Consider the following 115343-nt stretch of genomic DNA (forward strand, 5'->3'; position numbering starts at 1 on the left):
GGACTCACCGTCTGCTCGGGCACGGGACGCGCGGCCGCCGGGGCGCGGTCCGCGGACGACACCGCGGAACTCCAGCAGCAGGACACCGCCCTCCTGCTGACGCTCCCTCAGGGACTCGACTGGCGCACGCAGCCGTTCTCCCACGTGGGCGGACCGGGCTCGATCCCGATGCGCGTCCACGAGATGCGGCGCGCCGCCTGACCGGTCGCCACATCCGTCGGCGACGTCCGGTCCACCCCAGCGACCGCTCCGCACCACGGCCCGCGGGCCGCCGTGGTGCGGGACCGGTGCGTACGGGGCCGGACGACGCGCTCTCGCGGACCTCGCGGGGGTCCCGCCGCGAACGCATACCCGATTCCGCGGGCGGGTGACCTGTCCGCACGCCCGGGCGTTGCCCCGGTATGAGCCCCACACCTTCCGCGACCGGGCACCGGCGCCGGATCCTCGTCCCGGCTCCGATGGAATCGGTTCACTGGGCACCACCCCCGCCGGTTCAGGACCCGCCCATCTACCGTGCCCTGATGCGCGCCTGGGCCGACCGGGGCCGGGCACTGCCGGGGCACCACGACCCCGAGTGGGCGCGCCTGGTGGCGCCGTCGGTGATGTACGGGTACGGACGGTTCGGCGCGCTCACGGAACCGCGGGAGGAGGAACGCTTCGCCCCGGGCCGGGACCCGCGCGAGGACGGGCACTTGGACGCGCCCGGGGACCCGCGGCGCGAGTTCCGTGCGGGCACGGCTCCCCGGGGGGAGTTCGGCGCGGGCGCGGATCCCCGGGGAGAGTTCGGCGCGGGCGCGGACCCTCGCGTCGGTCTCAGCCCGTCCCGGGACCCACGAGGTGCCGCGCGATGACCATGCGCTGGATCTGATTGGTGCCCTCGACGATCTGCAGCGCCTTCGCTTCCCGCATGTACCGCTCGGCCGGGAAGTCGGCGGTGTACCCGTACCCGCCCAGGACCTGGACGGCGTCCGTGGTGACCTTCATCGCCCCGTCCGTGCACAGCAGTTTCGCCATGGCGGCCTGCTTGGAGAAGGGCCGGCCGGCATCGCGCGACCGGGCGGCGGCCAGGCAGAGCGCCCGGCCGGCCTCGATCCGGGTGGCCATGTCCGCGAGCATGAAACGAAGCCCCTGGAAGTCCGCGATCCGTCCGCCGAACTGGCGTCGTCCCATGGCGTACGCGACGGCCTCGTCCAGCGCGGCCTGGGCCACCCCTGTCGCGCAGGCCGCGATGCCGAGCCTCCCGGAGTCGAGCGCCGACAGGGCGATCGCGAAACCCTGGCCCTCGTCGCCGAGGCGACGGGCGTCGGCGACCCGCACTTCGTCGAAGTGGACCTGTGCGGTCGGCGAACCCTTCATGCCCATCTTCCGCTCGGGCGGCGAAGCGCTCAGTCCCTCGGCGTCGCCGGGCACCAGGAAGGCGGTGATGCCGCGCGGGCCCTCGCCGCCGGTCCGCGCGAACACCGTGCAGAAGTCGGCCACCCCGCCGTGCGTGGTCCACGCCTTGGTGCCGGTGACGACCCACTCGTCCCCCTGCCGTACCGCCTTCGTCCGCAGCGAGGCGGCGTCGGAACCCGAGGACGGCTCGGAGAGGCAGTACGCGCCGAGCAGGCCGCCGCCGAGCATCGCGGGCAGGTGCCGGGCCCGCTGCTCCTCGGTCCCGTAGTCCGCCAGCGCGTGGCAGGCGAGGGTGTGGACGCTGACGCCGAGGCCCACGGTGAGGCGGGCCATGGCGAGTTCCTCGAGGACCTGGAGGTAGACCTCGTACGGCTGGCCTCCGCCACCGTGGGCAGGGTCGTACGGCAGTCCGAGCAGTCCGGACCGCGAGAGCAGTCCGAAGACCTCGCGCGGAAAACGCCCGGCGTCCTCCTCCTCGGCCGCCCTCGGGACGATCTCGCGCCGCGCGATGTCGCGGACGAGCGAGATCAGCTCCCGGGCCTCGTCCGTGGGCAGCTGACGGTCCACCGGCTGCGGGGCGCGATCGGGCACGGCGGCGCTCCTCCCTGTTCGGGCACGTCGGCGGACGCCGGCCCGGGGGCGGCGGCGCCGGGTCTCACCTGGCCCCGCCGATGCTCCCGGCCCGACTCACGAAACCCGGCGAACGACGGCCGTGGCGCCGGGAGTACGCCCGAACGGAGGCACGGCCGCGCCGGACGCCGACGGACGCACGCACCCGATCACTCGATTGGTCCGAACCATTGACAGGGCGGTCTGGTCCTCATACCGTTCCGTCAGTCGCCGCACCGTTCCGTCAGTCGTCCCGCCGGGCGTCGGGCGGGGCCACGTAGGAGGGGTCGAGCTCTTCGACGGCGCGCATCGCGCCCCCGAGCATCTTCACCAGCAGCTCGCGCATCGTGTCGCGCGGCAGCACGGGGTGGTCGATCCAGTCGAGGGTGGCCCCCTCCACTCCGTGCAGCCAGCCGAGCAGGGCGACGCGCGGCAGCGGTCCGACCTTGCCCTTGCCGTACGCCCCTTCGGCGATCGTCGCGACGATCGCCTCGCGCACGCCCTCGCGTATCGCCTGCACTTCGGCGTCGAAGCCCACGCCGCCCGCGATGATCGTGCGGTAGGCGGCCTGGTTGTGCTCGGCGTAGCGGAGATAGCCGTCGATCGTGCGCTGGACCCGCTCCACCCCGGGGAGCTCCAGACCGTCGGCGGCCCGGGAGACCAGATCCGCGACCGAGTCCTCGACGATGGCGAGGTAGTAGCCGCGCTTGGACTTGAAGTAGTAGTAGATCAGCCCCTTGGCGACATGCGCCTGACGTGCGATGTCATCCATCGACAGCGCGTCGTACGACGTGTCGGCGAACAACTTCCTTCCGATGGCGATGAGTTCGGCGCGGCGCGCCAGTGAGCGGTCGGTGCCCCGCGTACGGGGACGGTCGACCTCACGCTGTTGACTATTATTCAATTCCGGCCCTGGTCTCCAACTGCCGACGGAACATGCGCAGTATGGCAGAACCGTGCCGACCGTCATCCGGGGGCGATCGGCCCGTCGCTCGTCGGGCCCGGGCGCGTGCCGCGGGCTCCCCGGCGGCGCCCTGTCAGATCAGACCGAGCCGGGTCACCAGCATCGCCACGGCCACCACGAGGATCCAGCCCACGACGTGTTCGAGGATCTTCGGGCCGTCGTCCTTCGGGCCTCCGGTCCGGGCGCGGAGACGAGGGGCGGTGGCGGAGCTCGTGGTCATGGCATCTCGCTGACGTAGTGGTGCGGTGGCGTCCCCCGGCTCCCGTCGGCTCCCCACCGACCCGGCCACCTTGCCACCGGAGCCGCGGTCGCCGGTAGAGACCGAGGTCACGTCCGCGGCTCGACGGCGCCGGATCCCGCGGGATTCCGCCCGGCCGCCACCTCACGTGTGTCTCGTCACACGGCCCCGGCCGGGGCCGTGATCGCCCCGCGGGGACGGCGCTCCGGCCGGTCCGGCGGCCCCCGTCGGGCGGGGACCGCCGGTCACGTCACCGGACGCCCACCGCCGCGAGCGCCTTGCGCTGCCGTGCCGAGGGATGCGCCGGGAAGTACAGGTAGCAGACCCCGCCGGTACCGGAGACGACCTTCCCGGAGGCGTTGTAGCGCTTGGTGCGCAGCCAGATGTTCTCCCACTCGGAGCGCTTGTAGACCCTGCGCACCGCGTCGTCGCCGGGCGAGGCCGGGTCGTTGGCGATCACGTCGCCGTCCGCGGTGAACCCCACGACCGTCATGAGGTGGCCCGAGGTGCCGTACCCCGCGCCCGTCAGCTCGGACTTGAGGAACGACTGGGACGTTATGGCCGGGATGCCCGCCGCGATCAGCGTCTCCAGGTCGGTGAGCGAGCCGAGCCGGGTCACCACGCCCTGGAGGTCCTTGTACGTGGCCGCGTAGGCGGCGTTGAAGGGCCAGTTGCCGCAGCCGGCGTACTGGTAGTCGTAGGTGGAACGGGCCGCGAGGCACACCTGCGGATCGGCGTACGAGGGGTCGACCCAGGCGAGCTGCCCGGCGGTGGGCCTGCGCCCCCAGTACTCGATGATCATCTGCGAGGAGGTGGGGCTGCACCAGGCCTCGCCGCCGTTGTCGTACTCCGGGTACTGGCCGGCGTGGATCTCCTGCGAGTAGCGCGGGACGTTCAGCTCCTGGGCGAGGCCCGGGGCCGAGGCGGGGACGGTGAAGCGGTCCGGGATGTCGGAGCCCATCGCTCCGAGGCGCCACACGGTGGGCGTGATCCTGGAGCCCGGGGTGCGGTAGAGGGTCAGGCGCAGCCGGTAGGAGAGGAGGCGCAGGCCGGAGGCGGCGTCGTCGATGGAGAAGGTGTCCGTCCAGATGGTGCTGCGGCCGTCGGTCTGGTCGTCCACGGAGGTGCGCCGGATGTCCTGGTCGCCGGAGGCCCAGCGGCCCATCACGTACCAGGGCGTGTCCGTGCCGTCGGAGTAGGTGCCGGTCAGCTCGACCTGGAGCCACGTGCCGGCCGGGGTGTGCGCGTTCCAGGAGGCGATGGCCTCCGTGGCGGGGACCGGGAGCCGGTGGACCGGCGAGGTCCAGGTCGCGTACTCCCAGGCGGCCGTCCTGCCGGTGTGGGGGTCGGTGTAGTCCGCCGTGCCGGCCGGGGCGGCGATCACCAGGCCGGGACGGGCGCCCCGCACGACCCGCGTGCCCGCCGCGCTTCCCGTGCGCCAGTCGCTGTACGAGGTCCAGGCGCGGTTGTCGACAAGACCTCCGGGGGCTCTGGTCCGGGGGACCGGGGCGGCCGGGGCGGCGGCGGACGCGGGGCCCGCGGCCCCCACCGCCGCCGCGGCGACCGCGGCGGTCAGGACGATTCTGCGGGACGGCTGTTCGGCTCTGCTCATGGGCGGAGAACCCCCAGGGTGTCCGGAACGGGCGGGCCCAGTGCTCTGTCGTGCGCCAACTATGGACGCCGGGGAGCGACTTCTGCCAGCACTTCGGCCCGTGCCGCACCCACCAATATTGGTCGGGACCACTGACATGACCTGGGGCGCCCCGGCCCCGGCGGGCGCCGGGGCCGGGGCTGAGGGGTGATCAGACGAGGTCCATGGCCGCGACCTCGTCGGGGCGGCCGTAGCTGACGGGCCCCTGGAAACGGCGGCGCGCCGTGGCGAACCACCACACCGTCGCGACGGTCAGCACCACGGCCAGGGCGATCGAGGCGTAGTTGAAGTTGTCCCCGGTGATCGGCGAGACCTGGGGCAGCATGAAGAGCACGCTGCTGGCGAGGATCCAGGTCACGGCCACCCAGCCGACGGGCTTGCTCCAGCGGCCCAGGTTCCAGGGGCCGGGCTGGAACTCGTCGCCGAGCCGCAGCCGCAGGAAGACCGGCACGGCGTAGGCGAGGAAGAGTCCGACGACGTTGACGCTGACGATGGCCGTGAAGGCGGTGTGCGACCACCATCCGGGCAGGACGAGGGCCAGCGAGCAGGCGACCGCCAGCCAGACGGCCTTGACGGGGGTGCGGGTGCGCGGTGAGACGGAGTGCCACCAGCGCGAGCCCGGCATCGCGCCGTCGCGGGAGAAGGCGAAGATCTGCCGGGTGTTGCTGGTCAGGTTGGCCAGCCCGCAGAAGAGCATGGAGCCGATCACGATGAGCAGGATGAACTTAGCCATGCCCATGCCAAGCCCGTCGATGAGGATCTGCACGGGCGGCGCCGAGGAACCGGCGACCCGGTCGTAATCATGAATGCTGTACACGAGGGCGAGCATCAGGATGAGCCCGGTGATCGCCGAATAGCCTATCGAACGGGTGATCCCCTTCGGTGCGTTGACCGTGGCCCGCACCGTTTCCTCGGACATGTGGAAGCTGCCGTCGAAGCCCGTGAAGGTCCAGCTCGTGACCAGCAGACCGAGCATCCCTCCGTAAATCCCGTTCGTGAAACCGGTGTTGTTCGCGAAATGAGTGACGAACGAGGCCGACTGGTGGTCGTCGGGCATCACGACGAGCGTGCTCACGATCACCACGAGCCCGATCAGGAGCCACCACACGGAGATCCGGTTCAGCACGGCGACCAGCTGGACCGTGTAGGTATTGGCCAAACCCTGGAGCACGATGATCAGCGCCGTGATGAGGACCGTCTGCTCGGCCGTCGGACGGTACGAGTCCCACTGCAGGGCGACGAACGCCTGGATGAAGGTGGCGGCCGCGTAACCGGTGGCCGCCGTACCCCCCACCTGACCCACGAAATTCAGCCACCCCGTGTACCAGGACCAGGCGCCCTTGTGCCGCTTGGCGAGCTTGCCGGCGGAGAAATAGAGCGCCCCGCTGGTCGGATAGGCGGAGGCGACTTCCGCCATCGCGGCACCGATGAAGAGCACCATCACCGAGACGCCGATCCAGCCGAACACGAGAATGCGCGGGCCGCCGGCGTTCATGCCGAACCCGAAGGACGAGAAAATACCGGAAATAATGTTGATGATGGTGAAGGAGATCGCGAAGTTGTCGAACGCCTGGAATCGACGGGTGAGTTTTCTCGGATATCCCATCGCATGGAGCGTGGCGTCGTCGTCGAAGGCCGCGGAATCCTTTCCGGGGCCGGTTCTCCGACCCGGGGCCGTTATTCGCTCTGACACGGCTGTCCTTTCTCTCGGGGGTGATTCGGGACGACGGGGAGGGCCGGCGGTCAGCCGGCCCCCGGCACGGGCAGGCCGCAGGCGCGGCGGGCGCGGGAGAGCTGCTCCGCGGGTTCGCCGAACACGCTCCACGGCATGCGGCAGGCGTAGGGCCCCATGGCCGTGAACACCGCGCGCGCCTCGAACTCGCGCTGCGCCATGAAGAGCGCGTGCGCCAGGTACGCCAGGTCTAGCACCGGTGTGAAGCGGTATCCGGCCACTTCCGGTAGCCAGTTCTGGTAGATCGCGAGCGCCGTAGAACGCCACTGCGGCTGCTCCCAGGTGCGGTCGACCAGCAGTTGCGTGGGGTTGTAGCTCTCCACCAGGGCCACCAGCGGCAGCAGCCGCAGCGGCGAGGAGACGGGGGCGCGCTGGCTCAGGAAGGCGGCGACGTCCCAGGCGGCGTTCACGGAACCGCCGTAGCGCGTGAAGAAGAACGCCAGGAACCGGTGGTGGCCCTCACGGTTCCAGGGGTCGAGGCGCAGGACGTGCGAGAACAGGCGCCAGGGGCCGGGAGGCCGGGTCAGCAGCCCCTCCGGGGCCGGGTCGCGCAGGTCGTGCAGCCGGGCCATGGACAGCCGGGCGACCCAGGGCGTGGGATCGGCCCGGTCCATCAGCGCGGCCCGGTCGCAGGCGGTCAGCGCTATGCGTTCCAGCGCCTCGGCCCGGTCGTCCTTGGCGTCGGCCGCGCGCAGCGCCCGCAGCACGGCCACGCGGGCCCACATCAGGGCGGCCTCGGGGGTCTGCTCCTCCGCCAGCCAGCGTTCGGCGAGGTCGGAGTCGGCGGCCTCGGAGGCGAGGACCAGGGAACGATGGGCCCGTAATCCGTAGTCGGAACGGGTCTCCTCAAGAGCTTGGTGGGCGCTCAGATAGCGGCCCGCTCTGACGTCCGTGCAGACACTCGCGAGAGTGCGGTCGTCGGCCGCTGGATGCCACACATACTGCCCCTCGAATAAACCCGCGGCCATCTTCCCCTGTCCGTCCCCGTACGACTTCGCCGTTCCTCGACAAGAACCCTACTCAGCATCTCCGAGTACCGGAACGCCCTATCCGAAATAGCCGGTTCCGCGGGGCCGGGAATTTTGGGAGCGGGCCCGTGAAGTTCTTGAGGATTGTTCAGCGAATAGTTCAATGCGACACCATCCTGAACCCATGGATCCGCTGTGGACGGCACCTCGATAGAATGTTCCCCAGGACTATGCCCACCCCGCACCTCACCCCGGGAAACCCCATTCACGACCTCGCCTCGCGGCTGCTCCGGCTGCCGCCCTCCTGCGGGCCCGTCCGGCTGATCGGCGTGGACGGCCACGCCGGCTCCGGAAAGACCACGTTCGCCGGGTCACTGGCGGCGGCCCTGGGCGGCGCGCCCGTACTGCACCTCGACGACATCGCCACCCACGAGGAGCTCTTCGGCTGGACCGGGCGCCTGCTGGGCCGGGTGATCGAGCCGTTCGGGCGCGGCGAGGCCGCGCTGTACGCCCCTTACGACTGGACCGCCCGGGAGTTCGGACCGGTCCGCGAACTGCCGGCCGCGCCCGCGGTGATCGTCGAGGGCGTCGGGGCCGGACGCCGTGCGCTGCGCCCGTGGCTCGCGCGCGTCCTGTGGATGGAGTTGCCGCCCGAGCGGGCCTGGGCGCGGGGACGGCGGCGGGACGGCCGGGCGCAGAGCGACTTCTGGGACGGATGGGTCCGGGCCGAGCGCCGGCACTTCGCCGAGGACCCCACACGGCCGTTCGCGGACCTCGTGGTGCGGCAGTGTCCCGAGGGGTACGAGGTGTCGCCAGGGCCTGCCGGGACGTCTGGACCGGACCAGTCCATCACTCAACGTGATGGACCATCCGCAGCGCGCTGAAGTCGCGAAGACCCACTCCGGAGAAGTTGCCTCGGTGTCCCAACTCCGCTTGACCAGGGGGCCGTACAGGTCTTACGTTCTGAAGCAGCGGCCCTTCGGGAACCGCCCGCAGTCGCGAAGCCCCCGGTTGTTCCCCCGTGATCGGGGGCTTCGTTCTGCCCACACCCTCTCTTTCCGGACACCCCGAGGCGTGATTCGCTCACCCTGGGTCACCGTCCGCCGTGCGTCCCGCCCGCTCCCACCTCGTGGAACGGGCCGTGCTGCACCCTTCGGCAGGCCCGTCGACCGCGGGTACCATGCCTCTCGGTACGGCTTTCGGACGGCTGCTCTGCCGCACCGCTTCAACTCCCGTCCGCGGCACAGTCGTTCGACCAGAGCTGCCGACGGGCACCGGCCCGGCGGCGAGGGGATGTCCTGATCCGCGAGGTACTCCCCGACCATCGGGGGCACGGTTTGTGGGGGACGTGATGGACTTCGGCACGCAGGGCCCCGAGGCCCCGGCCGACCTCGCCTGGCTGCGGGGCGTGGACGCCTACACGATGGGCGCCTACCCGCAGGCGGAGGAGGAGTTCCGCGCCGCGGTCCGGATGGACCCCGGCATGGCGGACGGCTGGCTCGGACTGCACGCGCTACGGGTGGACACGACGACCGCGCTGCTGCGGATGTTCCGGCACCGGGACCGCTTCGGCGAGCAACGCTCCCGCCACCGACGCACCCTCAACTCCTGGTACTGGCTGGGCTGGTGGGTCCAGCCGGTACTGGAGAGCCCGCGCGACCTGCTGCTCGCGCACGCCTCGCACTGGCTCGACGGTCGCCATGTCCCCGAACTGGACCGGGCGCTCGCCGGTCTGCCGCCGGTCGACGCGGACCACCAGGTGCGGTTCCTGCACGCGTGCCGCGCCTATCTGGTCAAGGACTGGGAGCAGTTGGTGCGGCACACCGATCCGCTGATCAACGATCCCATGCTCGGCATCGAGGCCGGCCTGTTCGGCGGCATGGCACGGGTCCGGCTGGAGATGTACGGACAGGCCGAGCCGCTGCTGTCGTCCGCCCTGATGCGCTGCCGCAGCGAGCAGCCGCAGCGCAAGGAGCTGCGGTACTGGCTGGCCCGCGCCCACGAGGGCACCGGGCGCTCCGCCGCGGCCCTGCCCCTGTACCGGGCGGTGCACCGGGTCGACCCCTCCTTCATGGACACCTCGGCGCGGCTCGCGGCCATCGCCGAGGGGGACGGGTACGACGACGCCGCCGCCGACCTCGCAGCGATCACGCTCGCCGGGATCGGGCAGGACGTGCTGGAGGGCCCGGACGGCATGGACGCGCTGTTCGGCACCGAGGGGCGCGATCTGAGGCTCCCGGACCCCGACCCGTCGCCGCCCGGCGCCCTGCCGGTCCAGACCGACGGCTTCCGGGAGAAGGCCGTGATCCCGGTGCAGCCGATGCCCGCGGGACCGACGGACCCCGCCCTGCTCGACGAGGCGCTCGCCGAGCTGGAGCGCATGGTGGGCCTGGAGCCGGTGAAGCGACAGGTCAAGGCGTTGTCGGCGCAGCTGAACATGGCCAGGCTGCGCACCGGGCAGGGTCTGCCGGTGCAGCCGCCGAAACGGCACTTCGTCTTCTCCGGCCCCTCCGGCACCGGCAAGACCACGGTGGCGCGCATCCTCGGCCGGGTCTTCTACGCGCTCGGGCTGCTCGGCGGGGACCATCTGGTCGAGGCCCAGCGGGCCGACCTGGTCGGCGAGTACCTCGGCCAGACCGCCGTGAAGGCCAACGAGCTGATCGACTCGGCGATCGGCGGCGTCCTGTTCGTGGACGAGGCGTACTCCCTGTCCAACTCCGGCTACGGCAAGGGCGACGCGTACGGCGACGAGGCCCTTCAGGTGCTGCTGAAGCGGGCCGAGGACAACCGGGACCACCTGGTCGTCATCCTCGCCGGTTACCCCGAAGGCATGGACCGCCTGCTCGCCGCCAACCCCGGTCTCTCCTCGCGCTTCACCAGCCGCGTGGACTTCCCCTCCTACCGCCCGCTCGAACTGACCTCCATCGGTGAGGTGCTGGCCGCCGAGAACGGCGACATCTGGGACGAGGAGGCGCTGGACGAGCTCCGCTCGATCGCCGGGCACGTCGTCGACCAGGGCTGGATCGACGAGCTCGGCAACGGCCGCTTCCTGCGCACCCTGTACGAGAAGAGCTGCGCGTACCGCGATCTGCGGCTGTCGGGATACCCCGGCACGCCCTCGCGCGACGACCTGTCGACATTGCGTCTGCCCGACCTCATGCAGGCCTATGGGGAGGTCCTCTCGGGCCGGGGCCCGCAGGATCCGTCGGGGATGTGAGAGGGCCCCGGTCCCGCCGGGGCCGTACGACCGTCACGGGTCGCACGGCCCACGGGAAACCGGGGCCCACGCACGCGGTCAGCTCGCCAGCGCCTCCTCGGCCTGGCCGGGGCGCGGTTCCGCGACCCGCACCGGCGTCACCTCGCGGTGCGCCGGGTCCCGTACCTCGCCGACCAGCAGTTCCAGCACGTCCTCGAGGGCCACGAGGCCGAGGACCTTCCCGGAGGCGTCGGCGACCTGGGCGAGGTGGGTGGCGGCACGGCGCATCACGGTGAGGGCGTCGTCCAGCGGGAGTTCGGACCGCAGGGTGGTCATCGGCCGCCACATCTGCTGCGGCACCGCCCGCTCGGACTCCTCCAGGTCGAGGACGTCCTTCACGTGGAGGTAGCAGCCCATGAAGGCGCCGTTCTCCGCGACCACGGGGAACCGGGAGTACCCGGTGCGCGCGGTGAGCGCGACGACCTGGCCCGGGGTGACCGACGGGTCCACGGTGACCAGCGAGGCGCTGTCGAGGAGGACGTCGGTGACCGGACGGGAGCCGAGTTCCAGGGCGTCCTCGAGGCGCTCCTGCTCCTCGGGTTCGAGGAGTCCCGCCTGTCCGGAGTCCTCCACCAGCCGGTTGAGCTGCTCGCTGGTGAAGACCGCCTCGACCTCGTCCTTGGGCTCGACCCGGAACAGCTTGAGGATCAGCTGCGCGCAGGCGCCGAGGGCCACCGTGACCGGGCGGCACACCCGGGCGAAGGCGACCAGTCCGGGACTGAGCCACAGGGCCGTCCTCTCGGGCGCGGCCATCGCCAGGTTCTTCGGGACCATCTCGCCGATGACGAGGTGGAAGAAGACGACGAGGGCGAGCGCGATCACATAGCCGAGGGGGTGGATCACCCCGTGCGGCAGCCGGACCGCCTCGAAGACCGGCTCCAGCAGCCGGGCGACCGTGGGCTCGGCGACCGCCCCGAGGGTCAGCGAGCACAGGGTGATGCCGAACTGGGCCGCCGCCATCATCTGCGGCAGGCGCTCCAGGCCGTACAGGACCTGCCGGGAGCGGGCGGTGCCCAGCGGTTCGATCTGGCTGCGCCGTACGGACACGAGCGCGAACTCGGCGCCGACGAAGAAGCCGTTGGCGAGCACCAGCAGGCCCGCGAACAGCAGTTGGAGCATGCTCATCGGACGGCCTCCGGGGCGAGCGCGGTCCGCACGAGGCGGACGCGTTCGGCGCGGTAGTGCCCGACCTGCCGCACCACGAGGCGCCAGCCGGGGAGCTCGGCCCTGTCACCGGGGGCCGGGATCCTGCCGAGCAGGTCGGCGACGAGGCCCGCCACGGTCTCGTACGGTCCCTCGGGCACGTCGAGGCCTATGCGCTGCAGGATGTCGACCCGGCAGCTGCCGTCGGCGTCCCAGGCGGGCCGGCCGTCCTCGGGGGGAGCGACCGCGAGTTCGGGCTGCTCGCCCTGCACGTCGTCGTGCTCGTCGCGGACCTCGCCGACGAGTTCCTCGACGATGTCCTCCAGGGTGACCACGCCGGCCGTGCCGCCGTACTCGTCGACGACGACGGCGATCGGCTGTTCGCTGCGCAGCCGCTCCAGGAGGGGCTGCACGGGCAGGGTCTCCGGAACGAGCAGCGGGGCCTGGGCGATCCGGCCCACGGGGGTGCGCAGCCGGTCGTGCGCGGGGATCGCGAGGGCGTCCTTGAGGTGCACCATGCCCACGACCTCGTCGATCCGCTCCCGGTATACGGGGAAGCGGGACAGGCCGGTGGCACGGGTGAGGTTGACGACGTCCTCTGCGGTGGCCGACGACTGGAGGGCGCTGACCTTCACCCGCGGCGTCATGACGTGCTGCGCGGTGAGGTCGGCCAGGGACATCGTGCGGACGAAGAGGTCCGCGGTGTCCTGTTCCAGGGCGCCCGCGCGGGCCGAGTGACGGGCGAGGGAGACGAGTTCGCCGGGGGTGCGGGCGGAGGCCAGCTCCTCGGCGGGTTCCACGCCCAGGGCGCGGACGAGCCGGTTGGCGACCGTGTTCAGCGCGGCGATCACCGGGCGGAACAGCCGGGAGAAGACCTGCTGCGGGCCGGCGACGAAGCGGGCCACCTGGAGCGGCTTGGACACCGCCCAGTTCTTGGGCACGAGTTCACCGACCACCATCTGCACGGCCGAGGCCAGCAGCATGCCGGTCACCACGGCGACGCCGGGCACCGCGCCCCCGGGCAGTCCGAGCGCCCCGAACGGGCCGTCCAGCAACCGGGCGAGGGCCGGTTCGGCGAGCATGCCGACGACGAGCGAGGTGATGGTGATGCCGAGCTGGGTGCCGGAGAGCTGGAAGGACAACTCCTTGAGCGACTCGACGACCGTGCCGGCGCGTTCGTCGCCGTCGGCCGCGGCCTTCTCGGCGTCGGGGCGCTCGACGGTGACGAGGCCGAACTCGGCGGCCACGAAGAAGCCGTTGGCGAGGATCAGCAGGAACGCCGCGCCAAGGAGCAACAGGGGGATGGTCATGCCGCCGCCTCGCTATGTCGGAAGGGGGCGGCGCAGGTACTACAGGACGATCCGTCCATCGCTGGAGGGAGTCACTCCTCGGGTAGCAGGGAGCCTCTGGGGGCCGGAGCACGACGGAGGCGGAGGCGCGATGAAAACGCCTCCGCCGACAGATTAATCAAGACATGGGCTCTCGGGGCAGGGTGGAGGGCCGAGAGTCAGCTCTCGTGTCCGCCGTTGCGCCCGTCCGGCTCCTGGATCGCCCGGGCCGAAGCCAGGGCGCGCAGGGCACGGGCGTCCTCGATGGCGCGCTGCTTGGCGATGCCCGGCTGGATGCCGAGCGCCGGGAGACTGGTGCCGTCGCTGAGGTCGAGGAACACCCAGGGGTCACCGGGACGCAGGTTGACCTGGAGGATCTCCGCCCAGTCCAGGTGCCGGCGGCTCGCGATGTTGACGACGGTGACACCGCCCTCGTCGGCGACGACCTTGGGCCGCGAGAGCAGTACGAGCACGCCGAAGAGCAGCGCCGCGGTGAGGATGAAGCTGAGCCGCTCCCCCGGGCCGAGTTGCTCCAGAAGCATGGCGACCGTGGTGATGACCACAAGGATCGAGGCGCCCGCGGTGAGCAGCACGGCCCGGGTACGGGAGGGGCGGAAGGTTACGGGAAGGGTGGGAAGGTCCGACATGTCCATTGGTTCCGTCAGAGCCGGCAGGCGTGGATGGCCGTGGTCAGGATGGCCCGCGCGCCGAGCGCGTACAGGTCGTCCATGATCCGCTGGGCCTCCTTGGAGGGGACCATGGCGCGGACGGCGACCCAGCCCTCGTTGTGCAGGGGCGAGATGGTCGGCGACTCCAGGCCGGGAGTGAGCGCGACGGCCCTCTCCAGGTGCTCGGCGCGGCAGTCGTAGTCCATCATCACGTACGTCCGCGCGACCAGCACGCCCTGGAGGCGGCGCAGGAACTGCTGCACCTTGGGTTCGGCGTCCTCGGTGGGGCCGGCCCCGACGCGGCGGACGACGACGGCCTCGGACTTCATGATCGGCTCGCCGAAGATCTCCAGACCGGCGTTGCGCAGCGAGGTCCCGGTCTCCACGACGTCCGCGATGACCTCGGCGACACCGAGTTCGATGGCGGTCTCGACGGCGCCGTCGAGGTGGACGACGGAGGCGTCGATGCCGTGGTCGGCGAGGTGCCCCGCGACGATGCCCTCGTAGGAGGTGGCGATCGTCCTGCCCTTCAGGTCCGCGACGCCGTTGGCGGTGCCCGGCTTGGCGGCGAAGCGGAAGGTGGAGCGGGCGAAGCCGAGCGGGAGGATCTCCTCGGCGTCGGCTCCGGAGTCGACCAGCAGGTCGCGGCCGGTGATGCCGATGTCGAGGCGGCCGGAGGAGACGTAGATCGCGATGTCCCGGGGGCGGAGGTAGAAGAACTCGACCTCGTTGTTCGGGTCGACGATCCGCAGTTCCTTGGACTCCCGGCGCTGCTGGTAGCCGGCCTCATGCAGCATGTCCGCCGCAGGTCCTGAGAGGGAACCCTTGTTGGGGACGGCGATGCGCAGCATGAGGTCGGCTTCCTTTGCTCGATGGTGTTCGGGACGGGTGGGACGGGCGGACGTGCTCGGTGAAGGGGGTACCGCCGGAGCGGCCCCTACAGATGCGCGTACACGTCGTCGAGGGAGATCCCGCGCGCGACCATCATCACCTGGACGTGGTAGAGCAACTGCGAGATCTCCTCGGCGGCGGCGTCCTTGCCCTCGTACTCGGCGGCCATCCAGACCTCCGCGGCCTCTTCGACGACCTTCTTGCCGATGGCATGGACGCCCTTGCCGACGAGTTCGGCGGTGCGCGAGGTGGCGGGATCGCCCGTGGCGGCCTTGTGCTGGAGCTCGGTGAAGAGCTCCTCGAACGTCTTATTGGACATGGTGGTCCTCACCCTACGCGCTCGGGGCCGTACCTCAGTGCCAGGGTTCAGATACTGAGCGGAGGGTGGCCGCGGTCGCCACGGCGGCCGTCACCGCCTCGTGCCCCTTGTCCTCGTTGGAGCCCTCGATGCCCGCGCGGTCCAGGGCCTGCTCCTCGGTGTCACAGGTCAGCACACCGAAGCCGATGGGGACGCCGGTGTCGATGGAGACCTGGGTGAGGCCCTGGGTGACGCCCTGGCACACGTACTCGAAGTGGGGGGTCCCGCCGCGGATGACGACGCCGAGGGCGACGATCGCGTCGTAGCCGCGGCCCGCCAGGACCTTGGCGGCGACCGGCAGTTCGAAGCTGCCGGGGACCCGCAACAGGGTCGGCTCGTCGATTCCCAGCTCGCGCAGGGCGCGCAGCGCGCCGTCGACGAGACCGTCCATCACCTTGTCGTGCCACTGTGCCGCGATGACCGCGACCCGCAGGTCGCCGCAGTTGCGTACGGACAGTTCAGGTGCACCCTTGCCGCTCACGTCTCTCCTTCAGTCCCGCTGTGCCGTGTTGCCGATAGTGCCGTGCTGTCGTGCTGTCGTGCTGTCGTGCTGTCGTGCTGTCGTGCCGATGGTGCTGTGCGCCGCCGGTGGTGCCGGTCGTGCGGGGTCACTGGCTCCCGCAGGCCGACACGGTGGCCGAGTCGAGCCAGGGCAGGTCGTGTCCCATCCGGTCCCGCTTGGTCAGCAGGTAGCTCAGGTTGTGCTCGCCCGCCTGGACCGGCATCGGTTCCCGCCCGGTGACCCGCAGGCCGTACCGGACGAGCGCGTCGGTCTTGTCGGGGTTGTTGGTCATCAGGCGCAGGCTCCGGACACCGAGGTCCTCCAGGATCCGGGCGCTCGCGCCGTAGTCCCGGGCGTCGGCGGGCAGGCCGAGTTCCAGGTTGGCGTCGAGGGTGTCACGGCCGCGCTCCTGGAGCTCGTACGCGCGGAGCTTGGAGAGCAGGCCGATGCCGCGCCCCTCGTGGCCGCGCAGGTAGACCACGATGCCCCGGCCCTCGGCCTGGATGCGCTCCATGGACGTCTGGAGCTGGGGACCGCAGTCGCAGCGGTGCGAGTGGAACACGTCGCCGGTGAGGCATTCGGAGTGGACGCGGACGAGGACGTCCTCGCCGTCGCCGATCTCGCCGTGGACGAGGGCGACGTGCTCGACGCCGTCGGCGGTGGAGCGGTAGCCGTAGGCGGTGAACTCCCCGAAGGCGGTGGGCAGACGGACCTCGGCCTCGCGCCGGACGGTGGGGGCGGCCGCACCGGCCCCGGCCGACGTGCCCTGTTCGGTCGAGCGGCGGTAGGCGATCAGGTCCTCGATGGAGATGATCGTCAGGCCGTGCTTGCGGGCGAAGGGGATCAGCTCGGGCAGCCGGAGCATCCGGCCGTCCTCGCCCGCGATCTCGACGATCGCCCCGGCCGGGCGCAGTCCCGCGAGGCGGGCCAGGTCGACGGCGGCCTCGGTGTGGCCGTTGCGGGCCAGCACGCCTCCGGGCCGCGCGCGCAGCGGGAAGATGTGGCCGGGGCGCACGAAGTCGTCGGCCCCCGAGACGCCGTCCGCGAGGAGCCGCAGGGTGGTGGCGCGGTCGGCCGCCGAGATGCCGGTGCTCACCCCGTGGGCGGCGGACGCGTCCACCGACACCGTGAACGCGGTCTTCATCGACTCGGTGTTGTCGTCGACCATCTGCGGCAGCCGCAGCCGGTCGAGTTCGTCGCCCTCCATGGGCGCGCAGATCAGTCCGCGGCACTCGCTCATCATGAAGGCGACGATCTCGGGGGTCGCCATCTCGGCGGCGACGACGAGGTCTCCCTCGTTCTCGCGGTCCTCGTCGTCGACGACCACGATGGGACGGCCGGCCGCGATGTCGGCGATGGCCTGCTCGACGGGGTCGAGCGCGAAGTCCGAGGCATCCTGATCGTGCCCGGTGCTGTACCAAACCGGCGCCGTTGTCATGCCGGGGCTCCTTCCATGACGGGCTGCCCGGCCTCACGGGAGCGCAGCCACCAGTCGCGCATGCCCCACAGGACGAGCGCGCCGTACAGGACGTAGACGAAACCGGAGAAGGCGTAGCCGTTGGCGAAGTTGAGCGGGACGCCCACCACGTCGACGAGCAGCCAGGCGAACCAGAACTCGACCATGCCGCGGGCCTGCGCGTACATGGCGACGATCGTGCCGACGAAGATGTAGGCGTCGGGCCAGGGGTCCCAGGACAGCGTCGGGTACGCGTGGAACAGGCCGCTGACCGCGAGGGTGCCCACGACCGCGGCGCCCACCATGGACGCGCGCTCGCGCCAGGTGGCGAACCGGACGGAGACGCGCCCGTCCTCGCCCTCGCCGCGGTTCCACCGCCACCAGCCCCACAGGGCCACGGCGATGACCACGACCTGCTTGCCGGCGCTGCCGGCGAGGTGGCCGAAGAAGGCGGCGAAGAGGACGAGTCCGGAGAGGAGCTGGACGGGCCAGCTCCACACGGAGCGGCGCCAGCCGAGTGCCAGGGCGATCAGACCGATCACGTTGCCGATCATGTCCGACCACATGATGTGCTGGTCGAGGAGGACGAAGGCCTCGGAGTTGAGCCAGTTCACCGACCGGCCTCCTGTGCGCCGGGCCGCTCACCGCGTGCGCCCAGCAGCCGCTCGACGTACTTGGCGATCACGTCGACCTCGAGGTTGACCGGGTCGCCGGGCTGCTTGTGGCCCAGCGTGGTCAGATCGAGGGTGGTGGGGATGAGGCTGACGGTGAAGAAGTCGGGGCCGGCGTCGACCACGGTCAGGCTGATGCCGTCGACGGTGATGGAGCCCTTCTCGACCACGTAGCGCGAAAGGTCGGCGGGCAGCGAGATCTTGACGATCTCCCAGTTCTCGGACGGCTTGCGCTCGATGACCGCGCCGGTGCCGTCGACGTGTCCCTGCACGATGTGGCCGCCGAGGCGCTCGCCCACGGCCATCGGCCGTTCCAGGTTGACGCGGGAGCCGACGGTGAGGGCACCGAGGCTGGAGCGGTTCAGGGTCTCGGCCATGACGTCGGCGGTGAACTCGTCGCCCTCGTGCTCGACCACGGTGAGACAGACTCCGTTGACGGCGATGGAGTCGCCGTGCTGCGCGCCCTGCGTGACGACGGGGCCACGCAGCCGGAAACGCGAGGCGTCGTCGAGGATCTCGACGGCGGTGACCTCACCCAGCTCTTCGACGATTCCGGTGAACACTTCCCGGGTCCTCCTGCCTCATGGGGCACGGACTCCGGGGCTGTCGATGACGACACAATGAGCGGACCGCGGCACACCGGGAGCGACGCCGAAAGGACACCCGTCCCGCAGGACGAGCAGCAACAAACGGCAGCGCGCACGAATGCCCGCCCGCCGCGCACTGCCTCCCATCCGGACTTTAACCGTCGGTCCAGGAATTTCACCTGGTCAACCGGCCGCTGGAAGCGACCGGGTCGCGGACTGTAACCGCCGGTTCGGAATTACACCGACCCCGGAGTGCGCTGCTTCTGGTACATGGCCAGTGTGCCACGCCCGATCGGCGGTCATGCGGTCGCACCTCTGTGGGGTGGCTCACAGGCGTTCGGCATGGACTTCCGCGGAACGGGCCGCCGGTCAACTCCCCCGCCTCCGCGCGACCTTGGACCACGGCGCGCACTTCCGCGACTGGTCCATACCTATTGACGCTATGGTCTAGTCCTCTTAGTGTCCTCGGTCAAGACTGCGTGATCATTCATCGCCAGTCCCCCCACGATCGACCCGGCGGCGGTGACGAAGGCCCTTGCCCCGCCGCCGGGTCTCCAGCCGGCCCGGCGGGCCGGCCCCCACGTGATCCGCGTACGCGCGGCCCCTGCGACGCTGGAGGGGTGACGACGAGCCCCGCCGACGAGTTCGAGACGTACCGCCCGCGCCTGTTCGGGCTCGCCTACCGCATGCTCGGTTCCGCCGCCGACGCCGAGGACACCGTGCAGGACGCCTATCTCCGCTTCGGCGGCGCCGACCGTACGGGGGTCGAGCAGCCCGGCGCCTGGCTCGCCAAGGTCGTCACCAACCTCTGCCTCAACCGGCTCGCCTCGGCCCGCGCGCGACGCGAACGGTACGTGGGGCCCTGGCTGCCCGAACCGGTCGTCACCGCGGACGGCGCCCTCGGCCCCCTGGAGTCGGCGGAGCGGCGCGACGCCGTGTCCGTGGCCCTGCTGGTGCTGCTGGAGCGGCTGACCCCGACCGAGCGGGCCGTCTACGTCCTGCGGGAGGCCTTCGCCTACGGCCACCGGGAGATCGCCGGTGTCCTGGAACTGAGCGAGGCCAACTGCCGTCAGCTGTACCGGCGGGCGGTGCGGCGCCTCGCCGTGCCCGAGGCCCGTTTCGACGCTCCTGCCGAGCAGCGGGCCCGGCTCGTCGACTCCTTCCTCTCCGCCGCCCGCGAGGGCGATCTGGCGGGCCTGGAGCGGCTGTTCGCCGAGGAGGTCGTCTGGTGGTCCGACGGCGGCGGCAAGGTCTCCGCGGCGCGGCGGCCCGTCGAGGGACGCGAGAAGGTGCTGCGCTTCCTGGCCGGTGTCACCGGCCGGGCCGGGGCGGACGGGTTCGCCCTCTCGGTGGCCGAGGTCAACGGCCACGACGCCCTGATCGTCCGCGGCCCCGCGGGCGCGGACGGGGTCGCGGACGTGATCGGCGTCGTCGCCTTCGAGGTCCGCGACGGCGTGATCACGGAGGCGCGCATGGTGATGAACCCTGACAAGCTGGAGTTCCTGGGACGTCAGCTGGAACGGGTCCGCACTCCGGGGTGACCGGGACCCGGGAGCCGACGGGCCGGGGGACCACCGGGCTCCGCCCGTTCGCCGGCGGCGTTGTCACATTCCCGGGGGCTGCGCGGTCTCAGTCGGCGAGGGGCGCTCCACCCGGGAGCGTCCGACGTGGAGAGGACCGAACAGCATGACCACGATCCTGGTGACCGGCGGCACCGGAACCCTCGGCCGGCTCGTCACCGAGCGGCTGAGGGCGGACGGCCACGAGGTGCGGGTGCTCAGCCGGCACGCGCAGCCGTACGCCGTGGATCTGCGCGAGGGCGGCAGCGGCCTGGAGGCGGCGGTCGCGGGGGCCGACGCGATCGTGCACTGCGCGACCTCGCCCCGCGGCGGCGACGAGCGGGCGGCCGAGCAGCTGATCGCGGCCGCGCGGCGGGCGGGAGTCCCACATCTGGTCTACATCTCGATCGTCGGCGTCGACGCGGTGCCGTTCGGCTACTACAGGACCAAACGGGCCGTGGAGAAGCAGGTCGAGGAGTCCGGGCTCGGCTGGACGATCCTGCGCGCCACCCAGTTCCACGACCTGGTGGCCCAGGTCCTCGGCGGACTCTCCAGGCTGCCCGTGCTGCTCCTGCCCGCCGGGGTCTCGGACCAGCCGGTCGAGACCGCCGAGGTGGCCGAGCGGCTGGCCGCACTGGCGGCCGGGGCGCCCGCCGGGCGGGTCGAGGACATGGGCGGGCCCGAGGTGCGCACGTTCCGTTCGCTGGCGCGGGCCCACCTGCGCGCCGTCGGCAAGCGCCGTCCGCTGCTGGAGGTACGGCTGCCGGGCAAGGCCTACCGGGCGTTCCGGGAGGGGCACCACCTCACACCGGGGCACGCGGCGGGGAAGGGAACGTTCGAGGACTTCCTGGAGGCGCGCTCCGGGAACCCGCGCTGACCTCGCACCACGGCTCGGACGACGAGGTTCCCGGCCCGGGGCCTACCGCGACGGCGACGGGGCGAACAGTTCGTCCTGCGCGCCGTCGCGCGCGATCAGCAGGGCGCCGCGCAGCACCGCGCCCCCGCCCAGCGCGCTCGCGCGCACCTCGGTCGGGAGCGGCGAGATGCGGGCGAGCCGCCGCCCGACCCGGGCGGCGAGCTCCGCGCCGCCCGCCTGGCCGACCTCGCCGCCGAGGACCACGCACCCGGGGTCCAGCACGGCGCCGACGGAGGCCGCGCCGACGGCGAGGCGCTGGGCGAGGGCGTCGAGGAAGCCCTCGGCGGCCGGGCAGCCGGGGCCCGCCAGCGCATGCCGCACCAGCGCCGCGGCGTGCGGTTCGTGGCCCTCGGGCCGGGCCTGGACACCGTGCTCCGCCGCCAGCTCCGCGACCGCCGCGGACCCGACCAGCGAGTGGAAGCCGCCTCCGCAGTCGGTCGCCGAGGGCAGGCTCGCGGTGCCCGGCACCGGCAGGAAGCCGATCTCCCCGGTTCCTCCGGAGGCGCCGCGGCGCAGGGCGCCGTCGAGGACGACGGCGGCGCCGGTGCCGTGGCCCAGCCACAGCAGGACGAACGTGTCGCGGTCCCGGGCGACACCGTCGCGCTGTTCGGCCAGGGCCGCGAGGTTGGTCTCGTTCTCGACGAGGACGCGGGCCTCGGGAAGCCGTTCCTGGAGGGCCGCGACCAGACGCCGGTGCCAGGCGGGCAGACCGGTGGAGTTGCGGAGTTCGCCGCTGGCGGGATCGATCAGACCGGGTGCCCCGATGCCGACGGTGTGCAGCCTGCCCCATCCCCGGACGAGTCCGGGCGGGGGCGGCGCCCCGAGGGACCCCGCCTCCTTCGCCACCCGCTCGACCAGCGCGACCGCCTGCTCCACCGCCGGCCCGGTCCCGGTGCCCTCGCCGATGGGCACGGACGCCTCGGCCAGGACCTGGCCGACCAGGTCGGAGACGACGACGGACACGCCCTCCGTGCGGACGTCCAGCGCGGCCAGATGGGCGCGGTCCGCGACGATCCCGTAGACCCGGGCGTTGGGGCCGCGCCGCTGCTCCCCCGATTCCCCGACGACGGTGACGAGACCGGAGGCCGTGAGGCGTTCGACGAGGTCGGCGACGGTCGGCCGGGACAGTCCGGTGAGCTGCTTCAACCGCGTGGCCGTCAAAGGGCCTTCCTGCTGCAGCAGCCGCAGGGCGAGCCGGTCGTTGATGGCCCGTGCGGTGCTCGGGGATGCGGGCATGCCGGGAATCCTCCCAGATCGGCTCGGCCTCCGGACGACCGGGCGGCGAGCGGGCATCTATTTATCAGGCAGGGTTCCTGATAGTTTACGGCGGCACACCGTGGAACCATCACCTGGGGAGGGACCCGAACATGAGTGAAGTGGTCTACGACCAGCGCGAGGTCAGGCGCGCCCGGTACGCCGTGGCGGCCGTGTTCGCCGTGCACGGAGCCGTCACCGGGTCCTTCGCGACCCGCGTGCCGTGGATCCAGGACCACGCGTCGGTCAGCGCGGGACAGCTCGGCTTCGCTCTCGCCTTCACCGCGTTCGGCGCGTCCTGCTCGATGCCGCTGGCCGGCCGGATCACCCACCGCTTCGGCAGCCGTACGGCGCTGCGCGGTCTCATCGCCCTGTGGACGCTGGCCCTGGTCCTGCCCGCCCTGGCACCGAACCTGCCGGCCCTGTGCCTCGCGATGTTCGTGTACGGCGCCACGGCGGGAATGGCCGACGTCGCCATGAACGCGCTGGGGGTCGAGGTCGAGAACCGGCTCGACAAGTCGATCATGTCCGGGCTGCACGGCATGTGGAGCGCCGGCGCGCTGATCGGCGCGGCGGCCGGCACGCTCGCCGCGCACCTGGGCGCGGACGCGCGGCTGCACCACGGTCTGGCCGCGGCCGTCCTCACCCTCCTCGGCCTCGCCGCCTGCCGATGGGTGCTCGACCTGCAGCCCACCGAGGACGAGGAGCCGCCGCCGCGCTTCGCGCTGCCGCCCCGGTCGGCACTGCTCATCGGCGCGGTCGGCTTCTGCGCGGTCTTCGCGGAGGGCGCGAGCCTGGACTGGTCGGCGGTCTACCTGCGCGACCGGCTGGACAGCTCGGCCGCCCTGGCCGCGGCCTCGACCACCGGTTTCATGCTGACCATGGCGGTGGCCCGGCTGGTCGGCGACACGGTGGTGAACCGCTTCGGCGCCGTCCGCACCGTGCGGGCCGGCGGCGTCCTCGCCGTGCTCGGCGGCCTGCTGGTCGTCGTCTCCGGACATCCGGCGGTGGCGATGAGCGGCTTCGCGCTGCTCGGACTCGGGATCGCGGTCGTCGTCCCGCTCTGCTTCGCGGCGGCCGGGCGCAGCGGTCCCAACCCCAGTCAGGCCATCGCGGGCGTCGCGACCATCACGTACACCTCGGGGCTCATCGCGCCGAGCCTGATCGGGTCGGTGGCGCAGGCGACGAACCTGACGGTGTCGTTCGCCCTGGTCACGGTCCTGGCGGTCGGGCTGGTCACGTTCGCGGGCGTGCTGCGCTCCGGGGACCGCGTCAGCCCGAAGGTCGCTCCGCCGAGCGCAGCAGTTCCCGGCCCACGGCCCTGAACCGCTCGCTCCACGGCGCCGGGCGCAGCGTCCCGGCGTCGAGCCGGACGAGCACCCGGGTCCCGTGCGCGTAGGTGACCGCGCCGTCGGGCGAGCAGAAGCGGAAGCCGTACGTCAGTCCGGTGGTGCCGAGCCTTTCCAGCCAGAGGTGGACGGCGTACGTGCCGGGGCGGCTGACCGGGGCCTCATAGGTGATCCTCAGCTCCTTGACGGCGTTGCACGAGTCGCCCGCCGCCTCCCAGTCGCCGTCGAAGCCGAAGCCGCGCTCGTTCCACAGCGCGGTCCAGGCGCGCTCGACCAGGACCGGGTAGCGGGCGTTGTGCAGCAGTCCGAGCGCGTCGAGGTCGTCGAAGTGGACGGTGACGGGCAGGAGCCGTCCGTACGGGAGGGCGGGGGCGACGGGTGCTTCGGCGGTCACGGGCGGGGCTCCTGGGACGTGCTGCGACGCGCGGACGGCGCGGGCCTGGCTGAAACGGTGTCCCCATCCTAAGCAAACGCTCAGGAGCCCCGCCCCGGCGGGATCAGCCCGCGATGGAGTCGAGCTGCTCGGCGGCCGGACGCAGCTCCCACAGGTCCCCGCCGGGCGGCGCTTCGAGCCGCGGCACGGCGGCCCGCGCGGCCCGGTCCCCCGCGTCGGCCGCGGCACGCACCACGTCGCTCGCGGCGAAGCGGTGGAACTCCAGCTCGGGACGGCCCCACGGCTCGGCGCCGGTCGCCGCCGGCAGCAGGTAGTCGACCGCCTTGAACAGACTCTGGCCGTCGGGCCCCCGGTACGCCCACAGGTCCACGCCGACCTTCCGGCCGATCTCCGCGAGCCGGGTGTACGCCACCAGGTCGAAGGTCGAGTAGTGCCAGCTCCGGGTGCGGGCGAGCTCCTGGGGCTGGCCGCCGTCGGCGGCGATCTGCGGGTCGACGCGCAGGGCGCCCGCGGCGAGCACGGTCCGCCGGGCGAGGCCCTTGTCGCCGGTCGCGTACGCGAGGGCGGCGAGCTGCATGTCGTAGAAGGTGCCGTGGTTGTTGCGCGCCGCGCCCTCCTCCTTGCCGAAGGCGCTGTCCGTCAGCCAGTCGCGGTAGCCGGTGTTCCAGGCGAGCATGGCGGCCCGGTCGCGCCGGGACCAGCCGGGGGCGCCGGTGTCCAGGAGGGCGATCGCGTCGAGGACGCTCGTGTAGGACTGCGAGAAGTCGATGACGCCGATGGCCCGGCCGTCGTACTTGCAGGGGATGAACTGGCCGTGGTCCAGGTTCGGGTTCATCCGGGTGGCCGGGTCCAGGAACCAGGTGCGCAGGACCTGGGCGGCCTTCACCGCGTACCTCTTCTCGCCGGTGTAGTACCAGGCGAGCGCGAGGTCGTACGTCGAGTCGAACACCTTCTCCACGTCCTGGCGGTCGGTGCCGGTGTCCACCTCGGGGTTGCGCTGCCCGTCGCGCTGGACGTACGGGCACCCCCAGGGGTTGTCGGCGGTGGCGGGCCGCGAGGGCCACCAGTAGGGAGCCTGGCTGAGGTAGTCGTGAACGTCCCCGCCGGGAGCGGGTCTCGGCTTGTCGACGACCGTCCAGGGGCCCTGGTCCAGCCAGTTGTCGGCACGGGCGGTCAACTTCCGCAGGACGCCAGCGAGTCGGTGGTCGCCCTTCTCCAGCCGGGCGCGGGTGCGCCGCAGCCGGCCGCCGTCCAGGACCACGGTCCCCGGCGGCTCGGACACGGCCCGGCCGGACACCGCGGACGCGGCGCGGGCGGACACCGAGGGGACGGACGGGGACGCCGTACGGGCCGACGCCGTACGGGCCGACGCCGAGGGGGCCACGAGGGACGTGAGCGTGGCGGTGGCCGCCGCGATCGTCAGGCCCAGTCTGAGACGTGCACTCACAGAACACTCCGATCATACATATGAACGATGTTCATGAGATGGACCGGTCGAGCGTAGAGCGGCTGGCAGGACGTGACAATGGTCCGGACCGATTCACGTACAGAGAAAGCGGACCTCACCATGGACCTCGGCGTGGGCTGGAAACTGCACGGCGACGGGCGGACCCCCGCCCCGGGAGCGGTCGTCCGCCCCGACGAACGCCTCTCCTGGCCCCGGACCTTCGGGCTCGGCGCCCAGCACGTCGTGGCCATGTTCGGGGCGTCGTTCGTGGCGCCCGTTTTGATGGGACTCGACCCGAATCTCGCCATCATGATGTCCGGGATCGCGACGGTGATCTTCCTGCTCGCCACCCGCGGCCGGGTGCCCAGCTATCTGGGCTGTTCGCTCTCCTTCGTGGGCGTCGCCGCCGTGATCCGCGCGCAGGGCGGCACCAGCGCCACGGTGACCGGCGCGTGCTTCGTGGTCGGTGTCGCGCTGTTCCTGGTGGGTCTGGCCGTCCAGCGGTTCGGGGCGAGGATCATCCACGCCGCGATGCCGCCGATCGTGACCGGCGCGGTCGTCATGCTGATCGGCTTCAACCTGGCACCGGTGACGGCGTCCACCTACTGGCCGCAGGACCAGTGGACGGCCCTGCTCACCATGCTGGTCACCGGCGCGGCCGTGGTGTGCCTGCGCGGTTTCTGGTCGCGCATCGCGATCTTCCTCGGACTGGTCTTCGGCTACGCGGTCTCCTGGCTCTTCGACCGGATCTTCGGCAGGATCCACGCGGCGGACGCGAGCGGCAAGGTCACCGACCACTGGCGGCTGGACCTCTCCGGGGTCGAGAACGCGGACTGGATCGGACTGCCGTCCTTCCACGGACCGGCGTTCCAGTGGTCCGCGATCCTCGTCGCGCTGCCGGTGGTCATCGCGCTGGTCGCCGAGAACGCGGGGCACGTCAAGGCCGTCGGCGAGATGACCGGCGACCCGCTGGACGACAAGCTGGGCACCGCGATCTCCGCGGACGGCGCCGCCTCCATGCTCTCCACCGCGGTCGGCGGACCGCCCAACACCACGTACTCCGAGAACATCGGCGTGATGGCCGCGACCCGGGTCTACTCCACGGCCGCGTACTGGGCCGCCGCCGGCTTCGCCCTGCTCTTCGGGCTGTGCCCCAAGTTCGGCGCGGTGGTCGCGGCGATCCCGGGCGGTGTCCTCGGCGGCATCACCGTCATCCTCTACGGCATGATCGGGCTGCTCGGCGCCCAGATCTGGCTCAACGCCCGGGTGGACCTGCGCAATCCGCTGAACCTGGTGCCCGCCGCCGCGGGCATCATCATCGGCATCGGCGGCGTCACCCTGAAGTTCACCGACAACTTCTCGCTGAACGGCATCGCGCTGGGCACCATCGTCGTGATCACCGGCTATCACGCGCTGCGGGCGATGGCCCCGCCCCACCTCCGGCAGGAACCGCTGCTCGACTCGGGGACATCCGCGTACGACGAGCCCGGGGACCGGCGCGCCGGCTCATAGAGGTGCTCCGCCGGGAAGGCCCCGGTGCGCCCCGGCGGCCGTCCGGCTCCCCGGCCCGCGTTCCCCCGTTCCGGGGAAGCCCCGGGAACGGCGGCGCGCCGGCCGGCCCGGGACTGGGACGCTGCCTCCATGACGCAGTCGGCACCGTCCACCGCTCCCGTTGACATGGTCGTCTCCCGCATGCGCGCCCTGGACGCGAGGCTCCCCGAGCGCGACGGCCTCGCGGTCTTCAACCGCGTCTACCTCGCGGTCACCGAGGAGTTCGGCCGCCTCCTGGACGCCGGGGCCTTCCCCGACCGCCGGGCCGCGACGACGCTGGACGTGCGGTTCGCGGAGCGCTACCTGACGGTGGCCGAGGAGGGCCGGGCGCCCGCGTGCTGGCGGCCGTTGCTGCGCTTCCGCCGCCATCCCGGGGTACGTCCGCTGCAGTTCGCGCTCTCGGGCATCAACGCGCACATCGGGCACGACCTCGCGTTCGCCGTGGTGGACAGCTGCCGGTCGCTCGGCTGCGAACCGGCCGACCTGGAGGACGAGTTCGACCGGGTGGGCGACCTCCTGACCGCACTGGAGGAACGCATCCGCGAAGAGCTGATGCCGGGCCCCGACCTGCTCCAGATCGCCGATCCGCTCACCCATCTGCTCGGCTCCTGGAGTCTGGAGCGGGCCCGCGAGGCCACCTGGGCGGCGGCGCGGGCCCTGTGGGCGCTGCGCGGACTCCCCGGCCTGGCCGAGGAGTTCGGTGACCGCCTCGACGCGGCGGTGGGCCTGGCCGGCCGGATGCTGCTCACTCCCCTGCCGGACTGATCCGGCCACCCGACGCGGTCCTCGCCGGAACAACCGGACACTCACTGTACGTTGACGTGTCGGCACACCCCGATGCGAAGGAGTACACCGGTATGACGACGCGACTCGGCCTCGCCCTCCCCCAGATGAAGCAGTACGACCTCGGACGGGACGTGCCCGACGTGGCACGCACCGCGGAGGCGATCGGTTACGACAGCCTGTGGGTCTTCGAGCGGGCCCTGTTCCCGGACCCCCCGACCCAGGGGCTGTACGGCGTCGAGGGGCTGGCCTGGCCGGACGCCTACCGGGGCGTCGCCGAGCCGCTGGTGACCCTGACGCTCGCGGCCGCGGCCACCCGGCGCGCCGAGCTCGGCACCAGCGTCCTGGTCGCGCCGCTGCACACGCCCTTCCAGCTCGCCAAGGCCCTCGCCTCGCTCGACGCGGCCAGCGGCGGCCGGGTCGTGGCGGGCCTCGGCACGGGCTGGTCGCTCGACGAGTACGCGGCGGCCTCCGCGCGGCCCTTCGAGGAGCGCGGTGAGGCCCTCGACGAGGTGATCGAGGTGTGCCGCGCCGTGTGGGGTCCCGACCCGGTGGTCCTCGACGGCACTCTCACCAAGGTCGCCTCGGCCGTGGTCGGCCCCAAGCCGGCCCGGCCGATACCGATCCTGCTCGCCGCCAACACGGGCAAGGCGCGGCGCAGGCTCGTCGACCACGCGGACGGCTGGATGCCGGTCGGCATGGGGGTCGAGCAACTGGCCGTGCAATGGCGCCAGTTGCAGGATCTGGCCGCCGAGCGCGGGCGCACCCGGCCGCTGCGGACCGTGCTGCGCACGAACCTGCGCTACTCGCCCAAACCGTACGTCGGCGACGACCGCGGGCCCTTCCAGGGAGCCGTCGAACAGATCGTGGAGGACCTGGTCGCCCACGCCGAGGTCGGCCTGGACGAGATCTTCCTCGATCTGCAGAGCGAGGTCCGGGACGCCGAGGAGCTGAAGGACGTGGCGGCCGAGGTGTACGAAGCGGCGCGGGCCGCCGGGGTGTGACCCGGCCGCCCGCGCCGCGGGACGAGGATCAGTCCTCGGGCAGTTCCACCGGCGCGATCTCGTCGTAGACGTCGCCGGGCCCGGGGTTGGCGGGGTCGGTGGTCCCGCCGAGCTGGTGCATGACGCCCCAGACCGCGTTCAGCGCGGTCTGGACGGCGCCCTCGGCCCAGCCGGCCGTCCAGGAGATGTCGTCGCCCGCGAGGAAGATGCCCCGCTTGTCCTCGGGCAGCGCGTCCTGCATGAAGTGCGTGAACAGACGGCGCTGGTAGCGGTAGTGACCCGGCAGGTTGGCCTTGAACGCGCCCATGAAGTAGGGCTCGTTCTCCCAGGACACGGTCACCGGGTTGCCGATGATGTGCTTCCGGATGTCGACCTTGGGGTAGATCTCGCCGAGCGACTTCAGCATGACCTCCATGCGCTCGCTCGCGGACAGCGGCAGCCACTTCAGGCTGTCGTCGCACCACGTGTACGAGAGGCAGATGACGGCGGGCTTGTCCGGGCCGTCGTCGAGGAGGTAGGTACCGCGCGTCATCCGGTCGGTGAGCGTCATCGACATGACGTCACGGCCGGTCTCCTCGTCCTTGTCCAGCCAGAACGGCCGGTCGACGGGCACGAAGAGCTTGCTCGACTCCATGTAGTGCGTGCGCTCGATCGCCGTCCAGTGGTCGATCGGGAAGAGCGAGTCGTCGCAGGCGACCTTGGAGAGCAGCATCCAGGACTGGGCGGTGAAGATCGCCGCCTTGTAGGTGCGGATGTCGCCGTTCGCGTCCGTCACGGTGATGCCGTTGCCCGCCGTGCGGTTCAGCCGGGTCACGGCCGGGCGCGGGGCGCCGTCGTGCAGGCTCGACAGCGAGGTGCCGTACGCCCAGTGGACGATCTTCTCCGGCTCGCGCTCCCACAGGCGCAGCGGGAGCTGCTGGGAGCCGCCGACGATGCCGCGGTGGTGGTCGTCGGCCTCGGTGTAGACGACCCGCAGGATCTCCAGGATGGAGTTCGGGAAGTCGGTGTCCCAGCCGCCGGTGCCGAAGCCGACCTGGCCGAAGATCTCGCGGTGGCGGAAGGACTTGAAGGACTCCGAGTCGCACAGGAAGCCGTAGAAGGTCTGGTTGTCGAGCTTCTCGACGAGCTCGGACCAGATCTCGCGGATGCGCGGGACGTCGCGCTCGCGCATGGCCTGGTTCATGTCGGAGAAGTCGGCGCCGTCCTCCAGGCAGGCGTTCCAGGCGTTCATCACGTCGCGGTAGACCTGCGGGAGGTCGTCGACGGAGGTCGCGTAGTGCGACTCGCCCTTGAGGTCGACGACCGTCGAGGGCGTCGACTCCGCGAGGGGGTTGGGGAACGGACGGGTCTCGAGGCCGACCAGGTCGATGTAGTGCTGGAGGGCGGTGGAGGAGGGCGGGAAGCGCATCGCGCCCATCTCGGCGGTGAGCGAGGGGTCGCAGCCCTCGAAGCCGACCGTGCGCAGCCGGCCGCCGATCTCGTCGGCCTCGTAGACGACGGGCTTGAGGCCCATCTTCATCAGCTCGTACGCGGCGACGATGCCGGACAGTCCGCCGCCGATGACGGCGACCTCGGTGCCGTGCTCGGTGGCGGGTATCTGGCCGAGGCCCGCGGGGTGCGCGAGGAAGTCGTCGTAGGCGTAGGGGAAGTCCGGGCCGAACATGGTGATCGGCGGCTGCTGCACGTCGGCGTGCTGGACGGCGTTGGGCACGGTGGACGTCATGGGGTACGGACTCCTTGCGCGAAAGCTGGTGAGGGGAAGGCGTGGGGACCGGCCGGGGACCTGGCCGGGTGGAGGATCAGACGAGGGACCCGTAGAGGCCGGGGCGGCGGTCCTTCAGATACGGGTTCGTCTCGCGCGAGGCCGCCAGCAGGACCGGGTCGGCGTCCGCCAGGACCAGTTCCTCGCCGCGGCCGGCGCGGGCACGGGCGACGCCGTCGGGGCCGGCCAGCGTGGACAGTCCGACGAACTCGAACTCCCCTTCAGGACCGGTGCGGTTGACGTAGGCGACGTACATCTGGTTCTCGAAGGCGCGCACCGGGACGACGGACTCGGCGACGAACTGGAACGGGTGCATCTGCGCGGTCGGCACGAGCAGCAGGTCGGTGCCGGCGAGGGCGTGCGCCCGGACGTTCTCCGGGAACTCGACGTCGTAGCAGATCATGAGGCCGACCCGCAGGCCGTCCAGCTCCGCCTGTACGACGGTCTGCTCGCCGGGCGTGAAGTGCTCGCGCTCGAAGCAGCCGAAGAGGTGGGTCTTGCGGTAGTTCGCGAGGCGGGTGCCGTCGGCAGAGATCAGCTGCACGGAGTTGAAGACCCGCGCCGCGCCGTCGGCCCCGGGGGCCTCGCGCTCGGGGTAGCCGTAGGCGACGGCGACGCCGTGCCGGGCGGCGATCTCGGCCACCGCGTCGGCGGAGTCGCCGTCGGCCGGCTCGGCGAGCCGCGCGATGTCGTCGCCGATGGCGTAACCGGTCAGGAACATCTCCGACGTCACGATCAGCCCGGCTCCCGCCGCGGCGGCGCGGCCCGCGGCCTCGTCGAGCACCTTGAGGTTCTCGACGACCGAGCCGGGGCGGCCGGAGCTCTGGAGCAGGGCTGTGCGCATGCGGGTTCTCCACCGGTACGAGGGGGATTCGGGGGCCAGATAGACGGTACGGTCGGCCGGCTCGGGGGGACAAGAAGGACCCGTTGCGCGCAACTGGACGATTCGTTGCGCGCACACGGCTCCCGGCGGCGATTCGTTGCGCACCCCTCCACGGGCCCCGGACACGCCCCCGTCCGCGGGAGACGCAGGTCACAAGCGGGTTCGACCACCCTCGGACACGACGGGGGCGAACGGGGCGGAGACGTCACGGAGCCGAGACACCAGGACGGGGTCCGACGGTCGCGACCTGGGGCGGACGCCCGGCGGTCATTGTCGCGGGGAGAGGGCGGACGCCCGGCGGTCGGGCCGCGCGGGCGGGACTCCTGGCACCACGGTCGCGAAGGGGGTGGATGCCCGACGGCCGGGCTACGGGGGCGGGACGCCTGGCGCCACGGTCACGGAGGGCGGTGGATGCCCGACGGTCGGGCTACGGAGGCGGGACTCCTGGCACCACGGTCACGGAGGGCGGTGGATGCCCGACGGTCACGATCACACCGACAGGGTCCCGGCGCCACAGCCCCGAGGGGGGCAGAAGATGCCCGGCGATCACGGTCGCTCGGGCAGGACGCCCGGCGCCCCGGTCGCGAGGGGGGGGTGGATGCCCGACGGGCGGGACGGCCGGCTCGCGGGTGTGCATGGTCGAGGTGCCTGTCCGCTGTGGTCCCGCACCCCGCGGTCCTCGCGGTCCCCGCGGTCACAGCTCGCGCAGCCGCTCCACGATCTCGCGCAGCAGTTCCGGGTCGGCCGCCGGAGAACCGTCCGGCGGGCGGTACGGCTCGTCGATGGTCAGCAGACCGGCCTCGGCCAGGTCGCCGAGCAGGACGCGTACGACGGTCAGCGGCAGGTCGGCGTCCGCGGCGAGCTCCACGACCGGGCGGGGGCCGCGGCGGGCCAGATCGAGCAGCGCGGCCGCCGCGTGGTCGAGACCGGGCGGCCCGGCGTCCGTCTCCAGGACCGTGACCCGCGACATCAGATCGATGACGTGCCGGTCCGAGGGCCGGGTCCGGCCCCCGGTGACGGTGTAGGGCCGCACCATCGGCCCGGTCTCGTCCTCGTACCAGTGCTCGTCGGTCACGGCCGGATCAGAGACCCGCGGGATCAGTCGCCGAACGTACGGCGGCGGCCATGTGGCGGCCGACGCGGCGGACGAGCAGTGCCATCTCGTGGGCGAGCTGTCCGACGTCCGTCTGCACCTCGCTGAGCACGGCGAGCCGGCTGCCGTCGCCCGCCGGGGTGATGAAGAGGTAGGCGTCGTCGAGCATCACCATGGTCTGGCGCACCCCGCCCGCGGCGAAGCGCTCGCCCACCGAGCGGGCGAGGCCGTGGAAGCCCGAGCAGACCGCCGCGAGGTGTTCGATGTCCCGTCTGCGCATGCCGTCCGAGCAGCTCAGCGGGAGGCCGTCGGCGGTGAGGAGCACGGCCTGGCGGACGTGATCGGTCCTGGCCACGAGGTCGTCGAGCAACCACCCGAGATCGGTGCCGGGCCGGCCGGTGTCGTCCCCGGACTCGTGGGCGGTGCCCGCGGGCCCCGGGTGCCGGTCCTCCAGGGGCTGGGCGGGGTGCTCTGGGAGCTGGTCAGGGCGCATCGTCGGCGTCCGTCCCTTCCTCGGTGTCGGTTCGCTGCGCGGGCCCGGGCTGCGCGGAGCCCTGCCCGTCGGCCTCCGGCTGTGCGGGCAGGCCCTTGCGGCCTCGGTCGAGGCCGCGCTGGAAGGCTCCGAAGACCGCGCGCATCTCCTCCGGCGTGATCTCGCGCTCCGGCGGCTCGTCGGCCACCGGCACCGGGTCACGCAGCTCCGGGGCGAGGGCCCGCTGACGGACCCGGGTGGGCAGCGCGGGCGGTTCCGGAGCCGGGGCCTCGGGCGGCACGGAGCCGGTCCTGCGCTCCTCGGACACCTTCCGCTGCGCCGGGAGGACCGCGGTGGCGGTCCGCGTGGGCAGTGCCGCGGGAGCCGTGTCGGCGCCCGCCGCCGGTTGCGCGGTCTCCACCGGGGCGAGGACCGTCTCCGGCAGCAGGACCACCGCCGTCGTGCCGCCGTACGGCGAACGGCACAGTGTGACCTTGATGCCGTGCCGTGCGGCGAGCCGGCCCACCACGTACAGCCCGAGCCGGTCGTGCCGGGTCGGGTCGAAGCCCTCCGGTGTGGTGAGGGTGCGGTGGGCCTCGTCGATCTGGTCGGGTTCGAGGCCGAGGCCCCGGTCGTCGATCTCCAGGACGAACCCGCTCTCGGCCCGCCCGGTGCGCAGGGTGACCTGGGTGCGGGGCGGTGAGAACACGGTGGCGTTCTCGACGAGTTCGGCGATCAGGTGGACGACGTCGGCGACGGCGTCCGCCGCGACGCCCACCTCGGGCATGGGCGGGACCACGACGCGCGTGTACTGCTCGATCTCGCTCACCGCGGAGGCCACCACCTCGGCGACGGGCACCGGCCGCCGCCAACGGCGGCCCGGAGCCGAGCCGGAGAGGATGATCAGGCTCTCCGCGTGGCGCCGCATACGGGTGGTGAGGTGATCGATCCGGAAGAGGTCGTCCAGGACGTCCGGGTCGTCGGTACGCCGCTCCAGCGTGTCGACGAGCTTGAGCTGGCGGTGGACGAGCGCCTGGTTGCGACGGGCGATGTTCAGGAGCACCGCGAACAGCCCGCGGCGCAGGGTCGCCTGCTTGACGGCGGCCTCGACGGCGGCGAGCCGGGCGGTGTTGAAGGACCGGCCGACCTGGCCGATCTCGTCGGCCACCGCCTCCATGTCCGCCAGCGGTGGCGCCTCCGCGGCCGCGTCCACCTCTTCGCCGGCGCTCAACCGATTCATGACATCCGGCAGCTGACGGTTGGTCAGTAGATCGGCGGCGTCGCGCAGCGACTCCAGGCGGCGCGAGATGCGCCGGGCGCCGCGCACCGAGAACCAGAGGGACAGCCCGACGGCGGCCAGCCCGAGCACACCGACGATCGCGGCCTTGGTGAGCTCCCGGTAGGCGAACGCCCGCCCCCGTGCGGCGGAGTTGATCGCGGACTGGGTGCACAGCTGCATGTACCGCTTGACGGCGCGGTCACTGGTGGTGCGCCAGGAGCCGGCCGCGACGGCCTCGCCCGCCCGCTGCGCGCCCGCCCGCAGCAGGGCGTCCTCGCTCCGGGTCAGTTCCCGGTGGAGGTCGTCGCGCTGGAAGGCCTCGAAGAGGGCGCGGGAGTCGGCCGGCAGGTCGGGCACATAGGTCCGCTCGAAGACCCGGCGGTCCTCGATGGTCGCGGTGAGGGTGTCGTACTGGGGGTCGGTGAGCGCCCCGTCGGCACGGGCCCCGGCGACGAGCGCGTCCTCGCGCGACACGAACTCCCGCACCCGCACCAGCTCGACGACGACCTGCGCCTCACGGGCCAGCTGTCCCGCCTGGAGCGCCGTGAGCGCGGAGGGGACGTCGAAACCCGGTTCCAGCAGGGCACTGTATTCGGCCACGGCGCGGTCCCAGGTGACGTCGCGGGACAGCACCCGGCCGCGCAGGCCCTCCAGCTCGCCGACGGAGTGGAGCATGGTGTCGAGCACCTGCCGCTGGTGGCCGGAGAGCCGGCTCCGGTCCCCGTTCCGGACGGCCGCGCGCATCGCGGTGACGGCGCGGTCGGTGCGGCGCTCCTGGGCCAGCAGTTCGACGCCGGGCCGCGTTCCGTGCCGGGTGCCCAAGTACGCGGCGGCGAGGCGCCGTTCTATCTGGATCTGGCCGATCGCCGTGTCGACCGGGGTGCCGAAGTCGTCGTAGACACCCTGGAGGCGGACGAGCGCACGCAGTTCGCCGGTGACGGACACCATGGCGAAGCTCCACAGCGTCATGAGGGCGATCACCGGAGCGATCGAGAGGGCCACGATCCGCGAACGGACCGTGGGCGTACGGCCGAAGGGCCAGCGCATGGTCTCCCCAGGACGACAGGACGACAGGACGGTCGGGTGGCCGGGTGACGGTCGGTGACCCATCAGGTGTTACTCGCGGGTAGCGATCGTGGCTCAAAGTAGCGGATGGCCTGCCCGGACCGCAATGGCCTGGGCTGACTCATCGTTCAACAAAATGGCACGCCACGGCACGGTCCCGATCATCGGCCGCCGTCGGGCAGGGCGAAGACGGTGACGACCGCGGCGTGGTCGGAGGGCCAGTCGTTGCCCGCGACCTCCGGCCAGGGCCGTGGGGTGCCGACGACCAGGGTGCGGGAGTCGAGGACGGTCAGGCCCCGGTGCAGGACGAAGTCGATCCGGTCCTGCGGCTCGGGACGCCCGCTGCCGTCCTCGTGCTCGGCGTGGACGGGCGACCAGGTGTGTCCGGGTCCCGTACCGGGTCGGGGTGGGCCTCCCGGTAGGGGTCGCGCAGGCCCGCCTCCTCGGTGGCCCGGGTCACCGGCCAGGCGACATCGGGCCGGTCCAGGTGCGAGGGCGCGTTGAAGTCGCCGGTCAGGACGACCGGCACGGACGCGTCTGCGGTGGCGGCGACCCGCCGCAGGATCTCCCGCATCCTGGCGAGCCGACCGCTCTCGTGCGCGATCAGTTCCGCCGCCGGAAGGCCGTCGAAACGGGCCTCGTAGGGACCGTACGGCGCGCAGTCGAGGTGGACGCTCCAGACGTCCACCCGCTGCCCGCCGTCGAGTTCGATCCGGACTCCCGCTCCCCCGTGGAAGCCGACGTCCGGGTCGCCGAGCTCCGCGACGATCGGGTGCCGGCTGATGACACCGAGGTTGTCGCCCGCCCGGTGGTGGTACCAGCCGAGGGCCTCGGCGAGTTCCCGCGCCGCGTTCCCGTACGTCTCCTGCAGGCCGACCACGTCCGCCCCGGTCCCGGCGATGGCCTCGAGCTGCTTCTCGCGGTACCCGTCGACCTCGGTGCCGCCGAGCCAGAGGTTCCAGCTCATCACCCGCAGCTCGCCCGGAGCGACCATGGAACGCAGCCGGGCCGGGGAGACACCCTCCAGGCTGCCCAGCACGGTGCGGCCGGCCGCGGGCGCGATCGGCGCGAGCGAGGGCACCGCGAGCACGGCGCAGCCGGCCGACTCGGCCGAGGTGACGCCGGTCTGGGTGTCCTCGACGGCGACGCAGGCGGCGGGGTCGACGCCGGGCTGGATGCCACCGAAGGAGCCGCCGCTCGCCAGCGCGGCCGCGTACACGCCGCCGAACGCCGAACCGGACTTGGCGGGGTTGCCGTTGAGCGCGACCTGGCCCTTGTACTGCGGCTTGCGCAGGTCCTTGAAGGCCGTCGGGCATTCCTTGACCTTCTCGGCGTCGCAGCCGATGGAGATTTGACATGCTCCTCGTTCCTGAAGGGCGAGGATTCCGGCCTTCCTCGACTGGTTGCCGTGCCGCTACGCGGCACGGTTTCCGGTCGGGACTCCGTGGCTTCCTGTTTCTTCGCGCTGTGCCGGGATCGCTCCTGGTCTTACCGGCGTCCCGCAGGCCGATGCCGCCAGTCCGGCGGCCGTTTTGATGTTGATCGCGGCGTTGCGGTCCCGGTCATGGGTGGTGCCGCAGGCGGTGCAGGTCCATTCCCGCACGTTCAGGGGTTTGGGTCCGTCCTTGACCCCGCAGGCGGAGCAGACCTGGCTCGTCGGTTCGAACCTGCCGATCCTGACGAGAGTGCGGCCGTACCGGGCCGCCTTGTACGCCAGCATGCCGATGAACTGTGCCCAGCCCGCGTCGTGCACGCTCTTGGCCAGCCTGGTGCGTGCGAGTCCCTTCACCGCCAGGTCCTCCACGCCGATCGCTTGGTTCTCGCGGATCAGCTTGGTGGAGAGCTGGATGACGAAGGGGGCGAAGTACCGTCCGGCCGCGTCCTTGACCACAGTGACCGAGGAGGGCCGTGCGGGCAGGGTGCGAGACCACTTCACCTTCACCGCGCCGATCTTCGGCAGGGTCAGCCGCCCGGAACCGGTGATGTTCCAGCGGGCATTGGCGGTGAACCGGATCGACTGACGGCCGTCCTTGCGGGACTTGAACCGCGGCGCACCGATTTTCGGGCCTTTGCGCCCACCCTTGAGGGAGGCGAAGAAGTTTCGGTAGGCGGTCTCGGCGTCGCGCAGGGACTGCTGGAGCACCACCGCGGAGACCTCACCCAGCCAGCACCCTCCACCGTCCGCTTGGCCTGGGTGATCAGGCGCGTGGACAGCTGGCCGGCCGTCGGGAACGGCCGCTGGGCCTTGCGGGCGTCCTCACGAGCGCGGACCGCGTCGTTGAACACGACACGGGCGCACCCGAACGCTTTGGCCGGCGCGGTCTGCCGAGCGGCGTCGGGGTACAGCCTGAAGGCGTACCGGAGCTGCATGACGATCACACCAGGCAAGTCGAACCCGCATCGTCACCGGGAACGTGCGAACGACTCGTCACCGGCGCGAGGCAGGGTCGGGCTCCGCCGGAACGCCACTGCGCGTCACGACCACAGGATCCGCTTCACCCCCGGCCCGAAGGCCGGAGCACTGCGAATGATTACCGGTAGCCGCCGTAGTCGTTGAACCAGCGGCCCGCGGTGCCCTTATGCCCATCTGGGAAGCCTCCGAAGGCGGTCACCTTGTACGGGGCGAGCAGATCCTGCCGGGCCGCGCCCAGCGCGAAGGAGCTGCCGAGGTCGAGGACGTCGGGGGCACGGCCTTGGCCCATGCGGGAGATGACGGCGTTGATCTCGTCCTGGCTGGAGCCGTCGGGGCTCTCGACCTGGAACTTGATGCCGTACTTCTTGGTGAAGCCGTCGATGAGAGCACCGTAGTCGGCCCAGTCACAGGGAAGGGGGCGAAATTCCTGACGCCGGGTACCAGGAACGCCCTGTCAGGGGCGCGGGGAGCCGCGCCCGGCCGCACACCCCCGCGATCACCGGCGGCGAGAACCCTCACCCCGGCGGGCGTACGAGCAGTTGCGGGGGCGCCGACTACGTAGGTGCCCCCGAGGAGAACCTCCGCAGGAGCGGCGACAACACCAGAACGGACTTCGTCCGTTCCACGAACGGCTCCCCCGCGATCCGCTCGAGGACCCGCTCGAAGTGCCGCATGTCCGAGGCGAACACCTGCACCACCGCGTCCGCCTCCCCGGTGACGGTGGAGGCGGCCACGACTTCCTGGTACCGCTCCAGACCGCGCTGGATGGTCTCCGGCGAGGTGTTGCGGCGGCAGTAGATCTCGACGAAACCCTCCGTCTCCCAGCCGAGCGCCGCCGGGTCCACCCGTACGGTGAACCCGGTGATGGCCCCGGTGGCCCGCAGCCGGTCGACCCGCCGCTTCACGGCGGGCGCGGACAGGCCGACCAGTTGCCCGATGTCCGCGTAGGAGCGGCGGGCGTCCTCGGCGAGGGCGTGCACGATGCGTTCGTCGAGATCGTTCAGCACTGCGGGTGGTTCACTTTTCTGCGAGGGTTCCTGCGACGGGTTCTACGGCTGCTCGGCGACGGCGGGTTCCGCGGTCGCCATCCGGGACCGGCGGTAGCCGTAACTGAAGTAGAACACGAGCCCGACGGCCATCCAGACCCCGAAGACCACCCAGGTGACGGCGGACAGGGAGGCCATCATCCACAGGCACAGCAGGAAGCCGATCGCGGGCAGCACCGGCGCGAGCGGAACCCGGAAGGTGCGGCGCATGGCCGGGCGCGTCCGGCGCAGCACGACGACGGCGACGTTGACCAGCGCGAAGGCGAACAGGGTGCCGATGCTGGTGGCGTCGGCGAGCTGGCCGAGCGGGATCGCGGCGGCGAGGACACCGCAGAACAGCGAGACGATGACCGTGTTGGCGCGGGGCGTGCCGGTCTTAGGGTGGACCCGGGCGAACACCTTGGGCACCAGGCCGTCGCGGGCCATCGCGAACAGGATGCGGGTCTGGCCGTAGAGCACGGTCAGCACGACGCTGGCGATGGCGATGACGGCGCAGGCCGCCAGCAGCGTCCCCCAGAAGGTCTGCCCGGTGACGTCCTTCATGATCTCGGCGAGCGCGGCCTCCGAGTCGCCGAACTGCCGCCAGGGCTTCGCGCCGACGGCGACGGCCGCGACGAGGACGTACAGGGCGGTCACGATGACCAGCGAGAGCATGATCGCGCGCGGCAGGTCGCGCTGCGGGTCCTTGGCCTCCTCACCGGCGGTGGAGGCGGCGTCGAAGCCGATGTAGGAGAAGAACAGGGTGGCGCCGGCGGCGCTGACGCCCGCCATGCCGAGCGGCATGAAGTGCTCGTAGTTGCCGGAGCGCAGGCCTTGGACCCCGATCGCGCAGAACAGCACCAGGGCGGCTATCTTCACGGCCACCATGATGGTGTTGGCGCGCGCCGACTCGCGGGCTCCGCCGAGCAGGAACGCCATCGCGAGCAGGACGACGATCAGCGCGGGCAGGTTGAAGATGCCCCCGTCACCGGGCGGCGCGGAGAGCGCGTCCGGAATGGTGACGCCGATGGTGCCGTCGAGCAGCTCGTTCAGGTACTCGCCCCAGCCGACGGCGACGGCCGCGACGGAGACGCCGTACTCCAGGACCAGGCACCAGCCGCAGATCCAGGCGATCAGTTCGCCCATCGTCGCGTACGCGTACGAGTACGAGGAGCCGGCGACCGGGATGGTGCCGGCCAGCTCCGCGTAGGAGAGGGCGGAGAACAGCGCCGTGAGACCGGCGATGACGAAGGACAGGGTGACCGCGGGTCCGGCCTTGGGGACGGCCTCGCCGAGGACCACGAAGATGCCGGTGCCGAGCGTGGCACCGATGCTGATCATGGTGAGCTGCCAGAGGCCGAGGGAGCGCCGCAGCGAGCCCCCCTCGCCGTGTCCGCCCTCCTGCACCAGGCGTTCCACCGGCTTGCGGCGCATGAGGCGCGCGCCGAAGCCCGGGGAGGGCCGGGCGGACGTGGATGGGGACTGCGGGGGTGCGCCTTGGTCGAGCACGCGCTGGCTCCTTCATCGCTGCCGGTCGAAGAGAACGGGAACCGGCGGCACCCCTGACAGCCGGGACCCGCCGAGCGGGGTCCCCGCCACACCTTTTGGTACAGCGCCCGACCCTATGAGTTCGGGCTTCACGGGCGTAATGCAGCAACCTTGCGCATCTCCGCAAGATCGTTGCGTTCATCGCATCCCGGCGCGTGTTCGTTGCGCGGGACTTTTCGATGGTTGCGCGAGGCCGCTTCCGGCCGGGCGGGGAGCCGCCGGGACGGCCGGACGACCACCGTGCGCCGGACCCCGCGGGACGGACGCGCCGGAGGCCGTCCACGCGTGCGGCCCCCGCTCCGGAAGGGGAGCGGGGGCCGTGCGGGGAACAGCGGCGGATCAGCTCCAGCTGGCGTGCAGGGGCTTGCCCTCGGCGTAGCCGGCGGCGCTCTGGATGCCGACGATCGCGTTCTCGGCGAACTCCTCCAGGGAGTTGGCACCCGCGTAGGTGCAGGAGGAACGGACGCCCGCGATGATCGAGTCGATCAGGTCCTCGACGCCCGGGCGGGACGGGTCGAGGAACATCCGCGAGGTGGAGATGCCCTCCTCGAACAGCGCCTTGCGGGCCCGGTCGTACGCGGACTCCTCGCTGGTGCGGTTCTTGACGGCCCGCGCGGACGCCATGCCGAACGACTCCTTGTACAGGCGCCCGCTGGCGTCCTGCTGGAGGTCGCCCGGGGACTCGTAGGTGCCGGCGAACCACGAGCCGACCATGACGTTGGACGCGCCGGCGGCCAGTGCCATCGCGACGTCGCGGGGGTGGCGGACACCGCCGTCGGCCCACACGTGCTTGCCGTACTTCTTCGCCTCGGCGGCGCACTCCAGGACCGCGGAGAACTGCGGCCGGCCGACGCCGGTCATCATGCGGGTGGTGCACATGGCGCCCGGTCCGACACCGACCTTGATGATGTCGGCGCCCGCGTCGATCAGGTCCTTGACGCCCTCGGCGGCGACGATGTTGCCCGCGACGATCGGCACCTGCGGATCGAGCGCGCGCACGGTCCGGACGGCGTTGATCATCGATTCCTGGTGGCCGTGCGCCGTGTCGATGACGAGGGTGTCGACGCCCGCGTCCAGCAGCTGCTTGGCCTTGCCCGCCACGTCGCCGTTGATGCCGACGGCGGCGGCGATGCGCAGCCTGCCGTTCGCGTCGGTGGCCGGCGTGTACAGCGTGGCGCGCAGGGCGCCCCTGCGGGTGAGGATGCCGGCCAGCTTGCCGTCCGCGTCCACGGCGGGGGCGTAGCGGCGGTTGGCGGCGTCGAGCCGGTTGAACGCCTCGCGGGGCTCGATGTCCGCGTCGAGGAGCAGCAGGTCCTTGGACATGACCTCGGACAGCTGGGTGAAGCGGTCCACGCCGGACAGGTCGGCGTCGGTGACCACACCGACGGGACGGCCGTCCTCGTCGACGACGACGCCCGCGTTGTGCGCGCGCTTGGGCAGCAGCGCCAGCGCGTCGGCGACGGTCTGGTGGGGCACGAGGACGATCGGGGTGTCGAGCACCAGGTGGCGTCCCTTGACCCAGGAGACGACCTCGGTGATGACGTCGATCGGAATGTCCTGCGGAATGACGACAAGGCCACCGCGACGGGCGACGGTCTCGGCCATCCGCCGGCCTGCGATCGCCGTCATGTTGGCGACCACGAGCGGGATGGTGGTGCCGGTGCCGTCGGGGGAGGCGAGGTCCACTCCCTGACGGGAGCCCACGGCCGAGCGGCTGGGCACCATGAAGACGTCGTCGTACGTCAGGTCGTACGGGGGCTGGATGTCGTTGAGGAAACGCACGTGCTGCACATCCCAGTCGATCAGAGGTGGCCCCCGGACAGGTCAGCCAGGGGGAAGAGCACGTACTTCATTGTCCCATGCCGCCCTGTACGCGGTCCCCGGGCGGATCATCCAGGCTGGTCAGGGGACAGTTGGTCGGATCCTCCAAGGGAGAGGACGACCGACAGCGCGGCGTCGAACTGCTCGTAGTGACCGGAGGCCGATTCCAGCACCTCCTGCGCCGTCTCCCACTCCTCGGGCCGGCTCCGCGCGTAGGGGCGCCAGCCGGTCACCACGACGAGTCTGCCCGGGTTGGCCGGTCCCCAGTCGGGGTCGCCCAGGACGTCGGCGAGCGCGTCCCAGTTCCGGCCGAACCACTCCGGCAGGTCGAGGTCGCGGACGCAGCGTGCCATGAAGGCGCCCTTGTCGAGCACCCCGGAGAGGTCGAGCTCGGTGACCTGCCACCCGGCCGAACGGCACACCGCCGCGAGCGGACCGTACGTCATCTCAGCACCGCCTTGAACGAGTTGTAGTGGTCGTCGGTGTAGAAGATCTCCCCGTGCCGTCCCGTGACGATGCGCCGGGCCCCGCGGTCGCGCTCGCCCGGGGTGCGCACCGTGTACTCGTGGTAGTAACCCCTGGCGTGTCCGGGCAGCTCGCGCTCGAAGTTGCCGAAGACGGAGCCGTCCTCGGCGTACGGGAAGGGGCCGCCCCGGTCGACGAGGGCGAGGGTCGCCCGCGCCTCGGCGGGGAGCGCGGCCGCGGGGACGGTCGGCAGGCCGCCGGCCCAGGACGGGGTCCGCACGGCACGGCTCGCGGCGGTGGCCGCGGAGTCCCCCGGGCCGGCCGTGCCCGTCGGCGAGCAGCCCGTCGGCAGGACCGTCAGACAGACCAGCAGTCCGGCGGACAGAGGGCCCGTGAACGCGTGAGGGGACGGCCGCGGCGGCATGAGTCGATGCTGCCACGGCCGTCCCCTCACGGCGCGCTCCGGTGCCGTCCTCAGGGCCCGTCCGGGTCCGCCCGGTTGAGTGCCGGACGCGGCGGCGGGCCCGCCGTCATCAGCGCGTCCGCGGCCGAGGTGTCCGTCACCAGGCTGGTGACGAGCCCGGACCGCAGCACCGCGTCGATGGCGGCCGCCTTGCGCTGGCCGCCCGCTATGGCGACGACCTCGGGGATACGGCGCAGCCGGTCGGCCTCGACCGTGATGCAGCGCTCTCCGAGGTCACGTCCGACCCGGCGGCCCTCGGCGTCGAAGAGGTGCGCGGACATCTCGGCGGCGACACCGAGGGACGCGTAGTGCGCGCGCTCCTCGTCGCTGAGCATGTCGTGCACCGTGGAGATGCCGGGCTCCCAGGAGCCGATGGAGACGCAGGCGACGGTCACCTTGTCGAAGTACTCGAAGGCGCGGGCGATCCCCGTCTGGTGGCGCAGCGCCGCCGCGGTGGCCGCGTCGGGCAGCAGCATCGGCGCGTAGATGGGGTGGGCGTCGCCGCCCGACACCTGCGCGGCGCGCCGGACGGCCTCGACGGAGCCGCGCTCGGCGGTCCCGGCGTCGTACACGCCCGTCAGCTGCACCACGGTGCACGGCGGGAGCCGGTCCAGGGCCGCCGCCATGTGGATCGTGGAGCGGCCCCAGGCGAGGCCGAGCACATCGCCCTCGTTGACGAGTTCGCCGAGCAGGTCGGCGGCCACCTCTCCGAGGTTCTCCGGGTCGGGCGACTCCTCGGCCTCGGCCGGGGACTCGACGACCACGGCGTGCCGCAGGCCGTAGCGGGCCCGCAGCGCGTCCGAGCGCTCCGCGTCGAGCTCGGCGGGGACGCGGATCTCGATCCTCACGAGATCCCGTTCGAGAGCGGTCTCCAGGACCCGGGCCACCTTGAAGCGGCTGACGCCGAACTCCTCGGCGATCTGGATCTTGGACTTGCCCTCGAGGTAGAAGCGGCGGGCCATGGCCGCCGCCTGGACCAGCTCAGCGGGTCCCATCCGCATGGCTGACCGGCCCGCCGACATACCCGACACGGCCATCTCCTCACTTCTGTTCACACTCTGGATTCGCCGTTCATCCTCGCAGATCCGGCGCGCTTGATCCGCCCTGATGGACGGCGTTCACGTTCCCTTGGCTCAGTGGTCGCACGCCCACGACGCACGGGCCGTCGCCTCCTCGGCCTGCGTGCGCAATGCACGTACCGCCTGAGCGGGGTCCGCCGCCCCGTACACCGCCGAACCGGCGACGAACACGTCGGCTCCCGCCTCCGCGCACCGCTCGATGGTCGAGGCCGAGACACCGCCGTCGACCTGGAGCCACAGTTCCAGGCCGTGCTTGCTGATCAACTCGCGTGTGCGGCGGATCTTGGGGAGCATGATGTCAAGAAAGGCCTGGCCCCCGAATCCGGGCTCGACCGTCATGATCAGCAGCATGTCGAGCTCGGGCAGCAGGTCCTCGTACGGCTCGATGGGGGTCGCCGGCTTGAGCGCCATGGAGGCGCGGGCGCCCTTGGCCCGGATCTCCCGGGCGAGCCGGACGGGCGCGGCGGCGGCCTCCACGTGGAAGGTGACGGAGCCGGCACCGGCTTCCACGTACTGGGGCGCCCACCGATCGGCGTCCTCGATCATCAGATGGCAGTCCAGCGGAGTGTCCGTCGCACGGGCCAGAGACTCTACGACCGGCACCCCGAGGGTGAGGTTCGGTACGAAATGGTTGTCCATGACGTCGACATGGAGCCAGTCCGCGCCTTCCACCGCCTTTGCCTCCTCGGCAAGACGGGCGAAGTCGGCGGACAGGATGCTGGGGTTGATCTGCGCGGCCATGCCCCAAGACTGCCATGTCCCGGGCCCGTTGCCCGCCCCGGTCCGGCCCCGGGTCGTCCCGCGCATGCCGTACGACGGTCCGCCGTGCCATTCTGGACGGTCCGACGGCGCTGCGTCCGGTCCCGGGGGTGGACATGAAACGGCTCGACGTCTGGAAGCACGGGGCCATCGGAGTCGTGTGCGGCCGACGGTCCAAGTGGCTGGTCCTCGCCCTGTGGCTGCTGGTGCTCCTCTTCGTGGCGCCGCTCGGGACGAAGCTCAGCGACGCCCAGGACAACGACGCCCAGTCCTGGCTGCCGGGGTCGGCCGAATCCACCCAGGTCCTCGACATCTCGAAGGGGTTCAGGCCCGAGCAGATCCCCGCGGTCGTCGTCTACGCGCGCCCGGACGGGCTGACGGTGCAGGACCGCCGGCAGATCGCCGAGGACGTGCAGCAGCTCAAGACGCTGCGGGAGCACGGCATCCGCGGGGCGGAGACGCGGGGGCCGGTGTTCGACCGGCAGCCGGATCCGCGCGCGGCGCAGGTGTACGTCCCGATCACCATGGACGCGTCCGGCTGGCAGCGGATCTCCCCCGCCGTCGACTCCATCCGTGACCAGGTCGGCAAGGGCGACGACGGGCTCTCCGTGCACATCACCGGGCCCGGCGGTACCGCCGCCGACTCCGCCAAGGCCTTCGAGGGCATCGACTCGACGCTGCTCTACGCCGCGATGGCCGTCGTCATCGTCATGCTGCTCATCACCTTCCGCAGCCCGACCCTGCTGTTCGTCCCGCTGCTCGGCGTGGTCGTCGCCCTGTTCACGGCCCAGGCGCTGATCTACCTACTGGCGAGACACGCCGGCCTGACCGTCAACGGCCAGAGCGCGGGCATCCTCACCGTGCTGGTGTTCGGCGCGGGGACCGACTACGCCCTGCTGCTGGTCGCCCGCTACCGCGAGGAACTGCGCCGCCACGAGGACCGGCACGAGGCGATGGCACTCGCCATGAACCGGGCCGGACCGGCCATCCTCGCCTCGGGCGCCACGGTCGTCCTGAGCATGCTGGTGCTGCTGGTCGCCGAGATGAACTCGACGCGGGGCCTCGGCCCGGTCGCGGCGATCGGCGTGGCCGTCGGCCTGATCGCCATGCTCACGCTCTTCCCCGCGCTGCTGCTCGTCTTCGGCCGCTGGATCTTCTGGCCGGCCGTCCCGCACCTCGGTTCGGCCGATCCGACCAGGAGCGGCGTCTGGGCGCACATGGGCCGGCGGATCGCCCGCCGCCCCCGGACCACCTGGGTCGCCACGGCGCTGGCGCTGGGGCTGCTGTCCCTCGGTCTGATCCAGCTGCGGGCCGCGGGCATCCCCAACGCCGACCAGTTCACCGGGAAACCGGACTCGATCACCGGCCAGGAGGTGTCGGCGCGCTACTTCCCCGCCGGCGGCGGGGATCCGCTGGTCATCGTGGCCGACACGGCCCAGGGCAGACAGGTCGGCGAGGCCGTGGCGGCGGACCCGGGCGTGGTGGCGTCGAGCATCGGGGTGCCACCGGGCGTCGCGCCCGTGCACGACGGCAGGGTGCTGTTCGAGGCGACCACCCGTGCCCCCGCCGACAGCGCGGCGGCCAAGGACACGGTGGAGCGGGTGCGCGACGCGGTGCACGCCGTTCCGGGCGCCGACGCGAAGGTGGGCGGCGGCTCGGCGGCCCTGCTGGACATGGAGAACGCCCAGACGCACGACAACTACCTGGTCATCCCGCTCGTCCTGGTGGTGGTCCTGCTGGTCCTGAGCGTCCTGTTGCGCGCCCTGGTCGCTCCGCTGCTGCTGATCGGGACCGTGGTGCTGTCGCTGGCCACCGCCCTCGGCGTGAGCGCGCTGGCCTTCCGGCACGTCTTCGACTACGCGGGCGAGGACGTCGCCTTCCCGCTGTTCGTCTTCGTGTTCCTGGTGGCGCTCGGCATCGACTACAACATCTTCCTGACCACCCGCATCCGCGAGGAGGCGACCCGCCACGGCACCAGACAGGGGGTGGTGACGGGACTGGCCACCACCGGGGCGGTGATCACCTCGGCCGGCCTGGTCCTCGCGGGCACGTTCGCGGCCCTCGGCACCCTGCCCGTCGTGGGCTTCGCGGAGATCGGCTTCGCGGTCGCCCTCGGCGTGCTCCTGGACACCTTCGTGGTGCGCTCGGTGCTGGTCACCTCGCTCTTCCTCGACGTCGGCCCGAAGGTGTGGTGGCCCAACCGGCTCGCGCACGAGGACGGCGGGCACCGCCCCGCGGAGGCGGGGGAACCGCACGAGTCCGGGGAGCCCGCGCTGTCGCAGGAGTCCGGGGAAGCCGGAGACCCCACGAAACCGGCTCGGCCACCCGGCTGACGGAACGGCTCGGCGAGACCGCGGTCGGCCGCGGTTGACCCGGCCCCTCGGCACGGCCCGAAGCGGCGCGGCCGTGCCGAGGGGCCGGGTCAGCCGGTCCGGCGGATCAGGGCCAGGTACATCGCGTCCGTGCCGTGCAGGTGCGGCCACAGCTGGACGTCGGGGCCGTCGCCCAGCGCGGGCACGCCGGGCAGCAGCGGGCGGGCGTCGAGCAGTTCGGCGGAGCCGTCCTCGAGGTGCTTGAGGACGTCGTCCACGACCGCGCGGGTCTCGGCGAGGTGCGGCGAGCAGGTCGCGTAGCCGACGACACCGCCCACCCGTACCGAGGCGAGCGCCGTGCGCAGCAGTCCGCGCTGGAGCGGTCCGAAGCCGTCGAGGTCCTCGGGGCGGCGCCGCCAGCGGGCCTCGGGGCGGCGGCGCAGCGCGCCCAGGCCCGTGCAGGGCACGTCCATGAGCACCCGGTCGAACGTGCCGGGCCGCCACGGCGGGCGGGTGCCGTCGGCGGCGATGACCTGGTAGGGGCCGGGGTTGCCGGCGAGCGCCTTGGCGACGAGTCCCGCCCGGTGCGGCTGCTTCTCGGAGGCGAGCAGCCTCGCCCCCCGCTGCGCGGCGAGGCCCGCCAGCATCGCGGCCTTGCCGCCGGGTCCGGCGCAGCCGTCCAGCCAGAGGCGGTCGGGGCCGTCGAGCGGCGCGTTCGCCAGGGCGATCGCCACCAGCTGGCTGCCCTCGTCCTGGACGCCCGCACGGCCCTCGCGCACGGCGTCGACGGCGCCCGGCTCACCGCCCTCGGTGAGCCGCACGGCGTACGGGGACCAGCGCCCGGGAAGCGCCGAGTCCTCGTCGAGTGCGTCGAGGAGCTCCTCCGCGGTGGAGCGTCCGGGCCGGGCGACGAGGGTCACCTCGGGCCGCTCGTTGTCGGCCTCCAGCAGGTCCTCGATGCCGGCCCGGCCGCCGCCGAGGGAGTCCCAGAGCGCGGAGACGACCCAGCGCGGGTGCGAGTGCACGACGGCGAGGTGGTCCTCGGGGTCCTCGTCGTAGGGCGGGGCGACCTGTTCCAGCCAGGTGTCGAGGTCCTGCCGCGAGACCTTGCGCAGCACGGCGTTCACGAACTTGGCCCGCCCGTCACCGAGCACCACCCGGGCCAGCTCGACGGAGGCGGAGACGGCCGCGTGCGTCGGGATGCGGGTGCCGAGCAGCTGATGGACCCCGAGGCTGAGCACGTCGAGGACCGGCGGGTCGACCTCCCGCAGCGGCCGGTCGACGCACGCCGCGATGACGGCGTCGTACGTCCCCTGGCGGCGCAGCGTGCCGTACACCAGCTCGGTGGCGAGCGCGGCGTCCCGGGCGTCGAAGTCGCCCTTCTCCCGCGCCTTGCGCAGCAGCGGCGGCAGAACGAGGTTCGCGTACGCGTCCCGCTCGTCCACGGCCCGCAGCGCCTCGAAGGCGAGCATGCGGACCGGGTCCTTCTGGGGGCGGCGGTAGGGCTTGCCGGGCTTCTGCGGCCGACGGGGCTGCTCACTCACGAAAAAGGTGCTCCGGATCCAGGAAAAAAGGGTGCGCTCATCAGCGTACGCCGCGGGGCTCGCGGCGTACGCGCCCGGCCACGCGCCGAAGTGGCACCCCCGCGGGGCCCGGGAGGCCCTGCCGGGCCCCGTGCCTTCGCCGAGGCCGCGCCGGCCTCGGCGGCGCCCGCCGCGGAGGCCGGCGCGGCCTCGCGGTCCTCACCGCGGGGGTGGCTGCCCGGCTCAGACTCCGAGGCGTTCCCCGGAGGGGATCCGCACCCCGCGGGCCCAGTCCGCGGCCCGCATCGGCTTCTTGCCCTGGGCCTGCACCCACAGCAGCTCGACGGCGTACGAACCGGTGCCCACGTACACGTTGTTCTTGGCGACGGACAGCTCTCCCGGGGCGAGGTCCGTGCGGTCGGGCACCGTCGCCACCTGGATGAGCTTGAGCCGCTCGGCGCGGAAGACGGTCCAGGCGCCGGGGGCGGGCGTGCACCCGCGCACCATGCGGTCGACGCGCAGCGCCGGGGCGGCCCAGTCGATGTGGGCGTCCTCGACGGTGATCTTCGACGCCGTGCTGATGCCGTCGGCGGGCTGCGGTACGGCCTTGAGGGTGCCGTCCTCGATCCCGTCCATCGTCGCGGCGAGCAGCCCGGAGCCGGCGAAGGCGAGCCGCGTGAGCAGGTCCCCGCTGGTGTCGGTGGGCCGGATCTCCTCGGTGACGGTCCCGTACACCGGTCCCGAGTCCAGGCCTTCCTCGATCAGGAAGGTGGTGGCGCCCGTGATCTCGTCACCGGCCATGATCGCGTGCTGGACGGGGGCGGCGCCGCGCCAGGCGGGGAGCAGCGAGAAGTGCAGGTTGACCCAGCCCTGGGCGGGGATGTCGAGGGCGACGCGGGGCAGCAGCGCCCCGTACGCGACGACGGGACAGCAGTCCGGGGCGATCTCCCGCAGCCGGGCCAGGAAGTCCTCGTCCCGCGGCTTCACGGGCTTGAGCACCTCGATCCCGGCCTCCTGGGCCCGCTGGGCGACCGGGCTCGCGACGAGGTGTCGCCCCCGTCCGGCGGGCGCGTCCGGCCGGGTCACGACGGCGGCCACCTCGTGCCGCCCGGAGGCGATCAGGGCGTCCAGGGCGGGAACGGCGACCTCGGGGGTGCCTGCGAAGACGAGCTTCATGGGTGGCGGTTGGCCTCTCGGGCGGGAGCACTTCCGTCCCCCGCGCGCGCCGGTTCGGGCACGGTGCGGGGCAGCGCACCAGTCTATGCCGCGCGGGACCCGAGGGCTCGGGGGTTCTCCGGGGGGCCGGGGAGCCGGGGGTCATGTCCCCCTGCCGGCACGGGCGGTGCGGGCCGGACCCGGGGACGGACGGTACGGACAGCGCGCCGCACACGGACACGGCCGGTGCGGACCGCCCGTCGTCACAGGTCACGCGGCCGTCCGGGGACGCACGGGGCGCGTCCACCGCACGACGGGGGGCGTACAGCCCGGGACACGCCCCGTTCATATGCTCTTGCGCCCTTGCACCCGTGACCACTCACCCGTCCACGCGTTGGTCAAGAAAGAGTTGACCACAGCGGGCTGTGCACGAGCGGCCCGATCCCTTTCAACGCCGGTTCGAGAGGCTTGTTCATGGCCGACCATGCAACCCACGACGCCCAGGCTCGGGCCAGCCTGCACTTGCTGGTGCGCGACATCGAGCGGGTCCGTCGGCAGGTGGACGCACTGCGCACGCTCACCGCCCAGTTGGGCAACGTCTACCGCCCGCGCCGTGCCGGCCCCTCCACGGGCTTCGTCGTCTACGGACGCGCTCCCGCCCCGACCGTCCGGCTGGCCCAGGAGCTGCGGGACAGCGTCGAGACGCTGGTCACCGCCGCCGTGGACTTCGACCGGTCGCTCGGCTTCTCGTGGGACGCGGTGGGCTCGGCCCTCGGGGTCACCAAGCAGGCGGTGCACCGGCGTTACGGCGCCCGTCGCGCCGCGGCCCAGGCGGCCGCCGAGGCGGAGCGCGCGACGGAGGCGGCCGACACGCGCACGGTCTCCGTCAACGCCGCCCTTCCGCCGGTGCCGACGGTCCCCGCCGCCCATTCCATGCCGACCCAGCCGACGGCCGGCAGCCCGACGCTCCGTGACGAGGTCAGGCCCACGGCCTTCCCCGGCCCGCGCAACGGCTGACCCGACGTCCTGGGACGACCATCGCCTCCCGGCGCCCTGACCCCGGGGGGCGGTCCCCCGCGCGTACGGCATCCGCGCCCTGCCCCTGCCGGCCGTCGAAGGCACGGCCGGCAGGCACCCGTCGGCCGCGGCGGCACCCGTGCATCACGTGCTCCGCGCCCCGCGCCCCCGGTACTCCGCGCCCCACGCGCCCTCACCGGGTCTCACCCGATGTCGGGCGGATCGATCCGGATGCGCACGGACTCACCGCCCCCGCGCGCCATGCGTGCCGCCTGCGCGCCCTTCAGCGCGGCCGCCAGGGCCGCGCCACTTCCCGGGGGCACCCGGACGAGCACCCGCTCCCCGGCCTCCCCGGAAGGCGGCCCACCGGGCCGCCGGGACCGCCCCGCCTCACCGGCCGGCAGCGGTACGGGACCCAACACCTCGGCATCGCCCGGGAGTTCGACCGCCGCCAGGAAACCGGCGAGCGCCTCCGGCGTCCCGGACACCGCCGCCATCCGCGAGACGGGCGGGAACGCCAGCTCGGCCCGCTCGGCGAGTTCACGCACCGCGTGCCCGACCGGATCCCACCGCACGAGCGCCTGCACGGGCCGCAGGGCCGGCTCGGCCACGACCACGACCGTGCCTCCCGCCCCCTGCGGGCGGACCAGCGCGGCGGCACCCGTCCACCGGCGCAACGCGTCCTCACCGGCCCGCAGATCGGGCCGCCCGAGCATGGCCCAGCCGTCCAGCAGCAGGGCCGCCGCGTACCCGCCGTCGGCGACGGGCTCGGCCCCCGGCGTGCTGACCACCAGGGCGGGCGTCGCGGGCACCGTGTCCAGCACCTGCTCCCTCCCCGACGTGCGCACGGGCACGGCCGGGAACGCCCGCCCCAGCTCCTCGGCGGTCCGCCGGGCGCCGACGACCTGCGCCCGCAGCCGGAACCCGCCGCACTCCTGGCAGTGCCAGGAACTCTCGTCGCGCCCGCACCACCCGCAGCGCAGCGCCTGGGCGTCCTGCGCCTCCAGCGGCCCCGCGCAGTGCCGGCACCGCGCGGGCTCCCGGCACCGCGCACACGCCATCCTGGGCACGTACCCCCGCCGGGGCACCTGGACCAGCACGGGCCCCTGCTTCAGCCCCTCCCTGACGACCTGCCAGGCGAGCGTCGGCAGCCGGGCGGCCCTGGCGGCCTCGTCCCGCGCGAGATCGCCGTCCGAGACGGTCCGCACGAGCGGCGCGGCGGCGCGCACCTGTTCCCGGTCGGCGGCCAGCGGCAGCGCCCAGCCGCTCTCGACCAGCTGCGCCGCCTCGACCGTGCACGTCCAACCGCCGAGCAGGAAGCCGCACTTGTCGCGCGAGGCCCGCAGCTCCAGCACTTCCCGGACGTGCGGGAAGGGAGCGTTGTCGTCGCTGTGTCCGTCGTCGCCGTCGTCCCAGACGACGACGAGACCCAGGTTCCGCACCGGCGCGAACATCGCGGCACGGGTGCCGACCACCGCCCGTACGGACCCCCGTCGTACGGCGAGCCAGTCGCGGTAGCGCCGCTCCGGTCCTGCGTCGGCGGTCAGCACGGCGTGCTGACCCTCCCCCAACTGGGCCTTGAGGGCCGCGTCCACGCGGGCGGCGGGCCGGCCCGCCGGTACGACGACGAGCGCGCCGCGTCCGGAGGCGAGCGTCGCCCGCACCGCGCGGGCGATCTCCTCGGCCCACTCGGGACCGGGCAGCGCGGTCCACACGGCGCGCGGGGCGCCGCCGGAGGCGAGCGAGATGAGGAAGTCCGTCCCTCTTGCGTACCGCCGCCAGGTCCCGGGATCCGGTACGCCTGGCGGGGGCGGGGGCGCCGGCGACTCCCGCGCCTCGGCGCGCGCGTGCCGGGGCGGCACGGCCAGTTGCAGCACGTCAGCGAGCGATCCCGCGTACCGGTCGGCGACGGCGCGGGCGAGCCCCAGCAGTTGGGGGTCGAGGACGGGTTCGGGCGAGACGACCTGGGCGAGGGCGGCCAGCGGCCCGGAGTAGTCGGACTCGGCGACCCGCTCGATCAGGTACCCGTCGATGAGGCCGCCGCCCTCGCGCCGTCCCTGGCGCACATTGCGTCCGCCGGCGCCGAACCGGACCCGCACCCGGACGCCCGGCCTCGCGGCCTCGTCGAGGTCCTCGGGCACGGCATAGTCGAAGTAGCGGTCGAGGTGCAGCACGCCCTTGTCGACGAGCACCCGCGCGACGGGCAGTTCCCTGGCCAGCGGGGCGCCCCGCCAGGTACGCGGCTTCGCCTTCGGCTCCTTGGCCTGCCGCACGGCCTCCCGGATCAGCGCGAGTTGCTCGGGCGGTGCGCCCTCCGCGCCGCCCGCGCTGTCGTCGGATCGCCCGTTCGCGCTGCTCACAGCAGTATTCCTACCAGACCGCACCGACAGCGCCGCCCGCTCGCGACCGGGCCGAGCGGCGTCGGTTCTCCCGAGGTCAGGGCGGCAGCGGTACGTGTTCCAGATTCACCGCACGCCGTGGGCGTACTCCACCGAAGTAACCGCGGCCATCGCACCGGGAGATCATCAGCGTACGAACTCCGGTCCGGACGGGCCACCGCTTTTCCGCGAGGGACCCCGGCCCCGGTCGCCGCGGGACCCGGCCACCGTCCTCCGGGCAGCCGTGAGGCCCGGCACCCCGAGGGGTGCCGGGCCTCACGGCTCGACGAAGCCTTCGCGGACTACAGGCCGGCGGCCTTGCGCAGCGCGTCCACCCGGTCCGTCCGCTCCCACGTGAAGTCGGGCAGCTCGCGGCCGAAGTGGCCGTAGGCGGCGGTCTGGGAGTAGATCGGGCGGAGCAGGTCCAGGTCGCGGATGATGGCGGCCGGACGGAGGTCGAAGACGTCCGTGATGGCGGTCTCGATCTTCTCGGCCTCGACCTTGGCGGTACCGAAGGTCTCCACGAACAGACCGACGGGCTCGGCCTTGCCGATCGCGTAGGCGACCTGGACCTCGCAGCGCGAGGCGAGGCCCGCGGCGACGACGTTCTTGGCGACCCAGCGCATCGCGTAGGCGGCGGAGCGGTCGACCTTGGACGGGTCCTTGCCGGAGAAGGCGCCGCCGCCGTGGCGGGCCATGCCGCCGTACGTGTCGATGATGATCTTGCGGCCGGTCAGGCCGGCGTCGCCCATCGGGCCGCCGATCTCGAAGCGGCCGGTCGGGTTCACCAGCAGGCGGTAGCCCTCGGTCTCCAGCTTGATGCCGTCGTCGAGGAGGGCCTTGAGCTCCGGCTCCACCACGAACTCGCGGATGTCGGGGGCGAGCAGGGACTCCAGGTCGATGTCCGAGGCGTGCTGCGAGGAGACGACGACGGTGTCCAGGCGGACCGCCTTGTCGCCGTCGTACTCGATGGTGACCTGGGTCTTGCCGTCGGGGCGCAGGTAGGGGATGGTCCCGTTCTTGCGGACGTCGGACAGCCGGCGCGAGAGCTTGTGCGCGAGGTGGATCGGGAGCGGCATCAGGTTCGGGGTCTCGTCCGTCGCGTACCCGAACATCAGGCCCTGGTCGCCCGCGCCCTGCCTGTCCAGCTCGTCCTCGTCGCCCTCGACACGGGACTCGTACGCCGTGTCGACGCCCTGCGCGATGTCCGGGGACTGGGAGCCGATCGACACCGACACACCGCAGGAGGCTCCGTCGAAGCCCTTCTTCGACGAGTCGTAGCCGATCTCCAGGATCTTGTCGCGGACGAGCTGGGCGATCGGCGCGTACGCCTTGGTCGTGACCTCTCCGGCCACGTGCACCAGGCCGGTGGTGATGAGCGTCTCCACGGCGACCCGGGACGTCGGGTCCTCGCGCAGGAGGGCATCGAGAATGGTGTCGCTGATCTGGTCAGCGATCTTGTCGGGGTGACCCTCGGTCACGGACTCCGAGGTGAACAGGCGACGGGACACAACGCTCCCTGTGGTTGCAGCGGCTGCTGGCTGATCATTGGTGGACGGCCGGGGGCTGCGCCCGGCGTCGTCCGAGAACAGTTTATCGGTCGCACTCGGCCGCGGGACCCCTGTCTCGCCTCTCGGAAGGCCTGTGACCTGCGGCACGGGCATTCTCCGCCATCGCCACGGGTCTCCGCCAGGGTCGCCACGCCCGATTTTGCGGGCTTTGTGGTGACGGGTGTGATGGGTGAGGGTTCACCCCAGTCGGTGCGTCACCAGGTCCCACACGGTCTCGGCCAGCGCTTCCTTGGGTCCGTGCGGCACCGGGGTCTCGCTCCCGTCGGCTCCGAGCACCACCGCCTCGTTCTCCTCGGAACCGAAGGTCTTGCGCTCGCCCACCTCGTTCACCACGAGGAGGTCGCAGCCCTTGCGTTCCAGCTTCGTCCGTCCGTTCGACAGGACGTCGTCGGTCTCGGCGGCGAATCCCACCACGACCTGGCCGGGGCGCGCGCGGTCACCGGAGATCTCCGCGAGGATGTCCGGATTACGGACGAGAACGATCGGCTCCGGTTCCTGGCCGTCCTTCTTCTTGATCTTTCCGGCAGCGTATGCCTGGGGGCGGAAGTCCGCCACCGCGGCCGCCATCACCACCGCGTCGGCGTCCTGGGCCGCCTTCAGCACGGCCTCCCGCATCTGCACGGCGGTGCCGACCTGGACCACGTCGACCCCGGCCGGGTCCGCCAGACCCGTGTTCGCCGCGATCAGCGTGACCCGGGCGCCGCGCGCGGCGGCGGTGCGGGCGAGGGCGTACCCCTGCTTGCCGGAGGAACGGTTGCCGAGGAAGCGGACCGGGTCGAGGGGCTCACGGGTGCCGCCGGCGCTGACGACGACGTGCCGTCCGGCGAGATCCGGCTCGCCGACCCCGCGGGCGAGGACGCGACGGCAGATCTCGAAGATCTCCCCCGGGTCGGGCAGCCGCCCCTTGCCGGTGTCGACGCCGGTCAGGCGTCCCACGGCGGGTTCGACGACCACGGCGCCGCGGCGCCGCAGGGTCGCCACGTTCTCCTGGGTCGCCGGGTGCTCCCACATCTCGGTGTGCATGGCGGGCGCGAAGACGACCGGACAGCGGGCGGTGAGCAGGGTGTTGGTGAGGAGGTCGTCGGCCAGCCCGTGGGCGGCCTTGGCGAGCATGTCGGCCGTCGCGGGGGCGACCACCACGAGGTCGGCGTGCTGTCCGATGCGCACGTGCGGGACCTCGTGGACGTCCGACCAGACCTCGGTGGAGACGGGGTGGCCCGAGAGCGCGGACCAGGTGGCGGCCCCGACGAACTCCAGCGCGGAGGCCGTGGGCACGACACGCACGTCGTGGCCCGACTCGGTCAGTCGTCGCAGCAGCTCACAGGCCTTGTACGCGGCGATGCCACCGCTGACCCCCAGAACGACCTTCGGCTTGTCCACCGTCTCTCCCCGGGCTCGGAAACGTACGACTCCATGACACACCACAGGCCCGGCAGTCGCGCCGCCGGGCCTGGGATGAGCTTTTGATACGACTACTGAGCGGGGCCCTCGACGGCCTCGGAGGTCAGCAGACCCGCGTTGATCTCGCGCAGGGCGATCGACAGCGGCTTCTCGTGGACGTGGGTGTCGACGAGCGGACCGACGTACTCGAGGAGGCCCTCGCCGAGCTGCGAGTAGTACGCGTTGATCTGGCGGGCACGCTTGGCCGCGTAGATCACCAGGCTGTACTTCGAGTCGGTGGCCTCGAGGAGCTCATCGATCGGAGGGTTGATGATGCCCTCGGGAGCAGTGATGGAAGAGGACACGCTCTGCCTTCCGAAAGGTGGAAAATGACCTGAAAGATCAAACAACTTCCACCAAGGCTAGCAGCTCGCGCGCCACGTCCTCGACGGAGGTGTTGACAAGGGTGGTGTCGAACTCCGGCTCGGCGGCGAGTTCGACCTTGGCCGCCTCCAGGCGGCGTTCGATCACCTCGGGCGGTTCGGTGCCCCGTCCGGTGAGCCTGCGCACCAGCTCCTCCCAGGAGGGCGGGGCCAGGAACACGAGGAGCGCGTCCGACATGGACTCGCGGACCTGACGGGCTCCCTGGAGGTCGATCTCCAGGAGGACCGGCTTGCCCGACTCCAGGTGCTCCGTGACCGCGGCACGCGGAGTGCCGTAGCGGTTGCCGGCGAACTCGGCCCACTCCAGGAGCTCGCCGTTGGCGATGAGCTTGTCCATCTCGTCGTCGGAGACGAAGAAGTAGTGGACTCCGTGCTTCTCGCCGGGGCGCGGCTTGCGGGTCGTCGCCGACACCGAGAGCCAGAGCTCGGGATGCGCCTTGCGCATATGCGCGACGACCGTGCTCTTGCCGACCCCTGAGGGGCCGGAGAGCACGGTCAGCCGCGGACGTACGTCCGGGGGTACGGGGGACGTCCCCCGGGGTGTTGCAGCCATGCAGCGATTATTCCAGCAATCCCGGTGTGTCCAGGACTCAGGCGCCGGAACCGCCGAACTCGCGCTCCAAAGAGGCGATCTGGTTCGAGCCGAGACCGCGCACGCGACGGCTCTCGGAGATCCCGAGCCGCTCCATGATCTGCTTGGCGCGGACCTTGCCCACGCCCGGCAGGGACTCCAGGAGAGCGGAGACCTTCATCTTGCCGATGACGTCGTTCTCCTGGCCCTGCTTGATGACCTCGTGAAGAGAGGCGCCGGAGTGCTTGAGTCGATTCTTGACCTCGGCCCGCTCCCGGCGAGCCGCGGCGGCCTTTTCGAGCGCGGCTGCGCGCTGTTCAGGGGTAAGGGGCGGAAGAGCCACGCCTACGTCACCTCGGATGTCGAACTGTCGGATACGGACCGGTGAGGAACCTGGTGGCCCCACACCCGGGAGCCTTGGGCAACACGCTCGCCCGTTCCCCCCTGCCGCCTTGACAGCGCGGGAGGTGCTCCACTCGACGGAGACTAGCGGGCAAGTGCGCCGGAGTCAGCGAGAACAGAGGAAAAGTCCTGGTCAGCCTCCCTGGAGCCCGGCATTTGCGACATACCTCCCCGGATTTGAGAATGTATTCAGACTCGGGGCGCCCGGAAGGCACTCGTCGGAGGGCCCTCGAACGGCTGTCCGGAGTACTCAGGCGGCCGCCACGGCCGCCCTGATCTCCTCCGCGAACCCCTCGGCCGACTCGCGCAGGGCCGTGACGTCGGGACCGTGGCGCAGCACGCCCCGGCTGACGTTCGGGACGACGTTGCGCACGGCGGGCCCGAAGACACCCGCCAGATCGGCCGCGGTCGCTCCCTGGGCGCCGATGCCGGGCGCGAGGAGCGGCCCGTTGATCTCCAGGTCGTAGGAGGAGAGATCGCCCAGGGTGGCGCCGACGACCGCGCCGAAGGAGCCGAGCGGCCTCTCGTCCGCGTTCTCGGCGGCCAGGTGCCCGAGCATCGTCGCTCCGACGTTCCGCCCGTCCGCGCGGACGGCGTGCTGCACCTCGCCGCCCTCCGGGTTGGAGGTGAGCGCCAGCACGAAGAGCCCGGCCCCGCTCTCGCGCGCCAGTTCCACCGCGGGCCCGAGCGAGCCGTAGCCCAGGTAGGGCGACACCGTCAGCGCGTCCGAGAAGAGCGGCGCGTCCTTGCGCAGGAAGGTCTCGGCGTACGCGGCCATGGTCGAGCCGATGTCGCCGCGCTTGGCGTCCATCACGACCAGCGCGCCGGCCGCCCGCGCCTGTTCGACGGACTTCTCCAGGACGGCGATCCCGCGCGAGCCGAACCGCTCGAAGAACGCGCTCTGGGGCTTGAGGACGGCGACGCGCTCGGCGAGCGCCTCGACGACCGTGCGGCTGAAGCGCTCCAGGCCCGCGATGTCGTCGCCGAGCCCCCAGTCGGCGAGCAGGGACGCGTGCGGGTCGATGCCCACGCACAGGGGACCGCGCTCGTCCATGGCGCGGCGCAGGCGCGCGCCGAAGGGTTCCAGGCTCATGCGGACTTCCTCACGTCGGCGCCGACCGCGTCGGCGAGGGTGGCGTACGGGCTCGTCCGCAGACGGGCGGCGAGTCCCTTGTGGATGGCACGGCCCCAGAAGGGGCCCTCGTAGATGAAGGCGCTGTAGCCCTGGACCAGCGTGGCGCCGGCCAGGATGCGCTGCCAGGCGTCCTCGGCGGTCTCGACGCCGCCGACGCCCACCAGGGTGATCCGGTCGCCCACGCGCGCGTAGAGGCGGCGCAGCACCTCCAGGGAACGCGCCTTGAGCGGCGCGCCGGACAGGCCGCCGGTCTCCTTCACCACGGCGGGGTCGGACGTCAGCCCGAGCCCATCGCGCGCGATGGTCGTGTTCGTGGCGATGATCCCGTCCAGGCCGAGCTCGACGGCGAGGTCGGCCACCGCGTCGACGTCCTCGTCGGCGAGGTCGGGGGCGATCTTGACGAGGAGCGGGACGCGCCGGTCGGTGACGGAGCGGTCGGCGGCCTCGCGGACGGCGCTGAGCAGCGGGCGCAGCGCCTCGGTGGCCTGCAGGTTGCGCAGTCCGGGGGTGTTCGGGGACGAGACGTTCACGACGAGGTAGTCGGCGTGCCGGGCGAGGCGCTCGGTCGACTTCACGTAGTCGCCGACGGCCTCCTCCTCGGGGACGACCTTGGTCTTGCCGATGTTGACGCCCACGACGGTCCTGAAGACGGGCGTACGGGCCGCCAGCCGCTCGGAGACGGCCGCGGAGCCCTCGTTGTTGAAGCCCATGCGGTTGATCAGCGCGCGGTCCGGCACGAGGCGGAAGAGCCGCTTCTTGGGGTTGCCGGGCTGCGGCTCGCCGGTGACCGTGCCGATCTCGATGTGGTCGAAGCCGAGCATCGACATGCCGTCGATGGCCACGGCGTTCTTGTCGAAGCCGGCCGCGAGTCCGAACGGTCCGTGCATGCGCAGGCCGAGCGCTTCGGTGCGCAGCTCCTTGTACCGGGGCGCGAGCGCGGCGGCGACGAAGGTGCGCAGGACGGGGACGCGGGCGACGAGCCGGATCCAGCGGAAGGCGAGGTGGTGGGCCTGCTCCGGGTCCATCCGCTTGAAGACGAGGTCGAAGAACAGCTTGTACATGATCGTGTCCTCTGAGGTGCCCGGTGAGGGCGCCTCTGGAAGGGGCGGGGGGCTCATGAAGAGGGGGACACCGTTTCCGGTGTCCCCCTCGGGGCCGCTAGTCGCGCGCCGCGGTCAGATGCTCCGCGTGTTCCTGGAGCGAGCGCACGCCCACGTCTCCGTGGTTGAGCGCGTCGATGCCCTGGACGGCGGCGGCGAGCGCCTGCACCGTCGTCAGGCACGGGACCGAGCGGGCCACGGCCGCCGTGCGGATCTCGTAGCCGTCGAGGCGGCCTCCGGTGCCGTACGGCGTGTTGACGATGAGGTCGACCTCGCCGTCGTGGATGAGCTGGACGATGGTCTTCTCGCCGTTCGGGCCCTCGCCCTCGCTCTGCTTGCGCACGATCGTGGCGTGGATGCCGTTGCGCTTGAGCACCTCGGCCGTGCCGGAGGTGGCCATCAGCTCGAAGCCGTGGGCGACGAGCTCGCGCGCCGGGAAGATCATCGAGCGCTTGTCGCGGTTGGCGACGGAGATGAACGCGCGGCCCTTGGTGGGCAGCGGGCCGTACGCGCCGGCCTGCGACTTGGCGTAGGCGGTGCCGAACACCGAGTCGATGCCCATGACCTCGCCGGTGGAGCGCATCTCCGGGCCGAGGACCGTGTCGACGCCGCGTCCGTGGATGTCGCGGAAGCGCGACCACGGCATGACGGCCTCCTTGACGGAGATCGGCGCGTCGAGCGGCAGGGTGCCGCCGTCGCCGTTCGCCGGGAGCAGGCCCTCGGCGCGCAGCTCGGCGACGGTCGCGCCCAGCGAGATGCGGGCGGCGGCCTTCGCGAGCGGCACCGCGGTCGCCTTCGAGGTGAAGGGGACGGTGCGCGAGGCGCGCGGGTTGGCCTCCAGGACGTACAGGATGTCCCCGGCCATCGCGAACTGGATGTTGATCAGACCACGCACACCGACACCCTTGGCGATGGCCTCGGTGGAGGCGCGCAGCCGCTTGATGTCGAACCCGCCGAGGGTGATCGGGGGCAGGGCGCAGGCCGAGTCGCCGGAGTGGATGCCGGCCTCCTCGATGTGCTCCATGACGCCGCCGAGGTAGAGCTCCTCGCCGTCGTAGAGCGCGTCGACGTCGATCTCGATCGCGTCGTCGAGGAAGCGGTCGACCAGGACCGGCCGGGAGGGGCTGATCTCGGTCGACTCGGCGATGTAGGAGGACAGCCGGGTCTCGTCGTAGACGATCTCCATGCCGCGTCCGCCGAGGACGTACGAGGGACGGACCAGGACCGGGTAGCCGATCTCGTCGGCGATGGCCTTGGCCTCGGCGAAGGTGGTGGCGGTGCCGTGCTTGGGGGCGGGCAGGCCCGCCTCGGCCAGCACGCGCCCGAAGGCGCCGCGGTCCTCGGCGGCGTGGATCGCCTCGGGCGAGGTGCCCACGATCGGCACGCCGTTGTCCTTGAGCGCCTGCGACAGGCCCAGCGGGGTCTGGCCGCCGAGCTGGACGACGACACCGGCGACCGGTCCGGCCTGCTGCTCCGCGTGGACGATCTCCAGCACGTCCTCGAGCGTCAGCGGCTCGAAGTACAGGCGGTCGGAGGTGTCGTAGTCCGTGGAGACGGTCTCGGGGTTGCAGTTGACCATCACGGTCTCGTAGCCCGCGTCGCTGAGCGCGAAGGAGGCGTGGACGCAGGAGTAGTCGAACTCGATGCCCTGGCCGATGCGGTTCGGACCGGAGCCCAGGATGATCACCGCGGGCTTCTCGCGGGACGCGACCTCGGTCTCCTCGTCGTAGGAGGAGTAGAAGTACGGCGTCCTCGCGGCGAACTCGGCGGCGCAGGTGTCGACCGTCTTGTAGACCGGGCGCACGCCCAGGGCGTGCCGCACCTCGCGGACGACGTCCTCGCGCAGCCCGCGGATCTCGGCGATCTGGGTGTCGGAGAAGCCGTGCCGCTTGGCGTCGGCGAGCAGCTCGGGGCCGAGCTTGTCGGCGGCGGCCAGCTCGTCCGCGATCTCCTTGATCAGGAAGAGCTGGTCGACGAACCACGGGTCGATCTTCGTGGACTCGAAGACCTCCTCGGGCGTGGCGCCCGCGCGGATGGCCTGCATGACGGCGTTGATGCGGCCGTCGGTGGGGCGCACGGCCTCGCGCAGCAGCTCGGCCATGTCACCGGGCTCGCCCACGAAGGTGAACTGGCTGCCCTTCTTCTCCAGCGAGCGCAGCGCCTTCTGCAGCGCCTCGGTGAAGTTGCGGCCGATCGCCATGGCCTCGCCGACCGACTTCATGGTGGTCGTGAGGGTGGAGTCGGCGGAGGGGAACTTCTCGAAGGCGAAGCGCGGGGCCTTGACGACGACGTAGTCGAGGGTCGGCTCGAAGGAGGCCGGGGTCTTCTCGGTGATGTCGTTGGGGATCTCGTCGAGCGTGTAGCCGACGGCGAGCTTGGCCGCGATCTTGGCGATGGGGAAGCCGGTCGCCTTGGAGGCGAGGGCCGAGGACCGCGAGACGCGCGGGTTCATCTCGATGACGATGATGCGGCCGTCGTCGGGGTTGACCGCGAACTGGATGTTGCAGCCGCCGGTGTCGACGCCGACCTCGCGGATGATCGCGATGCCGATGTCGCGCAGCCGCTGGTACTCGCGGTCGGTCAGCGTCATGGCCGGGGCGACGGTGATGGAGTCGCCGGTGTGGACGCCCATGGGGTCGAAGTTCTCGATGGAGCAGACGACCACGACGTTGTCGTTCTTGTCGCGCATCAGCTCCAGCTCGTACTCCTTCCAGCCGAGGATGGACTCCTCCAGGAGCACCTCGGTGGTCGGGGAGAGCGTGAGGCCCTGGCCGGCGATGCGGCGCAGCTCTTCCTCGTCGTGTGCGAAGCCGGAGCCGGCGCCGCCCATGGTGAAGGAGGGGCGGACGACGACGGGGTAGCCGCCGAGCGTCTCGACGCCCTTGAGGACGTCGTCCATGCTGTGGCAGATGACGGACCGGGCGGACTCGCCGTGGCCGATCTTCTCGCGCACGGCCTCGACGACGCCCTTGAAGAGGTCGCGGTCCTCGCCCTTGTTGATCGCCTCGACGTTGGCGCCGATGAGCTCGACGCCGTACTTCGCCAGCACGCCCTGCTCGTGCATGGAGATCGCGGTGTTGAGGGCCGTCTGGCCGCCGAGGGTCGGCAGCAGGACGTCGGGGCGCTCCTTGGCGATGATCTTCTCGACGAACTCGGGGGTGATCGGCTCGACGTAGGTGGCGTCGGCGATCTCCGGGTCGGTCATGATCGTCGCCGGGTTGGAGTTGACGAGGATGACCCGCAGGCCCTCGGCGCGCAGGACGCGGCAGGCCTGGGTGCCGGAGTAGTCGAACTCGGCGGCCTGGCCGATGACGATCGGGCCGGAGCCGATGACCAGGACGGACTGGATATCGGTGCGCTTAGGCACGCTGGCCCTCCATCAGGGAAACGAAGCGGTCGAACAGGTAGGCGGCGTCGTGCGGTCCTGCCGCCGCTTCGGGGTGGTACTGGACGCTGAAGGCCGGCTGGTCGAGCAGCCGGAGGCCCTCCACCACGTTGTCGTTGAGGCAGACGTGGGAGACCTCGGCGCGGCCGTAGGGGGTCTGGGAGACCTCGTCGAGCGGGGCGTCGACGGCGAAGCCGTGGTTGTGCGCGGTGACCTCGACCTTGCCGGTCGTACGGTCCTGCACGGGCTGGTTGATGCCGCGGTGGCCGTACTTCAGCTTGTAGGTGCCGAAGCCGAGGGCGCGGCCGAGGATCTGGTTGCCGAAGCAGATGCCGAACAGGGGCGTCCTGCGGGCGAGGACTTCCTGCATGAGGGCGACGGGACCGTCGGCGGTCGCCGGGTCGCCGGGGCCGTTGGAGAAGAAGACGCCGTCCGGGTTCACGGCGTAGACGTCCTCGGCGGTGGCCGTCGCGGGCAGCACGTGCACCTCGATGCCGCGTTCGGCCATCCGGTGCGGGGTCATGCCCTTGATGCCGAGGTCGACGGCGGCGACGGTGAACTTCTTCGTCCCGATCGCGGGGACGACGTAGGTCTCCTTGGTGGCGACCTCGGCGGCGAGGTTCGCGCCCTTCATCTCGGGCGCCTGGCGCACCTCGGCGAGCATCGTGCCCGCGTCGGGCAGCGCGTTGCCGGAGAAGATGCCGACGCGCATGGCGCCGCGCTCGCGCAGGTGGCGGGTGAGGGCGCGGGTGTCGATGCCGCTGATGCCGACGACGCCCTGGCTGCGCAGTTCCTCGTCGAGGGAGCGGCGCGAGCGCCAGTTGGAGGAGACGCGCGCGGGGTCCCGGACGACGTATCCGGAGACCCAGATCCGCTTCGACTCGGGGTCCTCGTCGTTGACGCCGGTGTTGCCGACGTGCGGGGCGGTCATCACGACGACCTGGCGGTGGTAGGAGGGGTCGGTGAGGGTCTCCTGGTAGCCGGTCATGCCGGTGGAGAACACCGCTTCGCCGAAGGTCTCCCCCACGGCCCCGTAGGAACGGCCGTGGAAGACCCGGCCGTCCTCCAGGACGAGTACGGCGGGAAGCGCCTTCTCCTTCTGTGAGGCGTTCCCCTGGGTGGAGGTCGTCATCGTGCGCCTTCCGTTTCCGTCTTGTCGATCATGCTGTTCAGGGTGTCGGCCCATTCGTTGTGCTCGGCCGCGCGGTCCGAGCGGAATCCGGAGTCGAGGAGGCGGTCGCCGTGCGTCCACGTGACGACGAGGAGTCCGCCCTCGGTGAGGACCTTGCCCGCGATGCCCTTGTCGAGCCGGGCCCCGCGCAGCTGCGCGGCCGGGATGAAGAAGTCGTCCGCTCCGGGGCGTACGACGTCCAGACCCGCGTCCGTCAGGGTGAGCTCGGCCCGGCTGCGGGTGCCCAGGCCGTGCGCCACGATGCGGTCGAGCCACTGTCCGGCGGTGGTGGAGCCGTGGTAGCGGCCGCTCATGCTCAGTCTCGCCGGACCGGGGTCTTCCGGCGCGGTGGGAAGGGCGGGCAGGTCGCCCTGGAGGGTTCCGCGCCACTTCCAGCCCTCGCGCATCAGCCAGTAGACGAGCGCGACGAAGAGGGCGAGGCCGACGAGCCAGCCGATCCGGGCGGACCAGTCGGTCACTTCCGCGGACTTCTGGGCGGCGGCGATGGAGAGGAGAGGTGTCACGCGAGCTTCCCGTCGACGAGGGTGGCCTTGCCCCGCAGCCAGGTGTGGGTGACCCGGCCCGGCAGCTCACGGCCCTCGTAGGGGGTGTTACGGCTGCGCGAGGCGAAGCCAGCGGGGTCCACGGTCCCACGGTATGCCGTGTCGACGAGCGTGAGGTTCGCGGGCTCACCTGCCGAGACGGGACGTCCGTGGCCGGTGGCCCGGCCGATCGCGGCGGGCTTGACGGACATGCGGTCGGCGACGCCGGCCCAGTCGAGCAGTCCGGTCTCGACCATCGTCTGCTGGACGACGGACAGCGCGGTCTCCAGGCCGACCATGCCCATCGCCGCGGCCGCCCACTCGCAGTCCTTGTCCTCGTGCGGGTGCGGCGCGTGGTCGGTGGCGACGATGTCGATCGTGCCGTCGGCGAGCGCCTCGCGCAGGGCCATCACGTCGCGCTCGGTGCGCAGCGGCGGGTTGACCTTGTAGACCGGGTTGTACGACCGCACCAGTTCGTCGGTGAGGAGCAGGTGGTGCGGGGTGACCTCGGCGGTGACGTCGATGCCGCGGGACTTGGCCCAGCGGACGATCTCGACGCTGCCGGCGGTCGACAGGTGGCAGATGTGGACGCGCGAGCCGACGTGCTCGGCGAGCAGGACGTCACGGGCGATGATCGACTCCTCGGCCACCGCGGGCCAGCCGCCGAGTCCGAGTTCGGCGGAGACGACGCCCTCGTTCATCTGGGCGCCCTCGGTGAGGCGGGGCTCCTGGGCGTGCTGGGCGACGACGCCGCCGAAGGCCTTCACGTACTCCAGGGCGCGACGCATGATCACGGCGTCGTCGACGCACTTGCCGTCGTCGGAGAAGACCGTGACGCCGGCGGCGGACTCGTGCATGGCGCCGAGCTCGGCGAGCTTCTTGCCCTCCAGGCCGACGGTGACGGCGCCGATCGGCTGCACGTCGCAGTAGCCGTGCTCGCGGCCGAGCCGGTAGACCTGCTCGACGACGCCGGCGGTGTCGGCGACCGGGAAGGTGTTGGCCATGGCGAACACGGCGGTGAAGCCGCCGCTCGCCGCCGCGCGGGTGCCGGTCAGGACGGTCTCGGAGTCCTCGCGGCCGGGCTCGCGCAGGTGGGTGTGCAGGTCGACCAGACCCGGCAGGAGCACCTTGCCGTCGGCCTCGATCACCTCGGCGCCCTCGGCGGACAGGCCGGTGCCGACCGCCTCGATGACCTCGCCGTCGATCAGGACGTCCTGCGGCTCGCCGCCGAGCACCTTCGCACCACGGATAAGGATCTTGCTCATGGTCTTACTTCTCCTCGATGGTGCGGGCGTGGGTGACGGCGGGCTCGTTGCCGCCCAGGAGCAGGTACAGGACGGCCATGCGGATGGAGACACCGTTGGCGACCTGCTCGACGACCGTGCAGCGCTCGGAGTCGGCGACCTCGGCGGTGATCTCCATGCCGCGGACCATCGGACCGGGGTGCATCACGATGGCGTGCTCCGGCATTTTCGCCATGCGGTCGCCGTCGAGCCCGTAGCGACGCGAGTACTCGCGCTCGGTCGGGAAGAACGCCGCGTTCATCCGCTCGCGCTGGACGCGCAGCATCATCACGGCGTCGGACTTGGACAGGGTGCTGTCGAGGTCGTAGGAGATCTCGCAGGGCCAGTTCTCCACGCCGACCGGCACCAGGGTGGGCGGCGCGACGAGGGTGACCTCGGCACCGAGCGTGTGCAGCAGGTCGACGTTCGAGCGGGCGACGCGGCTGTGCAGGACGTCGCCGACGATCGTGATGCGCTTGCCGGACAGGTCCTGGCCGATCCCGGCGTCCCGGCCGACGAGCCGGCGGCGCATGGTGAACGCGTCGAGCAGGGCCTGCGTGGGGTGCTGGTGGGTGCCGTCGCCCGCGTTGATGACGGCGGCGTCGATCCAGCCGGAGGTGGCGAGCCGGTAGGGGGCTCCGGAGGCGCCGTGCCGGATGACGACGGCGTCGACGCCCATGGCCTCCAGGGTCTGGGCGGTGTCCTTGAGGGACTCGCCCTTGGAGACGCTCGACCCCTTGGCGGTGAAGTTGATGACGTCCGCGGACAGGCGCTTCTCGGCGGCCTCGAAGGAGATCCGGGTGCGGGTGGAGTCCTCGAAGAAGAGGTTGACGACCGTGCGGCCGCGCAGGGTCGGCAGTTTCTTGATCGGCCGGTCGGCGACCCGGGCCATCTCCTCGGCGGTGTCGAGGATCAGGACGGCGTCGTCGCGGGTGAGGTCGGCGGCCGAGATGAGATGACGCTGCATCTGTCAGGCTCCGTAAGGAAGTTCAGGGAGGATTCGGGCATGCGGGCGCGCGGGGGCGCACGTCGCGGCGTGGGCCGGAGTGCTACTGGGGCGCGCCCGGGGAGGTCCGCTTGGCACCGAGCAGCACGGTGTCGCGACCGTCCTCCTCGGCGAGCTGGACCTTGACCGTCTCCCGCAACGACGTGGGGAGGTTCTTGCCGACGTAGTCGGCGCGGATGGGCAGTTCGCGGTGGCCCCGGTCGACGAGGACGGCGAGCTGCACGGCGCGCGGGCGCCCGATGTCGTTCAGCGCGTCGAGCGCGGCGCGGATGGTGCGGCCGGAGAAGAGCACGTCGTCGACGAGGACGACGAGACGGCCGTCGATGCCGTCACCGGGGATCTCGGTGCGGGCCAGCGCGCGCGGCGGGTGCATGCGCAGGTCGTCGCGGTACATCGTGATGTCGAGGGAGCCGACCGGGATCTTGCGGTCGGTGATCTCCTCGAGCTTGTCGGCCAGCCTGCGGGCCAGGAAGACACCCCGGGTCGGGATGCCGAGGAGCACCACGTCGTCGGCGCCCTTGGCACGTTCGACGATCTCGTGGGCGATGCGGGTCAGCACCCGCGCGATGTCGGGCGCTTCCAGAACGGCGCGCGCATCGGCTTCGTCGTGCTGCTTGTCGTGCTCGGTGTCCATGGGAAACGGACCTCCTTCTCCGCCTCACGGGACGGATCATTAAAGGACGTCGGATTTGCGCCATCAACGGTACCAGCCCGGCAACGCAGCTGATCACACCGGTTTGAGCCACCCTTGGTGACACCCGTCCGGGAGCGGTCGAAAATCCTTCGGCTTGACGGGGGAGAGTAACGCTGCGTAACCTCACAGTGAGTCACCAGCCGCGCGGCGGAGCCGCACGTTGATACAGCGTCCGGGGAGCTATATGTCCAGCGAATACGCCAAACAGCTCGGGGCCAAGCTCCGCGCCATCCGCACCCAGCAGGGCCTTTCCCTCCATGGTGTGGAGGAGAAGTCGCAGGGCCGCTGGAAGGCGGTCGTGGTCGGTTCGTACGAGCGCGGCGACCGCGCCGTCACCGTACAGCGTCTTGCCGAGCTGGCGGACTTCTACGGGGTCCCGGTCCAGGAGCTGCTTCCGGGCACCACGCCGGGCGGGGCCGCCGAGCCGCCGCCGAAGCTGGTCCTCGACCTCGAGCGGCTCGCGCACGTGCCGGCCGAGAAGGCGGGCCCGCTGCAGCGCTACGCCGCGACGATCCAGTCGCAGCGCGGCGACTACAACGGCAAGGTGCTGTCGATCCGCCAGGACGACCTGCGCACCCTCGCCGTGATCTACGACCAGTCCCCCTCGGTCCTGACCGAGCAGCTGATCAGCTGGGGCGTCCTGGACGCGGACGCGCGTCGCGCGGTCGCCCACGACGAGGGCTGATTCCCTAGGGACAGCTCAGCAGAAACGTGCCGCCGGGGTGGCCGGAACCTGATGGTTCCGGCCACCCCGGCGGCTTTCCGCGGGCCTGGAGAGTCCGCTCCCCGGGTCTGAGGAGGCTCACGGGTACAGGAACGCCGGAGGGCCCACAGCGTGCACGCTGTGGGCCCTCCGGCGTTCCGTACGCCCCCCGGGGCCGTACGGCTACGGCTGCCGAATCAGTCCTCGTCGCGGCGGAGCGAGGGCTTCAGGTCCTTCAGCCGGCCCAGCAGGCCGTTCACGAACGAGGGCGACTCGTCCGTGGAGAACTCCTTCGCCAGCTGCACCGCCTCGTCGAGCACCACGGCGTCCGGGGTCTCGTCGACCCAGATCAGCTCGTAGGCACCGAGGCGCAGGATGTTGCGGTCGACGACCGGCATCCTGTCCAGCGTCCAGCCGACGGAGTACTGCGCGATGAGCTCGTCGATCCGCCGCGCCTTGACGGCGTAGCCCTCGACCAGCTCCATCGTGTATTCGCTGACCGGCGGCTGCCGGGTGTCGGACCGGGAGTGCCGGATCCAGTCCGCGAGGACCGTCAGGACGTCCGCGCCGCGCTGGTCGCCCTCGAAGAGGATCTGGAAGGCGCGCTTGCGGGCCGTGTTGCGGGCAGCCACGGTTAGCTGTTCACCCGGCCGAGGTAGTCGCTGGTGCGGGTGTCGACCTTGATCTTCTCACCGGTGGTGATGAAGAGCGGGACCTGGATCTGGTGACCGGTCTCCAGGGTGGCGGGCTTGGTGCCACCGGTGGAGCGGTCGCCCTGGACGCCCGGCTCGGTCTCCTGGACGACCAGCTCGACGGCGGCCGGCAGCTCGACGAAGAGCACCTCGCCCTCGTGCTGGGCGACCGTCGCGGTGAAGCCCTCGATCAGGAAGTTGGCGGCGTCGCCGACGGCCTTGCGGTCGACCATCAGCTGGTCGTACGTCTCCATGTCCATGAAGACGAAGTACTCGCCGTCCATGTACGAGAACTGCATGTCGCGCTTGTCGATCGTGGCCGTCTCGACCTTGACGCCGGCGTTGAACGTCTTGTCGACGACCTTGCCGGAGAGCACGTTCTTCAGCTTGGTGCGCACGAAGGCCGGGCCCTTGCCGGGCTTGACGTGCTGGAACTCGACGACGGACCAGAGCTGGCCTCCGTCGAGCTTGAGCACCAGGCCGTTCTTGAGGTCGTTCGTGGAAGCCACGGTTGCGGAATCTCCTGGACTGACGTGGACGACCCCGGCGCACGCGCGTAGCTCGGAGGCTAGAGCGCGAGCAGTTCCTTGGTCGTGATGGTGAGTAGCTCGGGTCCGCCGTCCGCCTCAGGGCGTACGACGAGCGTGTCATCGATCCTGACACCGCCCCGGCCCGGGAGGTGGACCCCCGGTTCGACGGTGACCGGCACGCAAGCGTCCAGTTTACCCATGGCCGCGGGGGCAAGCTGCGGGTCCTCGTCGATTTCGAGTCCGACACCGTGCCCCGTCAGGGCCGGAAGGCCTTCGGCATGGCCCCCGGAATCCAGTACCTGGCGGGCCGCGCGGTCCACGTCCCGGTAGGCGGTGCCGGGTGCCAGCGCCTCCCGTCCGGCGCGCTGGGCGGCGAAGACGAGGTCGTACAGCTCGATCTGCCAGTCGGCGGGCGAGGTGCCGATCACGAACGTGCGGCCGATCTCGCACCGGTAGCCGCGGTAGGTCGCGCCGAGACAGACGGAGAGGAAGTCGCCCTCCTCGACACGCCGGTCGGTGGGCCGGTGACCGCGCCGTCCCGAGTTGGGGCCGGTGCCGACCGAGGTCGCGAAGGCCGGTCCGTCCGCGCCGTGGTCGACCAGGCGGCGCTCCAGTTCCAGGGCGAGATGGCGTTCCGTGCGGCCGACGAGAATGGATTCGAGGAGTTCGCCGAGCGCCTGGTCGGCGATCTCGGCGCCGATCCGCAGCGCGGAGATCTCCTCCTCGTCCTTGATCACGCGCAGTTGTTCCACCGCGCCGCCCAGGTCGGCCAGGCGCAGCCGTGGCGCGACCGAGCCGAGGGCGCGGTGCCGGGTCACGGTCAGGTGGTGTTCCTCGACCGCGAGGGACTCGGCACCCTGATCGGCCGCCGTACCGGCGGCGGCGACGGCCGGATCACCGCCGGCGCGCGACAGCACCCGGACCTCCAGCGCCTCGTCGGGGCGCCCTTCCGCGGCTTCGCCGGACGGAGGGCCGTCGCACAGCAGCAGGTCCTCCTCGCTGCCGAGCAGGAGCACCGCGCCGAGCGGCGCCGCTCCGGCGAGATACCTCACGTTGGCGGGACGGGTGACGAGCGCAGCAGCGCTGCCGCCCGCCGTACAGCGCTCCCGGAGCCGCTCTCTGCGGGTCGCGTACACCTCTGGCATGAACCGAGCCTATGAGCGGTGGCCGGATATCGCCGTTCCAGAGGGCCGGACGGGTAGCCCGAGGGTCTCAACGGTGCCGGGGACCGGGTGGTCTCACCACTGTGGCGGGCTGGCGATCGCGCGGGTCAGGACCTCGTCCAGGACATGGGCCGTGGCCGCCACGTCGAGCTGGGAGTTGTCGATGATCGGGAGCCCGGAGCCGTACCAGCCGGCCATCCGGCCGTGGATCCGCGCCACCTCCTCGTCGCTGAGCCTGCGGTTGCCCGAGCGCTCCGCGTTGCGCTCCAGGACCACTTCCAGGCCCGGCAGGAGCACGACCGGCAGCAGCCCGGGGCCCACGTGCCGCTTCCAGCCACCGAGGCCGACGACCGGCCGGTCCGGGAAGACGGCGTCGTCGAGGATGCACGAGATGCCGTTGGCCAGGAAGTTGCGGGCCGCGAAGCCGCAGGTGCGGCGGGCGAGACGATACTGCGCCTCGGAATGGTCGTTCCATCCCGACTGCGGGTCGGCGAAGCCCGAGCGCACCCATTCGCGTACGTCGTCGAGGCTGATGTGGGCCGTGGGCACCCGGCGGTGGTCCGCCCAGTACCTGGCGACGCTGGTCTTCCCCGCGCCCGCGGGGCCGATGAGCAGGACCGCGAGCGTGGTCGCCGCCGGGTCGGGCGCGCCCGTGGCGGGCGTCGGGCTCGGCATGGCCACCGAGACGCCCGGGGGCAGCTGCACATGGCCGGTGGCGTCCGGCACGGGCAGGTGCGGCGGCGGCTGCACCGACGGGTGCTGCGGAGGCTGCGGGGGCATCTGGTGCGGCGGCAGGTGGTGCTGCGGCGCCTGGGCGGGAGGGGCGCCGGGCGGCACCGGCGCTCCGGCGAAGCCGGGAGCGGGCGCGGGACCCTGCTGCCCCGGGTACTGTCCGGCCGGCGACCAGCCGACGGCCGGCCCTCTCCCCGGCTGGTGGGGCGGCAGCGGAGCCCCCACTGCGTGCTGCATCCGGTGCCACTCCGTCTCGTACAGGCGATGAGCGCTGGCGGACGGGACGCGGGCCCCGTCGCTACTGAACGGTACCTTCCCCGGCCGCCGTTGTGTGAACGGCCGGGGACCGTGCGAAGTGCCCGGGAAGGAGAGGCAAAACGGGCTGAGCAGGTGTGCTTCGGAGCATAGGGCCCCGCGGGGCGCCGCCGGTTACTCGCCGACCTCACCGTAGGCGGCGAGCAGGACGGCCGGGTCCGGGCCCTCCAGGACGGTCGGCTTGGCCAGTCCGTCGAGGACGATGAAGCGCAGCAGGTCGCCGCGGGACTTCTTGTCGACCTTCATGTTCTCCACGAGCTTCGGCCACTGGTCGTAGCGGTAGCTCAGCGGGAGACCCACGGACTCCAGGATCGTGCGGTGCCGGTCGGCGGTCGCGTCGTCCAGCCGACCCGCGAGGCGGCCGAGTTCGGCGGCGAAGTGCATGCCGACGGAGACGGCGGCGCCGTGCCGCCACTTGTAGCGCTCGTTCTTCTCGATGGCGTGGGCGAGCGTGTGGCCGTAGTTGAGGATCTCGCGCAGCCCCGACTCCTTGAGGTCGCCGGAGACGACCTCGGCCTTGACCCGGATGGAGCGCTCGATCAGCTCGGCGGTGTGCGGGCCGGCCGGTGTCCGGGCCGCCTCGGGGTCGGACTCGATGAGGTCCAGGATCACCGGGTCGGCGATGAAGCCTGCCTTGATGATCTCCGCGAGCCCGGAGACGTAGTCGTGGACCGGCAGCGAGTCGAGCGCGGCCAGGTCGCACAGCACGCCCGCGGGCGGGTGGAAGGCGCCGACGAGGTTCTTGCCCTCGGCGGTGTTGATGCCGGTCTTGCCGCCGACCGCCGCGTCGACCATGGCGAGCACGGTGGTGGGGACGGCGATCCAGCGGACCCCGCGCAGCCAGGTCGCCGCCACGAAACCGGCGAGGTCGGTGGTGGCGCCCCCGCCGACGCCGACGACGACGTCGGTGCGGGTGAAGCCGGACTGGCCCAGCGCCTTCCAGCAGTAGGCCGCGACCTCGGCGGTCTTGGCCTCCTCGGCGTTCGGCACCTGGATGGCGACGGCCTCGAAGCCCTGCTCCGCCAGGTCGGCGCGGAGCGCCTCACCGGTGTCGGCGAGCGCCTCGGGGTGGATCACGGCGACGCGCTTGGCCCTGTCGCCGATCAACCCGCCCAGCTCACCGAGGAGCTGACGGCCGATCAGGACCTCGTAGGGGTCGGTGCCCGCGCTGCCGCCGACCTGGACACGGGTCACTGCCTCGCTCATGCTTCCTTCAACTCCAGTGCGTCGAGGACCTCTTGGGCGACCTCATCGGGGGTGCGTCCGTCGGTCGCCACGACCGCGCGGGCGACCTCGGTGTACAGGTGGCGGCGTGCCTCCATCAGCTCGCGCCACTGCTTGCGGGGGTTGACGGCGAGCAGCGGCCGGGCGACGTTCAGGCCGGTGCGCTGCACCGCCTCCTCCACGTCCATGGAGAGGTAGACGACCTGGTGGCCCGCGAGCAGCGCGCGGGTGTCGGCGTCGAGGACCGAGCCGCCGCCCAGCGCCAGTACTCCGTCGTGTCCGGCGAGCGCCTCGCGCACCGCGCGCTTCTCGATCGCGCGGAACGCGGGCTCGCCCTCGTCGACGAAGATGTCGGCGATGCTGCGGCCCTCGGCGGCCACGATGTCGTCGTCCGTGTCCCGGTAGGCGCAGCCGAGCCGCTCGGCGACGAGCGCGCCCACCGTGGACTTGCCGACCCCCATCGGGCCGACGAGGACCAGCCGCGGGGCGGTCACCGGATGGCCAGGTTCTCGAGGTAGGACCGGACGTTGCGGCGGGTCTCGGTGACCGAGTCGCCACCGAACTTCTCGGCCACCGCGTCCGCGAGGACGAGGGCGACCATGGCCTCGGCGACGATGCCCGCGGCCGGGACGGCGGAGACGTCGGAGCGCTGGTGGTGGGCCTTGGCGGCCTCGCCGGTGGCGACGTCGACGGTGGCCAGCGCGCGCGGCACGGTGGCGATCGGCTTCATCGCGGCGCGGACGCGCAGCAGCTCACCGGTGGTCAGACCGCCCTCGGTGCCGCCGGCGCGTCCGGAGACGCGGCGGATGCCCTCGGGCGTGGAGACGATCTCGTCGTGGGCCTGGGAACCGGGAACCCTGGCCAGCTCGAAGCCGTCGCCGATCTCGACGCCCTTGATCGCCTGGATGCCCATCAGGGCGCCGGCGAGACGGGCGTCCAGCTTGCGGTCCCAGTGCACGTGCGAACCGAGGCCCACGGGAACGCCGTACGCGAGCACCTCGACGACGCCACCGAGCGTGTCGCCGTCCTTGTGGGCCTGGTCGACCTCCGCGACCATCGCCTTCGAGGCGTCGGCGTCGAGGCAGCGCAGCGGGTCGGCGTCGAGCTTATCGACGTCGGCGGGGGTGGGGTACACGCCTCCCGGGGCCTTCACGGAGCAGAGCTCGACGACGTGGGAGACGATCTCGATCCCGGCCGTCTCCTTCAGGTACGACCGGGCGACGGCGCCGAGCGCCACGCGGGCCGCGGTCTCGCGGGCGGAGGCGCGCTCCAGGATCGGCCGGGCCTCGTCGAAGCCGTACTTCTGCATGCCCGCGAGGTCGGCGTGACCGGGTCGCGGGCGGGTCAGCGGGGCGTTGCGGGCGAGACCGTCGAGGATCTCCTGGTCCACCGGGTCGGCCGCCATGACCTGTTCCCACTTGGGCCACTCGGTGTTGCCGACCATGACCGCGACCGGGGAGCCGAGGGTGAGGCCGTGCCGGACGCCGCCGAGGAAGGTGACCTCGTCGCGCTCGAACTTCATCCGGGCACCGCGTCCATAGCCCAGGCGCCGCCGGGCGAGGTGGTCCGCCACCATCTCCGTGGTGATCGGCACGCCGGCGGGAAGGCCCTCCAGCGTCGCGACAAGTGCGGGACCGTGGGACTCCCCCGCGGTCAGCCAGCGCAACCTGCTCAACGGTGCTCCTCATGCTCGCGCCCTGGTACTGCTGCTGCGTACACGTGTCCTCGCGTACGGCGACGGCGCGACCGGGTGCGCGGCCCTGGCCCGCCATGTCCGATCCTCCCACGTTCGGGGGCGGGAACAGGCCGCAGGTCCATCAGGCGGGACGGCCGGCGGCGGACGGCGGACTCAGCGCGTCCCGTCCCGCCCCTGCCCCGGCGCGTAGCTGCCGAGGAAGTCGGCGCCGCTCGGCCCGGCCGGTGCCGGGGTCTGCGGTGCCGGGGTCTGCGGGGGCTGGTTCTGCCGGGACTGGTTCTGCCGGGACTGGTCCTGCTGGGACTGGTCCTGCTGGGGGGCGTACGCGCCCAGATAGTCCGCGCCCCGTCCCTGTCCGTACTGCGCCGCGGCGTGCACGGGCCGGCCCGCCCGCACGGCACGCCAGTACTGGATCTTGCGCTTGAGCTTGACGATCCAGGAGCCGACGACGGCGAGCACGACCAGCGCGAGCACCGTGACCTGCACCCAGTCGGGCATGAACTTCAGGACGAGCTCGAAGATCTCGCCCTTGCCCGACGCCAGTGGCACCCCGGCGGACACGTTAGTCATGTACCTGACCCCCCTTACCCCGCGCTCCGCCCCCTGCGGAACTCAGTGGATCTTAGCGGGAGGCGAGCGCGTGCTCCCCCGCCTTCCTCATGGCGTCCACGGGGGCCGGGTGCCGTCCGGTCATCCGCTCGACCTGGAGCACCGCCTGGTGCACGAGCAGGTCGAGTCCGCCGACGACGGCCCCGCCGTACGCGGACCAGCGCGCCGCGAGGTCGGTCGGCCAGGGGTCGTACAGCACGTCGAAGAGGGTCGTGGGGCGCCCCGGGACGGCGGCGGCCAGCGCGTCCGTGGTCCCGGCCGGCGTCGTGGCGATCACCAGGGGCGCCCGCAGCGCCCGTTCGGCGTCGGCCCAGTCCTCGGTGCGCACCTCGATCTCGAGGCGCTCGCCCCATTGCCGCATCTCGGCGGCCCGCTCCCGGCTCCGGACGTACGCGACGACCTCGCCGGTGCAGATCCGCGCGAGGGCGGCCAGCGCGGAGGAGGCGGTGGCGCCCGCGCCGAGGACGGCGGCCGAGTCGACCTGCTCGACGCCCCGCTCGCGCAGCGCGGCGACCATTCCGGGGATGTCGGTGTTGTCCCCCACCCGCCGCCCGTCCTCGGTGAACACGACGGTGTTGACCGCCTCGACGGAGGCGGCCGTCTCGCTGATCTCGTCGAGGAGCGGCATGACGGCCCGCTTGAGCGGCATGGTCAGCGACAGTCCGGCCCACTCCGGTCCGAGGCCCTCGACGAAGGCGGGCAGCGCCTCCTCGTCGACCTCGAAGCGGTCGTACGTCCAGTCGCCGAGACCCAGTTCCCGGTACGCCGCGCGGTGCAGCACCGGGGAGAGGGAGTGGGCGATCGGCGAACCGAGCACCGCGGCCCGGCGGGCATCAGTTGCCCGAGCTGGCATTGAACTTGTCCTTGAGTTTCTCGAATTCGGCGAGTGTCTTGGCGAATTCCGTGTTGTTCTGACCGTCGGTCGCCACGAAGTACATCCAGCCGTCCTTCGTGGGGTTGAACACCGCCCTGAAGGCGTCGTCACCGGGATTGCCGATCGGACCGGGCGGCAGACCCCGATGGTAATACGTGTTGTACGGGTCCGGATTGCTGTTGATCTCGGACTCGCCGATATTGATCTTGCTCTGACCCTTCAGGTAATTGAAGGTCGAGTCGAACTGCAGCTTCTGATTGGTCTCGGTGTTGGTGCTCTTCAGACGGTTGTAGACGACCTCGGCCATCTTGCGGTAGTCGTCGTGCGTCTTGCCCTCGGCCTGGACCAGGCTCGCGACCGTGACCACCTGCAGCGGATCGTCGAGCTTGAGCTCCTTCGCCTTCGCCACGAGCCCCAGCGCCGTGTACCTCTTGTTGGCCTGCGCGACCATGCTCTTCAGCACGGTCTCGGGCTTCATCCCCTTGGCGGCGGGATACGTGAGCGGGTAGAGGAAGCCCTCCAGGGGGTCCTTTATGTCCTTGTTGCTGTTCGCCCAGCTCGGAAGCCCGAGGGTCTTGTACTTCTTCTTCGCGACGGCACTCGTCGTCCCCTTGGGGAGTTTGAGCTTCGCGTCGATCAGCTGGTACACCTGGGCATTTCGGGTACCGGGAGGCACGGTCACGTTGTTCTGGCTCTTGGGGTCGAGCATCAGCGCGACGGCGCTCTTGGCCGACATCCCCTTGCGCAGGATGTAGGCGCCGACCTGGATCGACTTGCCCCGGGGATTCTCCGCCTGGGCCGACACGAACGCGTCCACGCTCTTGACGACACCGGCCGCCTTGAGCTTCTGGCCGATCGCATAGCCGCCCTCGCCCTTGGAAATCTCGACGGCGACCTGCCCCGAACCCTCGCCCGCGAAATCGGGGGCGGAGCCGAAACGATTCTGGTAGTACTGGTACCCGAAATACCCGGCTCCGGCGATACCGCCGCCGAAGACCAGGACGACCACCAGGCAGGCGAAGCCGTTGCGGCTCTTCTTGCCCTTGCCGCCGCCGCGCTCCTTGCGGTCACCGCGGCCCCGGCGCTCCTTCGGGTCGTCGTCGTCCTCGTCGAAGTCGTCGTCCTCGTCGTCGTCACCGGCGAAGAAGGCGTGCTCGCCCTGGTCCGGTCCCGGGTCCCAGTCCGGTTCGGGCTCGGGTTCGGCGCCGCGCCGGGCCGGCGGTTCGGGCGGCGGATAGGCGTCGGGCGTGTTGTAGAGGTCGGGCTGCTCGCCCGTGTACTGGCCCGCGTAGGGGTCGGCGGGGTCGGCCGTGTACGGCACCTGCGACTGCGCGCCGGTGCCGCTGTCGGCGTACTGCTGCTGACCCTGCCCCGGGTACTGCTGCCCCTGGCCGGGGTACTGCTGCCCGCCCTGACCCGGGTACTGCTGACCCTGACCGGGGTACTGCTGCTGCGCGTACTGCTGCTGCCCCTGGCCGGAATACTGCTGCTGGCCCTGGCCGGGGTACTGCTGGCCCTGGAACTGCTGGCCCTGGTACTGCTGCTGGCCGGGGTACTGCCCGTGCTGGCCCTGCTGCGCGTACTGCTGCTGCTCCTGGTACTGCTGCCCCTGGCCCCAGTCGCCCTGCTGCTGCGGATAGTGCTGCGGCTGGCCGCCGTTATAGGCGGACTGGCCGTCAGCGGCCTGTCCGCCCCATCCGACGTCCCCGTACAACGGGTCCTCCGGATTCCACGGTTCGGAGCCAGGGCCCCGGCCATACTCAGTCATCGATCCCCTACGAGCCGCGAGCCGGCAGCGGCCGGCTCGCATGGCCCGGCTCCCGTCCGCCTCTTCACTGTGCGACGGCTGTTCGAACACCACCGCATCGGGCGGAACGTTACCGTATCGCGATCACATGACCACTTCGACGCCCTCTCCGGGCGACTTGCCTGACACCCGTTCGGATTCCAGGGCTTGCTGCAGGATGACGACTGCTGCAGCCTGGTCGATCACCGACCGGCCCTTCTTCGTCTTCACGCCCGCGGCACGCAGGCCCTGGCCGGCCGTGACCGTGGTCATCCTCTCATCCACGAGCCGTACCGGAACAGGAGCGATCCCTTCCGCGAGCTCCTGGGCGAAGGCACGGACCTTGGCCGCGGCCGGGCCCTCGCCCCCCTTGAGGGAGCGGGGGAGCCCGACGACGACCTCGATCGGCTCGTACTCCTCGACGAGTTGCCTGAGCCGGCGGTGGGCGGCCGGGACGTCACGTCCCGGGACCGTCTCCACCGGAGTCGCGAGGATCCCGTCGGGGTCGCACGAGGCGACCCCGATCCGGGCGTCCCCGACGTCGATCGCGAGCCGACGTCCTCTGCGCATGTCCGCGGCCCTTACTCGGCCGTCTCGGCGACGAGGCGCTGGACCGCGTCGATGGCCTCGCCGACGGCGGCGGGGTTCTGGCCGCCGCCCTGGGCGACGTCGGGCTTGCCGCCACCGCCGCCACCGAGGGTCTTGGCGGCGCCGCGGACCAGCTCGCCGGCCTTCAGACCACGCTCACGGGCGGCCTCGTTGGTGGCGATGACCGTCAGCGGCTTGCCGCCCACGACCGTGAACAGGGCCACGACGGCGGCCCGTCCGCCCTGGATGCGGCCGCGCACGTCGAGGACCAGCTTGCGCAGGTCGTCGGCGCCCGTGCCGTCCGGGACCTGCCCGGTGACCAGGGCGACGCCGTTGACGTCCTGGGCCGACTCGACGAGACCGGCGGCGGCCTGCAGGACCTTCTCCGCGCGGAACTTCTCGATCTCCTTCTCGGCGTCCTTCAGCTTGCCGAGCATGGCGGAGACCTTCTCCGGAAGCTCCTCCGGACGGCCCTTGACCAGCTCCTGGAGCTGGGCGACGACCGTGTGCTCACGGGCCAGGAAGTTGTACGCGTCCACACCCACCAGGGCCTCGATGCGCCGCACGCCGGAGCCGATGGAAGACTCGCCGAGCAGCTTGACCAGGCCGAGCTGGGCGGTGTTGTGCACGTGGGTACCGCCGCACAGCTCCTTGGAGAAGTCGCCGATGGTCACGACACGGACGCGCTCGCCGTACTTCTCGCCGAACTCGGCGATGGCGCCCTGCTTCTTGGCCTCGTCGATGCTCATGACCTCGGCCTGGACGTCCAGGTCGCGGGCGAGCACCTCGTTGATCTGCTGCTCGACGTCCGTCATCACGGCCGTCGGGACGGCGGACGGGGAACCGAAGTCGAAGCGGAAGCGGCCGGGCTGGTTCTCGGAACCGGCCTGGGCGGCCGTCGGGCCGAGGGCGTCGCGCAGCGCCTGGTGCGTGAGGTGCGTGGCCGAGTGGGCGCGGGCGATGGCCTTGCGGCGGCGTACGTCGATGGTGGCCTGGGCCTTGGCGCCGACGGTGGCCTCACCCACCTGGACGACACCCTTGTGGACGTACACACCGGGAACGGGCTTCTGGCAGTCGCGGATCTCGATGATCGCGCCGGAGTCGACCCGGATGCGGCCGGTGTCACCGATCTGGCCGCCGCCCTCGGCGTAGAACGGGGTGCGGTCGAGGACGATCTCGACCTCGTCGCCCTCGGTGGCGGCCGGGGAGGAGACCCCGTCGACGAGGATGCCGACGATCGTCGACTCGGCCTCGGTGCCGTCGTAGCCGACGAAGTCGGTCTCGCCGGCGGCGTCGGCGATCTGGCGGTAGGCGCCGAGGTCGGCGTGGCCGGTCTTCTTGGCGCGGGCGTCGGCCTTGGCCTTGTCCCGCTGCTCCTTCATCAGGCGGCGGAAGCCGTCCTCGTCCACCGACAGGCCCTGCTCGGCGGCCATTTCGAGGGTGAGGTCGATCGGGAAGCCCCACGTGTCGTGGAGCAGGAAGGCCTTGTCGCCGGCGAGGACCGTGCCACCGGAGGACTTGGTGTCCGTGATGGCCGTGTCGAGGATGTTCGTGCCGGCCTTCAGCGTCTTGAGGAAGGCGGCCTCCTCGGCGAGGGCCACGGTCTCGATCCGCTGCCGGTCGGTGACCAGCTCCGGGTACTGCTGGCCCATCATGCCGATGACGACGTCAATGAGGTCCTTGACGACCGGTCCGGTGGCGCCCAGCAGGCGCATGTTGCGGATGGCGCGGCGCATGATGCGGCGCAGCACGTAGCCGCGGCCCTCGTTGCCGGGGCTCACGCCGTCGCCGATGAGCATCACGGAGGTGCGCATGTGGTCGGTGACCACGCGCAGCGAGACGTCGGAGCCGTGGGCGGCGCCGTACTCGACACCCGTCAGCTCGGTGGCCTTCTTGATGACGGCCATGGAGGTGTCGATCTCGTACATGTTCTGCACGCCCTGCAGGATCATGGCGAGACGCTCGAGGCCGAGGCCGGTGTCGATGTTCTTGCTGGGCAGTTCGCCGAGGATCTCGAAGTCGTCCTTCGAAATGCCCTCGCCGCGCTCGTACTGCATGAAGACCAGGTTCCAGATCTCCACGTAGCGCTCGTCGTTGACGGCCGGGCCGCCCTCGACGCCGAACTCGGGGCCGCGGTCGTAGTTGATCTCGGAGCACGGACCGCAGGGGCCCGGGACGCCCATGGACCAGTAGTTGTCCTTCTTGCCCAGGCGCTGGATGCGCTCGGCCGGGACGCCGATCTTGTCGCGCCAGATGGTCTCGGCCTCGTCGTCGTCGAGGTAGACCGTGATCCACAGACGCTCGGGGTCGAGGCCGTAACCACCCTTGTCCTGGGGCGAGGTGAGCAGCTCCCAGGCGTAGGTGATGGCCCCTTCCTTGAAGTAGTCGCCGAAGGAGAAGTTGCCGCACATCTGGAAGAACGTGCCGTGGCGGGTGGTCTTGCCGACCTCTTCGATGTCGGGCGTGCGCACGCACTTCTGCACGCTGGTGGCGCGCGCCCAGGGGGCCTTGACCTCGCCGAGGAAGTACGGCTTGAAGGGGACCATGCCGGCGGGGACCAGGAGCAGAGTCGGGTCGTCCGCGATGAGCGACGCCGAAGGGACGACGGTGTGACCGCGCTCCTCGTAGAAGCTCAACCAGCGGCGGCGGATTTCAGCCGACTCCATCAGTGGTCCTCATTCCGGTTGTACGAGTACGTCGTGTTGTCGATGTACTTGATCTGCTTGTTGTCGCCGGACTGCCCGCCGCCGATCGCGCCGATGCGGCGTTGCGTGGGCAGTTCGGGGTCCGGGTGCCCGTTCAGGCCGAGCACCTCGCCGAGTTCGGCCTCGCGCTGGGCCATCCCGTCACGGACGTCGAGCGCGAACTCCTTGAGCCGGTGGCCCGCGTCGATCGCCTTGTTCGCGGCCTGCGCCGCGAGGCTCTCGGGGGTCAGCTGCCTGAGCTTGCGGTTGACCTTGGTGGTGGCCCATACACCCGCGGCTGCGCCCGCGGTGAACCAGAACGTACGGCGGAACATCGCTGCGTCAGTCCTTCTTCCGCTTTCCCCGCCGCGCGGACGGGACGGTGCGGCCCACGATCACGGTACGCCGGGACGCTTTGTCGGGCACATTCTCTCGACGGCCTCCGATGGCCCGGCGCACGCCGTAGCCGAACGCCGCGACCTTGACCAGCGGGCCGCCGAACGTGGAGGCGACGGTCGTCGACAGCGCCGAGGCGTTCGACGTGACCTCCTGGACGTCCGACGCGATGGCGTCGACCCGGTCGATCTGCGTCTGCGCGGAGCGCACCGCCGCGGAGGCGTCGGCCAGGAGCGGGACGGCCTGTTCGGTCACGTCCGCCACGAGCCTGGTGGTCGCCCTGAGCGTCTGGGCCAGCCTCACCAGCGCGACGGCGAGGAAGGAGACCAGGATCGCCCAGAAGACGGCCACCAGGATCCCGGCCACCTCACCACCGGACACTGTGCACCCGCTCCCTGACTGTGTGCCTGAACATCGAAAAGTCGTCACCCGAGCCTATCGCGCCGGGGCCGGGGCTCCGTACCGCATTAATCCGCTCCGGAGTACGGAGTTGCGCGAACCGATTGTACGGAGCGCTAGCAGATCAGTACGCTCCGTATCTCATGCAGCGTTCTCAGCCCGCCCGGCGCCCCGCTCCCGCCGTACCCGGCAATCTGCCTCTGGAACTCGACGCGTTCGTGGGGCGCTCCGCGGAGCTCGCCCGACTGGCCGAAGCGCTGGAGACGGTCCGCCTGGTCACCGTGACCGGCACGGGAGGCGTCGGCAAGACGCGGTTCGCCGCGCGCGCCGCGGCGGGGACGGACGTGCGCGACGGGGTGTGGCGCGTGGACCTGTCCGCGGTGCGCGATCCGGAACTCGTCGGCCACGCCGTGGCCGAGGCCCTCGGTCTGACGGACCACACGGCGAAGCCTCCGCGTCAGGTGCTGCTCGACCACGTCGCCGGGCGCCGGCTCCTGCTGGTGCTGGACGGTTTCGAGCACCTGGTGGACACGAGCGCCTCGCTGGTGGGCGAGTTGCTGCGGCGGGCGCCCGGGCTGCGGGTGCTGGCCGTGGGCCGCAGGCCGCTGGACATCGCGGGCGAGCGGGTGTTCCCGCTCGCCCCGCTGGACGTGGCGGAGGCGGTGGAGCTGTTCACGGACCGGGCGGCGGCCCGGGTGCCCGGCTTCGCGCTGGACGAGGGGAACGCCTCCGACGTCCGGGAGCTGTGCCTGCGCCTCGACGGGATCCCGCTGGCGCTGGAGCTGGCGGCCGGACGCGTCGGCGCCCTCTCCCCCGCACAGCTGCTCGACCGCCTGGAGGACCGGTTCCGGCTGCTGACCGGCGGTGCGCGCGACGCGTCGCCCCGGCACCGGACCCTGCGGACGGCGATCGGCTGGAGCCACGAGCTGTGCACTCCGGGAGAGAGGCTGCTGTGGGCGCGGCTGTCGGTGTTCGCCGGGCAGTTCGACCTGGAGGCCGCCGAGTACGTGTGCAGCGGGGACGGGCTGCTCGCCGACGACGTCCTCGACGTGCTCGGCGAGCTGCTCGCGCAGTCGGTGCTGTCGCGGGAGGAGACCGCGGCGGGGGTGCGCTACCGGATGCTGGACACCGTCCGGGCCTACGGCGCGCACTGGCTGGCGGCGGCGGGCGACGCGGAGCGGCTGCGCCGTCGCCACCGCGACTGGTACATGGGCCTGGTCACCTGGTGCGAGCTGGACTGGTTCTCGCCGCGGCAGGGCGAGGTGGCGGCCCGCGTCGAGACGGAACTGCCGAATCTGCGCCGCGCGCTGGAGTACTCGCTCGGCGAACCCGGGGAGGCGCATCTGGGCCAGTACCTGGCGGGCTCGCTGTGGTTCTACTGGGTCGGCTGCGGCCGGCTCTCCGAGGGCCGGCACTGGCTGGAGCGCAGCGTCGAGCTCGACGGCGACCGTGACCCGTCACGGCTGAAGGCCCTGTGGGTGCTCGGCTACGTGGCGGTCCTCCAGGGGGACCCGGTGGCCGCGCTGTCCGCGCTCCAGGAGTGCCGAGAGGAGGCGGAGCGCTGCGGGAACGCCGTCGCCCTCGCCTACGCCGAGCACCGCACCGGCTGTCTGGCCCTGGTCACGGACGACATGGCGCGTGCCGAGGTCCTGCTGCGCTCGGCGCTGGACCGCTACCGCGCGATCGGCGAGCTCAACAGCAATGTGCTGATGGGCCAGGTCGAACTGGCGATGGCGCTCGCCTTCCAGGGCGACATGGCGGGCGCGGTGAGGCTGTGCGAGGACGTCCGCGGGGTCTGCGAGGACCACGGGGAGCGCTGGGCGCTGGCGTACGCGCTCTACGTCCTCGCGTACCAGGCCCAGGCCGAAGGCGATCCGGCACGGGGCCGCGGTCTGCTGGAGCGGGGGCTCGGCATCGCGCACGGCTTCCGTGATCTGCTCGGCACCGTCCTCTCGGTCGAGCTGCTCGCCCTGGTCACGGCGGTGGAGGGCGATCCGGCCGAGGCGGCGCTCCTCCAGGGGGCGGCGTCGCGGATGTGGCCGTCGGTGGGCCTGCCGCTGTTCGGTTCGGCGTACTACAACGCGCCGCACGAACGCTGCGCGGCCCTGTCCCGGCAGCAGCTGGGGGACGAGCGCTACGAGGAGTGCGTACGGGCGGGAGAGCTGCTCGGGCGGGACGCGGCGGTCGCCCGTGCGCTGGGCGGTGCCGGGGTCCCGCCGCTCGGGGCGGTGCCGTCGCCGCGCAGACTGCCCCCGGACGTGCGAGAGCCCGCCGTCTCGCCCACCTCGAAGGGCGGGGAGACGACGGGCTGACACTGACGCGCAGGTGGTACCGCGTCCGCCGTAAGAAGATCAGCGGGCGTAGTACTCGACGACGAGCTGCTCGTCGCAGATCACCGGGATCTCCTTGCGGTTCGGCTCGCGGTCCAGGCGGAAGGCCAGGGCGGCGAGGTTCACCTGGAGGTAGCGCGGGGTCTCACCGTCGGGGGCGAAGCCACCGGCGCGAGCGACCTCGAACAGCGTCTTGCTGCGGCTGCGCTCGCGGACCATCACGACGTCGTCGGGACGGACGCGGAACGAGGGCTTGTCGACCTTCTGGCCGTTGACCTCGATGTGGCCGTGAACGACCATCTGGCGGGCCTGGTAGATCGTGCGGGCGATGCCCGAACGCAGGACCAGCGCGTCGAGACGACGCTCCAGCTCGATGATCAGGGCCTCACCGGTCTTGCCCTGGACCTTGGAGGCACGCTCGTAGGCGCGGACGAGCTGGCGCTCGGACACGTCGTACTGCGCACGCAGACGCTGCTTCTCGAGCAGACGGACCTTGTAGTCCGAGTTCTGCTTGCGGCCACGGCCGTGCTCACCCGGCGGGTAGGGGCGGGCCTCGAAGTACTTGACGGCCTTCGGGGTCAGCGCGATACCGAGCGCACGCGACTTCTTGACCTTGGGGCGGGACTGGTTCGCCATGAACCAAACACCTCATGTTTCTGATGCGAATACGGCTTCACCAGGGTTAGGGGAGGTCGCAATCCGCAGCCCGGGAAACCCTCCTCGCCGTTGTGGAGATCCACGTGGACGGGGCGGGCAGCCGCTCCTGGGTCTGGGCACATACGTGCAGCACGCGAGTGGCCCACCGGCCGCTCCCGGGAATCCGGGTGGTGGTGGGCTGCCCGCGACACCTTCGACGGTGCGCGACGCTCCTGGAATCCCCCCGTGGAGGCGGGGGCTCCGGCTGGATGTCCCGTTCTGGTGGTGCCGACCGGAGCCGGACACGGGACTCAGCGCTTCGAGCCATGCTACAGGGTGCTCAGGTACGCCCTCTACCGAGGTGTTTCCTGGTCCACTCCACCGCGTCGGCATAGCGCGCCTCGGCGCCGTGCCGGGTCGGCGCGTAGTACTCCCGGTCCGCGAGCGCCTCGGGCGCGTACCGCTGGGCCGCGATGCCCTCGGGCAGGTCGTGCGGATACACGTACCCCTGGGCGTGCCCGAGCTTGGCCGCGCCCTTGTAGTGCCCGTCGCGCAGATGGGCCGGCACCGGGCCCGCGTGCCCCTTGCGCACGTCCTCCAGGGCGGCGCCGATGGCCGTGGTCGCGGCGTTGGACTTCGGGGCCAGCGCCAGGGCGATGGTGGCGTGGCTGAGGGTGAGCGCGGCCTCGGGGAAGCCGATCATCGCGACGGCCTGGGCGGCGGCCACGGCTATGGGCAGCGCGTTCGGATCGGCGAGGCCGATGTCCTCGCTGGCGGAGATCATCAGACGGCGGGCGATGAACCGGGGGTCCTCGCCCGCCTCGATCATCCGGGCCAGGTAGTGCAGGGCGGCGTCCACGTCGGAGCCGCGGATGGACTTGATGAGCGCGCTCGCCACGTCGTAGTGCTGGTCGCCGTCGCGGTCGTACTTCACGGCGGCGCGGTCGACGGTCTCCTCCAGCGTCCGCAGGGTGATCTCCGGCTCGCCCTTGTCGAGCGCGGCGCCGGCCGCGGCCTCCAGGGCGGTCAGGGCGCGGCGGGCGTCACCGCCGGCGATCCGCAGCAGGTGGTCCTCGGCGTCCCCGGGCAGGGCGACGGAGTCCTTGAGGCCGCGCTCCGAGGCGAGCGCCCGGCGCAGCAGGCCGCGCAGGTCGTCGTCGGTGAGCGGTTCGAGGGTGAGCAGGAGGGAGCGGGAGAGCAGCGGGGAGATCACCGAGAAGTACGGGTTCTCGGTGGTCGCGGCGATCAGCGTCACCCAGCGGTTCTCCACGGCCGGGAGGAGGGAGTCCTGCTGGGCCTTGCTGAAGCGGTGGATCTCGTCCAGGAAGAGGACGGTCTCCTTGCCGTAGCCGCCGGCGGCGCGGCGGGCGCCGTCGATGACCGCGCGCACCTCCTTGACGCCCGCGGTGATCGCGGACAGTTCCACGAAGCGCTTGTCGGTGGCCTTGGAGACGACGTACGCGAGGGTCGTCTTGCCGGTGCCCGGCGGGCCCCAGAGGATCACCGAGGACGGTCCGGCCGGACCGCCGCTCCCCTCGGCCACGAGTCTGCGCAGGGGCGAGCCCGGCTTCAGCAGGTGCTGCTGCCCCACGACCTCGTCGAGGGTGCGCGGGCGCATCCGCACGGCCAGGGGGCTGCCGGCGGGGTCCTTCTCCTGGCGTTCTTCTGCGGCGGCGGTGAACAGGTCGGGCTCCACGTCAAGAACCTTATGTCACCGCACGGACAATCCCCCCGGGCCGGTCAGCTGGTCCAGAAGTCCCACCAGCGGGTCAGGATCAGCATGCCGATGATGCCGATGTGCAGCGTCGGCAGGACCCAGGTGAACTCGCCGAAGAAGCTCTTGAGCCAGCCCGGGGCGGGCAGGAAGCCGTTGCGGACGTTGAAGGACGTCACGTACCAGAACATGATGATCGTGGCGACCCAGGCCAGGCTGCACCACAGGCACAGCGAGTTGATCCGGTACAGCGACTGGAACTGGAGCCAGGTGCAGAACGCGACGCCGAAGAGCGTGCCCGCGTTGAAGGTCAGCCAGTACCAGCGCGGGAAGGTGGCCCGCGCGAGCAGGCTCACGCCGACGCAGATCACGATGCCGTAGGCGACGAGCCCCATCATCGGGTTCGGGAAGCCGAAGGCCGAGGCCTGCTCGCTCTTCATGATGTTGCCGCAGGAGACCACCGGGTTCAGGCTGCAGCCCGGAACGAAGTTCGGGTTCTCCAGCAGCTTGAACTTGTCGATCGTGATGACCCACGCGGCGAGGAGACCGGCCGCCCCCGTGATCATCAGCAGCACGGCGAGAGCGCGGCTGCCGCCCACCGTCCGCGGAGCGGTGGCGGGGCGTTCCTGATCGGTCGGGACGTCCTTGACTGTCGTCTTGTTCATCACGCCGTTTCCGTAGCTTCGAAGTGGCCTGTGGGCAGGCTCATTGTGCCGCACCAGCTTGCCCGTCCACCGTTCGGTGGACATAAGAAGGTACGCACGGCCGTCCCGGAAGGTTCGGTTCGGGACGAGGCTCGTCCGCATGACCACACACGCGGATCGACTCGCGGTGGACGTACGGGGGCTGCGCAAGCAGTACGGGGACGTGACCGCGGTCGACGGTATGGATCTGGGCATCCGGCGGGGCGAGGTGTTCGGCCTGCTCGGGCCCAACGGAGCGGGCAAGAGCACCACCGTGGAGATCCTCCAGGGCAATCGCCGGCGGGACGCGGGCGAGGTCTCCGTGCTCGGCTCGGACCCGGCGACGGGCACGCGCGCGTGGCGCTCGCGCGTCGGGATCGTCTGGCAGGACGAATCGGCGCCCGCCGAGTTGACGGTCGGCGAGACCGTACGGCATTTCTCCCGGTATTACCCGAATCCCCGCGACCCCGAGGAAGTCATCGGTCTGGTCGGCCTGGAGGCGAAGGCGGGCAGCCGGATCAAGTCGCTCTCGGGCGGTCAGCGCCGGCGACTCGACGTGGCCCTCGGGGTGATCGGCGGGCCCGAGCTGCTGCTCCTGGACGAGCCGACCACGGGCTTCGACCCGGCGGCGCGACGCCAGTTCTGGGAGCTGATCCGCAAGCTGGCCGACGAGGGCACGACCATCCTGCTGACCACGCACTACCTGGAGGAGGCCGAGGCCCTCGCGGACCGGCTGGCGGTCGTCGCGCGGGGCCAGATCGTCGCCGAGGGCGAACCGGCCGCGCTGCGCGAGCGGTTCGGCAGCGAGGCCACGGTGGAGTGGACGGAGGCCGACGGCGGCCCGCGCAGCGAGCGCACGGACACCCCCACGAGGACGGTCGCCGAACTCACCCGCCGCTTCGACGGGGAGATCCCGGGACTGCGGGTGAGCCGCCCCACCCTGGAGGACGTCTATCTGCGACTGACCGGCCCGGAGGACGCGCGATGACCACGACGACCGACGTACGGCCCGGCACGAGGGACGCGGCCGGCCGGCTGCCCGGCGCCTGGGGGCTGGGGCTGCGCCGCGGGGGGCTGGAGCTCAGGCAGTTCTTCCGCCAGCGCGACCAGGTGGTGTTCACCTTCGCCTTCCCGGTCGTCTTCCTGTTCCTGTTCGCGTCGATCTTCAGCAACGACGTGAAGGGCGCGGGCGTCACCGCCTCCCAGCTCTACGTCCCCGCGATGATGGCCGCGGGCATCATGTCGACCAGCTTCCAGTCCCTCGGCATCTCGATCGCGATCGAACGGGACGAGAAGGTGCTGCGCCGGCTGCGCGGCACGCCGATGCCGCCGGCCGCGTACTTCTTCGGCAAGATATGGCTGGTCCTGGTGACCGGCGCCCTGGAGACGGCGGTCCTGCTCACCGTCGGCACCACGCTGTACGGCGTCGACCTGCCCTCGGATCCCGGCAAGTGGGCGGACTTCGGCTGGATCTTCGTCCTGGGGCTCACGGCGTGCGCGCTGCTCGGCATCGCGATCAGCTCGGTCCCGAAGTCCGGCAAGAGCGCCACGTCGGTGGTCGTCCTGCCCTTCCTCGTCCTGCAGTTCGTCTCCGGTGTCTACATCGCCGTCGACACCATCCCGGACTGGATGCTGAACATCGGCGCGCTGTTCCCCCTCAAGTGGATGTGCCAGGGGCTGCGCGGAGTGTTCCTGCCCGACTCCGCGAAGGTCCTGGAGCAGGCGGGCGACTGGGAGTTCGGGCGGATCGCGCTGGTGCTCGGGGCGTGGTGCGTCGGAGGATTGCTGCTGTGTCTACTGACCTTCCGCTGGAAGAACCGGCGCGACGGATGACCACTCCGGCCGCGCGCCCGGCCCCCGTGCCGGACCGGGCCCGAACCGGTCCGGTGCCGGGCGGGGCCCGGACGGGTCAGGTGCCGGGCGGGGCCCGCGCGTCGAACACCTGGGAACTCTCGTTCCGGCTCTGGGACGCGTACTTCGCCGTCGTGTGGGTGGCCACCCTGGTGTTCGTGCTCGGCACGGCGCACCCGGGGTGGCGCATCCGGCTCGCGGCGGGCGGGGTGCTCCTGCTGCTGATCCCCTGGTACCTGCTGGTCGGGCGGCCCGTCCTCACCGCCGAGGTCCCCGACGAGCGGCGTGCCCTCGGCTACATCGCGGGCGCGGTCCTGCTGTTCCTGCCGCCCGGCGTGCTCGTCGGCGAGACCCGGCTGATGACCTTCGCGCTCATCCCGCAGTGCTTCATCGCGCTGCGGCTGCGCCGGGCCCTGACCGCCTCGGCCGTCATCAACATCGCGCCGGTGGCGGGCTGGGCCCTGCTGTGGCGGCCCGGCGGACAGGCCCTGTTCTTCAACTCGGTCTTCGCTGTGGTCACCCTCGTCTTCTCGGGGGCGCTGGGGAGCTGGATCATCCGCATCATGGAACAGAGCCGCGAACGGGCCGAGCTCATCACCGAGCTGGACGCCAGCCGCCACGAGATCGCCCGGCTCTCGGCCATGCACGGCGCGCTGTCCGAACGCGAACGGTTCTCCCGGGAGATCCACGACACCCTCGCGCAGGGTTTCACCAGCCTCCTGATGCTGGTCCAGGCCGTCGAGGCCGAACTCGACCACGATCTGCCGGGGGCCCGCCGTCATCTGGCCCTCATGGACGAGACCGCCCGGCAGAACCTCGCCGAGGCACGGGCCCTGGTCGCCGGCGGGGCGCCCGCCGATCTGGACGGCGCCACGCTGCCCGACGCGCTGCGGAGGCTGGCCGCCCGCCACGACGCGAGCATCGCCGTGACCGGCCCGGTGCGTCCGCTGCCCGCAGGACCCGAGGTGGTGATCCTCCGCTCCTGTCAGGAGGCGCTGGCCAACGCCCGCAAGCACGCCGGGAGTCCGTCCGCCGTGACGGTCGGCCTCGCGTACGCCGCCGACTCGCTGGCCCTGTCGGTGCGCGACGACGGCCGGGGTTTCGACCCCGCCGCGCCGGTCGACGGGTACGGTCTGGCGGGGCTGCGCGCCCGGGCCGCCGAGGTGGGCGGCACCGCTCTCGTCCGCAGTGCCCCGGGCGACGGGACGACCGTCACCGTGTGCCTGCCCGTCCCCGGGAGTGACGTGTGATCCGGATCATCCTCGCCGACGACCATCCCGTCGTACGCGAAGGGCTGCGCGCGATGCTCAGCGCCGAGCCGGACCTCGAAGTGGTCGCCGACGCGTCCAGCGGGCCGCGCGCGGAGGCGCTGGCCGCCGAACTCCGGCCGGACATCGTGCTCATGGACCTGCGGATGCCCGAGGGCGGGGGCGTCGACGCGATCGTGCGGATGACGCGGGCCGGACTGCCCTGCCGGGTCGTCGTGCTGACGACGTACGAGACGGACCGGGACATCCTGCGGGCGGTGGAGGCCGGGGCCGCGGGCTATCTGCTGAAGGACCTGCCGCGCGCCGAACTCGCGGACGCCGTACGGGCCGCGGCGCGCGGCGAGACCGTGCTGGCGCCGTCGGTCGCCGCCCGGCTGGTCGACCAGCTCCGCAGCAGGCCGGAGCGGCCCCGTCTCTCCGAGCGGGAGACCGCGGTGCTGCGGCTGGTCGCCGAGGGCTGCACGAACGCGGAGATCGGCCGCCGCCTCTTCATCGGCGAGTCGACCGTGAAGACCCATCTGCTGCGGGCCTTCGGGAAGCTGGGGGTCGACGACCGGACGGCCGCGGTGACGAGCGCCATGCGCCACGGCCTGCTGGAGTGAGCCCCGGACCACCGGAGCGGAACCCCGGACGCCGGCCCGCGGTGCCCGGTCCGGCAGAGGACGCCGGCCCACGGACGCGCCGGCCGATGTTCCCGCCCCGGTGGGAGGCCCACCGGGGCGGGAGCGGCGGGATCAGGCCAGGCGTGAGCGCAGTTCGGACACGATCGCGTCGGCCGCGACCGCCGTCTGCTCCCCGGACTCCATGTCCTTGAGCTGCACGACGCCCTCGGCGAGGTCACGCTCACCGGCGACGACCGTGAAGCGGGCCCCGCTGCGGTTCGCGTTCTTCATCGCGCCCTTGAGCCCCTTCGCGCCGTACGAGAAGTCGGCGGCGACACCGGCCCTGCGCAGTTCGGTGACCACGCCGAAGAGGATCCGGCGGGCCTCCTCCCCGAGCGGCACCGCGAACACACTGGTGGACGCGGGGAGTTCGAGCTCCACGCCCTCCGCCTCCAGCGCCAGCACCGTACGGTCGACGCCCAGCGCCCAGCCGACGGACGGCAGCGCGGGGCCGCCGATCATCTCGGACAGCCCGTCGTAACGGCCGCCGCCGCCGACCGCGGACTGCGAGCCGAGACCGTCGTGCACGAACTCGAAGGTGGTCCGCGTGTAGTAGTCCAGACCGCGCACGAGCTTCGGGTCGTCCTCGAAGGAGACGCCCGCGGCCGTGATCAGGTCGCGCACCTCCTCGTGGTACGCCTTGCAGGCGTCGCAGAGGTAGTCGCGCAGCAGCGGCGCCCCGCCGAGCTGCTTCTGGACGTCCTCGCGCTTGTCGTCGAGCACGCGCAGCGGGTTGATCTCCGCGCGGCGCAGCGTGTCCTCGTCGAGGTCCAATCCGCGCAGGAAGTCCTGCAGCGCGGCCCGGTAGACGGGACGGCACTCCTTGTCGCCCAGGCTGTTCAGCAGGATGCGGAAGTTCCGCAGGCCCAGCGAGCGGTACGCCTGGTCCGCCAGGATGATCAGCTCGGCGTCGAGCGCCGGGTCCTCGGCTCCGATCGCCTCGGCACCCACCTGGGAGAAGTGGCGGTAACGGCCCTTCTGGGGGCGCTCGTAGCGGTAGTACGAGCCCGAGTACCAGAGCTTGACGGGGAGGTTGCCCGCCTTGTGCAGGTTGGCCTCGAGGGCCGCGCGCAGCACGGAGGCGGTGCCCTCGGGGCGCAGGGCCAGCCTGTCGCCGCCCTTGGTCTCGAAGGCGTACATCTCCTTGGTCACGATGTCGGTGGACTCACCGACACCGCGGGCGAACAGTTCGACGTTCTCGAAGCCGGGCGTCTCGATGTAACCGTAGCCGGAGTCGCGCAGCGGGGCCGCGATGGCCTCGCGGACCGCGAGGTACTTGGCGCTGTCCGGCGGAATGAGGTCGTACGTGCCCTTGGGGGCCCTGAAGGTGCTCACGGAAGTCTTGTCACATTCCTCGTCGAGGAGCGGAGGTCGGGTCCGCTCCCAGGCCGGCGGCCACCTGCCGCAGATACGGGTTGGTGGCGCGCTCCTGGCCGATGGTCGTCTGGGGGCCGTGGCCGGACAGCACCACGGTCGAGTCGTCGAGCGGCAGGCACACACGGCCCAGCGAGTCGAGCATCTCGTCCATGTCGCCGCCCGGCAGGTCGGTGCGTCCGATGGAGCCGGCGAAGAGCAGATCCCCGGAGAAGAACACGGACGGGATGTCCGCGCTCTCGGGCATCCGGAACGTCACCGACCCCTTCGTATGGCCCGGGGCGTGCGCGACGGAGAGGTCGAGGCCCGCCAGCTTCAGCTCGGCGCCGTCGGTCAGCGTCCGCACGTCGTCGGGCTCCCCCACGGTCAGCTCGCCCATCAGCGGCATCCCGATGGAGCGGCCGAGCGCCTTCTCGGGGTCGCTCATCATGTACCGGTCCGCGGGGTGGATCCAGGCGGGTACGTCGTGCGCTCCGCACACCGGGACGACCGAGGCGACGTGGTCGATGTGGCCGTGGGTGAGGATGACCGCGACGGGCTTGAGCCGATGCTTCTTGAGCGCGTCCTCGACTCCCTGGGCGGCCTGATGGCCCGGGTCGATGATCACGCACTCCTCACCCGCGGCGGGGGCGACCAGGTAACAGTTGGTCCCCCAGGCCCCGGCGGGGAACCCGGCAATGAGCACGATCGTCCTTCGTGGTGGCGTACGCGCGAGTGTCGTACGGGCGGGCGGCTGTGGATCAGAGCCTACCGGCGCTGCCGATTCCTCAGCCAACCCATATACGGTACGGGGCACACGCAGGCGGTCGGCTCAGGCGACGCACGCGTCCCACTCGACGTACGAGACGCACGAGGAGAACTCCGGTGGTCAGCCAGGAACAGCGGCGGCGTCAGCTCGCCCGGGAGAAGTTCTTGCGACAGCAGCAGCGCCGCACATCCGCTCGACGAAGGACCCGAACCCGCAACGCGGTGATCGCGGCGGTCGTCGGCGTGGTCGTCGCGGGCGGTGCGACGGCGTACGCGACCGGAGCCTTCGAGAGCGACGGCAAGAAGGCCAACGCGGGCGCCGAGGCCACGCCCAGCGCGACGCCGACGAGCAAGGCGCCCGATCCGTGCGAGAAGCCCGCCGCGGGCAAGGTGAAGCCGCTCACATGGAAGAAGGAGCCGGCGCTCACCATCGACAAGTCCGCCGCCTACACCATGAAGATGGCGACGACCTGCGGCGACATCGACATCGCCCTCAAGGCGTCCGCCGCCCCGCACACGGTGAACTCGTTCGCCTTCCTCGCCGGCAAGGGTTACTTCGACCACACCAAGTGCCACCGGCTCACCACCGAGGGCATCTACGTGCTGCAGTGCGGTGACCCGCAGGGCACCGGCCAGGGCGGTCCGGGCTACACGATCCCGGACGAGAACCTGAAGGACAAGTCGCTCAAGAACAACGTGTACCCGGCGGGCACGGTCGCCATGGCCAACACCGGCCAGGCGCACACCGGCGGCAGCCAGTTCTTCCTGGTCTACCAGAACAGCCAGCTTCCGCCCAGCTACACACCGTTCGGCACGGTTTCCGACGCGGGGATGAAGGTCCTGAAGAAGATCGCCGCCGCCGGTGCGCAGGCCGCCGATCCCCAGACGGGCAACACCGCGCCGAACGCGACCGTGGTGATCGGCAAGGCGACGGTGACGAAGTCCTGACCGTCAACCGGGGAACTTCGGTCGCGCGGGATGCGGACAGGCAACCCGCTGGTCGCCTATGTTGGCCGTGACGAAACTGTGGACGATGCCAGGGGGCTCCGAAGCCCCCCACAGGCATCATGTGGAGGAGGCGCTGTGAGCAGCGACCCGTGGGGCCGCGTCGACGAGACGGGCACCGTGTACGTGCGTACGGCCGACGGAGAGCAGGTCGTCGGTTCCTGGCAGGCCGGCACCCCTGATGAGGCGCTGGCCTACTTCGAGCGCAAGTACGAAGGCCTGGTTGTCGAGATCGGCCTCCTCGAAAAGCGGGTGAAGACCACCGACCTGTCGGCGAAGGACGCCCAGACCGCCATCGACCACATCCGCGAGCAGGTGGACGCCCACCACGCGGTCGGTGATCTGGACGCGCTGAAGGTGCGGCTCGACAAGCTCGTGGAGACCGTCGACGCGCGCCGCGAGGAGCGCAAGGTCCAGCGGGCCAAGCAGTCCGACGAGGCGCGGCACGCCAAGGAGGCGCTGGTCGTCGAGGCCGAGGAGCTGGCGCAGAGCGACCAGTGGCGGGCGGCCGGTGAGCGGCTGCGCGCGCTGGTGGACACGTGGAAGGGGCTGCCGCGACTCGACCGCAAGTCGGACGACGAGCTGTGGCACCGCTTCTCGCACGCCCGCTCGGCGTTCTCCAAGCGGCGCAAGGCGCACTTCGCGTCGCTGGACGCGCAGCGCGAGGAGGCCCGCAAGACCAAGGAGAAGCTGGTCGCCGAGGCCGAGGCGCTGTCCGGCTCGACGGACTGGGGTCCGACGGCGGCCCGCTACCGCGAGCTGATGGCGGACTGGAAGGCCGCGGGCCGCGCCCAGCGCGAGCACGAGGACGACCTGTGGAACCGCTTCCGCGGCGCCCAGGACGTGTTCTTCGCGGCGCGCAGCTCGGTCTTCGCCGAGCGGGACGCGGAGCAGACGGAGAACCTGAAGCTCAAGGAGGAGCTGGCCGAGGAGGCCGAGAAGCTCGTCCCGGTGCAGGACCTGAAGGCGGCCCGCGCGGCCTTCCGTTCCATCAACGAGCGCTGGGAGGCCATCGGCCACGTGCCGCGTGACGCCCGTCCGAAGGTCGAGGGCCGGATGCACGCGGTGGAGCGGGCCCTCCAGGAGTCGGAGGAGACCGAGTGGCGCCGGACGAACCCGGAGGCACGCGCGCGTGCCGAGGGTCTGACCGGTCAGCTGCAGGCCGCCGTGGACAAGCTCCAGGGCCAGATCGAGGCGGCGCGCTCCGCGGGCAACACCGCGAGGGCCGACAAGCTCCAGAAGGAGCTGGACGGCCGTCAGGCGCTGCTCGACCAGGCTCTGAAGGGTCTTCAGGAGTTCGGCGGCTGATCGGCGGCTGATTCCGGCCGCGCACGCGCAAAGGGGCTCCCGTACGCACCGTACGGGAGCCCCTTCGCGTGCCGTCCCGTCCCGCCCGGTACGCGGCCGGGCGGGACGGGACGGGCGTCAGGCCTCCGAGGGCCTGCGGGCCGATGTCACGCGGTACACGTCGTAGACGCCCTCGACGCCCCGTACGGCCTTCAGGACGTGTCCCAGGTGCTTGGGGTCGCCCATCTCGAAGGTGAACCGGGAGGTGGCGACGCGGTCGCGCGAGGTCTGGACGGCCGCGGACAGGATGTTGACGTGCTGGTCGGACAGCACGCGGGTGACGTCCGACAGGAGCCGGGACCGGTCCAGGGCCTCGACCTGTATGGCGACCAGGAAGACCGAGGACTGGGTCGGCGCCCATTCGACGTCGAGGATGCGTTCGGGCTCGCGCGAGAGCGAGTCGACGTTGACGCAGTCGCTGCGGTGGACCGACACTCCGCTGCCGCGGGTGACGAAGCCGATGATCGGGTCGCCCGGCACCGGTGTGCAGCAGCGGGCGAGCTTGACCCAGACGTCGTCGACGCCCTTGACGACCACACCGGGGTCGTTGTTGCTGCGCCGCTTGCGGCTGCGGCCCCGCGCCGACGGCACGGACTCGTCGATCTCCTCGGTGGCCGCCTCCTCGCCGCCGAGCGCCTGGACGAGCTTGTGGACGACGCTCTGGGCGGTGACGTGGCCCTCGCCGATCGCCGCGTACAGGGACGAGATGTCGGGGTAGCGCATCTCGTGCGCGAGGGTGACCAGGGAGTCGCCGGTGAGGATGCGCTGGATCGGCAGGTTCTGCTTGCGCATCGCGCGGGCGATGGCGTCCTTGCCGTGCTCGATCGCCTCGTCGCGGCGTTCCTTGGAGAACCAGGCGCGGATCTTGTTGCGGGCGCGCGGCGACTTCACGAAGCCGAGCCAGTCGCGGGAGGGGCCCGCGCCGGCCGCCTTGGAGGTGAAGACCTCGACCAGGTCGCCGTTGTCCAGGGTGGACTCGAGCGGCACCAGGCGTCCGTTGACCCGTGCTCCTATCGTCCGGTGGCCGACCTCCGTGTGGACCGCGTACGCGAAGTCCACCGGGGTGGCCCCGGCCGGGAGCGCTATCACGTCGCCCTTGGGCGTGAAGACGAAGACCTCGTTGCGCGAGAGGTCGAAGCGCAGGGACTCCAGGAACTCGCTGGGGTCCTCGGTCTCCTTCTGCCAGTCGAGCAGCTGGCGCAGCCACGCCATGTCGTTGACGGTGTCCTGGCCCGCGCTGCCCTTGGCCGCCCGGGGCACGTCGGTGCGGATCTTGGAGGAGCCCGCGACGGTCTCCTGCTTGTACTTCCAGTGCGCGGCGATGCCGTACTCGGCGCGGCGGTGCATGTCGAACGTACGGATCTGGAGTTCGACGGGCTTGCCGTTGGGGCCGATGACCGTCGTGTGCAGCGACTGGTACATGTTGAACTTCGGCATCGCGATGTAGTCCTTGAACCGGCCGGGGACCGGGTTCCATCGCGCGTGCACGGTGCCGAGCGCCGCGTAGCAGTCGCGGACAGTGTCCACGAGGACGCGGATGCCCACCAGGTCGTAGATCTCCGCGAAGTCACGGCCGCGGACGATCATCTTCTGGTAGACGCTGTAGTAGTGCTTCGGGCGGCCGGTGACGGTCGCCTTGATGCGGGCCGCGCGCAGGTCGGACTGGACCTCGTCGGTCACTATGGCGAGGTACTCGTCGCGCTTGGGGGCGCGCTCGGCGACCAGGCGCACGATCTCGTCGTACATCTTGGGGTAGAGGATCGCGAAGGCGAGGTCCTCCAGTTCCCACTTGATGGTGTTCATGCCCAGGCGGTGGGCGAGCGGCGCGTAGATCTCCAGGGTCTCGCGCGCCTTCTTCTCCTGCTTCTCGCGCTTGAGGTAGCGCATGGTGCGCATGTTGTGCAGGCGGTCGGCGAGCTTGATGACCAGGACGCGGGGGTCCTTGGCCATCGCGACGACCATCTTGCGCACGGTCTCGGCCTGCGCGGCCTCGCCGAACTTGACCTTGTCCAGCTTGGTGACGCCGTCGACGAGGAGGCCGACGGAGTCGCCGAAGTCACGGCGGAGCTGGTCCAGGCCGTACTCGGTGTCCTCGACCGTGTCGTGCAGGAGGCCGGCCATGAGCGTCGCCGGGTCCATGCCCAGCTCGGCGAGGATGGTGGTGACGGCGAGCGGGTGCGTGATGTACGGGTCGCCGCTCTTGCGCTTCTGGCCCCGGTGCCAGCGTTCGGCGACCTGGTACGCCTTCTCGATCTGCCGGAGCGTCGACGTCTCGATCTTGGGGTCGTTGCTGCGCACTATCCGCAGCAGCGGCTCCAGAACCGGGTTGTACGGGTTGGAGCGCTGGACGCCGAGTCGGGCCAGGCGGGCCCGGACGCGGTTGGAGGAACCGCCGGAGCGCGTGGGCTGGGGCGCCGCCGGACGGGCCGCCGGGGTGCTCGCGGGACGCTCGGGAGGGGTGGGCTTGGGACGCGCCCCTCCGGCGGCCGTGCCGTCGGGCGCGGACTGGGCGTGCTCGACCGGCCCGCTCGCTGCCTTCCGTGCGGGCTTCTCCGCGGCGCCCGAGGCTGGCTCGGGCTGGGTGGAGGCGGTTCGCCCCAGGCGTTCCGCGCTGGGGGCGAGTGGCTGGGCCTCGTCTGGCAAGAGGGCTCCTCGTGCGCGATCCGGGTCCCCCGGTCAGGCTCCGGAAACCCCATGGTAGCGATCCTCCGCGCCGGGCTCGCTGTCGGCCGCCGACGGCGGCCTCGTACGAGAGAACGCCGGAGGCGGGCACCGGATTCCTCCGGGCCCGCCTCCACGGTGTCCTACGGGTGCCTCAGGCCTTTCGGGGGCCTTTCCGGGAGCGGACTCCCAGATGGCGTGCGCGCGGTCCTCAGACCGTCAGGAGCGCCTCCAGGGGAGCCCCGGCCAGGGCCGGCTCCAGACGGCCGCGGCCGCCCAGGAACCCGAGCTCCATCAGCACGGCGACGCCCGCGACCTCGGCGCCCGCCCTGCGGATGAGCTGGAGCGACGCCTCCGCGGTGCCGCCGGTGGCGAGGACGTCGTCGACGACCAGGACGCGGTCGGCCGCGCTCAGGTCCTCGGCGTGCACCTCGATCTCGGCGGAGCCGTACTCCAGGTCGTACGCCTGCGACAGGGTCGCTCCGGGGAGCTTGCCCGCCTTGCGCACGGGGATGAAGCCGATCCCGGCGTGGACGGCGACCGGGGCTCCGAGGATGAAGCCGCGGGCCTCCAGGCCGACGATCTTGGTGGCGCCGTTGCGCACGGCGATGTCCGCCAGGGCGCCGGTCAGCGCGCCGAACGCGGCCGGGTCGGCCAGGAGCGGGGTGATGTCCTTGAACATCACTCCCGGCTCCGGGTAGTCGGCCACGTCACGGATGCGGCTGGTCAGCAGCTCTTCGATGCCGGTCATCGGCGCTTCCCCGAGGGACGGCCGCGGCCGCGGGCGCGGGACGCGGGCTGGTGGCGGGGGCCGACGACCGCCGGGGCGGCGTCGTCCAGGTCGTCGTCCTCGTACGAGGACCCGGTCGCCTGCGGCTCCAGGGACTCGCCCGTGGCGGCCGCCTGGGCCCGCTTGGCGAGGACCCGCTTGCGCAGGGCCTTCATCTCCGGCTCGCGCTCCTTGAGGTCGGCGACGAGCGGCGTGGCGATGAAGATCGAGGAGTACGCACCGGCCGCGAGACCGACGAACAGCGACAGCGAGATGTCGTTGAGCATGCCGGCGCCGAGGACGCCGCCACCGATGAACAGCAGGCCGGCGACCGGCAGCAGCGCGACGACCGTGGTGTTGATCGAACGCACCAGGGTGCTGTTGATCGAGCGGTCGGCGACGTCGCTGTAGGTCCAGCGGGTCTGCTTGGTGATCCCCTTCGTCTGCTCCTTGAGGCTGTCGAAGACGACGACCGTGTCGTAGAGCGAGTAACCGAGGATCGTGAGCAGACCGATCACGGTGCCCGGGGTGACCTCGAAGCCGACCAGCGCGTAGATGCCGACCGTGATGGTGATGTCGTGGATCAGGGCGACCAGGGCCGCGATGGCCATGCGCCACTCGAAGGCGATCGCCAGGTAGACCACGACCAGGACCATGAAGATCGCCAGGCCCTCCCAGGCCTTGTTGGCGATCTGGTCACCCCAGCTGGGGCCGACCAGGTCGGCGTTGATCTTCTCGGAGTCGACCTTCAGGTCGGTGGCGAGCTTTTCCTTGATCGCGTCCGACTTGTCGGTGTCGATGCCGGCGATCTGGATGCGCAGTCCGCCGTTGCCGAGCTTCTGGACGACGGCGTCGTGGCCGGAGGCCTCTTCCGCGTACGTCTCCGCCTGGCTCACCGAGACCGGGCTCTTGCCGGTGGTGAAGACGGCGCCGCCCTGGAACTCGATGCCCATGTTCAGGCCCCGCACCGTCAGGCCGAGGATGGCCGTGATGGTGATCAGGATCGAGATGCCGTACCAGATCTTGCGCTTGCCGACGAAGTCGTAGCCGATCTCGCCGCGGTGGAGCCGGGCGCCGAGGGTGCCGAGTTTCGACATCTCACGCCTCCTTCGTGTCGACGGGGGCGGACGCGCGACGGGTGCGGCGCAGCGGCGGCTTGGCGCCCAGTCGCTTCGGGTCGAGGCCGGACCAGCGGTGACCCTCCGCGAAGAACTTCCTGCGGGCCATGATGGTCATCAGCGGCTTGGTGAAGAAGAACACGACGACGACGTCGAGCACCGTGGTCAGACCGAGGGTGAACGCGAAGCCCTGGACCTTGCCGACGGTGACGATGAAGAGCACCGCGGCGGCGAGGAACGACACGAAGTCGGAGACCAGGATGGTGCGCCGGGCACGCGGCCAGGCGCGCTCGACGGCCGGGCGCAGGGAGCGGCCCTCGCGGATCTCGTCCCGGATGCGTTCGAAGAAGACGATGAACGAGTCCGCCGTGATACCGATCGCGACGATCGCACCGCAGACGGCCGGGAGGTTCAGCGCGAAGCCGATGGCCGGGCCGAGCAGCGACATGAGCACGTAGGTGAGGATCGCCGAGACGCCCAGGGAGGCGATGGCGATGACCGACAGGCCCCGGTAGTAGATCACCAGGTAGAGGACGACCAGGGCGAGGCCGATGGCACCCGCGATCAGACCGGCGTGCAGCTGCTCACCGCCGAGCGCGGCGGTCACCGTGGTGACGCTCGACTCGTGGAAGGTGAGCGGCAGGGCGCCGTACTTCAGCATGTTGGCCAGGTCCTGGGCCTCGGTCTGGGTGAAGCTGCCGGAGATCTCCGCGCTGCCGCTCAGCGACTGGGCCACGGAGGGGTCGGAGACGACCTGACCGTCGAGGACGATGGCGAACTGGTTCTGCGGGGGCTGGTTCTGGGCGAGCTTGCCGGTGATGGCGGCGAACTTCTTGGAGCCACCGGACGTGAAGTCCATGGTGACCTTCCAGCCCGCGGCGCTCTGCGTGTCGAAGACCGCGCCGGCCTTCTTGATGTCCGTACCGGCGACCTCGGCCGGGCCGAGGATGTACTTCTGCCACTGGCCGGAGGAGTTCTTGTCCTGGCCGCAGGCCACGGTCGGCTCGGTCGGCTTGGAGCCGGTGCCGGCCTTGGCGCGGACCGCCTTGTCGGTGCAGTCGATCGCGGCGTACTCGGCCTGCAGCTTGGCGGTCGCCGGGTCCGTGCTCGCGCTCGCGGACGGCGAGGCGCTGGAGGAGGCCGAGGCGCTCGGGCTGCCGCTCGGGGACGGCGAGGAGCCCGCCTTCAGGGCGTCGGTGACCGCACGGCCCTGGGTGGTGGCGGAGGCCGACGGCTTGGCGGAGGACGACGCGGACGGGGACGCCTTGTCACCGGCCTTGGCGGAGGAGCTGCTGGAGGCGCTCGGCGACGGGGTGGCCGAGGCCTTGGCACCAGAGACGTCGGTGGCCAGCACGGGACGGAAGTACAGCTTGGCGGTGGTGCCGACCTGCTCGCGGGCCTGCTTGGAGTTCGTGCCCCGGGGGATGTTGACAATGATGTTGTCGGCACCCTGGGTCTGAACCTCGGCCTCGGAGACACCGAGACCGTTGACACGGCGGTTCATGATGTCGACCGCGGTGTCCATGTTGGTCTTGTTGATCGCGTTGGGCTGGCCAGGCTCGTTCTCCGCCGTGAGCGTGATGCTCGTGCCGCCGGCGAGATCGATGCCGAGACGCGGAGTGGTCTGCCCGGAGGCGAACATCCCCCCGGTGAGCGCCGCGATGGCGATCAGGATCAGGGCCAGCGAGCGCCCCGGCCTGCTCTGGGCGCTCGCGTTCCGGCCCTTCTTCGGTGCTGCCACCTTCTCGTACTCCCTCTCGGGCCGCCCTGCGCCGGGTGAGCGCCTGGACGGCCATGCCATGGTGTCGGGACTCCGTGCGAGAACAGCACGTCCCGGGAGGTGTGCGGCGTGAGCGGATCGCGCCGTTCTCCCGGGTCGTGACTACTTCGCTTCGGTCCCGCCGTCGGTCTTCTTCGGCTCCGCCCCGTCGGCGTCGGCCTTCTCGGCCTTCGTCTCGACGGCCTCGTCGGCCGGCTTGTCCGCCGCGTCCTTCTTGCCGAGGTCGAGGGGCTTGTCGTCGGAGGCGTCGGAGGCGTCGGCGGCGGGCTCGTCGGTCTCGGTGAGGGAGGAGGCGTCGTCCGGCACGACCGAGCCGTCGGTCTTCAGGTCGTGCTCGATGCCGTGGACGATGCGGTTGTACTCGTCGTCCGTGAGGACGGCGCCGATCGCGTTCTTCGCGAAGAGCAGGTCGACACCCGGGCCGGCGTCGAGGAGGACCGTGTCCTCGTTGACCTCCTTGACGGTGGCGTACATACCGCCGATCGTGCGCACGCCGGAGCCGGGCTGCATCTCGTTGCGCATGGAAGCCGCCTGCTGCTGCTTCTTCTTGGCCGACCGGGTCATCAGGAACATGGCCCCGATGAGCACGATGAACGGGAGGAGGGTCACGAGACTCACGGGTCGGAACTTCCTTCTTCGACCGCACCAGGTGAGCGGCCTGCTGGATGGGGGTATGTATGGGGGGTGCGTATGCCGTCGACAAGGGCGGCATCGGCGGAGTCTAAGCGAGTCCGCACTGACGGAACAACGCTCAGCATGGCACCGGGGTTCCTGCCCCGGTGCGTACGCACGCCGTCACGCCCCGAACAGGTCCTCTTGTCCGTTTCCACCGGCTGCCCGGCGGGGCGGCGTGAGGCCGAGATGTGCCCATGCCGCGGGTGTCGCCACCCGGCCACGGGGAGTGCGGGCGAGGAGCCCCTCCCGTACGAGGAAGGGTTCGGCGACCTCTTCCACCGTCTCACGCTCCTCCCCCACGGCGACAGCGAGTGTGGACAATCCGACAGGGCCGCCGCCGAAAAGCTTGAGCAGGGCTTCGAGGACTCCGCGGTCGAGCCGGTCCAGCCCGCGCGCGTCGACCTCGTAGACCTTCAGCGCCGCCGCGGCGATCTCACGGGTGATGATCCCGTCCGCTCTGACCTGGGCGTAGTCGCGTACGCGGCGCAGCAGGCGGTTGGCGATGCGGGGCGTGCCCCGGGAGCGGCCGGCGATCTCCGCCGCGCCCTCGGCGCCGATCTCGACGTCCAGGAGGCCGGCGGAGCGGTTGATGACGCGCTCCAGCTCGGCGGGCTCGTAGAACTCCATGTGCGCGGTGAACCCGAAGCGGTCGCGCAGCGGCGGGGGCAGCAGTCCCGCGCGCGTGGTGGCGCCGACCAGCGTGAACGGGGGCAGCTCCAGCGGGATGGCGGTGGCGCCGGGGCCCTTGCCGACGATGACGTCGACGCGGAAGTCCTCCATCGCCATGTACAGCATCTCCTCGGCGGGCCGGGACATGCGGTGGATCTCGTCGAGGAAGAGGACCTCTCCCTCCTGGAGGGAGGAGAGGATCGCGGCGAGGTCCCCGGCGTGCTGGATGGCGGGACCGCTGGTGATGCGGATGGGGGCGCCCATCTCGGCCGCGATGATCATGGAGAGGGTGGTCTTGCCGAGGCCGGGGGCGCCGGAGAGCAGCACGTGGTCGGCGGTGGCTCCCCGCGCGCGTGCGGCGCGCAGCACCAGGTCGAGCTGTTCGCGGACCTTCTCCTGGCCGATGAACTCGTCCAGGTCCTTGGGGCGCAGCGCGGCCTCGACGGCCTGGTCCTCGCCGTCGGCGACCGATCCCACCAACCGCTCCGCGGCGGGGCCGACGAGCCGCTCGTCGGCGGCTTCGTCTGTCGTGTCGTCCCAGTTCATCGGTGGTGCCTCGCGGTCTCGTGGTGGTGGGGCGGTCGGCGGTCCGGCGGGGGCGGGCCGCGCCGGGGCGCGGGCCCGGCCCGGGGGCCGGGGCCGTTCAGCGGGCGCGGTTCAGGGTCTGCAGGGCCGCTCTGAGGAGCTGGCCGACCTGCGGGGTTCCCCCGGCGGCCTCGGCCTGCGGGGTGACGGCGGCGACCGCCTCGTCCGCCTCGCGGGTCGCGTAACCGAGGCCGACGAGCGCGGCGTGCAGCTGGTCGCGCCAGCCGGCGGTGACCGCCGTGCCGATGGCCGGGCCACCGGGGCCCAGGGGCTCGCCGAGCCGGTCCTTGAGCTCGAGCAGCAGTTTCTGGGCGCCCTTCTTGCCGATGCCGGGGACGGCGACGAGCGCCTTCTCGTCACCGGTGGACACGGCGCGGCGCAGGGCGTCGGGGGTGTGGACGGCGAGCATCGCCTGGGCGAGGCGCGGGCCGACCCCGCTCGCGGTCTGGAGCAGCTCGAAGACCTGGCGCTCGTCGTCGTCGGCGAAGCCGTAGAGGGTGAGCGAGTCCTCGCGGACGACGAGGGAGGTGGAGAGTTTCGCGTGCTGTCCCGTGCGGAGCCCGGAGAGCGTGCCGGGCGTGCACTGGACGGCGATGCCGATGCCGCCGACCTCGACCACCGCGGAGTCCGGGGCGAGGGCGGCGACCGGGCCGCTGACGAAGGCGATCATGCGGTACGGCCTTTCGGTGCTGGGTGCGAGGCGTGCGCGGCCGCGGCCCGCTGGAGTCTGTTCTGCGCGGCGGTCCGGGCGGGCGCGGTCCGCGCGGCGGCCTGCTGGAGCCGGTTCTGGGCGGGAGCGCGCCAGATGTGGCAGATGGCGAGCGCCAGGGCGTCCGCCGCGTCGGCGGGCTTGGGCGGCGCGGCGAGCCGGAGCAGACGGGTGACCATCGCGCCGACCTGGGCCTTGTCCGCGCGTCCGCTGCCGGTGACGGCGGCCTTGACCTCGCTCGGGGTGTGCAGGGCGACGGGTATGCCGCGCCGGGCCGCGCAGAGCATGGCGACGGCGCTGGCCTGGGCGGTGCCCATCACGGTCCGTACGTTGTGCTGGCTGAACACCCGCTCCACGGCGACGTACTCGGGTTCGTACTCGTCGAGCCACTGCTCGATGCCCTGCTCGACGGCGACCAGGCGCAGGCCCAGTTCGGCGTCCGCCGGGGTGCGTACGACTCCGACGCCGAGCATGGTCAGGGGCCGTCCGGCGACTCCCTCGACCACCCCGACACCGCACCGGGTCAGCCCGGGGTCAACGCCCAGCACCCGCACCGGGCCCTCCTTCGATCTCGCCGCTCGTCACCGGGGTCTTCCCGGTTCGTGCAGGCTATCGGGTGCCACTGACAAAGCGGCGGGCCGACGGGGTGTCCCGTCGGCCCGCCGCTCCGTACAGACCTCGCTCAGGCGCCGGTCAGGCGTCGACCTTCTCCATGACCTCGTCGCTGACGTCGAAGTTGGCGAAGACGTTCTGCACGTCGTCGCTGTCCTCCAGGGCGTCGATCAGCTTGAAGATCTTCCGGGCGCCGTCCTCGTCGAGCTCGACCTGCATGGTCGGGACGAAGTTGGCGTCGGCGGAGTCGTAGTCGATGCCGGCCTCCTGGAGCGCGGTGCGCACCGCGACCAGGTCGGTGGCCTCGGAGAGGACCTCGAAGCTCTCGCCGAGGTCGTTGACCTCCTCGGCGCCCGCGTCGAGGACGGCGCCGAGGACGTCGTCCTCGCTCAGTTCACCCTTGGGGACGACGATGACGCCCTTGCGGTTGAAGAGGTACGACACGGAGCCGGGGTCGGCCATGTTCCCGCCGTTGCGGGTCATGGCGACGCGGACGTCCGAGGCCGCGCGGTTGCGGTTGTCGGTGAGGCACTCGATGAGCACCGCGACACCGTTCGGGCCGTAGCCCTCGTACATGATCGTCTCGTAGTCGGCGCCACCGGCCTCGAGACCGGCGCCGCGCTTGACCGCGGAGTCGATGTTCTTGTTCGGGACCGAGCTCTTCTTCGCCTTCTGGATGGCGTCGAAGAGGGTCGGGTTGCCGGACACGTCGGCACCGCCGGCACGGGCGGCGACCTCGATGTTCTTGATCAGCTTCGCGAAGAGCTTGCCGCGCTTGGCGTCGATCACGGCCTTCTTGTGCTTCGTCGTAGCCCATTTAGAGTGGCCGGACATCTGCCTGTCTCCTTCGCGTAACCCAACCTGTACGGACTCCCCCAGGCTTCGGGAGCCTGGGAAGACCCCACAGATCCTACAAGGACGCCGGTGTCCGGTTCGCGCGCACCATCTCGACGAACAGACCGTGCACGCGGTGATCGCCCGTCAGTTCCGGGTGGAAGGACGTGGCGAGCACGTTTCCCTGGCGGACCGCGACGATGTGGCCGTCGTGCTCGGCGAGCACCTCGGTCTCCGCGCCCACGGACTCCACCCAGGGGGCGCGGATGAAGACGCCCTCTACAGGATCGCCCTCGACACCCTTGACGTCGACCGCCGCCTCGAAGGACTCGTTCTGCCGTCCGAAGGCATTGCGGCGCACGATCATGTCGATGCCGCCGACGGTCTCCTGGCCCGAGCGCGGGTCGAGGATCTTGTCGGCGAGCATGATCATGCCCGCGCAGGTGCCGTAGACGGGCAGGCCCTCGCGGACCCGCGCGCGCAGCGGCTCCATCACTCCGAAGAGGACCGCCAGCTTGGAGATGGTGGTGGACTCGCCGCCGGGAATGACCAGACCGTCGATCTCGGCGAGCTCCTCGGGACGCCGCACCGGCCTGGCCACGGCGTCCGCCGCGGCCAGGGCGATGAGGTGTTCCCGCACGTCGCCCTGGAGTGCCAGGACGCCTATGACAGGGGTGCTCATGCGACTACCAGCCGCGGTTCGCGTAGCGCTCGGTCTCGGGGAGGGTGTCGCAGTTGATGCCGACCATGGCCTCGCCGAGGTTGCGGGACGCGTCCGCGATGATCTTCGGGTCGTCGTAGAAGGTGGTGGCCTTCACGATGGCGGCGGCGCGCTTGGCCGGGTCGCCCGACTTGAAGATGCCGGAGCCGACGAAGACGCCCTCGGCGCCGAGCTGGCGCATGAGCGCGGCGTCGGCGGGGGTGGCGACACCACCGGCGGAGAACAGCACGACCGGCAGCTTGCCGAGCTCGGCGACCTCCTTGACCAGCTCGTACGGGGCGCGCAGGTCCTTGGCGGCGGCGTACAGCTCGTTGTTGTCGAAGCCGCGCAGACGGGCGATCTCGTTCTTGATCTGACGCAGGTGGCGGACGGCCTCGACGACGTTGCCGGTGCCGGCCTCACCCTTGGAGCGGATCATGGCCGCGCCCTCGGCGATGCGGCGCAGGGCCTCGCCCAGGTTGGTGGCGCCGCAGACGAAGGGGGTGGTGAACGCCCACTTGTCCGAGTGGTTGACCTCGTCGGCCGGGGTGAGGACCTCGGACTCGTCGATGTAGTCGACGCCGAGGGACTGCAGGACCTGGGCCTCGACGAAGTGGCCGATGCGGGACTTGGCCATCACCGGGATGGAGACCGCCTCGATGATCTCCTCGATCATGTTCGGGTCCGACATCCGGGCGACGCCGCCGTCCTTGCGGATGTCGGCGGGGACCCGCTCCAGGGCCATGACGGCAACGGCGCCGGCGTCCTCGGCGATCTTCGCCTGCTCGGCGTTGACCACGTCCATGATCACGCCGCCCTTGAGCTGCTCGGCCATGCCGCGCTTGACGCGGGCGGTGCCGATCGCGGTGTTCTCGGCGGAGTTGGGGAGGGTGCTGGACACGGGTTGACCTCACTCGGTGAAAGAGGATTTCTGCAGCTCCGAGGAAACGTGAGGCGACCAGTCCACTGCAAGGGCCAATGGGGAGGCGGTGGCTCGTTTTCGTCTCCGCCCGCCGGAGCGCGTCAGTTCGTCGGGCGGTCCGCCAGGGCCGTCGGGGGCTCGTCGTCCATCTCGAAGGCCATGGGGAACGGGGCGTGGCCCGCGAGGCGGAACCAGCGGACCTTGCGGTGCCGGCGCAGGGCGCGGGCGGCGCGTACGGCGTCGTTGTGGAAGCGCCGTGCCATCGGCACCCGGCGCACGGCCTGGGCCAGCTCGCCGGCCGCCTCCTCGCCGCCGGGCACCTCGCGCACCGCCTCGACCTGCTGGCTCTCCCCGAACACCGCCCGCAGGGCCTGGCTCAGCTCGCTCTCGGCGACCTCGCGCTGCTCCTCCTCGGCCTGCCGGGCCGCGTGCGCCGCTTCGTAGAGCACGATCGAGGCGGCGGGGTCGAGCACCCCGGAGGTGGCCAGTTCCTGCGTCACGGAGGCCCGGCGCAGCAGCTGCGCGTCGAGGGCGGCGCGCGCGGCGTCGATACGGGCGTGCAGCCGGTCGAGGCGCCCGGCGGTCCAGCTCAGGTAGAGGCCGATCACGACGAGGCCGACGAGGATCCAGATGAGGGTTGCGGTCACGGGCCGCAAGGCTACCGGTGCCGGTCACCGGTCCCCCGGGGCCCGCACACCTCAGGCAAGCCGCCCCGCAGGGGACCACGCCGCGGGCAAGCCTCCCCGCCGGACCCACACCCGAGACGGGCCACCTGGCCGAAAAGCGAGCCGCCCGCCGCGCCACCACCGTGCGGACGGGGTCGGACCGTCGCTTTCCGGCCGTTCTCCACGCGCCGGAACCACAGCGTCCCCGCGCGCGACGAGCCGGTTCCACGGCGCCCCGAGCAATGCCCGAGGGCCCCGTACGGGGCCGACGCCCGGCCCTGCTGCGGAGCCGCGCGGCGCGGAGCTGCGCGCGTGGCGGCACGGCGGCCTGCCGGGTCCGCTCAAGACACCGGGCAGGACCGGACGACCGGCGCCCGGGCCTCGGGTCCGGCGGGAGGGAGCCCTGCGGACCGGGTCTCGGGCCGGGGCCGCCGTGGAAGTGGCGCCCGGGCCCGCGCAGACCGTACGGACGTCCGGCCAGGGCCGGAACCCGCGCGGCACGAAGCCGGCGTGCGGGCTCCTGGTCCCGGTGATCCCGATGGTCCCGGGGCCGTCAGTCCCGGGCCAGGCCGAAGCGGGCGCGCAGGCCCGTGCGCTCGTCCGCGGCCACCGCGGCCGCGCCGTCCGTCACCGTCTCGTACACGGACAGGATGTCCGCGCCGACCGTCGACCAGTCGAAGCGGCGTACGTGCTCGCTCCCCCGCTCGCGCAGGGCGGCCCGGCGCTCCGGGTCGGCGAGCAGCCGCAGCGCGGCGGCGGCGAGATCGTCCGCGTCCTCGTTGGCGAACAGCTCGCCCGCGGAGCCCTGGTCGAGGACCTGGGCGAACGCGTCGAGATCCGCCGCGAGCACGGGCGCTCCGGCGGACATCGCCTCGACCAGGATGATCCCGAAGCTCTCGCCGCCGGTGTTGGGCGCGACGTACAGGTCGACGCTGCGCAGGAGACGGGCCTTGTCCTCGTCGCTGACCATGCCGAGGAACTCGACGCGCGAGCGCATCTCGGCGGGCAGCGACTCCACCGCCTCCTTCTCGTCGCCGCGCCCGGCGACCAGCAGCCGCGTCTGCGGCCGCTCGGCCAGGATCGCGGGCAGCGCCTTCATGAGTACCGGCAGGCCCTTGCGGGGCTCGTCGATGCGGCCGATGAAGCCGATGGTGTCGCCCTGCCACTCGGGCTTGGGCTTGGCGCGGGCGAAGAAGTCGACGTCGACGCCGTTCGGGATGACGACGGCGTCACCGCCGAGGTGCTCGACCAGGGTGCGCCGGGCGTACTCGCTCACGGCGATCCGCGCGCTGATCTTCTCCAGGGCGGCCTGGAGGATGGAGTACGCGGCGACCATCGCCCTGGAGCGCGGGTTCGAGGTGTGGAAGGTCGCGACGATCGGGCCCTGCGCGGCCCAGCACGTCAGCAGGCCGAGCGACGGCGAGGACGGCTCGTGGATGTGGACCACGTCGAAGGTGCCCTCGTGCAGCCAGCGCCGTACCCGGGCCGCCGACAGGAAGCCGAAGTTCAGCCGGGCCACCGAGCCGTTGTACGGGACCGGGACCGCGCGGCCCGCCGAGACGACGTACGGGGGCAGGGGCGTGTCGTCGTCCGCGGGGGCGAGGACGGAGACCTCGTGCCCCAGACCGATGAGGTGTTCGGCCAGGTCGCGGATGTGGAACTGGACGCCGCCCGGAACGTCCCAGGAGTAGGGGCAGACGATGCCGATCCTCACGAGGCCCTCTTCTCGGGCTTCTCGGGGTCCCGCGTGCCGGACCCCTCACGGGGAGCCTTCCCGGCCTCGAGGTCCTTGAGCCACAGACGCTGCAACATGTGCCAGTCCTCCGGGTGGTCGGCGATGCCACTGGCGAAGGCGTCGGCCAGCGCCTGTGTCATGACAGACGTCTTCTCGGCACGGGTGCCTGACTCGGGGACCTCGACGGGCGGATGCACCTGGCCGCGCATCACCGGCGAGTCGTCGTACCAGAGCGTCACGGGCAGGAGGATCGCACCGGTCTGCTGGGCGAGCAGGGCCGGTCCCGCGGGCATCCGGGTCGTCTCGCCGAAGAACTCCACCTCGACGCCCGAGGCGGACAGATCGCGTTCGGCGACCAGGCAGACCAGTCCGCCGTCGCGCAGGCGCCGGGCCAGCGTGCCGAACGCGGCCCCGCCGCTGTGCGGCAGGACCTCCATGCCGAGGCCCTCGCGGTAGGCGACGAACCGGTCGTACAGCGACTCGGGCCTGAGCCGTTCCGCGACGGTCGTGAACGGCGTCCTGAGGCCGGTGGTCACCCAGGCGCCCGCGAGGTCCCAGTTCGCCATGTGCGGAAGGGCCAGGATGACGCCCCGGTCGGAGGCGATGCCGTCGGTGAGGCGGTGCACGTCCTTGGGCTCGAACCCGTTCGTCACCCGCTCCTCGCTCCACGCGGGAAGCCGGAACGACTCCATCCAGTAGCGCAGGTAGGAACGCATGCCGGCCCGGGAGAGTTCCGCCAGCCGCTCGGGGGTCGCGCCCGGCACCACGCGCGCGTAGTTGCTCTCCAGGCGCCGGACCCCCTTGCCGCGCCTTCTCCAGGCGATGTCGGCGACCGTGCGGCCGAGGCGCACGGCGACCGGCTCGGGGAGTTTCTTGACGGTGCTCCAGCCCAGGGCGTACGCGCCGTCGGCCAGCCTCTCCCGGAGACCGGTCACGAGGTGGCCTCACTGTTCTGGGTAGCGATCTCGGCGTCCGCCTCGGCCGCCTCCCGGCGGACCGTGACGACCCGCTGGATCAGCGTGACGAGGCTGCCGACGGCGACGATCCACAGCGCGATGGGCAGCAGCACCTGGATGCCGGGGACGCCGAACGTGTGCAGGCCCGCGAGACCGGCCGCGACCAGCGAGATCACCAGCCGCTCCGCGCGCTCGACGAGGCCGTTGACCGCGACCGGCAGGCCGATCGACTCGCCGCGGGCCTTGGTGTACGACACCACCTGGCCGCTGGCGAGACAGAAGATCGAGACGGCGCACAGGACGTTGTCGTCGCCGTTGCCCGCGTACCAGAGCGCGAAGCCGCCGAAGATCGCGCCGTCGGCGACCCGGTCGAGCGTGGAGTCCAGGAAGGCGCCCCAGCGGCTGGAGCGGCCGAGCTGGCGCGCCATGTTCCCGTCGACCAGGTCGGAGAACACGAAGAGCGTGATGACGATCGTTCCCCAGAAGAACTCGCCCCGGGGGAAGAAGACCAGTGCGCCCGCCACGACTCCGGCCGTGCCCAGGAGAGTGACCGTGTCGGGACTCACCCCCCGGCGGACGAGAAACGCGGCGAACGGTGTGAGGACACGCGTGAAGAATGCACGCGCGTACTTGTTCAGCATGGCCTTCCCGAGGGTCGGTGTCGCCGGACGTCCCCTGCTGGCCGTCGGCTGGCCCATCGTAGCCACGCGTGCGCTTGTGCGATGGCCGGGCACCCGCACCCGTGTCACGGCCCGGCGCCGCCGGTGCCCCGGCGCGATCGCGCCGTCCGCCGTCCCCCGTATGGACGCGCGGTGACGCGAGTGCAAAGCTCGAAGACACCGCGGGCGTCACCGGAGCCGCCACCGCTGGGGTGCCCCCGGACGGAGTCTGGGAGAGGCCCGGCACGTCCCGCGCCCACAGAGACCTCACCGTGCACGGGAGGCAGGACCATGGGCGACAAGGCGAACGCACACCCCGGAGCCGCCGGCAGGGCTACGGCGGCCGACCACCCCGCGTCCGTACGGAATGTGGTGCTGGTCGGCCACAGCGGATCGGGCAAGACGACATTGGTGGAGGCTCTCGCGCTGACGGCGGGAGCGGTGAACCGGGCGGGCCGCGTGGAGGACGGCGGCACCGTCTCCGACTACGACGAGATCGAGCACCGGCAGCAGCGTTCGGTGCAGCTCTCCCTGGTACCCGTCGACTGGGACGGATACAAGATCAACCTCCTCGACACCCCCGGATACGCCGACTTCGTCGGCGAACTGAGGGCCGGTCTGCGAGCGGCGGACGCGGCCCTCTTCGTCGTCTCGGCCGCGGACGGGGTGGACGGCTCGACCCGGATGCTGTGGGAGGAGTGCGCGGCCGTCGGCATGCCCCGGGCCATCGTGGTCACCCACCTCGAATCGGCCCGGTCGGACTTCGAGGAGATGACCGCGACCTGCGCGCAGGCGTTCGGCGGGGACGACCCCGACGCCGTACTGCCGCTGTACCTGCCGCTGCACGGCACCGCGGGGCCGGACGGGCACGCGCCCGTGACCGGCCTGATCGGCCTGCTCACCCAGCAGCTGTTCGACTACTCCTCGGGAGAGCGCAAGGAGGCGGACCCGGGGCCCGAGCAGCAGCCGCTCATCGAGGCGGCCCGCAACCGGCTGATCGAGGGGATCATCGCCGAGAGCGAGGACGAGACCCTCATGGACCGCTATCTCGGCGGCGAGGAGATCGACCTCAAGACACTCGTGCAGGACCTGGAACGGGCCGTGGCCCGCGGAAGCTTCTTCCCGGTGCTGGCCGCCGCGCCCGCCGCCGAGGGAGCCCGGCAGGGCCTCGGCACGGTCGAGCTCCTCGAACTGGTCACGCGCGGCTTCCCCACCCCGCTGGAGCGCCCGGCGCCCACCGTGACCACACCGGACGGCGCGCCGCGCGAGGTGCAGGCCTGCGACCCGGACGGGCCGCTGGTCGCGGAGGTCGTGAAGACCGCGTCCGACCCGTACGTGGGCCGGGTCTCCCTGGTCCGCGTCTTCTCCGGGACCCTCCGCCCCGACGCGACGGTGCACGTCTCCGGGCACGGGCTGACCGACCGCGGACACGAGGACCACGACGTCGACGAACGCATCGGCGCCCTGTCGGCGCCGTTCGGCAAACAGCAGCGCGCCCTCACCCACTGCATCGCGGGCGACCTCGCCAGCGTGGCGAAGCTGAACCGCGCCGAGACCGGGGACACCCTCTCGGCCAAGGACGACCCGCTGCTCATGGAGCCGTGGCAGATGCCCGACCCGCTGCTCCCGCTCGCCATCGAGGCGCACAGCAAGGCGGACGAGGACAAGCTCTCCCAGGGGCTCGGCCGGCTGGTGGCCGAGGACCCCACGATGCGCCTGGAGCAGAACCAGAACACCCATCAGGTCGTCCTGTGGTGCCTGGGCGAGGCGCACGCGGACGTCGCCCTGGAACGGCTGCGCAACCGGTACGGCGTGCAGGTCGACGTGGTCCCGCACAAGGTCTCCCTGCGCGAGACGTTCGCCGGACCCGCCGCCGGGCGCGGCCGTCACGTCAAACAGTCCGGCGGGCACGGCCAGTTCGCGATCTGCGAGATCGAGGTCGAACCGCTGCCGAACGGCTCGGGCATCGAGTTCGTGGACAAGGTCGTCGGGGGCGCGGTGCCCCGGCAGTTCATCCCCTCCGTCGAGAAGGGCGTGCGCGCCCAGGCGGCCAAGGGCGTGGTCGCGGGCTATCCGCTCATCGACGTACGCGTCACGCTGAAGGACGGCAAGGCGCACTCGGTGGACTCCTCCGACGCCGCGTTCCAGACGGCGGGCGCGCTCGCGCTGCGCGAGGCGGCCCGGGAGGCCACGATCCACCTCCTGGAGCCGGTGGCGGAGGTGAGCGTGCTGGTCGGCGACGACTACGTGGGCCCGGTGATGAGCGATCTGTCGGGACGGCGCGGCCGGGTGGTCGGCACCGAGCAGGCGGCCGGCGGGCGCACGCTCGTACGCGCCGAGGTGCCGGAGATCGAGATCGGACGGTACGCCGTCGATCTGCGGTCCGTCTCGCACGGGACGGCGCGCTTCGACCGGCGTTACGCACGGCACGAACCCATGCCGCAGCACATAGCCGAGCGGCTCCGCGAACAGGACCCGGGTACCTGAAAGGCCCGGGGTCCTCAGCCACTTCGTCAGGGGTTTCATCCGTCGGTGGGCGGCTTCGGCCGTCCGCCGACGAATGTCGGCCGCGGCCGATACTCTGAGAACTGATCAAGACGAAGACCTGATCAACAGGTGTGCGGGACACCGAAGTCGGGAAGGCCGCAGGAGCGGGGGCGGCGGCGATGGGGGCGGAAGTGGCGTTCGACGGTTTCGATTTCACTCCCGGGGCGCAGGTGCCGCTCACGGGCTCCGCGGGGCAGACGGCGGCGACCTTCGCCCTGGCCTCGGCGGCGTACCGCGACAGTCCCATGGAGGAGATCCTCAAGGCCGACAACGAGTGGCACCAGTCCACGGTGAAGGCCGGCCGGATCAAGCTGTTCGCGCCGAATCTCGGCGAGGCCTTCGCGGGGGCCGTCACGGCCCGCATGCTGGGCGCGGGCCGCGCTCCGCTCATCCAGTCCTTCGGCACCGAGCCGCAGGTCGTCGTGGAGCACTGTCTCGCGGCGACCAACATCCGCCGGGAGCGCGACAACTGGCTGTCGGCCGTCATGGTGCTGTGCGGGCTGCTGTTCCTGCCCGGGCTGCTGGTGTGGCTGATGGTCTTCCAGATCCGCACGCAGATCGCCAAGCGCGCGGACAAGCGGGGTTCCGCGCTCGGCACCACCCTCCTGTTCGCCGTCGGCGCCCTGGCCGTCCTCTTCCTCGTCCGCATGCCGTTCACGGGCTTCTGGGCCTGGTACGCGCGTGCCGCGGTGGTCCTCCCGGTCGTCGGCTGGCTGTGGGCGAAGCGGATCTGCGAGCGCACCGCCAAGGACCTGCGGGAGCGCTGGGACGGCCTGCTGTCGGGCGGCGGCGTCGGCGCCAAGATCCCCGAGGCGGTCCCCGGCAGCCCCGGTGAGACGGCGGCGGAGCAGCTGCGCCAGTCGCTCGCCC

At 71.7% G+C, this 115343-nt stretch carries 102 protein-coding genes, 4 pseudogenes and 1 riboswitch (2 of these 107 only partly in view); of the genes and pseudogenes, 22 read left to right on the forward strand and 84 right to left on the reverse strand.

Features of this window, described 5'->3' with window-relative positions; genetic code table 11:
- Positions 1–201, forward strand: the end of a protein-coding gene (locus tag ACICHK_RS08425) for a hypothetical protein (RefSeq protein WP_406836429.1). Its footprint begins 234 nt before the window's first position; the window shows 201 of its 435 coding nt (coding positions 235–435); its start codon lies beyond the left edge, outside the window; its stop codon occupies positions 199–201.
- Positions 202–521: 320 nt separating this feature from the next.
- Positions 522–851: a hypothetical protein gene (locus ACICHK_RS08430; RefSeq protein WP_406836430.1), complete on the forward strand. Its 330-nt coding sequence runs from the start codon at positions 522–524 to the stop codon at positions 849–851.
- Here the strand turns inward: ACICHK_RS08430 and ACICHK_RS08435 are convergent.
- The 6 genes from ACICHK_RS08435 to ACICHK_RS08460 all read right to left on the reverse strand — a co-directional run bounded on the left by ACICHK_RS08435 (position 814) and on the right by ACICHK_RS08460 (position 7557).
- Positions 814–1986, reverse strand: coding sequence for an acyl-CoA dehydrogenase family protein (locus ACICHK_RS08435; RefSeq protein ID WP_406836431.1), 1173 nt, complete (start codon positions 1984–1986; stop codon positions 814–816). The genes ACICHK_RS08430 and ACICHK_RS08435 overlap by 38 nt on opposite strands.
- A 262-nt stretch (positions 1987–2248) precedes the next feature.
- Positions 2249–2908: a TetR/AcrR family transcriptional regulator gene (locus tag ACICHK_RS08440; RefSeq protein ID WP_406836432.1), complete on the reverse strand. Its 660-nt coding sequence runs from the start codon at positions 2906–2908 to the stop codon at positions 2249–2251.
- 133 nt (positions 2909–3041) lie between these two features.
- Positions 3042–3188: an SCO1431 family membrane protein gene (locus ACICHK_RS08445; RefSeq protein WP_151468522.1), complete on the reverse strand. Its 147-nt coding sequence runs from the start codon at positions 3186–3188 to the stop codon at positions 3042–3044.
- 268 nt (positions 3189–3456) lie between these two features.
- Positions 3457–4818, reverse strand: coding sequence for a peptidase C39 family protein (locus tag ACICHK_RS08450; RefSeq protein WP_151468521.1), 1362 nt, complete (start codon positions 4816–4818; stop codon positions 3457–3459).
- A gap of 190 nt (positions 4819–5008) precedes the next feature.
- A complete protein-coding gene (locus ACICHK_RS08455; protein WP_406836433.1) occupies positions 5009–6550 on the reverse strand; it encodes an amino acid permease in 1542 nt (513 codons plus the stop codon).
- A gap of 50 nt (positions 6551–6600) precedes the next feature.
- Positions 6601–7557, reverse strand: a complete 957-nt coding sequence (locus ACICHK_RS08460; RefSeq protein WP_192582324.1) for a hypothetical protein — start codon at positions 7555–7557, stop codon at positions 6601–6603.
- Positions 7558–7787: 230 nt separating this feature from the next.
- On the opposite strand from ACICHK_RS08460, the gene ACICHK_RS08465 reads away from it, so the two are divergent.
- Together ACICHK_RS08465 and ACICHK_RS08470 are read left to right on the forward strand one after the other, a co-directional pair.
- Positions 7788–8441 (forward strand): uridine kinase, encoded by a 654-nt coding sequence (locus ACICHK_RS08465; protein ID WP_406836434.1) that lies wholly within the window; start codon positions 7788–7790, stop codon positions 8439–8441.
- 467 nt (positions 8442–8908) lie between these two features.
- On the forward strand, positions 8909–10774 hold the full coding sequence (locus tag ACICHK_RS08470; protein WP_151468519.1) for an AAA family ATPase: 1866 nt from the start codon (positions 8909–8911) through the stop codon (positions 10772–10774).
- A 78-nt stretch (positions 10775–10852) separates the two neighbouring features.
- Here ACICHK_RS08470 and ACICHK_RS08475 read toward each other — a convergent pair whose 3' ends face one another.
- The 9 genes from ACICHK_RS08475 to ACICHK_RS08515 all read right to left on the reverse strand — a co-directional run bounded on the left by ACICHK_RS08475 (position 10853) and on the right by ACICHK_RS08515 (position 18393).
- Positions 10853–11938 carry a hemolysin family protein gene (locus ACICHK_RS08475; protein WP_151468518.1) on the reverse strand — a complete coding sequence of 362 codons (1086 nt, stop codon included), beginning with the start codon at positions 11936–11938 and terminating at the stop codon, positions 10853–10855.
- A complete protein-coding gene (locus tag ACICHK_RS08480) occupies positions 11935–13266 on the reverse strand; it encodes a hemolysin family protein (protein ID WP_406836435.1) in 1332 nt (443 codons plus the stop codon). Before ACICHK_RS08480 ends, ACICHK_RS08475 begins: the two co-directional genes overlap by 4 nt.
- 197 nt (positions 13267–13463) lie before the next feature.
- Complete coding sequence (locus ACICHK_RS08485) at positions 13464–13931, reverse strand: PH domain-containing protein (RefSeq protein WP_151468516.1); 468 nt, start codon at positions 13929–13931, stop codon at positions 13464–13466.
- Between the two features lie 14 nt (positions 13932–13945).
- Positions 13946–14803 carry an ATP phosphoribosyltransferase gene (gene hisG / locus ACICHK_RS08490; protein ID WP_151468515.1) on the reverse strand — a complete coding sequence of 286 codons (858 nt, stop codon included), beginning with the start codon at positions 14801–14803 and terminating at the stop codon, positions 13946–13948.
- A gap of 86 nt (positions 14804–14889) precedes the next feature.
- Positions 14890–15162 carry a phosphoribosyl-ATP diphosphatase gene (locus tag ACICHK_RS08495; RefSeq protein WP_030038616.1) on the reverse strand — a complete coding sequence of 91 codons (273 nt, stop codon included), beginning with the start codon at positions 15160–15162 and terminating at the stop codon, positions 14890–14892.
- 34 nt (positions 15163–15196) lie between these two features.
- Complete coding sequence (ribH, locus tag ACICHK_RS08500; protein WP_151468514.1) at positions 15197–15682, reverse strand: 6,7-dimethyl-8-ribityllumazine synthase; 486 nt, start codon at positions 15680–15682, stop codon at positions 15197–15199.
- Between the two features lie 127 nt (positions 15683–15809).
- Positions 15810–17141, reverse strand: coding sequence for a bifunctional 3,4-dihydroxy-2-butanone-4-phosphate synthase/GTP cyclohydrolase II (locus ACICHK_RS08505; RefSeq protein ID WP_406836436.1), 1332 nt, complete (start codon positions 17139–17141; stop codon positions 15810–15812).
- Positions 17138–17773, reverse strand: coding sequence for a nicotinamide riboside transporter PnuC (locus ACICHK_RS08510; protein WP_406836437.1), 636 nt, complete (start codon positions 17771–17773; stop codon positions 17138–17140). Before ACICHK_RS08510 ends, ACICHK_RS08505 begins: the two co-directional genes overlap by 4 nt.
- Positions 17770–18393 (reverse strand): riboflavin synthase, encoded by a 624-nt coding sequence (locus ACICHK_RS08515; protein ID WP_406836438.1) that lies wholly within the window; start codon positions 18391–18393, stop codon positions 17770–17772. The genes ACICHK_RS08510 and ACICHK_RS08515 overlap by 4 nt, the downstream gene beginning before the upstream one ends.
- 153 nt (positions 18394–18546) lie before the next feature.
- Positions 18547–18677, reverse strand: a riboswitch (FMN riboswitch).
- Positions 18678–19037: 360 nt separating this feature from the next.
- Between ACICHK_RS08515 and ACICHK_RS08520 the strand changes: the two genes are divergently transcribed.
- Both ACICHK_RS08520 and ACICHK_RS08525 read left to right on the forward strand, forming a co-directional pair.
- Positions 19038–19958, forward strand: coding sequence for an RNA polymerase sigma-70 factor (locus ACICHK_RS08520; protein ID WP_406836439.1), 921 nt, complete (start codon positions 19038–19040; stop codon positions 19956–19958).
- 145 nt (positions 19959–20103) lie between these two features.
- Positions 20104–20853, forward strand: coding sequence for an SDR family oxidoreductase (locus ACICHK_RS08525; RefSeq protein WP_406836440.1), 750 nt, complete (start codon positions 20104–20106; stop codon positions 20851–20853).
- Positions 20854–20895: 42 nt separating this feature from the next.
- Here ACICHK_RS08525 and ACICHK_RS08530 read toward each other — a convergent pair whose 3' ends face one another.
- Complete coding sequence (locus ACICHK_RS08530; protein ID WP_406836441.1) at positions 20896–22128, reverse strand: ROK family transcriptional regulator; 1233 nt, start codon at positions 22126–22128, stop codon at positions 20896–20898.
- A gap of 131 nt (positions 22129–22259) precedes the next feature.
- Between ACICHK_RS08530 and ACICHK_RS08535 the strand changes: the two genes are divergently transcribed.
- Positions 22260–23471: an MFS transporter gene (locus tag ACICHK_RS08535; RefSeq protein WP_151468507.1), complete on the forward strand. Its 1212-nt coding sequence runs from the start codon at positions 22260–22262 to the stop codon at positions 23469–23471.
- Here the strand turns inward: ACICHK_RS08535 and ACICHK_RS08540 are convergent.
- Both ACICHK_RS08540 and ACICHK_RS08545 read right to left on the reverse strand, forming a co-directional pair.
- Entirely contained in the window at positions 23419–23889 is a 471-nt protein-coding gene (locus ACICHK_RS08540) for a thioesterase family protein (protein ID WP_151468506.1), read from the reverse strand. The two genes, ACICHK_RS08535 and ACICHK_RS08540, sit on opposite strands and share 53 nt — an antisense overlap.
- A 103-nt stretch (positions 23890–23992) precedes the next feature.
- Positions 23993–25336 (reverse strand): alginate lyase family protein, encoded by a 1344-nt coding sequence (locus ACICHK_RS08545; protein ID WP_406836442.1) that lies wholly within the window; start codon positions 25334–25336, stop codon positions 23993–23995.
- Positions 25337–25456: 120 nt separating this feature from the next.
- Between ACICHK_RS08545 and ACICHK_RS08550 the strand changes: the two genes are divergently transcribed.
- From ACICHK_RS08550 to ACICHK_RS08560, 3 genes are all read left to right on the forward strand, one after another.
- Positions 25457–26848 (forward strand): uracil-xanthine permease family protein, encoded by a 1392-nt coding sequence (locus tag ACICHK_RS08550; RefSeq protein ID WP_406836443.1) that lies wholly within the window; start codon positions 25457–25459, stop codon positions 26846–26848.
- Between the two features lie 129 nt (positions 26849–26977).
- Entirely contained in the window at positions 26978–27652 is a 675-nt protein-coding gene (locus ACICHK_RS08555) for a DUF5995 family protein (RefSeq protein WP_406836444.1), read from the forward strand.
- Between the two features lie 92 nt (positions 27653–27744).
- The gene (locus tag ACICHK_RS08560; protein WP_406836445.1) at positions 27745–28674 is read left to right on the forward strand and encodes a TIGR03619 family F420-dependent LLM class oxidoreductase; all 930 of its coding nucleotides are present in this window, start codon (positions 27745–27747) and stop codon (positions 28672–28674) included.
- A 28-nt stretch (positions 28675–28702) separates the two neighbouring features.
- Here ACICHK_RS08560 and ACICHK_RS08565 read toward each other — a convergent pair whose 3' ends face one another.
- The 16 genes and pseudogenes from ACICHK_RS08565 to rpe all read right to left on the reverse strand — a co-directional run bounded on the left by ACICHK_RS08565 (position 28703) and on the right by rpe (position 44783).
- A complete protein-coding gene (locus ACICHK_RS08565) occupies positions 28703–30397 on the reverse strand; it encodes a flavin monoamine oxidase family protein (protein WP_406836446.1) in 1695 nt (564 codons plus the stop codon).
- Between the two features lie 76 nt (positions 30398–30473).
- The gene (locus ACICHK_RS08570) at positions 30474–31280 is read right to left on the reverse strand and encodes a carbon-nitrogen hydrolase family protein (RefSeq protein WP_406836447.1); all 807 of its coding nucleotides are present in this window, start codon (positions 31278–31280) and stop codon (positions 30474–30476) included.
- Between the two features lie 733 nt (positions 31281–32013).
- Positions 32014–32355 carry a DUF742 domain-containing protein gene (locus tag ACICHK_RS08575; protein ID WP_151468588.1) on the reverse strand — a complete coding sequence of 114 codons (342 nt, stop codon included), beginning with the start codon at positions 32353–32355 and terminating at the stop codon, positions 32014–32016.
- A gap of 46 nt (positions 32356–32401) precedes the next feature.
- Entirely contained in the window at positions 32402–32905 is a 504-nt protein-coding gene (locus ACICHK_RS08580; protein ID WP_151468499.1) for a roadblock/LC7 domain-containing protein, read from the reverse strand.
- On the reverse strand, positions 32895–35210 hold the full coding sequence (locus ACICHK_RS08585) for a nitrate- and nitrite sensing domain-containing protein (protein WP_406836448.1): 2316 nt from the start codon (positions 35208–35210) through the stop codon (positions 32895–32897). The genes ACICHK_RS08580 and ACICHK_RS08585 overlap by 11 nt, the downstream gene beginning before the upstream one ends.
- Positions 35211–35389: 179 nt before the next feature.
- Positions 35390–36396 (reverse strand): annotated as a pseudogene (locus ACICHK_RS08590) (endonuclease/exonuclease/phosphatase family protein); the annotation flags it as partial.
- A pseudogene (locus ACICHK_RS08595) lies at positions 36388–36579 on the reverse strand (ABC transporter substrate-binding protein); the annotation flags it as partial. The pseudogenes ACICHK_RS08595 and ACICHK_RS08590, both read right to left, overlap by 9 nt.
- 63 nt (positions 36580–36642) lie before the next feature.
- Positions 36643–37598: pseudogene (locus ACICHK_RS08600) on the reverse strand (RNA-guided endonuclease InsQ/TnpB family protein).
- Between the two features lie 167 nt (positions 37599–37765).
- Positions 37766–38056, reverse strand: a pseudogene (locus tag ACICHK_RS08605) (ABC transporter substrate-binding protein); the annotation flags it as partial.
- A 139-nt stretch (positions 38057–38195) separates the two neighbouring features.
- The gene (locus ACICHK_RS08610; protein WP_151468497.1) at positions 38196–38648 is read right to left on the reverse strand and encodes an Lrp/AsnC family transcriptional regulator; all 453 of its coding nucleotides are present in this window, start codon (positions 38646–38648) and stop codon (positions 38196–38198) included.
- Between the two features lie 42 nt (positions 38649–38690).
- Positions 38691–40175, reverse strand: a complete 1485-nt coding sequence (locus tag ACICHK_RS08615) for an amino acid permease (RefSeq protein WP_406836449.1) — start codon at positions 40173–40175, stop codon at positions 38691–38693.
- 378 nt (positions 40176–40553) lie between these two features.
- Positions 40554–41996, reverse strand: coding sequence for a GuaB1 family IMP dehydrogenase-related protein (locus ACICHK_RS08620; RefSeq protein ID WP_406841178.1), 1443 nt, complete (start codon positions 41994–41996; stop codon positions 40554–40556).
- A 107-nt stretch (positions 41997–42103) separates the two neighbouring features.
- Complete coding sequence (locus tag ACICHK_RS08625; protein ID WP_406836450.1) at positions 42104–42481, reverse strand: barstar family protein; 378 nt, start codon at positions 42479–42481, stop codon at positions 42104–42106.
- Positions 42478–42924 (reverse strand): ribonuclease domain-containing protein, encoded by a 447-nt coding sequence (locus ACICHK_RS08630; protein ID WP_406836451.1) that lies wholly within the window; start codon positions 42922–42924, stop codon positions 42478–42480. Before ACICHK_RS08630 ends, ACICHK_RS08625 begins: the two co-directional genes overlap by 4 nt.
- 50 nt (positions 42925–42974) lie before the next feature.
- The gene (locus tag ACICHK_RS08635) at positions 42975–44018 is read right to left on the reverse strand and encodes a sugar-binding transcriptional regulator (RefSeq protein ID WP_162684062.1); all 1044 of its coding nucleotides are present in this window, start codon (positions 44016–44018) and stop codon (positions 42975–42977) included.
- Positions 44019–44096: 78 nt separating this feature from the next.
- Positions 44097–44783: a ribulose-phosphate 3-epimerase gene (gene rpe / locus ACICHK_RS08640; RefSeq protein WP_103549712.1), complete on the reverse strand. Its 687-nt coding sequence runs from the start codon at positions 44781–44783 to the stop codon at positions 44097–44099.
- Positions 44784–44917: 134 nt separating this feature from the next.
- Between rpe and ACICHK_RS08645 the strand changes: the two genes are divergently transcribed.
- Positions 44918–47134, forward strand: coding sequence for an MMPL family transporter (locus ACICHK_RS08645; RefSeq protein ID WP_406836452.1), 2217 nt, complete (start codon positions 44918–44920; stop codon positions 47132–47134).
- Between the two features lie 89 nt (positions 47135–47223).
- Here the strand turns inward: ACICHK_RS08645 and ACICHK_RS08650 are convergent, their stop codons facing one another.
- Positions 47224–48657: an RsmB/NOP family class I SAM-dependent RNA methyltransferase gene (locus ACICHK_RS08650; RefSeq protein WP_406836453.1), complete on the reverse strand. Its 1434-nt coding sequence runs from the start codon at positions 48655–48657 to the stop codon at positions 47224–47226.
- A gap of 222 nt (positions 48658–48879) precedes the next feature.
- Positions 48880–49812 (reverse strand): methionyl-tRNA formyltransferase, encoded by a 933-nt coding sequence (gene fmt, locus ACICHK_RS08655; protein WP_406836454.1) that lies wholly within the window; start codon positions 49810–49812, stop codon positions 48880–48882.
- 453 nt (positions 49813–50265) lie between these two features.
- On the opposite strand from fmt, the gene ACICHK_RS08660 reads away from it, so the two are divergent.
- Entirely contained in the window at positions 50266–50808 is a 543-nt protein-coding gene (locus tag ACICHK_RS08660; RefSeq protein ID WP_103549734.1) for a hypothetical protein, read from the forward strand.
- A gap of 203 nt (positions 50809–51011) precedes the next feature.
- On the opposite strand, the gene ACICHK_RS08665 is transcribed toward ACICHK_RS08660, so the two are convergent.
- The 14 genes from ACICHK_RS08665 to pyrR all read right to left on the reverse strand — a co-directional run bounded on the left by ACICHK_RS08665 (position 51012) and on the right by pyrR (position 67809).
- The gene (locus tag ACICHK_RS08665; protein WP_406836455.1) at positions 51012–53168 is read right to left on the reverse strand and encodes a primosomal protein N'; all 2157 of its coding nucleotides are present in this window, start codon (positions 53166–53168) and stop codon (positions 51012–51014) included.
- 320 nt (positions 53169–53488) lie between these two features.
- Complete coding sequence (gene metK, locus ACICHK_RS08670) at positions 53489–54697, reverse strand: methionine adenosyltransferase (protein WP_151468486.1); 1209 nt, start codon at positions 54695–54697, stop codon at positions 53489–53491.
- Between the two features lie 237 nt (positions 54698–54934).
- Positions 54935–56137 carry a bifunctional phosphopantothenoylcysteine decarboxylase/phosphopantothenate--cysteine ligase CoaBC gene (coaBC, locus tag ACICHK_RS08675; RefSeq protein WP_406836456.1) on the reverse strand — a complete coding sequence of 401 codons (1203 nt, stop codon included), beginning with the start codon at positions 56135–56137 and terminating at the stop codon, positions 54935–54937.
- A 92-nt stretch (positions 56138–56229) separates the two neighbouring features.
- Positions 56230–56502, reverse strand: a complete 273-nt coding sequence (gene rpoZ, locus ACICHK_RS08680; RefSeq protein ID WP_003982715.1) for a DNA-directed RNA polymerase subunit omega — start codon at positions 56500–56502, stop codon at positions 56230–56232.
- 37 nt (positions 56503–56539) lie between these two features.
- Entirely contained in the window at positions 56540–57133 is a 594-nt protein-coding gene (gene gmk / locus ACICHK_RS08685; RefSeq protein ID WP_151468484.1) for a guanylate kinase, read from the reverse strand.
- A 37-nt stretch (positions 57134–57170) separates the two neighbouring features.
- Positions 57171–57494, reverse strand: coding sequence for an integration host factor (locus tag ACICHK_RS08690; RefSeq protein WP_016638838.1), 324 nt, complete (start codon positions 57492–57494; stop codon positions 57171–57173).
- Positions 57495–57803: 309 nt separating this feature from the next.
- Positions 57804–58646 carry an orotidine-5'-phosphate decarboxylase gene (gene pyrF, locus ACICHK_RS08695; protein WP_406836457.1) on the reverse strand — a complete coding sequence of 281 codons (843 nt, stop codon included), beginning with the start codon at positions 58644–58646 and terminating at the stop codon, positions 57804–57806.
- On the reverse strand, positions 58643–59749 hold the full coding sequence (locus ACICHK_RS08700; protein ID WP_406836458.1) for a quinone-dependent dihydroorotate dehydrogenase: 1107 nt from the start codon (positions 59747–59749) through the stop codon (positions 58643–58645). The genes pyrF and ACICHK_RS08700 overlap by 4 nt, the downstream gene beginning before the upstream one ends.
- 97 nt (positions 59750–59846) lie before the next feature.
- Complete coding sequence (gene carB / locus ACICHK_RS08705) at positions 59847–63155, reverse strand: carbamoyl-phosphate synthase large subunit (RefSeq protein ID WP_406836459.1); 3309 nt, start codon at positions 63153–63155, stop codon at positions 59847–59849.
- A complete protein-coding gene (gene carA, locus ACICHK_RS08710) occupies positions 63148–64305 on the reverse strand; it encodes a glutamine-hydrolyzing carbamoyl-phosphate synthase small subunit (RefSeq protein WP_406836460.1) in 1158 nt (385 codons plus the stop codon). The genes carB and carA overlap by 8 nt, the downstream gene beginning before the upstream one ends.
- Positions 64302–64868, reverse strand: a complete 567-nt coding sequence (locus ACICHK_RS08715; protein WP_406836461.1) for a hypothetical protein — start codon at positions 64866–64868, stop codon at positions 64302–64304. Before ACICHK_RS08715 ends, carA begins: the two co-directional genes overlap by 4 nt.
- On the reverse strand, positions 64865–66151 hold the full coding sequence (locus ACICHK_RS08720; RefSeq protein WP_406836462.1) for a dihydroorotase: 1287 nt from the start codon (positions 66149–66151) through the stop codon (positions 64865–64867). Before ACICHK_RS08720 ends, ACICHK_RS08715 begins: the two co-directional genes overlap by 4 nt.
- A gap of 4 nt (positions 66152–66155) precedes the next feature.
- Entirely contained in the window at positions 66156–67136 is a 981-nt protein-coding gene (locus ACICHK_RS08725; protein WP_406836463.1) for an aspartate carbamoyltransferase catalytic subunit, read from the reverse strand.
- Positions 67137–67218: 82 nt separating this feature from the next.
- Entirely contained in the window at positions 67219–67809 is a 591-nt protein-coding gene (gene pyrR, locus ACICHK_RS08730; protein WP_103549726.1) for a bifunctional pyr operon transcriptional regulator/uracil phosphoribosyltransferase PyrR, read from the reverse strand.
- A gap of 244 nt (positions 67810–68053) precedes the next feature.
- Here pyrR and bldD point away from each other — a divergent pair, with 244 nt between their 5' ends.
- Positions 68054–68554, forward strand: a complete 501-nt coding sequence (bldD, locus tag ACICHK_RS08735; protein WP_037621142.1) for a transcriptional regulator BldD — start codon at positions 68054–68056, stop codon at positions 68552–68554.
- A gap of 215 nt (positions 68555–68769) precedes the next feature.
- On the opposite strand, the gene nusB is transcribed toward bldD, so the two are convergent.
- From nusB to ACICHK_RS08805, 14 genes are all read right to left on the reverse strand, one after another.
- On the reverse strand, positions 68770–69204 hold the full coding sequence (gene nusB, locus ACICHK_RS08740) for a transcription antitermination factor NusB (protein ID WP_406836464.1): 435 nt from the start codon (positions 69202–69204) through the stop codon (positions 68770–68772).
- A gap of 2 nt (positions 69205–69206) precedes the next feature.
- A complete protein-coding gene (gene efp, locus ACICHK_RS08745; protein ID WP_151468475.1) occupies positions 69207–69773 on the reverse strand; it encodes an elongation factor P in 567 nt (188 codons plus the stop codon).
- A 59-nt stretch (positions 69774–69832) separates the two neighbouring features.
- Positions 69833–70939: an aminopeptidase P family protein gene (locus tag ACICHK_RS08750; protein WP_406836465.1), complete on the reverse strand. Its 1107-nt coding sequence runs from the start codon at positions 70937–70939 to the stop codon at positions 69833–69835.
- Positions 70940–71032: 93 nt separating this feature from the next.
- The gene (locus ACICHK_RS08755) at positions 71033–71926 is read right to left on the reverse strand and encodes a Pro-rich N-terminal domain-containing protein (protein WP_406836466.1); all 894 of its coding nucleotides are present in this window, start codon (positions 71924–71926) and stop codon (positions 71033–71035) included.
- 192 nt (positions 71927–72118) lie between these two features.
- Positions 72119–73210 carry a 3-dehydroquinate synthase gene (aroB, locus tag ACICHK_RS08760; protein WP_151468472.1) on the reverse strand — a complete coding sequence of 364 codons (1092 nt, stop codon included), beginning with the start codon at positions 73208–73210 and terminating at the stop codon, positions 72119–72121.
- Positions 73207–73689: a shikimate kinase gene (locus ACICHK_RS08765; RefSeq protein ID WP_151468587.1), complete on the reverse strand. Its 483-nt coding sequence runs from the start codon at positions 73687–73689 to the stop codon at positions 73207–73209. The genes aroB and ACICHK_RS08765 overlap by 4 nt, the downstream gene beginning before the upstream one ends.
- Before the next feature lie 29 nt (positions 73690–73718).
- Positions 73719–74903: a chorismate synthase gene (aroC, locus tag ACICHK_RS08770; protein ID WP_406836467.1), complete on the reverse strand. Its 1185-nt coding sequence runs from the start codon at positions 74901–74903 to the stop codon at positions 73719–73721.
- A gap of 174 nt (positions 74904–75077) precedes the next feature.
- Positions 75078–75494, reverse strand: a complete 417-nt coding sequence (locus ACICHK_RS08775; RefSeq protein WP_406836468.1) for a hypothetical protein — start codon at positions 75492–75494, stop codon at positions 75078–75080.
- Between the two features lie 52 nt (positions 75495–75546).
- Positions 75547–76386: a shikimate dehydrogenase gene (locus ACICHK_RS08780; protein ID WP_406836469.1), complete on the reverse strand. Its 840-nt coding sequence runs from the start codon at positions 76384–76386 to the stop codon at positions 75547–75549.
- Positions 76367–78175 (reverse strand): endolytic transglycosylase MltG, encoded by a 1809-nt coding sequence (gene mltG / locus ACICHK_RS08785; protein WP_406836470.1) that lies wholly within the window; start codon positions 78173–78175, stop codon positions 76367–76369. The genes ACICHK_RS08780 and mltG overlap by 20 nt, the downstream gene beginning before the upstream one ends.
- A gap of 123 nt (positions 78176–78298) precedes the next feature.
- Complete coding sequence (gene ruvX / locus ACICHK_RS08790) at positions 78299–78763, reverse strand: Holliday junction resolvase RuvX (RefSeq protein ID WP_151468469.1); 465 nt, start codon at positions 78761–78763, stop codon at positions 78299–78301.
- An 11-nt stretch (positions 78764–78774) separates the two neighbouring features.
- The gene (gene alaS, locus ACICHK_RS08795; protein WP_406836471.1) at positions 78775–81447 is read right to left on the reverse strand and encodes an alanine--tRNA ligase; all 2673 of its coding nucleotides are present in this window, start codon (positions 81445–81447) and stop codon (positions 78775–78777) included.
- Positions 81447–81800: a DUF6167 family protein gene (locus tag ACICHK_RS08800; protein ID WP_406836472.1), complete on the reverse strand. Its 354-nt coding sequence runs from the start codon at positions 81798–81800 to the stop codon at positions 81447–81449. Before ACICHK_RS08800 ends, alaS begins: the two co-directional genes overlap by 1 nt.
- Before the next feature lie 7 nt (positions 81801–81807).
- Entirely contained in the window at positions 81808–82242 is a 435-nt protein-coding gene (locus ACICHK_RS08805; protein ID WP_406836473.1) for a DUF948 domain-containing protein, read from the reverse strand.
- 161 nt (positions 82243–82403) lie between these two features.
- On the opposite strand from ACICHK_RS08805, the gene ACICHK_RS08810 reads away from it, so the two are divergent.
- Positions 82404–84572 (forward strand): ATP-binding protein, encoded by a 2169-nt coding sequence (locus tag ACICHK_RS08810; protein ID WP_406836474.1) that lies wholly within the window; start codon positions 82404–82406, stop codon positions 84570–84572.
- Positions 84573–84611: 39 nt separating this feature from the next.
- On the opposite strand, the gene rpsD is transcribed toward ACICHK_RS08810, so the two are convergent.
- The 3 genes from rpsD to ACICHK_RS08825 all read right to left on the reverse strand — a co-directional run bounded on the left by rpsD (position 84612) and on the right by ACICHK_RS08825 (position 87605).
- Positions 84612–85226, reverse strand: a complete 615-nt coding sequence (rpsD, locus tag ACICHK_RS08815; protein WP_151468465.1) for a 30S ribosomal protein S4 — start codon at positions 85224–85226, stop codon at positions 84612–84614.
- Between the two features lie 340 nt (positions 85227–85566).
- The gene (locus tag ACICHK_RS08820; protein WP_406836475.1) at positions 85567–86922 is read right to left on the reverse strand and encodes a replication-associated recombination protein A; all 1356 of its coding nucleotides are present in this window, start codon (positions 86920–86922) and stop codon (positions 85567–85569) included.
- Positions 86923–86966: 44 nt separating this feature from the next.
- Positions 86967–87605 carry a vitamin K epoxide reductase family protein gene (locus tag ACICHK_RS08825; RefSeq protein ID WP_406836476.1) on the reverse strand — a complete coding sequence of 213 codons (639 nt, stop codon included), beginning with the start codon at positions 87603–87605 and terminating at the stop codon, positions 86967–86969.
- 139 nt (positions 87606–87744) lie between these two features.
- Here ACICHK_RS08825 and ACICHK_RS08830 point away from each other — a divergent pair, with 139 nt between their 5' ends.
- The 4 genes from ACICHK_RS08830 to ACICHK_RS08845 are packed head-to-tail and all read left to right on the forward strand — an operon-like array spanning position 87745 to position 91344.
- A complete protein-coding gene (locus ACICHK_RS08830; RefSeq protein ID WP_406836477.1) occupies positions 87745–88611 on the forward strand; it encodes an ABC transporter ATP-binding protein in 867 nt (288 codons plus the stop codon).
- Positions 88608–89456, forward strand: a complete 849-nt coding sequence (locus ACICHK_RS08835; RefSeq protein WP_406836478.1) for an ABC transporter permease — start codon at positions 88608–88610, stop codon at positions 89454–89456. The genes ACICHK_RS08830 and ACICHK_RS08835 overlap by 4 nt, the downstream gene beginning before the upstream one ends.
- Entirely contained in the window at positions 89414–90724 is a 1311-nt protein-coding gene (locus ACICHK_RS08840; protein ID WP_406836479.1) for a sensor histidine kinase, read from the forward strand. The genes ACICHK_RS08835 and ACICHK_RS08840 overlap by 43 nt, the downstream gene beginning before the upstream one ends.
- Entirely contained in the window at positions 90721–91344 is a 624-nt protein-coding gene (locus ACICHK_RS08845) for a response regulator transcription factor (RefSeq protein ID WP_103547803.1), read from the forward strand. The genes ACICHK_RS08840 and ACICHK_RS08845 overlap by 4 nt, the downstream gene beginning before the upstream one ends.
- 132 nt (positions 91345–91476) lie before the next feature.
- Here the strand turns inward: ACICHK_RS08845 and hisS are convergent, their stop codons facing one another.
- Both hisS and ACICHK_RS08855 read right to left on the reverse strand, forming a co-directional pair.
- Positions 91477–92739: a histidine--tRNA ligase gene (gene hisS / locus ACICHK_RS08850; RefSeq protein ID WP_406836480.1), complete on the reverse strand. Its 1263-nt coding sequence runs from the start codon at positions 92737–92739 to the stop codon at positions 91477–91479.
- A 10-nt stretch (positions 92740–92749) separates the two neighbouring features.
- Positions 92750–93463, reverse strand: coding sequence for an MBL fold metallo-hydrolase (locus ACICHK_RS08855; protein ID WP_406836481.1), 714 nt, complete (start codon positions 93461–93463; stop codon positions 92750–92752).
- A 179-nt stretch (positions 93464–93642) separates the two neighbouring features.
- Here ACICHK_RS08855 and ACICHK_RS08860 point away from each other — a divergent pair, with 179 nt between their 5' ends.
- Together ACICHK_RS08860 and ACICHK_RS08865 are read left to right on the forward strand one after the other, a co-directional pair.
- On the forward strand, positions 93643–94473 hold the full coding sequence (locus tag ACICHK_RS08860; protein ID WP_151468459.1) for a peptidylprolyl isomerase: 831 nt from the start codon (positions 93643–93645) through the stop codon (positions 94471–94473).
- 135 nt (positions 94474–94608) lie between these two features.
- Positions 94609–95838 carry a DUF349 domain-containing protein gene (locus ACICHK_RS08865; protein WP_406836482.1) on the forward strand — a complete coding sequence of 410 codons (1230 nt, stop codon included), beginning with the start codon at positions 94609–94611 and terminating at the stop codon, positions 95836–95838.
- 117 nt (positions 95839–95955) lie between these two features.
- Here ACICHK_RS08865 and ACICHK_RS08870 read toward each other — a convergent pair whose 3' ends face one another.
- From ACICHK_RS08870 to pgsA, 15 genes are all read right to left on the reverse strand, one after another.
- A complete protein-coding gene (locus ACICHK_RS08870; protein WP_406836483.1) occupies positions 95956–98520 on the reverse strand; it encodes a RelA/SpoT family protein in 2565 nt (854 codons plus the stop codon).
- A 229-nt stretch (positions 98521–98749) separates the two neighbouring features.
- Positions 98750–99289, reverse strand: a complete 540-nt coding sequence (locus ACICHK_RS08875) for an adenine phosphoribosyltransferase (RefSeq protein WP_151468457.1) — start codon at positions 99287–99289, stop codon at positions 98750–98752.
- On the reverse strand, positions 99286–100404 hold the full coding sequence (secF, locus tag ACICHK_RS08880; RefSeq protein WP_406836484.1) for a protein translocase subunit SecF: 1119 nt from the start codon (positions 100402–100404) through the stop codon (positions 99286–99288). The genes ACICHK_RS08875 and secF overlap by 4 nt, the downstream gene beginning before the upstream one ends.
- A 1-nt stretch (position 100405) precedes the next feature.
- A complete protein-coding gene (secD, locus tag ACICHK_RS08885; RefSeq protein WP_151468455.1) occupies positions 100406–102166 on the reverse strand; it encodes a protein translocase subunit SecD in 1761 nt (586 codons plus the stop codon).
- A 141-nt stretch (positions 102167–102307) separates the two neighbouring features.
- Positions 102308–102823 (reverse strand): preprotein translocase subunit YajC, encoded by a 516-nt coding sequence (yajC, locus tag ACICHK_RS08890; RefSeq protein ID WP_406836485.1) that lies wholly within the window; start codon positions 102821–102823, stop codon positions 102308–102310.
- Between the two features lie 177 nt (positions 102824–103000).
- Entirely contained in the window at positions 103001–104095 is a 1095-nt protein-coding gene (ruvB, locus tag ACICHK_RS08895; protein WP_406836486.1) for a Holliday junction branch migration DNA helicase RuvB, read from the reverse strand.
- Between the two features lie 97 nt (positions 104096–104192).
- On the reverse strand, positions 104193–104804 hold the full coding sequence (gene ruvA / locus ACICHK_RS08900; protein WP_406836487.1) for a Holliday junction branch migration protein RuvA: 612 nt from the start codon (positions 104802–104804) through the stop codon (positions 104193–104195).
- Complete coding sequence (gene ruvC, locus ACICHK_RS08905; protein ID WP_151468451.1) at positions 104801–105397, reverse strand: crossover junction endodeoxyribonuclease RuvC; 597 nt, start codon at positions 105395–105397, stop codon at positions 104801–104803. The genes ruvA and ruvC overlap by 4 nt, the downstream gene beginning before the upstream one ends.
- A gap of 139 nt (positions 105398–105536) precedes the next feature.
- Positions 105537–106289 carry a YebC/PmpR family DNA-binding transcriptional regulator gene (locus ACICHK_RS08910; RefSeq protein WP_151468450.1) on the reverse strand — a complete coding sequence of 251 codons (753 nt, stop codon included), beginning with the start codon at positions 106287–106289 and terminating at the stop codon, positions 105537–105539.
- A gap of 76 nt (positions 106290–106365) precedes the next feature.
- Positions 106366–106971, reverse strand: coding sequence for a pyridoxal 5'-phosphate synthase glutaminase subunit PdxT (gene pdxT / locus ACICHK_RS08915; protein WP_406836488.1), 606 nt, complete (start codon positions 106969–106971; stop codon positions 106366–106368).
- Positions 106972–106975: 4 nt separating this feature from the next.
- A complete protein-coding gene (gene pdxS, locus ACICHK_RS08920; RefSeq protein WP_103547817.1) occupies positions 106976–107890 on the reverse strand; it encodes a pyridoxal 5'-phosphate synthase lyase subunit PdxS in 915 nt (304 codons plus the stop codon).
- Positions 107891–108012: 122 nt separating this feature from the next.
- Positions 108013–108558, reverse strand: a complete 546-nt coding sequence (locus ACICHK_RS08925) for a LemA family protein (RefSeq protein WP_151468448.1) — start codon at positions 108556–108558, stop codon at positions 108013–108015.
- A gap of 571 nt (positions 108559–109129) precedes the next feature.
- The gene (locus tag ACICHK_RS08930; protein WP_151468447.1) at positions 109130–110290 is read right to left on the reverse strand and encodes a glycosyltransferase family 4 protein; all 1161 of its coding nucleotides are present in this window, start codon (positions 110288–110290) and stop codon (positions 109130–109132) included.
- The gene (locus ACICHK_RS08935) at positions 110287–111246 is read right to left on the reverse strand and encodes a phosphatidylinositol mannoside acyltransferase (protein WP_406836489.1); all 960 of its coding nucleotides are present in this window, start codon (positions 111244–111246) and stop codon (positions 110287–110289) included. The genes ACICHK_RS08930 and ACICHK_RS08935 overlap by 4 nt, the downstream gene beginning before the upstream one ends.
- The gene (pgsA, locus tag ACICHK_RS08940; protein WP_406841179.1) at positions 111243–111965 is read right to left on the reverse strand and encodes a phosphatidylinositol phosphate synthase; all 723 of its coding nucleotides are present in this window, start codon (positions 111963–111965) and stop codon (positions 111243–111245) included. Before pgsA ends, ACICHK_RS08935 begins: the two co-directional genes overlap by 4 nt.
- A 252-nt stretch (positions 111966–112217) precedes the next feature.
- Here pgsA and ACICHK_RS08945 point away from each other — a divergent pair, with 252 nt between their 5' ends.
- Together ACICHK_RS08945 and ACICHK_RS08950 are read left to right on the forward strand one after the other, a co-directional pair.
- Entirely contained in the window at positions 112218–114413 is a 2196-nt protein-coding gene (locus tag ACICHK_RS08945; RefSeq protein ID WP_406836490.1) for an elongation factor G-like protein EF-G2, read from the forward strand.
- Positions 114414–114592: 179 nt separating this feature from the next.
- Positions 114593–115343: the 5' portion of a DUF1705 domain-containing protein gene (locus tag ACICHK_RS08950; protein ID WP_151468444.1), read on the forward strand. It continues 917 nt past the right edge of the window; only the first 751 of its 1668 coding nucleotides appear in the window; the start codon lies at positions 114593–114595; its stop codon lies beyond the right edge, outside the window.

The organism is Streptomyces sp. AHU1, from assembly GCF_045343905.1.
GTDB classification, from domain to species: domain Bacteria; phylum Actinomycetota; class Actinomycetes; order Streptomycetales; family Streptomycetaceae; genus Streptomyces; species Streptomyces triticiradicis.

What these genes read in the sequence shown, in the direction of transcription:
- pyrF (WP_406836457.1), bottom strand. Translation starts at nt 58,646, where the DNA reads ATGAGCCTGGAACCCTTCGGCGCGCGCCTGCGCCGCGCCATGGACGAG.
- ACICHK_RS08555 (WP_406836444.1), top strand. Translation starts at nt 26,978, where the DNA reads ATGACGCAGTCGGCACCGTCCACCGCTCCCGTTGACATGGTCGTCTCC.
- ACICHK_RS08495 (WP_030038616.1), bottom strand. Translation starts at nt 15,162, where the DNA reads ATGTCCAATAAGACGTTCGAGGAGCTCTTCACCGAGCTCCAGCACAAG.
- pyrR (WP_103549726.1), bottom strand. Translation starts at nt 67,809, where the DNA reads ATGGACACCGAGCACGACAAGCAGCACGACGAAGCCGATGCGCGCGCC.
- ACICHK_RS08450 (WP_151468521.1), bottom strand. Translation starts at nt 4,818, where the DNA reads ATGAGCAGAGCCGAACAGCCGTCCCGCAGAATCGTCCTGACCGCCGCG.
- ruvA (WP_406836487.1), bottom strand. Translation starts at nt 104,804, where the DNA reads ATGATCGCCTTCGTCAGCGGCCCGGTCGCCGCCCTCGCCCCGGACTCC.
- ACICHK_RS08445 (WP_151468522.1), bottom strand. Translation starts at nt 3,188, where the DNA reads ATGACCACGAGCTCCGCCACCGCCCCTCGTCTCCGCGCCCGGACCGGA.
- mltG (WP_406836470.1), bottom strand. Translation starts at nt 78,175, where the DNA reads ATGACTGAGTATGGCCGGGGCCCTGGCTCCGAACCGTGGAATCCGGAG.
- ACICHK_RS08835 (WP_406836478.1), top strand. Translation starts at nt 88,608, where the DNA reads ATGACCACGACGACCGACGTACGGCCCGGCACGAGGGACGCGGCCGGC.
- ACICHK_RS08765 (WP_151468587.1), bottom strand. Translation starts at nt 73,689, where the DNA reads ATGGGGGTCGGCAAGTCCACGGTGGGCGCGCTCGTCGCCGAGCGGCTC.
- ACICHK_RS08580 (WP_151468499.1), bottom strand. Translation starts at nt 32,905, where the DNA reads ATGCGCCCTGACCAGCTCCCAGAGCACCCCGCCCAGCCCCTGGAGGAC.
- ACICHK_RS08945 (WP_406836490.1), top strand. Translation starts at nt 112,218, where the DNA reads ATGGGCGACAAGGCGAACGCACACCCCGGAGCCGCCGGCAGGGCTACG.
- ACICHK_RS08645 (WP_406836452.1), top strand. Translation starts at nt 44,918, where the DNA reads ATGAAACGGCTCGACGTCTGGAAGCACGGGGCCATCGGAGTCGTGTGC.
- pgsA (WP_406841179.1), bottom strand. Translation starts at nt 111,965, where the DNA reads ATGGGCCAGCCGACGGCCAGCAGGGGACGTCCGGCGACACCGACCCTC.
- ACICHK_RS08625 (WP_406836450.1), bottom strand. Translation starts at nt 42,481, where the DNA reads ATGACGTACGGTCCGCTCGCGGCGGTGTGCCGTTCGGCCGGGTGGCAG.
- fmt (WP_406836454.1), bottom strand. Translation starts at nt 49,812, where the DNA reads ATGAAGCTCGTCTTCGCAGGCACCCCCGAGGTCGCCGTTCCCGCCCTG.
- ACICHK_RS08585 (WP_406836448.1), bottom strand. Translation starts at nt 35,210, where the DNA reads ATGCGCTGGCCCTTCGGCCGTACGCCCACGGTCCGTTCGCGGATCGTG.
- ACICHK_RS08505 (WP_406836436.1), bottom strand. Translation starts at nt 17,141, where the DNA reads ATGACAACGGCGCCGGTTTGGTACAGCACCGGGCACGATCAGGATGCC.
- ACICHK_RS08430 (WP_406836430.1), top strand. Translation starts at nt 522, where the DNA reads ATGCGCGCCTGGGCCGACCGGGGCCGGGCACTGCCGGGGCACCACGAC.
- ACICHK_RS08485 (WP_151468516.1), bottom strand. Translation starts at nt 13,931, where the DNA reads ATGTCGGACCTTCCCACCCTTCCCGTAACCTTCCGCCCCTCCCGTACC.
- hisG (WP_151468515.1), bottom strand. Translation starts at nt 14,803, where the DNA reads ATGCTGCGCATCGCCGTCCCCAACAAGGGTTCCCTCTCAGGACCTGCG.
- ACICHK_RS08465 (WP_406836434.1), top strand. Translation starts at nt 7,788, where the DNA reads ATGCCCACCCCGCACCTCACCCCGGGAAACCCCATTCACGACCTCGCC.
- rpe (WP_103549712.1), bottom strand. Translation starts at nt 44,783, where the DNA reads ATGGCCGCGCAGATCAACCCCAGCATCCTGTCCGCCGACTTCGCCCGT.
- alaS (WP_406836471.1), bottom strand. Translation starts at nt 81,447, where the DNA reads ATGGAGTCGGCTGAAATCCGCCGCCGCTGGTTGAGCTTCTACGAGGAG.
- ACICHK_RS08530 (WP_406836441.1), bottom strand. Translation starts at nt 22,128, where the DNA reads ATGCCCGCATCCCCGAGCACCGCACGGGCCATCAACGACCGGCTCGCC.
- ACICHK_RS08700 (WP_406836458.1), bottom strand. Translation starts at nt 59,749, where the DNA reads ATGTACAAGCTGTTCTTCGACCTCGTCTTCAAGCGGATGGACCCGGAG.
- ACICHK_RS08830 (WP_406836477.1), top strand. Translation starts at nt 87,745, where the DNA reads ATGACCACACACGCGGATCGACTCGCGGTGGACGTACGGGGGCTGCGC.
- pdxT (WP_406836488.1), bottom strand. Translation starts at nt 106,971, where the DNA reads ATGAGCACCCCTGTCATAGGCGTCCTGGCACTCCAGGGCGACGTGCGG.
- ACICHK_RS08570 (WP_406836447.1), bottom strand. Translation starts at nt 31,280, where the DNA reads ATGCGCACAGCCCTGCTCCAGAGCTCCGGCCGCCCCGGCTCGGTCGTC.
- ACICHK_RS08755 (WP_406836466.1), bottom strand. Translation starts at nt 71,926, where the DNA reads ATGCAGCACGCAGTGGGGGCTCCGCTGCCGCCCCACCAGCCGGGGAGA.
- bldD (WP_037621142.1), top strand. Translation starts at nt 68,054, where the DNA reads ATGTCCAGCGAATACGCCAAACAGCTCGGGGCCAAGCTCCGCGCCATC.
- ACICHK_RS08575 (WP_151468588.1), bottom strand. Translation starts at nt 32,355, where the DNA reads ATGGTGCGGCCCTACACCGTCACCGGGGGCCGGACCCGGCCCTCGGAC.
- ACICHK_RS08560 (WP_406836445.1), top strand. Translation starts at nt 27,745, where the DNA reads ATGACGACGCGACTCGGCCTCGCCCTCCCCCAGATGAAGCAGTACGAC.
- ACICHK_RS08565 (WP_406836446.1), bottom strand. Translation starts at nt 30,397, where the DNA reads ATGACGTCCACCGTGCCCAACGCCGTCCAGCACGCCGACGTGCAGCAG.
- ACICHK_RS08480 (WP_406836435.1), bottom strand. Translation starts at nt 13,266, where the DNA reads ATGACCATCCCCCTGTTGCTCCTTGGCGCGGCGTTCCTGCTGATCCTC.
- ACICHK_RS08660 (WP_103549734.1), top strand. Translation starts at nt 50,266, where the DNA reads ATGGCCGACCATGCAACCCACGACGCCCAGGCTCGGGCCAGCCTGCAC.
- aroB (WP_151468472.1), bottom strand. Translation starts at nt 73,210, where the DNA reads ATGAGCGAGGCAGTGACCCGTGTCCAGGTCGGCGGCAGCGCGGGCACC.
- ACICHK_RS08460 (WP_192582324.1), bottom strand. Translation starts at nt 7,557, where the DNA reads ATGGCCGCGGGTTTATTCGAGGGGCAGTATGTGTGGCATCCAGCGGCC.
- gmk (WP_151468484.1), bottom strand. Translation starts at nt 57,133, where the DNA reads ATGGCTGCAACACCCCGGGGGACGTCCCCCGTACCCCCGGACGTACGT.
- ACICHK_RS08630 (WP_406836451.1), bottom strand. Translation starts at nt 42,924, where the DNA reads ATGCCGCCGCGGCCGTCCCCTCACGCGTTCACGGGCCCTCTGTCCGCC.
- ruvX (WP_151468469.1), bottom strand. Translation starts at nt 78,763, where the DNA reads ATGCGCAGAGGACGTCGGCTCGCGATCGACGTCGGGGACGCCCGGATC.
- rpsD (WP_151468465.1), bottom strand. Translation starts at nt 85,226, where the DNA reads ATGGCGAACCAGTCCCGCCCCAAGGTCAAGAAGTCGCGTGCGCTCGGT.
- ACICHK_RS08775 (WP_406836468.1), bottom strand. Translation starts at nt 75,494, where the DNA reads ATGACTAACGTGTCCGCCGGGGTGCCACTGGCGTCGGGCAAGGGCGAG.
- ACICHK_RS08825 (WP_406836476.1), bottom strand. Translation starts at nt 87,605, where the DNA reads ATGAACAAGACGACAGTCAAGGACGTCCCGACCGATCAGGAACGCCCC.
- ACICHK_RS08910 (WP_151468450.1), bottom strand. Translation starts at nt 106,289, where the DNA reads ATGTCCGGCCACTCTAAATGGGCTACGACGAAGCACAAGAAGGCCGTG.
- ruvB (WP_406836486.1), bottom strand. Translation starts at nt 104,095, where the DNA reads ATGAACTGGGACGACACGACAGACGAAGCCGCCGACGAGCGGCTCGTC.
- ACICHK_RS08470 (WP_151468519.1), top strand. Translation starts at nt 8,909, where the DNA reads ATGGACTTCGGCACGCAGGGCCCCGAGGCCCCGGCCGACCTCGCCTGG.
- ACICHK_RS08750 (WP_406836465.1), bottom strand. Translation starts at nt 70,939, where the DNA reads ATGCCAGAGGTGTACGCGACCCGCAGAGAGCGGCTCCGGGAGCGCTGT.
- ACICHK_RS08875 (WP_151468457.1), bottom strand. Translation starts at nt 99,289, where the DNA reads ATGACCGGCATCGAAGAGCTGCTGACCAGCCGCATCCGTGACGTGGCC.
- carA (WP_406836460.1), bottom strand. Translation starts at nt 64,305, where the DNA reads ATGACGACCTCCACCCAGGGGAACGCCTCACAGAAGGAGAAGGCGCTT.
- ACICHK_RS08475 (WP_151468518.1), bottom strand. Translation starts at nt 11,938, where the DNA reads ATGAGCATGCTCCAACTGCTGTTCGCGGGCCTGCTGGTGCTCGCCAAC.
- ACICHK_RS08720 (WP_406836462.1), bottom strand. Translation starts at nt 66,151, where the DNA reads ATGAGCAAGATCCTTATCCGTGGTGCGAAGGTGCTCGGCGGCGAGCCG.
- ACICHK_RS08535 (WP_151468507.1), top strand. Translation starts at nt 22,260, where the DNA reads ATGAGTGAAGTGGTCTACGACCAGCGCGAGGTCAGGCGCGCCCGGTAC.
- ACICHK_RS08725 (WP_406836463.1), bottom strand. Translation starts at nt 67,136, where the DNA reads ATGCAGCGTCATCTCATCTCGGCCGCCGACCTCACCCGCGACGACGCC.
- ACICHK_RS08810 (WP_406836474.1), top strand. Translation starts at nt 82,404, where the DNA reads ATGCAGCGTTCTCAGCCCGCCCGGCGCCCCGCTCCCGCCGTACCCGGC.
- ACICHK_RS08800 (WP_406836472.1), bottom strand. Translation starts at nt 81,800, where the DNA reads ATGTTCCGCCGTACGTTCTGGTTCACCGCGGGCGCAGCCGCGGGTGTA.
- ACICHK_RS08780 (WP_406836469.1), bottom strand. Translation starts at nt 76,386, where the DNA reads ATGCCAGCTCGGGCAACTGATGCCCGCCGGGCCGCGGTGCTCGGTTCG.
- ACICHK_RS08525 (WP_406836440.1), top strand. Translation starts at nt 20,104, where the DNA reads ATGACCACGATCCTGGTGACCGGCGGCACCGGAACCCTCGGCCGGCTC.
- secF (WP_406836484.1), bottom strand. Translation starts at nt 100,404, where the DNA reads ATGTCGAAACTCGGCACCCTCGGCGCCCGGCTCCACCGCGGCGAGATC.
- ACICHK_RS08550 (WP_406836443.1), top strand. Translation starts at nt 25,457, where the DNA reads ATGGACCTCGGCGTGGGCTGGAAACTGCACGGCGACGGGCGGACCCCC.